Annotated in this window: 102 protein-coding genes (2 of these 102 running past the window's edge); 57 read left to right on the top strand and 45 right to left on the bottom strand. The window is 44.6% G+C overall.

Features of this window, described 5'->3' with window-relative positions; genetic code table 11:
* Positions 1–173: the end of a J domain-containing protein gene (locus tag AACQ93_RS10050; RefSeq protein WP_064604675.1), read on the top strand. 964 nt of this gene lie to the left of the window's left edge; the window shows 173 of its 1,137 coding nt (coding positions 965–1,137); its start codon lies beyond the left edge, outside the window; the stop codon is at positions 171–173.
* Between the two features lie 102 nt (positions 174–275).
* Here AACQ93_RS10050 and ptcA read toward each other — a convergent pair whose 3' ends face one another.
* The 3 genes from ptcA to arcC all read right to left on the bottom strand — a co-directional run bounded on the left by ptcA (position 276) and on the right by arcC (position 3,280).
* Positions 276–1,322: a putrescine carbamoyltransferase gene (gene ptcA, locus AACQ93_RS10045; protein WP_064604674.1), complete on the bottom strand. Its 1,047-nt coding sequence runs from the start codon at positions 1,320–1,322 to the stop codon at positions 276–278.
* Positions 1,323–1,694: 372 nt separating this feature from the next.
* Positions 1,695–2,318, bottom strand: coding sequence for a TetR/AcrR family transcriptional regulator (locus AACQ93_RS10040; RefSeq protein WP_064604672.1), 624 nt, complete (start codon positions 2,316–2,318; stop codon positions 1,695–1,697).
* A 44-nt stretch (positions 2,319–2,362) separates the two neighbouring features.
* Positions 2,363–3,280, bottom strand: coding sequence for a carbamate kinase (arcC, locus tag AACQ93_RS10035; protein WP_064604670.1), 918 nt, complete (start codon positions 3,278–3,280; stop codon positions 2,363–2,365).
* Positions 3,281–3,554: 274 nt separating this feature from the next.
* Here arcC and AACQ93_RS10030 point away from each other — a divergent pair, with 274 nt between their 5' ends.
* From AACQ93_RS10030 to AACQ93_RS09980, 11 genes are all read left to right on the top strand, one after another.
* The gene (locus tag AACQ93_RS10030; RefSeq protein ID WP_064604668.1) at positions 3,555–4,970 is read left to right on the top strand and encodes an APC family permease; all 1,416 of its coding nucleotides are present in this window, start codon (positions 3,555–3,557) and stop codon (positions 4,968–4,970) included.
* A 30-nt stretch (positions 4,971–5,000) separates the two neighbouring features.
* Positions 5,001–6,092 carry an agmatine deiminase gene (aguA, locus tag AACQ93_RS10025; protein WP_064604662.1) on the top strand — a complete coding sequence of 364 codons (1,092 nt, stop codon included), beginning with the start codon at positions 5,001–5,003 and terminating at the stop codon, positions 6,090–6,092.
* Positions 6,093–6,281: 189 nt separating this feature from the next.
* A complete protein-coding gene (locus tag AACQ93_RS10020; protein WP_064604660.1) occupies positions 6,282–7,079 on the top strand; it encodes a transporter substrate-binding domain-containing protein in 798 nt (265 codons plus the stop codon).
* 183 nt (positions 7,080–7,262) lie between these two features.
* Positions 7,263–7,862 carry a beta-phosphoglucomutase family hydrolase gene (locus AACQ93_RS10015; RefSeq protein WP_064604658.1) on the top strand — a complete coding sequence of 200 codons (600 nt, stop codon included), beginning with the start codon at positions 7,263–7,265 and terminating at the stop codon, positions 7,860–7,862.
* Between the two features lie 92 nt (positions 7,863–7,954).
* Complete coding sequence (locus AACQ93_RS10010; protein WP_232323305.1) at positions 7,955–8,452, top strand: hypothetical protein; 498 nt, start codon at positions 7,955–7,957, stop codon at positions 8,450–8,452.
* Between the two features lie 88 nt (positions 8,453–8,540).
* Positions 8,541–8,870 (top strand): hypothetical protein, encoded by a 330-nt coding sequence (locus tag AACQ93_RS10005; RefSeq protein WP_064604656.1) that lies wholly within the window; start codon positions 8,541–8,543, stop codon positions 8,868–8,870.
* 483 nt (positions 8,871–9,353) lie between these two features.
* Positions 9,354–9,863 (top strand): hypothetical protein, encoded by a 510-nt coding sequence (locus AACQ93_RS10000; RefSeq protein ID WP_157097552.1) that lies wholly within the window; start codon positions 9,354–9,356, stop codon positions 9,861–9,863.
* A gap of 135 nt (positions 9,864–9,998) precedes the next feature.
* The gene (locus AACQ93_RS09995; protein WP_084419235.1) at positions 9,999–10,616 is read left to right on the top strand and encodes a class I SAM-dependent methyltransferase; all 618 of its coding nucleotides are present in this window, start codon (positions 9,999–10,001) and stop codon (positions 10,614–10,616) included.
* Positions 10,617–10,619: 3 nt separating this feature from the next.
* On the top strand, positions 10,620–11,747 hold the full coding sequence (locus tag AACQ93_RS09990) for an HNH endonuclease (RefSeq protein WP_064604650.1): 1,128 nt from the start codon (positions 10,620–10,622) through the stop codon (positions 11,745–11,747).
* 474 nt (positions 11,748–12,221) lie between these two features.
* On the top strand, positions 12,222–13,802 hold the full coding sequence (locus AACQ93_RS09985; RefSeq protein ID WP_007469780.1) for a BCCT family transporter: 1,581 nt from the start codon (positions 12,222–12,224) through the stop codon (positions 13,800–13,802).
* Between the two features lie 301 nt (positions 13,803–14,103).
* Positions 14,104–15,240, top strand: coding sequence for a patatin-like phospholipase family protein (locus AACQ93_RS09980; RefSeq protein WP_198160119.1), 1,137 nt, complete (start codon positions 14,104–14,106; stop codon positions 15,238–15,240).
* Between the two features lie 183 nt (positions 15,241–15,423).
* Here AACQ93_RS09980 and AACQ93_RS09975 read toward each other — a convergent pair whose 3' ends face one another.
* Complete coding sequence (locus AACQ93_RS09975; RefSeq protein WP_007470331.1) at positions 15,424–15,789, bottom strand: hypothetical protein; 366 nt, start codon at positions 15,787–15,789, stop codon at positions 15,424–15,426.
* 220 nt (positions 15,790–16,009) lie between these two features.
* Here AACQ93_RS09975 and AACQ93_RS09970 point away from each other — a divergent pair, with 220 nt between their 5' ends.
* The 4 genes from AACQ93_RS09970 to AACQ93_RS09955 all read left to right on the top strand — a co-directional run bounded on the left by AACQ93_RS09970 (position 16,010) and on the right by AACQ93_RS09955 (position 18,526).
* Positions 16,010–16,567, top strand: a complete 558-nt coding sequence (locus tag AACQ93_RS09970) for a glutathione peroxidase (RefSeq protein WP_064604646.1) — start codon at positions 16,010–16,012, stop codon at positions 16,565–16,567.
* Between the two features lie 93 nt (positions 16,568–16,660).
* Positions 16,661–17,320, top strand: a complete 660-nt coding sequence (locus tag AACQ93_RS09965; RefSeq protein WP_064606629.1) for a HEPN domain-containing protein — start codon at positions 16,661–16,663, stop codon at positions 17,318–17,320.
* Positions 17,321–17,503: 183 nt separating this feature from the next.
* A complete protein-coding gene (locus tag AACQ93_RS09960; protein WP_157097551.1) occupies positions 17,504–18,142 on the top strand; it encodes a hypothetical protein in 639 nt (212 codons plus the stop codon).
* A gap of 102 nt (positions 18,143–18,244) precedes the next feature.
* Positions 18,245–18,526, top strand: coding sequence for a hypothetical protein (locus AACQ93_RS09955; protein ID WP_064604641.1), 282 nt, complete (start codon positions 18,245–18,247; stop codon positions 18,524–18,526).
* Between the two features lie 86 nt (positions 18,527–18,612).
* On the opposite strand, the gene AACQ93_RS09950 is transcribed toward AACQ93_RS09955, so the two are convergent.
* Entirely contained in the window at positions 18,613–20,598 is a 1,986-nt protein-coding gene (locus AACQ93_RS09950) for a bifunctional metallophosphatase/5'-nucleotidase (RefSeq protein WP_064604639.1), read from the bottom strand.
* Between the two features lie 602 nt (positions 20,599–21,200).
* Between AACQ93_RS09950 and AACQ93_RS09945 the strand changes: the two genes are divergently transcribed.
* The 6 genes from AACQ93_RS09945 (at position 21,201) to AACQ93_RS09920 (ending at position 29,896) form a co-directional block, all read left to right on the top strand.
* On the top strand, positions 21,201–23,846 hold the full coding sequence (locus AACQ93_RS09945) for a TIM-barrel domain-containing protein (protein ID WP_064604637.1): 2,646 nt from the start codon (positions 21,201–21,203) through the stop codon (positions 23,844–23,846).
* A gap of 117 nt (positions 23,847–23,963) precedes the next feature.
* Positions 23,964–24,680, top strand: a complete 717-nt coding sequence (locus tag AACQ93_RS09940) for a tRNA-uridine aminocarboxypropyltransferase (protein WP_064604635.1) — start codon at positions 23,964–23,966, stop codon at positions 24,678–24,680.
* Positions 24,681–24,895: 215 nt separating this feature from the next.
* Positions 24,896–25,804: an N-acetylglucosamine kinase gene (gene nagK / locus AACQ93_RS09935; RefSeq protein ID WP_007470347.1), complete on the top strand. Its 909-nt coding sequence runs from the start codon at positions 24,896–24,898 to the stop codon at positions 25,802–25,804.
* 149 nt (positions 25,805–25,953) lie between these two features.
* Positions 25,954–27,240 (top strand): DEAD/DEAH box helicase, encoded by a 1,287-nt coding sequence (locus AACQ93_RS09930; RefSeq protein WP_064604633.1) that lies wholly within the window; start codon positions 25,954–25,956, stop codon positions 27,238–27,240.
* Positions 27,241–27,510: 270 nt separating this feature from the next.
* The gene (locus AACQ93_RS09925; protein ID WP_064604629.1) at positions 27,511–28,815 is read left to right on the top strand and encodes a GGDEF domain-containing protein; all 1,305 of its coding nucleotides are present in this window, start codon (positions 27,511–27,513) and stop codon (positions 28,813–28,815) included.
* A gap of 91 nt (positions 28,816–28,906) precedes the next feature.
* Entirely contained in the window at positions 28,907–29,896 is a 990-nt protein-coding gene (locus AACQ93_RS09920; protein ID WP_064604627.1) for a Gfo/Idh/MocA family protein, read from the top strand.
* 139 nt (positions 29,897–30,035) lie between these two features.
* Here AACQ93_RS09920 and AACQ93_RS09915 read toward each other — a convergent pair whose 3' ends face one another.
* The 3 genes from AACQ93_RS09915 to AACQ93_RS09905 all read right to left on the bottom strand — a co-directional run bounded on the left by AACQ93_RS09915 (position 30,036) and on the right by AACQ93_RS09905 (position 34,833).
* Positions 30,036–31,406 carry an SLC13 family permease gene (locus AACQ93_RS09915; RefSeq protein WP_064604625.1) on the bottom strand — a complete coding sequence of 457 codons (1,371 nt, stop codon included), beginning with the start codon at positions 31,404–31,406 and terminating at the stop codon, positions 30,036–30,038.
* A gap of 741 nt (positions 31,407–32,147) precedes the next feature.
* The gene (locus AACQ93_RS09910) at positions 32,148–32,828 is read right to left on the bottom strand and encodes a SanA/YdcF family protein (RefSeq protein ID WP_064604623.1); all 681 of its coding nucleotides are present in this window, start codon (positions 32,826–32,828) and stop codon (positions 32,148–32,150) included.
* A 316-nt stretch (positions 32,829–33,144) separates the two neighbouring features.
* Positions 33,145–34,833, bottom strand: a complete 1,689-nt coding sequence (locus AACQ93_RS09905; protein ID WP_036801436.1) for an NAD-dependent malic enzyme — start codon at positions 34,831–34,833, stop codon at positions 33,145–33,147.
* Positions 34,834–35,275: 442 nt separating this feature from the next.
* On the opposite strand from AACQ93_RS09905, the gene AACQ93_RS09900 reads away from it, so the two are divergent.
* Together AACQ93_RS09900 and AACQ93_RS09895 are read left to right on the top strand one after the other, a co-directional pair.
* Positions 35,276–36,634, top strand: a complete 1,359-nt coding sequence (locus tag AACQ93_RS09900; RefSeq protein WP_064604617.1) for an MBL fold metallo-hydrolase — start codon at positions 35,276–35,278, stop codon at positions 36,632–36,634.
* 11 nt (positions 36,635–36,645) lie between these two features.
* Positions 36,646–37,104, top strand: coding sequence for a hypothetical protein (locus tag AACQ93_RS09895; RefSeq protein WP_007470368.1), 459 nt, complete (start codon positions 36,646–36,648; stop codon positions 37,102–37,104).
* 194 nt (positions 37,105–37,298) lie between these two features.
* Here the strand turns inward: AACQ93_RS09895 and AACQ93_RS09890 are convergent, their stop codons facing one another.
* A complete protein-coding gene (locus AACQ93_RS09890; RefSeq protein ID WP_339367448.1) occupies positions 37,299–37,559 on the bottom strand; it encodes a hypothetical protein in 261 nt (86 codons plus the stop codon).
* A gap of 422 nt (positions 37,560–37,981) precedes the next feature.
* Between AACQ93_RS09890 and AACQ93_RS09885 the strand changes: the two genes are divergently transcribed.
* Positions 37,982–40,360 carry a DEAD/DEAH box helicase gene (locus AACQ93_RS09885; RefSeq protein ID WP_064604615.1) on the top strand — a complete coding sequence of 793 codons (2,379 nt, stop codon included), beginning with the start codon at positions 37,982–37,984 and terminating at the stop codon, positions 40,358–40,360.
* A 97-nt stretch (positions 40,361–40,457) separates the two neighbouring features.
* Here the strand turns inward: AACQ93_RS09885 and AACQ93_RS09880 are convergent, their stop codons facing one another.
* The 3 genes from AACQ93_RS09880 to AACQ93_RS09870 form a co-directional block, all read right to left on the bottom strand.
* Entirely contained in the window at positions 40,458–40,925 is a 468-nt protein-coding gene (locus AACQ93_RS09880) for a hypothetical protein (protein ID WP_064604613.1), read from the bottom strand.
* 17 nt (positions 40,926–40,942) lie between these two features.
* Positions 40,943–43,105: an LruC domain-containing protein gene (locus AACQ93_RS09875; RefSeq protein ID WP_064604611.1), complete on the bottom strand. Its 2,163-nt coding sequence runs from the start codon at positions 43,103–43,105 to the stop codon at positions 40,943–40,945.
* 328 nt (positions 43,106–43,433) lie between these two features.
* Positions 43,434–43,898: a tellurite resistance TerB family protein gene (locus AACQ93_RS09870; protein ID WP_064604609.1), complete on the bottom strand. Its 465-nt coding sequence runs from the start codon at positions 43,896–43,898 to the stop codon at positions 43,434–43,436.
* A gap of 246 nt (positions 43,899–44,144) precedes the next feature.
* On the opposite strand from AACQ93_RS09870, the gene hrpA reads away from it, so the two are divergent.
* Positions 44,145–48,026: an ATP-dependent RNA helicase HrpA gene (gene hrpA, locus AACQ93_RS09865; RefSeq protein ID WP_369808740.1), complete on the top strand. Its 3,882-nt coding sequence runs from the start codon at positions 44,145–44,147 to the stop codon at positions 48,024–48,026.
* A gap of 165 nt (positions 48,027–48,191) precedes the next feature.
* On the opposite strand, the gene AACQ93_RS09860 is transcribed toward hrpA, so the two are convergent.
* Both AACQ93_RS09860 and AACQ93_RS09855 read right to left on the bottom strand, forming a co-directional pair.
* A complete protein-coding gene (locus AACQ93_RS09860; protein WP_007470379.1) occupies positions 48,192–49,496 on the bottom strand; it encodes an inosine/guanosine kinase in 1,305 nt (434 codons plus the stop codon).
* A 261-nt stretch (positions 49,497–49,757) separates the two neighbouring features.
* Positions 49,758–50,453, bottom strand: a complete 696-nt coding sequence (locus tag AACQ93_RS09855; RefSeq protein WP_064604607.1) for a DUF2786 domain-containing protein — start codon at positions 50,451–50,453, stop codon at positions 49,758–49,760.
* A 173-nt stretch (positions 50,454–50,626) separates the two neighbouring features.
* Here AACQ93_RS09855 and AACQ93_RS09850 point away from each other — a divergent pair, with 173 nt between their 5' ends.
* Positions 50,627–51,604, top strand: coding sequence for a hypothetical protein (locus tag AACQ93_RS09850; RefSeq protein WP_064604605.1), 978 nt, complete (start codon positions 50,627–50,629; stop codon positions 51,602–51,604).
* 80 nt (positions 51,605–51,684) lie between these two features.
* On the opposite strand, the gene AACQ93_RS09845 is transcribed toward AACQ93_RS09850, so the two are convergent.
* Both AACQ93_RS09845 and AACQ93_RS09840 read right to left on the bottom strand, forming a co-directional pair.
* Positions 51,685–52,128, bottom strand: coding sequence for a DUF411 domain-containing protein (locus tag AACQ93_RS09845; RefSeq protein ID WP_064604603.1), 444 nt, complete (start codon positions 52,126–52,128; stop codon positions 51,685–51,687).
* Positions 52,129–52,241: 113 nt separating this feature from the next.
* A complete protein-coding gene (locus AACQ93_RS09840) occupies positions 52,242–52,637 on the bottom strand; it encodes a hypothetical protein (RefSeq protein ID WP_157097550.1) in 396 nt (131 codons plus the stop codon).
* Positions 52,638–52,920: 283 nt separating this feature from the next.
* Between AACQ93_RS09840 and AACQ93_RS09835 the strand changes: the two genes are divergently transcribed.
* The 8 genes from AACQ93_RS09835 to AACQ93_RS09800 all read left to right on the top strand — a co-directional run bounded on the left by AACQ93_RS09835 (position 52,921) and on the right by AACQ93_RS09800 (position 57,978).
* On the top strand, positions 52,921–53,277 hold the full coding sequence (locus AACQ93_RS09835; RefSeq protein WP_007470389.1) for a helix-turn-helix domain-containing protein: 357 nt from the start codon (positions 52,921–52,923) through the stop codon (positions 53,275–53,277).
* A gap of 343 nt (positions 53,278–53,620) precedes the next feature.
* Positions 53,621–54,283 carry a LuxR C-terminal-related transcriptional regulator gene (locus tag AACQ93_RS09830; protein ID WP_064604601.1) on the top strand — a complete coding sequence of 221 codons (663 nt, stop codon included), beginning with the start codon at positions 53,621–53,623 and terminating at the stop codon, positions 54,281–54,283.
* Positions 54,280–54,729 carry a CsgE family curli-type amyloid fiber assembly protein gene (locus AACQ93_RS09825; protein ID WP_036801439.1) on the top strand — a complete coding sequence of 150 codons (450 nt, stop codon included), beginning with the start codon at positions 54,280–54,282 and terminating at the stop codon, positions 54,727–54,729. Before AACQ93_RS09830 ends, AACQ93_RS09825 begins: the two co-directional genes overlap by 4 nt.
* A gap of 11 nt (positions 54,730–54,740) precedes the next feature.
* Positions 54,741–55,142: a curli assembly protein CsgF gene (locus AACQ93_RS09820; RefSeq protein ID WP_007470396.1), complete on the top strand. Its 402-nt coding sequence runs from the start codon at positions 54,741–54,743 to the stop codon at positions 55,140–55,142.
* A 13-nt stretch (positions 55,143–55,155) separates the two neighbouring features.
* The gene (locus tag AACQ93_RS09815) at positions 55,156–55,989 is read left to right on the top strand and encodes a CsgG/HfaB family protein (protein ID WP_007470398.1); all 834 of its coding nucleotides are present in this window, start codon (positions 55,156–55,158) and stop codon (positions 55,987–55,989) included.
* A gap of 312 nt (positions 55,990–56,301) precedes the next feature.
* Entirely contained in the window at positions 56,302–56,859 is a 558-nt protein-coding gene (locus tag AACQ93_RS09810; RefSeq protein WP_064604599.1) for a hypothetical protein, read from the top strand.
* A gap of 21 nt (positions 56,860–56,880) precedes the next feature.
* The gene (locus AACQ93_RS09805) at positions 56,881–57,660 is read left to right on the top strand and encodes a hypothetical protein (protein WP_064604597.1); all 780 of its coding nucleotides are present in this window, start codon (positions 56,881–56,883) and stop codon (positions 57,658–57,660) included.
* 3 nt (positions 57,661–57,663) lie between these two features.
* On the top strand, positions 57,664–57,978 hold the full coding sequence (locus AACQ93_RS09800; RefSeq protein WP_064604595.1) for a hypothetical protein: 315 nt from the start codon (positions 57,664–57,666) through the stop codon (positions 57,976–57,978).
* Between the two features lie 24 nt (positions 57,979–58,002).
* Here the strand turns inward: AACQ93_RS09800 and AACQ93_RS09795 are convergent, their stop codons facing one another.
* A complete protein-coding gene (locus tag AACQ93_RS09795; protein WP_064604593.1) occupies positions 58,003–58,707 on the bottom strand; it encodes a phosphatase PAP2 family protein in 705 nt (234 codons plus the stop codon).
* Between the two features lie 358 nt (positions 58,708–59,065).
* Between AACQ93_RS09795 and AACQ93_RS09790 the strand changes: the two genes are divergently transcribed.
* Positions 59,066–60,622, top strand: a complete 1,557-nt coding sequence (locus AACQ93_RS09790; RefSeq protein ID WP_064604591.1) for a BCCT family transporter — start codon at positions 59,066–59,068, stop codon at positions 60,620–60,622.
* A 75-nt stretch (positions 60,623–60,697) separates the two neighbouring features.
* Here the strand turns inward: AACQ93_RS09790 and AACQ93_RS09785 are convergent, their stop codons facing one another.
* From AACQ93_RS09785 to dgcN, 5 genes are all read right to left on the bottom strand, one after another.
* Positions 60,698–62,161 (bottom strand): cytochrome-c peroxidase, encoded by a 1,464-nt coding sequence (locus AACQ93_RS09785; RefSeq protein ID WP_064604589.1) that lies wholly within the window; start codon positions 62,159–62,161, stop codon positions 60,698–60,700.
* 470 nt (positions 62,162–62,631) lie between these two features.
* The gene (locus tag AACQ93_RS09780; RefSeq protein ID WP_064604587.1) at positions 62,632–64,071 is read right to left on the bottom strand and encodes a cytochrome-c peroxidase; all 1,440 of its coding nucleotides are present in this window, start codon (positions 64,069–64,071) and stop codon (positions 62,632–62,634) included.
* 480 nt (positions 64,072–64,551) lie between these two features.
* Positions 64,552–65,592, bottom strand: a complete 1,041-nt coding sequence (gene rsgA, locus AACQ93_RS09775; RefSeq protein ID WP_064604586.1) for a ribosome small subunit-dependent GTPase A — start codon at positions 65,590–65,592, stop codon at positions 64,552–64,554.
* A 267-nt stretch (positions 65,593–65,859) separates the two neighbouring features.
* A complete protein-coding gene (gene dgcA, locus AACQ93_RS09770; RefSeq protein ID WP_064604584.1) occupies positions 65,860–66,828 on the bottom strand; it encodes an N-acetyl-D-Glu racemase DgcA in 969 nt (322 codons plus the stop codon).
* A 13-nt stretch (positions 66,829–66,841) separates the two neighbouring features.
* A complete protein-coding gene (gene dgcN, locus AACQ93_RS09765; protein ID WP_064604582.1) occupies positions 66,842–67,846 on the bottom strand; it encodes an N-acetyltransferase DgcN in 1,005 nt (334 codons plus the stop codon).
* A gap of 943 nt (positions 67,847–68,789) precedes the next feature.
* Here dgcN and nagE point away from each other — a divergent pair.
* The 3 genes from nagE (at position 68,790) to AACQ93_RS09750 (ending at position 72,241) form a co-directional block, all read left to right on the top strand.
* The gene (gene nagE, locus AACQ93_RS09760; protein ID WP_064604580.1) at positions 68,790–70,148 is read left to right on the top strand and encodes an N-acetylglucosamine-specific PTS transporter subunit IIBC; all 1,359 of its coding nucleotides are present in this window, start codon (positions 68,790–68,792) and stop codon (positions 70,146–70,148) included.
* A 106-nt stretch (positions 70,149–70,254) separates the two neighbouring features.
* The gene (locus AACQ93_RS09755) at positions 70,255–70,932 is read left to right on the top strand and encodes a response regulator (RefSeq protein ID WP_064604578.1); all 678 of its coding nucleotides are present in this window, start codon (positions 70,255–70,257) and stop codon (positions 70,930–70,932) included.
* Positions 70,913–72,241 (top strand): sensor histidine kinase, encoded by a 1,329-nt coding sequence (locus AACQ93_RS09750; RefSeq protein ID WP_064604576.1) that lies wholly within the window; start codon positions 70,913–70,915, stop codon positions 72,239–72,241. Before AACQ93_RS09755 ends, AACQ93_RS09750 begins: the two co-directional genes overlap by 20 nt.
* 80 nt (positions 72,242–72,321) lie before the next feature.
* Here AACQ93_RS09750 and AACQ93_RS09745 read toward each other — a convergent pair whose 3' ends face one another.
* From AACQ93_RS09745 to AACQ93_RS09710, 8 genes are all read right to left on the bottom strand, one after another.
* A complete protein-coding gene (locus AACQ93_RS09745; RefSeq protein ID WP_084419087.1) occupies positions 72,322–72,867 on the bottom strand; it encodes a hypothetical protein in 546 nt (181 codons plus the stop codon).
* 139 nt (positions 72,868–73,006) lie between these two features.
* A complete protein-coding gene (locus AACQ93_RS09740) occupies positions 73,007–73,726 on the bottom strand; it encodes a DUF3581 domain-containing protein (RefSeq protein ID WP_064604574.1) in 720 nt (239 codons plus the stop codon).
* Between the two features lie 235 nt (positions 73,727–73,961).
* Positions 73,962–74,408: an NUDIX domain-containing protein gene (locus tag AACQ93_RS09735; RefSeq protein ID WP_064604572.1), complete on the bottom strand. Its 447-nt coding sequence runs from the start codon at positions 74,406–74,408 to the stop codon at positions 73,962–73,964.
* A gap of 355 nt (positions 74,409–74,763) precedes the next feature.
* On the bottom strand, positions 74,764–76,542 hold the full coding sequence (locus AACQ93_RS09730; protein WP_064604570.1) for a bifunctional molybdopterin-guanine dinucleotide biosynthesis adaptor protein MobB/molybdopterin molybdotransferase MoeA: 1,779 nt from the start codon (positions 76,540–76,542) through the stop codon (positions 74,764–74,766).
* Complete coding sequence (gene mobA / locus AACQ93_RS09725) at positions 76,539–77,123, bottom strand: molybdenum cofactor guanylyltransferase MobA (protein ID WP_064604568.1); 585 nt, start codon at positions 77,121–77,123, stop codon at positions 76,539–76,541. The genes AACQ93_RS09730 and mobA overlap by 4 nt, the downstream gene beginning before the upstream one ends.
* Positions 77,110–77,814 carry an ABC transporter ATP-binding protein gene (locus tag AACQ93_RS09720; protein WP_007470431.1) on the bottom strand — a complete coding sequence of 235 codons (705 nt, stop codon included), beginning with the start codon at positions 77,812–77,814 and terminating at the stop codon, positions 77,110–77,112. The genes mobA and AACQ93_RS09720 overlap by 14 nt, the downstream gene beginning before the upstream one ends.
* Before the next feature lie 15 nt (positions 77,815–77,829).
* Positions 77,830–78,531: an ABC transporter permease gene (locus AACQ93_RS09715; RefSeq protein ID WP_007470433.1), complete on the bottom strand. Its 702-nt coding sequence runs from the start codon at positions 78,529–78,531 to the stop codon at positions 77,830–77,832.
* A gap of 6 nt (positions 78,532–78,537) precedes the next feature.
* On the bottom strand, positions 78,538–79,344 hold the full coding sequence (locus AACQ93_RS09710) for a substrate-binding domain-containing protein (protein ID WP_064604566.1): 807 nt from the start codon (positions 79,342–79,344) through the stop codon (positions 78,538–78,540).
* Positions 79,345–79,639: 295 nt separating this feature from the next.
* On the opposite strand from AACQ93_RS09710, the gene AACQ93_RS09705 reads away from it, so the two are divergent.
* The 3 genes from AACQ93_RS09705 to AACQ93_RS09695 all read left to right on the top strand — a co-directional run bounded on the left by AACQ93_RS09705 (position 79,640) and on the right by AACQ93_RS09695 (position 83,925).
* On the top strand, positions 79,640–81,112 hold the full coding sequence (locus AACQ93_RS09705) for a sigma-54-dependent transcriptional regulator (protein ID WP_007470438.1): 1,473 nt from the start codon (positions 79,640–79,642) through the stop codon (positions 81,110–81,112).
* A 16-nt stretch (positions 81,113–81,128) separates the two neighbouring features.
* A complete protein-coding gene (locus tag AACQ93_RS09700; protein ID WP_198160118.1) occupies positions 81,129–83,165 on the top strand; it encodes a sensor histidine kinase in 2,037 nt (678 codons plus the stop codon).
* Positions 83,166–83,568: 403 nt separating this feature from the next.
* The gene (locus tag AACQ93_RS09695) at positions 83,569–83,925 is read left to right on the top strand and encodes a hypothetical protein (RefSeq protein WP_157097549.1); all 357 of its coding nucleotides are present in this window, start codon (positions 83,569–83,571) and stop codon (positions 83,923–83,925) included.
* Here AACQ93_RS09695 and AACQ93_RS09690 read toward each other — a convergent pair.
* On the bottom strand, positions 83,870–85,087 hold the full coding sequence (locus AACQ93_RS09690; protein WP_064604562.1) for a transglycosylase SLT domain-containing protein: 1,218 nt from the start codon (positions 85,085–85,087) through the stop codon (positions 83,870–83,872). The genes AACQ93_RS09695 and AACQ93_RS09690 overlap by 56 nt on opposite strands.
* Positions 85,088–85,387: 300 nt before the next feature.
* On the opposite strand from AACQ93_RS09690, the gene AACQ93_RS09685 reads away from it, so the two are divergent.
* From AACQ93_RS09685 to AACQ93_RS09665, 5 genes are all read left to right on the top strand, one after another.
* Entirely contained in the window at positions 85,388–85,912 is a 525-nt protein-coding gene (locus AACQ93_RS09685; RefSeq protein WP_198160117.1) for a lecithin retinol acyltransferase family protein, read from the top strand.
* Between the two features lie 108 nt (positions 85,913–86,020).
* Entirely contained in the window at positions 86,021–86,302 is a 282-nt protein-coding gene (locus AACQ93_RS09680) for a polyhydroxyalkanoic acid system family protein (protein ID WP_036801462.1), read from the top strand.
* A gap of 251 nt (positions 86,303–86,553) precedes the next feature.
* Positions 86,554–87,129 carry a phasin-related domain-containing protein gene (locus AACQ93_RS09675; protein WP_064604560.1) on the top strand — a complete coding sequence of 192 codons (576 nt, stop codon included), beginning with the start codon at positions 86,554–86,556 and terminating at the stop codon, positions 87,127–87,129.
* A 125-nt stretch (positions 87,130–87,254) separates the two neighbouring features.
* Positions 87,255–87,614: a phasin family protein gene (locus tag AACQ93_RS09670; RefSeq protein ID WP_007470450.1), complete on the top strand. Its 360-nt coding sequence runs from the start codon at positions 87,255–87,257 to the stop codon at positions 87,612–87,614.
* Positions 87,615–87,972: 358 nt separating this feature from the next.
* On the top strand, positions 87,973–88,872 hold the full coding sequence (locus AACQ93_RS09665; RefSeq protein WP_232323304.1) for an alpha/beta hydrolase: 900 nt from the start codon (positions 87,973–87,975) through the stop codon (positions 88,870–88,872).
* Positions 88,873–88,923: 51 nt separating this feature from the next.
* Here AACQ93_RS09665 and pbpG read toward each other — a convergent pair whose 3' ends face one another.
* The 8 genes from pbpG to fdhD all read right to left on the bottom strand — a co-directional run bounded on the left by pbpG (position 88,924) and on the right by fdhD (position 97,642).
* Positions 88,924–89,820, bottom strand: coding sequence for a D-alanyl-D-alanine endopeptidase (pbpG, locus tag AACQ93_RS09660; protein WP_157097548.1), 897 nt, complete (start codon positions 89,818–89,820; stop codon positions 88,924–88,926).
* Between the two features lie 257 nt (positions 89,821–90,077).
* Entirely contained in the window at positions 90,078–91,037 is a 960-nt protein-coding gene (locus AACQ93_RS09655; RefSeq protein ID WP_064604552.1) for a hypothetical protein, read from the bottom strand.
* A gap of 255 nt (positions 91,038–91,292) precedes the next feature.
* Entirely contained in the window at positions 91,293–91,925 is a 633-nt protein-coding gene (locus AACQ93_RS09650) for a TetR/AcrR family transcriptional regulator (protein ID WP_064604550.1), read from the bottom strand.
* A 113-nt stretch (positions 91,926–92,038) separates the two neighbouring features.
* Positions 92,039–92,548: a DUF2505 domain-containing protein gene (locus tag AACQ93_RS09645; RefSeq protein ID WP_007470466.1), complete on the bottom strand. Its 510-nt coding sequence runs from the start codon at positions 92,546–92,548 to the stop codon at positions 92,039–92,041.
* A 9-nt stretch (positions 92,549–92,557) separates the two neighbouring features.
* Entirely contained in the window at positions 92,558–94,549 is a 1,992-nt protein-coding gene (locus tag AACQ93_RS09640; RefSeq protein ID WP_064604548.1) for an SDR family oxidoreductase, read from the bottom strand.
* A 531-nt stretch (positions 94,550–95,080) separates the two neighbouring features.
* The gene (tnpA, locus tag AACQ93_RS09635) at positions 95,081–95,518 is read right to left on the bottom strand and encodes an IS200/IS605 family transposase (RefSeq protein ID WP_064604546.1); all 438 of its coding nucleotides are present in this window, start codon (positions 95,516–95,518) and stop codon (positions 95,081–95,083) included.
* Positions 95,519–95,885: 367 nt separating this feature from the next.
* Positions 95,886–96,800, bottom strand: coding sequence for a helix-turn-helix transcriptional regulator (locus AACQ93_RS09630; RefSeq protein ID WP_007470470.1), 915 nt, complete (start codon positions 96,798–96,800; stop codon positions 95,886–95,888).
* The gene (fdhD, locus tag AACQ93_RS09625; protein ID WP_007470472.1) at positions 96,800–97,642 is read right to left on the bottom strand and encodes a formate dehydrogenase accessory sulfurtransferase FdhD; all 843 of its coding nucleotides are present in this window, start codon (positions 97,640–97,642) and stop codon (positions 96,800–96,802) included. The genes AACQ93_RS09630 and fdhD overlap by 1 nt, the downstream gene beginning before the upstream one ends.
* A gap of 258 nt (positions 97,643–97,900) precedes the next feature.
* Between fdhD and AACQ93_RS09620 the strand changes: the two genes are divergently transcribed.
* From AACQ93_RS09620 to AACQ93_RS09585, 8 genes are all read left to right on the top strand, one after another.
* Entirely contained in the window at positions 97,901–98,368 is a 468-nt protein-coding gene (locus AACQ93_RS09620) for a DUF3305 domain-containing protein (RefSeq protein ID WP_007470473.1), read from the top strand.
* Entirely contained in the window at positions 98,358–99,032 is a 675-nt protein-coding gene (locus AACQ93_RS09615; protein ID WP_064604544.1) for a DUF3306 domain-containing protein, read from the top strand. The genes AACQ93_RS09620 and AACQ93_RS09615 overlap by 11 nt, the downstream gene beginning before the upstream one ends.
* A 373-nt stretch (positions 99,033–99,405) precedes the next feature.
* Entirely contained in the window at positions 99,406–101,076 is a 1,671-nt protein-coding gene (locus AACQ93_RS09610) for a 4Fe-4S dicluster domain-containing protein (protein WP_064604542.1), read from the top strand.
* 10 nt (positions 101,077–101,086) lie between these two features.
* Positions 101,087–101,689: a TorD/DmsD family molecular chaperone gene (locus tag AACQ93_RS09605; protein ID WP_007470479.1), complete on the top strand. Its 603-nt coding sequence runs from the start codon at positions 101,087–101,089 to the stop codon at positions 101,687–101,689.
* A gap of 115 nt (positions 101,690–101,804) precedes the next feature.
* Positions 101,805–102,005, top strand: a complete 201-nt coding sequence (locus AACQ93_RS09600) for a formate dehydrogenase (RefSeq protein WP_007470482.1) — start codon at positions 101,805–101,807, stop codon at positions 102,003–102,005.
* 13 nt (positions 102,006–102,018) lie between these two features.
* Positions 102,019–104,874, top strand: coding sequence for a formate dehydrogenase subunit alpha (locus AACQ93_RS09595; RefSeq protein ID WP_064604540.1), 2,856 nt, complete (start codon positions 102,019–102,021; stop codon positions 104,872–104,874).
* Between the two features lie 12 nt (positions 104,875–104,886).
* Positions 104,887–105,498, top strand: coding sequence for a formate dehydrogenase FDH3 subunit beta (gene fdh3B / locus AACQ93_RS09590; protein ID WP_007470486.1), 612 nt, complete (start codon positions 104,887–104,889; stop codon positions 105,496–105,498).
* Positions 105,499–105,600: 102 nt separating this feature from the next.
* A complete protein-coding gene (locus AACQ93_RS09585) occupies positions 105,601–106,677 on the top strand; it encodes a formate dehydrogenase subunit gamma (RefSeq protein ID WP_064604538.1) in 1,077 nt (358 codons plus the stop codon).
* 101 nt (positions 106,678–106,778) lie between these two features.
* On the opposite strand, the gene AACQ93_RS09580 is transcribed toward AACQ93_RS09585, so the two are convergent.
* The gene (locus tag AACQ93_RS09580) at positions 106,779–107,774 is read right to left on the bottom strand and encodes an NADP-dependent oxidoreductase (protein ID WP_064604536.1); all 996 of its coding nucleotides are present in this window, start codon (positions 107,772–107,774) and stop codon (positions 106,779–106,781) included.
* A 217-nt stretch (positions 107,775–107,991) separates the two neighbouring features.
* Here AACQ93_RS09580 and AACQ93_RS09575 point away from each other — a divergent pair, with 217 nt between their 5' ends.
* On the top strand, positions 107,992–108,411 hold the full coding sequence (locus AACQ93_RS09575) for a MarR family winged helix-turn-helix transcriptional regulator (RefSeq protein ID WP_007470492.1): 420 nt from the start codon (positions 107,992–107,994) through the stop codon (positions 108,409–108,411).
* Between the two features lie 217 nt (positions 108,412–108,628).
* Here AACQ93_RS09575 and AACQ93_RS09570 read toward each other — a convergent pair whose 3' ends face one another.
* The gene (locus AACQ93_RS09570) at positions 108,629–110,635 is read right to left on the bottom strand and encodes an LTA synthase family protein (protein WP_084419083.1); all 2,007 of its coding nucleotides are present in this window, start codon (positions 110,633–110,635) and stop codon (positions 108,629–108,631) included.
* A 261-nt stretch (positions 110,636–110,896) separates the two neighbouring features.
* Here AACQ93_RS09570 and cobB point away from each other — a divergent pair, with 261 nt between their 5' ends.
* Positions 110,897–111,607 (top strand): Sir2 family NAD+-dependent deacetylase, encoded by a 711-nt coding sequence (cobB, locus tag AACQ93_RS09565; RefSeq protein ID WP_064604531.1) that lies wholly within the window; start codon positions 110,897–110,899, stop codon positions 111,605–111,607.
* 109 nt (positions 111,608–111,716) lie between these two features.
* Here the strand turns inward: cobB and AACQ93_RS09560 are convergent, their stop codons facing one another.
* The 4 genes from AACQ93_RS09560 to potA form a co-directional block, all read right to left on the bottom strand.
* On the bottom strand, positions 111,717–112,760 hold the full coding sequence (locus AACQ93_RS09560; RefSeq protein WP_064604528.1) for an extracellular solute-binding protein: 1,044 nt from the start codon (positions 112,758–112,760) through the stop codon (positions 111,717–111,719).
* A 260-nt stretch (positions 112,761–113,020) separates the two neighbouring features.
* Positions 113,021–113,791: a spermidine/putrescine ABC transporter permease PotC gene (potC, locus tag AACQ93_RS09555; protein ID WP_007470501.1), complete on the bottom strand. Its 771-nt coding sequence runs from the start codon at positions 113,789–113,791 to the stop codon at positions 113,021–113,023.
* A complete protein-coding gene (potB, locus tag AACQ93_RS09550) occupies positions 113,791–114,648 on the bottom strand; it encodes a spermidine/putrescine ABC transporter permease PotB (RefSeq protein ID WP_064604524.1) in 858 nt (285 codons plus the stop codon). Before potB ends, potC begins: the two co-directional genes overlap by 1 nt.
* Positions 114,632–115,343, bottom strand: the 3' portion of a protein-coding gene (potA, locus tag AACQ93_RS09545; protein WP_007470512.1) for a spermidine/putrescine ABC transporter ATP-binding protein PotA. It continues 407 nt past the right edge of the window; the window shows 712 of its 1,119 coding nt (coding positions 408–1,119); its start codon lies off the right edge, out of view; it ends in the stop codon at positions 114,632–114,634. Before potA ends, potB begins: the two co-directional genes overlap by 17 nt.

Below are 115,343 nucleotides of genomic sequence, written 5' to 3'. Positions count from 1 at the left end.
TGATTTTTGACCGGCAAGATCGCCACTTTATGATCTACAACATTCCATATGGAAATGGTTCCTTTGCGGCGAACTGGTCGGAAAGCAAAAGCTTGTTGATAAACAAAGAGTATTTCCCTAACGAAGGATTCGCAGAGGCGTATTACCAGTTACAGCAGGCTTGTCCTTATTGAGCTTTATAATCAAGCTCAGTACGGTTTATAAACTTAAGCTCAAGTAAAAAAGGCACATATTGTGCCTTTTTCTGTTTCTGGTGATTGTATTGCTGATTGAGCTTATAAGGTCGCCAGGAAGTTCTCAATTTTTGCTTTGTGCTCAGCGACAGTTGCATCACTTGGTAGCTTGTTATGTTTGTGAGTCAGGTACACCAAGAGTGCCATTTGCGCTGTCAGGCGGTTCTCTGCTTCATCAAAGATAATTGAATTTGGTGACTCCATGACTTCACGGGTACATTCGCGCTGATCGTTTGCTGGCAGGCAGTGCATGAAGATTGCGTTAGGGCCGGCTTTGTCCATCATTTCCTGAGTCACAACATATTCCGGGATGAAGGTAGACAGGCGGATTTCTTTCTCGTCTTCCTGACCGAACCAGTAGAAGCTGTCAGCAACAATAATGTCACAGCCTGCCACTTCATCAGTATTGTCGGTAATTACCAGTTTGCCGCCGGATGTTTCGCAGTTTTCAAGAGCGATATCAACCCATTTCTGAGGTGCTTTGAAACGGTCAGGACAGATATGCTTGAATGTCATGCCGAATTTGGTGCAGGCGAACATGAGTGAAGAAGCAACGTTGGTGGCATCGCCGACAAAGGCAACCGTCAGATCTTCCATAGCCTTACCGTCAGGTAGGTGTTCAATCATGGTGAACAGGTCGGCCATTATTTGAGTCGGGTGCAGCCAGTCACAAAGACCGTTGATAACAGGTACGCTTGCTTGTTCTGCCAGGCCGGCAACTGTGGTGTGCTCGTCGACACGAGCCATGATGACATCAACCATACGAGACATTACGCGTGCAGTATCTTCCAGAGACTCTTTGCTACCAAGATGGATGTCTTTTGGTGAAAGGAACAGGGCATGACCGCCAAGCAGGGTTGCTGCTGTTTCGAATGAGATACGGGTACGGGTTGATGGTTGTTCAAAAATCATTGCGACAGATTTGCCTTTAAACAGCTGCGGAATAGCATTATCTCGGCGAGCCTGTTTAAGCATTGCCATCAGGTCAAGAATGTCAGTTAGTTCTTTTTTGGTGAAATCCTGAGTTTTTAAGAAATGACGCAGACCTTCTTTATTTAGGTTAGTAGCGCTTGAAGATGGCAGTTTCATAATTCATTCCTTCTTGTTTCTGGTAATAAGTTGATTCGGTTAATGAGTGCTTTATTTATCACTCTTGTTTGGATGTGTTTATTATTGAAGGGATGAGTTATTTATTCTCAAATCAGAATCACTAATCGATCTAAGTGTTGCCGGTGGATAATACGGATTGATTTTTATCACAGAATTAACTTTTGTGGTGTTTATAAATTCGATATTTGATTTTAATCCTCTGTCGGGGTTATTTGATTTTAGTGTTTATCGAAGACAAGGTGATGATAGAAGAAGTAATAAATTACTTTGTTGTTGGTTTTAATGGAATTATACATACAAAAAGCCCTGGTAACCGGAGTTGCCAGGGAATAGATACAATAGAGAAACAGATTAATTAGTAGCGTTAATTAATGGTTGGCGAGGAAGCATTTTAGGTAAATAAACATTGAGATAAGCTTCGGTTACGGTAATGGCTTCTCTTGCCATCTCCGGCGGGATGGAGCCATTTTCCCGATAATTCATTGAATATACTTTATCCGCAACTTGCAGGGCGATTGCAAAAATATTCACATCTTTAGGCAGTTCCGGCAGGACAAAATGTCGACGGTAAATTTCTTCAACATATTCTGCCAGCACCAGATCATTCTGTGCATCAGCGTGGCGGATAGAAGCATAAGTATGTTGGCCGAGCAAAATGCGTTGTACCAGCGGGTTGTTGTTGTAATAGGTTACAAATCCTTGCTCAATCATCCGGTTAATATCAGACCAGTGATTGATCTTCTCCGGCACGATGGCATTTTGCAGTACTGATTTGAAGTCTTCAAAGATGTCTTCCATCAATCGATACATCAGTGCTTCGATGTTCGGGTAGTGGTGGTAGACGGTTGAGGCTGCGATGGCAGCCTCTTTGGCAACATCATAGATGGAAATGCTATTGACGTCCCGCTGGGAAACCAGGTTTGTTGCGGCAGTGTGGATTCGCTCAAGACGTTGTTTAGTAGATTCTTTTTTCATGTTTTTTCCTGGTTGCCAGCAGTTTTGGTTCCTTTACTAACACTTTACTCGATACTGATGTGAGTACCAGAGCTGTGTGACATAATTTCAGCTGTTTTATGTAGAGATCCGATATGACCTGTACCGTTTGTGGCTTTGGCGAATGCACAGCAGGCATCCACTTTCGGCGCCATAGAGCCGGCCGCAAACTGATACTGGGTGATTTCATCTACGCTGACATCATGTAACGGCTTTTCATTGGGAGTTCCCCAGTCAACACAAACATAGTCACCGTCAGTAAGGATGAGGAAGTGTTCTGCGCCCAGTTGAGTTGCCAGAACCGCCGCAGATAAGTCTTTGTCTATGACAGCTTCAACGCCCTGATAGCCATTTTCTCCATCGACAACAGGGCATCCGCCGCCACCGCAGCAAATTACCATATGATCCTGTTCCAGCAGGGTTTTGATGCTGTTAATTTCCAGAATAGCCTGAGGCTGAGGTGATGGTACAACCCGGCGCCAGTATTCACCGTCTGGCTTGATAGACCAGTTGTATTTATCGGCCATCAGCTCTGCTGTAGCTTTGTCGTAAACCGGGCCGATGAACTTATTCGGGTCATTGAAAGCCGGATCATTGCTGTCAACAGCAACCTGAGTGAGTATGGTGCTGATTTCAGTATTTGGCAGTGAGCGACGAAGGGATTGCGCCATCATGTAACCGATCATGCCCTGGGTTTCGGCACCTAGAATATCAAGTGGGTAGGGCGGAGTATCGGTATAAGCCAGGTTTTGCAAAGCCAGCAGCCCGACCTGCGGACCATTACCGTGGACAATCACTACACGGTAGTCCTGATTCAGTTTTGCCAGGGCATCTGCTGCAATGGCAATGTTCTTAGCCTGATTGCCGTGGCTCATGGTTTCGCCTCGCTGTAACAGGGCGTTTCCGCCGACAGCGACGACCAAAATCGGTTTGTCGTTTTTCATCTGATTATTCCTGTCACGTTATGGGTTTTGCCTCTCGGCTTGCATAAAAATTATCGTCTGCAGGCATAACTCAGAGTTGATCAGAATCAATTTTTTTAACCTTTGAATAATCAACCCCATTTTTTGAATCGATCGTCACGGCTTGGCAATGATTTCTGTTCGAATTATCGATAAGTGATTCTCATAACGATAGCCACTTAATTGCTTTGCTTAGATATTAAGTATCGAAACGTTGAACAAAAGCACCCGAAATAAAATTAAATGGAGAGTTGTTATGGAAACTCAAAACTCAACGGGAAAAATGGGGGTAGGCAGCCTAGCCTTATTTAGCCTCTGTGCCGTTATTGTTGTTGATACATTAACAGCATCGGCTTCAATTGGTGTAAGTGCAATTGGCTGGTGGCTGGTGACATTAATTGTGTTTGTTATTCCTTACGGATTAATAACGTCTGAATTAAGTACAACCTATCCCGGTGAAGGCGGTATTTATGATTGGGTTAAACAAGCTTTTGGTTATAAATGGGCGGTAAGAACAACATGGTTCTATTGGATTAATGTCGGACTATGGATGCCTGCAGTTTATATTATGTTTGCGGGTATGTTTTCCGAGTTGTTCTTCCCTGATTTGTCTTTATTCTGGCAAATCGCTATTTGTATTGGCTTAACCTGGTTAACTATCTGGATTTGTAATGTATCTGTAGATGTCGGTGTCTGGGTTATTAATATCGGCGCAGTGCTGAAAATAACCGTGATTGCCGTATTGGGCTTCGGTGGCTTCATCTACGCGGCTAAGCATGGTGTGGCGAATGAATTTACATTGTCTGCAATGATGCCAAGCCTGGATACCGGTGTTGCTTTCCTGCCTGCACTGGTCTTCAACCTGATGGGGTTTGAGCTGGTCGGTACTATGACTAAGGAAATGAAAGATGTCCGCGACATGCCGAAATCGGTATTCCTTGCTGCCGGTATCACTGCGTTCCTGTATGTCTTCGGCACAGTGGGCATTCTGATGGCATTGCCGGTAGAAGATATCGGTCTGGTTGCCGGTATTGTTGACACTCTACGCAAGCTGTTTGGTGACGGTGCATTCGGACAATTCATGGTGTATGCCATCGGTGTAATGGCTCTTCTGACCTTCATCGGCAACATGGTGACCTGGACAATGGGTGCTAGCCGTGCAGCAGCGGAAGCTGCCGGTGAGGGAGAGCTGCCGGAAATGGTGGCTAAAGTATCCGAGAAATACCAAACCCCGGTTGGTGCTAACAACATCACAGGTATGCTTTCAACCGTTGTTATTCTTGCTTATGCCTTGTTTGCTCAGTCCAGTGATGAGCTGTTCTGGTCGGTATTCGCATTCTCAAGCTGTATTTTCCTGCTGCCATATCTGTTTATGTTCCCTTCATACCTGAAGTTGCGTATCAGCGATCCTAAAACGCCTCGTCCTTTCCGGGTTCCTGGCAGCATGGGTGTGCAATGGGTACTGAGCATTATCTGCTTCTTCGTTATTGCCCAGGCTGTTGTGCTGTTCATCTTCCCTGACTTACTGACACTCAGCATTAACTGGACTTATAGCGCACCTGTCTTTATCGGAGTGATTCTTACCGTTGCAATGGGTGAATACCTTCTGAAACAGGCAATTGCCAGAAAAGAAAAAGCAGAGCAGGCCGCATTACAACAGCAAAACGCGTAGCAGTATCACGTAAAAAATTAGGTGGACAAAATGACTAAACAATTAACTACTACACTGAAACAAGACGGATTTCGTATGCCGGGCGAACATGAACCTCAGGCCGGTGTTTGGATGGCGTGGCCTGAGCGAACTGATAACTGGCGTTTTGGTGGCAAACCTGCGCAGGTGACTTTTGCTAAAGTGGCTGAAGCTATTGCAGAAACAACGCCTGTCACTATGGTGGTCAGTGCAGCCCAGTTTGAAAATGCTCGTAACATGTTACCCAATCATATTCAGCTGCTGGAAATGAGTACCGATGACTCCTGGATGCGTGATATTGGTCCTTCATACGTTGTTAATGACAACGGTGAAAGGCGCGGTGTCGACTGGCACTTTAACGCCTGGGGCGGATTGATAGATGGTCTTTATTTCCCGTGGGATAAAGATGATGCCGTTGCCCGTAAAGTGTGTGAAGTTCTGGGAGATAACCGTTACCGTGCGCCAATCGTACTGGAAGGCGGCTCTATTCATGTTGATGGTGAAGGTACGCTCTATACAACTGAAGAGTGCTTGCTTCATCCAAGCCGCAACCCTGATCTTTCCCGTGAGCAATTAGAGCAAGTGCTGGGTGACTACCTGTCTGTTGAGAAAGTTGTTTGGATCCCGCAAGGACTTTATAACGATGAAACCAATGGGCATGTCGATAACCTGATCCATGTTGTCCGCCCTGGTGAAGTGGTGCTGACCTGGTGCGATGATGAGCAGGATCCTCAGTATGATATTTCCCGTAGGGCACTGGATGCATTGCAGACTCAGAAAGATGCGAAAGGACGTACGATAAAAGTGCACAAAATGCCTATGCCTGGTCCATTGTATATTTCTGAAGATGAAGCATTTGGTGTTGATGCATCTGATGGTATGGAGCGCGAAGCGGGCGAGCGACTTGCCGGTTCTTATGCCAACTACCTGATTTCTAATCAGCATATTATCTATCCATTGCTCGATCCGGCTCATGATGATGAAGTAGCGACTTTGTTGTCAGAACTGTATCCGGGCTATAAGGTGACCGGTGTCGATGCGAGAGAAATTTTGCTTGGCGGCGGTAACATTCACTGCATTACCCAACAAATTCCAAGGGTATAAGCTCTGGTGAATACAAGCCTCCCTTTAAATAAGGGAGGCTTTGTTTTTTCTCTCTGTATGTTTATTTGTTCGAAAATGTATATTTGCCTGAACAATGGTCACTTTTCTGCGAATTGAAAAACAGCGATATTGCTATCTTTATCCTACTTGCTTGCAGTTTCTGGTTTTCAGTGAGAGGTAGGTATGAGGATGTTGCACGTCGTACAAAGTGTAATGCTGGTGGTAATTCTTCTATTGCCGAGTTTCTCAGGTTCCGCCTATGCCGCATCCAGCCGACTGAAAGAAATCCTTGATCGTGGGGTGCTCAGAGTTGGCACAACTGGGGACTGGAATCCGATGACCATCCGGGATCCGGCTACCAACTTTTATAAAGGATTTGATATCGATATAACCACTGAGTTAGCAAAAGATCTCGGTGTGACGGTGGAGTATGTCGCTACCGATTGGAAATCACTGGTTAAAGGTGTGGTTACCAATAAATATGACATGACCGGCAGTGCTTCACTGAATATGAGTCGGGCCAAAGTAGCCGGTTACAGCCAGCCTTATTTCAATCTTGCTTTTGTTCCATTGATTCAGAAGCTGAATTTTAAACGCTACCGTAAATGGAGTGATTTCAATTCATCGTCGGTTGTCATTTCTTCAACAAAAGGCACTTTACAGGAAAGCCTGGTAAAAGAGTTCTTCCCTAAGGCAAGACATGTTGTAGTTCAGTCTCCTGTTCGTGATTACCAGCAGTTACTTGCCAATAAAGCAACTGCAATCGTGACTTCAAATATCGAAGCGGCAAAGCTGACCAATAGATTTCCGCAATTAACCGTGGCGCGGGTAGAAGGGATGCGCCGTCCGACTCCAATAGCAATGTTATTGCCAAGAGATGATCAGGTCTGGATTAATTACATCAACAGCTGGATAGAGCTGAAAAAAGCCCAGGGTTTCTTTGACCGTATTGCCGAAAAATGGGGATTGGTGAGGCTGGATATATAACTAAGTGATTGTTTAATAGCAATGTGAACGATTACATAGGTGCAGACCTCGTTTTTTTGCAATATGTGATTGTTTTACTTGATAAATGTTAATAATGCATCGTATGGTTGAAACAGTGAAATATTACTGAAACGGAGTGTTGGTAGGGTTTTCGCTATCAGGAAAGTATAAATCAGGAGCATTATGGATTTATCAGCATATAAAGGATTAATTTTTGATATGGATGGTACATTGATTGACTCAATGCCAGCCCATATACAAGCCTGGAGACAGACTTGTGAAATGTATGAAATTCCGTTTGATGAAGAATGGATCTACAGCCTCGGTGGGATGCCTTCGATAAAAACGGCACAGCAGATCAATCATCGATATCGCCAGAATTTTGATACTCAACGACTGGCTAATACCAAGTATCACTTCTTCGATCAAATCGAGTTTAAAGGTGATGTGATCAGAAGTACTTACGATTTGTTGCAGGAGCACAGAGAGAGCAAAAAGGTCGCAGTAGGAACGGGTAGTGCGAGCCTGAATGCGGTTCCGTTGCTTGAGTCGACCGGTATTTTACCTATGCTGGATGCATTGGTAACGGCCGATAATGTTGAACGTCATAAACCTTTTCCGGATACGTTTATTGAAGCAGCCAGACGAATTGGCCTGCAACCGGAAGAGTGTGTGGTGTTTGAAGATACTGAACTTGGTAAACAGGCTGCTTTGGCTGCCGGTATGGACTGTATCATGGTTGTTGATGGTGCCATCACGTCGTTGACGAAAGCGGCCCGGTAATAAACAGACTGGTCTTTAATCTTTAAATTAGATTACACGTGTTTCAAGAAAGGGTATTCTTCAGCTTAATGAAAGAATACCCTGTAGACACAATGAAAAAAGCAACTTCAGAACACGCAACCTCAGATTCAACCCACTCGCGTAAGCCCTCATCATCTTCTGGTTCAACAGAACAGTTCTCTATTTCAGAAACCCGTTTTTGGATCCAACGTCTTAGCAAAACTGCCATCAGAGCATTACATATCTTAGGTATTGCAGGTTCTGCTGGTGGCATTTTGTATGGGGTTGAGCGGGAGCTCTGGCTTCATTGGTGGGTGCTGGCGATGACAACCGGTGTGATCATGATGAGCCTTGAAATCATTCAGTCGAAATTATGGTTGATTCAGTTGAAGGGGATACTGACCTTTGTGAAGCTGGCGTTGATTGGCTCTTTTGTGCTTATTCCGCAGCATAAGCCTGCTTTGTTCATAATTGTATTACTGATGTCAGTGATTATTGCTCATGGGCCGGCGGGTCTTCGACACTACTCAATATGGCATCGTCGTCGTATAGATGAGAAGCGGGGCAAGAAAAAACACATCCAAGGATAAAATTGCTGTTTTTATATGCACATTTCTGCTTAGAATGATCAGCTGCTACTACACTGCTAGTAAACGGTTTTTTTACATGAGGTGTGTTTTGAAACGGATTTTTAGTGTAATTATTTTGTCGATCCTTCTCGGTGCCTGTTCCAAATCGGTTGATCAGCGAGCAGATGAATACGTTGATGTCAGCTTTACTCTTTGTGGTGCCAAGGTGAAAGCTTTCTCTCAAGGGGATGACGGTAAAATTCGCGTTGTATGCGATAATGAAAGTTACTTCTTGGTCAAGAATGAAGAAACTCTAGCTTACATGCATGAACTAAATGGCGCATATTGCCATGGCAAGGGTTTCCGCACCTTCAATGAGCGAAGCAGCTACTACACATTCACCTGTATGGATGATAAAAACTTCAATATTCCGAAGTAAATTAAAGTATCGTTTCAGAATTGGGAGGTACAAATTCTCCTGATTCTGAAAGCGAGTATTCACCATGCTTCAGTGAATACTCGTACTAATTTACACCGCCTTCCAGATACAAGCTCTGAGCATTCACCAGTATTAGTTGTTAGCCGACCCACTTAAGAAGAACTTTATCTTTGTTACCATCCATTTCTCATTTATGTAACGGATAACCCATCACAACCGCATGTGCCTCAATCAGACTTCCTTCATATGTTGTAATCCAGCTTAATTTTTCCTGATTGATTATGAATTCACCAACGTTGCATAGGATCAATATGCATCAAGGCGTTCTTGAAAGGTATGACCATGTGATAATTTTCAATAAATGCGTTTAATAAGGGTGAAATTATGCTGAGGATATGGAAAAATCCAGCGTTCAAAATGCTTTACCTTCAAGCATAGACATGCAGCATGAATTAGCTGTAAGTAATTTAGGGTATTAATCGAGTGGCGCTACAAGAACAACAATTAAAAAAAGCGTATGAGATGCTAAGCCAAGGGTTGGTTAACCTGGATGATAACTTGATCCAAGGTGTGCTTGTTTATATTGAAGCGAAAGCGGTCGAATTCGGTTTGCCTCGTCGAACTTACTTGTCTTTAGATAAGCTCCGGTGCTCTTTTCCATTTGTCTCAATGGGATCGTTTATGCCGATCAATTTCTTCGGTGTCCAAACTGTGGATTTAACTCGCCACCGCGATACTGGTTTCAAACCTATTACTTTAAAGGTTTGCAAGGTAAATAGAGATGATGCTGAAAATTTTTCCCACCGCTGGGTGACTGTTGGCCGCTATCCGGAAGAGCAGGCAGAAGAAGCAATCCTGATGTTAATTGAAGTTCTTTGTGATGAAGAACTTTTTGGACAGTGTTCCCTCTGTCAAAAATATCGACCACACGGCTATATTGATGTTGAATTGATTTGTGATTGCTGCAACGAGCAGCTGGAAGTTGTGGCCTAGGGACATACTTTAGGGAAGACTTACCGATTGGTGACCCGTTACCAATAAGACGCTCACATTTCACTATCTAATTGATGAAAGTAGATATTATCAAGCGTAGACTATCAGTAGTTGCATAGCTTGAGTGTGTCTGCTGTGAATCCAAATATTCCTTTCTATCAAAAAAATGCTCAGCGTCTTGCTGAAGATTATCTCAATGTCTCCTTTGAAGATGTTCATGCAGGTTGGCAAATTTACTGGCCGAAACTATGTGAGGAAAAGCCGTCTTATCGGGTGTTGGATATAGGTGCCGGTTGCGGACGCGATTCCAAATGGTTCGCTCAGAGTGGTTGTACCGTTGTGGCTGTCGAGCCGGCTGAATCATTCAGAAAAATAGGTATTGAGTTAACCCGTTCACTTAATGTCTGTTGGCTTGATGACACGCTTCCTGATTTAGAAACGGTAAGTCGAGATGATGCTGGTTATGACTTGATCCTTGTTTCAGCTGTGTGGATGCATTTGCCATCTTCACAACGTGGGCTGGCATTTCGCAGACTGACGGGTTTGCTGGCTGATGATGGAAAGCTGGTGATTACACTGCGGCATGGCAGCTTTAGCGACGGCAGGGTTCATCATGGTGTTTCTGCTGATGAGCTGAATGAGTTAGCTAAAGGTTATGGATTGAATGTCTGCCTGAAAACTGAATTGACCTCAGATTCAATGGGGCGGAATGATGTTCAATGGCAGACTGTAGTAATAGGCAAACAGGAATGATGTATGTCTCTTGAGTGGTATGTAGACAAATTCCAAAACTTGAATACCAACAGTCAGAACGGGCGTAAAAGCCCTCATAAGGTTTGTATGTTGCTGGCAGTTATGGATTTGATTCAGGCCGGACGTATTCATCAAAACAAGATATTGTTTGATTCAACATTAAAGGAACGCTTCAGTCACTTTTTCGGGCAAATGAGTCTGGGTAATGATCGAAATACACCCGAAAATCCGTTTTATCACTTAAAAAGTGAAGGGTTCTGGCACCTTGTTTATCATGATGGTGTAGACCCGGACACCGTCAAACGCTATTCAGCAAAGAACGTCTCTCATGCTTTTTGGGATGATGAGCTGTTTGATTATATCAATAGCTCAATCACGGTTAATGTACTTAAAGAGGCGTTGACCAATAATTTGTCTGATTTAGCAAGCTTGTTCCAGCAGTGGTTGTTAGATCTCGGCAAATCAGAGAAAACAGCCAAGAATTATTTGCAGGCTATACGTGGTTCAATTTCAAATTGGATGTATGAAAATCAGCTCGTTGATCAGCCTTTAGTTGAAGTTAAGTCATTTAGTCAGTTTCACCGGTTAGTTGAAAAAATAAAACAAGTCGATGAGTTTAAAATTCGCGACTCTCGTGGAAAAGGTATGTACAGTGCCGCTTTGAATGCTTATCAGCGTTTTCTTGCTGATTTGTCCCAGATCGATCTTCGGGCTGACGTACAGCAAATATTGCAAGATACTCAGTTGAATGAGACTGAAAAATCGATCCTGGTCAGCACCCGAATGGGGCAGGGAACATTCAGAAAACAGTTGGTTGATATGTGGCGAGGTTGCGCTGTAACCGGTTATAAGAATACCCAATTGCTGGTGGCCTCACACATTAAGCCCTGGCGAGATGCCGAGAACCATGAGCGGTTAGATAAATTCAATGGATTGCTTCTGTTGGCAAATCTCGATAAAGCGTTTGATCTCGGTTTTATTTCATTTAATGATGCTGGAAAAGTCATGATCTCTGGTCAACTTGAAGCACCTGAAGTGCTCGGTTTACAAGAGGGGATGGCTTTTCATGTTCGACAAGAACATAAAAAATACCTGGCTCATCATCGGGCAGAGTTATTCAAGGGATTTTGAATATGGCTCCCCCGATGAACTCTATGATTTTTAATATAACGTCTTGATTTAATTCTAATACCAAGCCGCTTTCCGCATCCAGCGGCTTTCTCCTCAAATAAAACATTTAGCACTGTTCTTATCGAATCTCATTTTTAGTTTACGCTAATCAATTGTGCTCATATCACACGGCCATTTTTGCAATCAGAGCAACTTATATTTTGCATGTTTTTTGCTGGTATATAAGCCACTTTTACTCTAGGAATTCCAGTAACGGGAAAACGTTTAGAGTGCATAACATTAGGGTTGTAATGTCACAGTTGGTGGAGTACTGAAATGCTGTGTTTGCGATTAAATTTGAATGAAAATGCAGTTCCTGTTAACATTTTTCGTGATTTATTATTTAGAACTCTAATTATATCCGTGTTTGTAGGTTAATCCGCTTTTAGTTTTTTCATAAAAAAGCGATAAGGAATGGGCATTTGAGTATTATTTATGGATAGCATTTTAAAAAAATACAGTATCGAAACAACCGACTATCAGGTTGGTCAGGACAACATTCAAAAGTGGGGGTTTGACATTCATAACCCCGTATTTGGCATTAGCGCAGGGCTTATTTTTCTCTTCATTTCGGCATTGCTGATTGTTGAACCTGGCACCGCCAAAGCGGCACTAAATAGCTTAAAGAACGGTATCATTGAAGATTTTGATGTTTTCTTCATGTGGGCAACTAACTTTTTCCTTTTTTTCACTCTGGCCTTGATGTTGTCACCTTTTGGTAAAATCCGCATTGGCGGAAAAGAAGCTAAACCAGAGCACTCAACAGTTTCATGGATGGCAATGTTGTTTGCTGCCGGCATGGGGATAGGTCTACTATTCTGGGGAGTAGCAGAGCCAACGGCTTATTTTACTGACTGGTGGGGAACGCCGTTTAACGTAGAGCCGAACACGCCAGAAGCTAAATCACTCGCAATGGGTGCGACGATATTCCACTGGGGAGTTCATGGTTGGTCTATCTATGCGATTGTGGCGCTTGCATTGGCTTTTTTTGCTTTTAACAAGGGACTGCCGCTCTCGATTCGTTCCGTTTTCTACCCGGTTTTTGGTGATCGTGCCTGGGGTTGGCTTGGTCATGTAATTGATATTATGGCTGTATTGGCCACCTTGTTTGGTTTGGCCACATCCCTTGGTTTGGGGGCGCAGCAGGCTACAAGTGGTATAAATCATGTGTTTGGTACCGATGGTGGTATTGGTATGCAGCTCGTGGTTATTGCATTTGTTACTTTGATTGCCATTTTTTCTGTGGTACGCGGTATTGATGGTGGTGTGAAGTTACTGAGCAACGTCAACATGCTGTTTGCTTTCGCCTTACTTCTATTCGTAACTTATGTCAGCTTTGATGTTGCAAAGCTTTCACTGCCTGAAACATTCATGGCTTATGCGGAAAATATTATTGGTCTAAGCAACCCTCATGGTCGTGAAGATACAACATGGATGCATGGTTGGACGGTATTCTATTGGGCATGGTGGATTTCATGGTCACCATTTGTAGGTATGTTTATTGCCCGTGTATCTAAAGGTCGTACCGTACGCGAATTTTTGTTTGCCGTTGTGTTTATTCCAACGCTGATGACCATTGTCTGGATGTCTGTATTCGGAGGAATTGCGATCGATCAGGTGATAAACAAAGTAGGAGAATTGGGCACTCAAGGCTTAACTGATATCTCACTTACCTTGTTTCATGTTTATGATGCTCTGCCATTCGGTTCTGCCATTTCAATTATTTCAATTGTTTTGATATTGATCTTCTTTATCACTTCGTCAGATTCTGGCTCATTGGTTATCGACAGTATCACTGCTGGTGGTAAGGTCGAAGCTCCGGTTCCGCAGCGGATCTTCTGGGCAACAGTCGAAGGGGCAATCGCAGCTACTTTACTTTGGGTTGGTGGTAAAGAAGCACTTCAGGCATTGCAATCCGGTGTTGTAGCGACGGCTCTGCCATTTACTTTTGTTTTGTTGTTGATGTGCGTCAGCCTGATCAAAGGATTAAGCACAGAACGTTTTCTATATCGATAGTTGAGAGTCGATAACATTGTCATCGCGTGGATGGGTTAAGCTGACTTAATACAACACGCTGATAGTTTTGAGCAAAAAAGCCCCGCTTGATATAGCGGGGCTTTTTACTTGTTACAAGCTTCTAATATTAGCTTCAATTTGGTCAGTATTTGTCGAGGTGATAATGAGATGGACATCTAAGTTTATTATCTATTGCCTAACTAAAGTTGTACTAGGGTAATGGTAAAGGTTGTTGATCTGAAACTAATTTAGGTTGGCAACGTTCGTTGAGTTTATAAAATAGATTTCAAGGATGAATATTATGGAGAACAAGATCGGCCTTGCAGTGTCTGGAGGTGGGTATAGAGCAACACTTTACTCATTAGGTGCTATTTGGCGTTTAAATCAGTTTGGGCTCCTACCTAAATTGAAAACAGTCACAAGTGTATCGGGAGGAAGTATTACGACTGCCTATCTAGCGATAAAATGGGACCAATTGCATTTTAATAGTGATGATGTGGCAACTAATTTTGATGAAGTTGTAGCTTTACCTATTCAGCGATTTTGCTCTCGAACAATTGATGTCGAATCCGTATTATCTGGTCTATTCTCTCTTAAGGATACCGTCGGTGATAAAGTTGCTAAGGCTTATGATAAGCATCTTTTTAAGGAAGCCAATATTCAGGACATCCCGAATCATGCTCCGGAGTTTATTTTTTATGGGACTAATTACCAAACTGGTTCAAGTATTCGTATACAAAAATCAGGGATTACAGATTACAAGATAGGAAAATATCCAGTTCCTGATTTGCCTATAGCCAAAGTTGTGGGAATATCCAGTGCCTTTCCACCAGTTCTATCGCCAGTTACACTTAAAACGAATCCCAATTTATGGGAGAAGACGCAATACGCAGATTACTTCGAAAATCAATCATTAAGAACGAAGTTGCAACTTACTGACGGTGGTCTTTATGACAACCTTGGACTGGAAGCTCTCACTAAAGGTAACGGCGATTTTACTCATGTGATTGCCTGTGATGCGGGTGCACCGTTTAAAGTGCAGACGAACATAAAAACTAATCATGTAAGTCAATTATTACGAATGACGGATTTGATGACAGATCAACAGCGAGCTCTCAGAAAGCGCAAGCTAATAAGTGATTACAAAAAACTGGATGGTCAGGGACAGCATCAAGTATATGGTGGGACTTATTTTGGTATTAGCACTAAGATTAATAACTATGATTTTACTGATTCAATGACAACAGATTCAGATTTAACTGCAAATCTTAAAAATTTCCGGACTCGACTTAATGCTTTTAGTGATGAAGAGCAGGGACGTTTAATTAATTGGGGATACGCGCTGTCTGATACGGCTATAAGAAAATGGGTAAGAGAACTACCGGCTGAAAAATTGTTAGTTCGCGGCCAGTGGCCGATCATGAAGTATGCTCTTTAAGTGGTGAATAACAGGCTAAAGTGTTCTGAATGTTATTTTACTGCTTGTTATAAATTAGAGGGCAATCAGTTGATATTTGAAGAGAATAGCAAGAGTTGATGCCAATGGCGTCTGACCGGAGTTGTTTGGACAAGAGCTCCTTGGGAATAGGTCTCACAGACGCCACGGGGAGAGTGAAGCAGGTTATTTAGCTGGCTTCAGCATTTCTTCCAGATATCGAACCACGAAAGCTGCATCCTGAGCCGTTGTGTTGATCTTTTCGATAATTGCTTTGGCACGCGCATCATCAGCATTCAGGCTGGCTGTTACTTTTTCGTTCATTGCGATAGCCATTTCACATTTCTGCTTACAATCAGCAAGCAGCGCATTCAGAAACTGCAGCTCAACTTCTCCACCTTCGATGAACAGCTTTGAGGCAATGGTATATACAGTGTGGAACTTGTTGGCCATGTCTTTCTGACCAGATTGACTTTCTTTTTCCCAGTCAGCAGCCCAGCTTTTGAAAATAGTTGCAAGATGCGGGTTGGCAATGATGTTCACTTGTTGCATTAACACAGAGTCCTTAGGTTCGGGTTAAGCGTGAATAGTAAAATAGCGTGAATAATGATGAAAGGGTTTATCGAGGGGATTTCTTTACCTGGATGAAAAGTGATCATTTTAAGAGTGTATGGCGTATCGAATTAAAGTGATTCGCAAACTGAACTTATCTGCCTCATTATGATTTAAATGAGAAAAGAGAAGGTAGTGCAACATATCCACGGAGAAGAAAATGATCGGGAAAACATTCGCCATTGCCATACTGATGATGTCAGCTTCAACGGTTGTTCATGCTAATGATGAACAACCAGCTGAGTGTGCTGATGTTTTGAATCATACTTTCAACAAGTTAAATTCGTCGGAAGCACTGTCGATGTGCCAGCAGTTCAATGGGAAGGTGTTATTGATTGTTAATACAGCCAGTCAATGTGGATTTACTTCTCAGTTTGAGCAACTTGAGAATATTTATCAACAATACAAAGGTCGTGGATTTACTGTCATTGGATTTCCGTCAAATGACTTTCGGCAAGACAGAGGAAGTGAAGCCGACACTGCGAAGGTTTGTTATTTAGACTACGGTGTCACATTTCCTATGATGGGGCGTACTCAGATTCGAGGGGAGAGTGCTAACCCTGTGTTTAAAGTATTGGCAGAAAAGAGTGGTATTACGCCGAAGTGGAATTTTTATAAGTACTTAGTCGATAGAGACGGTGAAGTAGTAAGTGTGTTTGCGAGTAGTACTTTGCCGACGGATGACGCAATCACTGAAATGATTGACAATTTGCTTTAATCATTAATCACTTAAAATTTATGTGACACAGGTACAACTCACTGCTCTTACCAGGTAGTAAACTTGTTGCTTAATGTTTGTGAGAGTATGCCTATGTCCCTTAAACATGCCGGCTTGAAAACTCGTCACCGCAAAGAGCGTTCAGGCTACCCCAAATCATTATCAATGCGGGTACATCGAGCTCTGAGTTGGCTTGAGAAATCTGAGTTGTGCGAAGACTTGGATTCCCAGTACATTTTTTTGTGGATAGCATTTAATGCTGCTTATGCAAACGATCTTGATCTTGTTAACCGTCCGAGTGAGCGGGAATTGTTCCGGCATTTTCTAGCTCGTTTGGAAAAGATAGATACTAAAAGCAGGCTCTATAATTTGGTTTGGCAGTCATACTCGAATACGATTCGGGTACTGCTTGATAACCCTTACATCTTTGAACCGTTCTGGGACTATCAGCGGGGCAACATTACTAAACGCGCCTGGCAGGAGAAACAAAATAAAGTAAGTGATAAGGCAAACCGGGCTCTCGCCAATAAAGATACCGTATCCCTCCTTTCAATAATCCTATGTCGTTGTTATACCCTTCGAAACCAATTAGTCCATGGTGGCGCAACGTGGCAAAGCGATATCAACCGTGAGCAGGTTCGGGATTGTACCCGCATGTTGGCGGACTTGGTGCCGTTGATTATTGATTTGATGATGGATGGTAAAGATTTAGGGTGGGGTGATTCAGTCTATCCCAACCTTAAAGCAAGTTAGTGATTATATTCTCGTAATTTCCAACGTTTTGGCTGCCATCTGGCAGCCTTTTTTCTATTCAGATCAGACTATGCGGAATCAAGATATATTAAAGTTGTTGCATACCAGGTCGATACCTATAACAGATGGAATTGCTTAAGTGTTTCTGCTTTAGGGATACTTCAGATAATGGGGATGAAAGGCATGGAAAGGCTTATTCAGATGATTAACAGAAAATCTACTGTATTGTTTATCATCTTGCTTTCTTTAATAACTGCGCCATTTGTCAGTGCAAATCCTTTAGTCGGTAAAATGTATGACTATGAAAGTATTGGCGAGTCATTTTGTGATCAGCTTGATCAGGTTTTATCTTTTGAAGGTCGTCTCCAGGCAATTAAAAGCAATAAGCTGGCTTTCTTATCAGATAAGCAAATAGATGAAGTAAATAGAACTCTGACTAAGTTACGCCATATTAAGCAAATTCATGGTTCCAGAGATCAAGCTAATTTCTATGTGTTGGGTCGAGATATTGTTGATTCATCTTTGATGGATAATCACTGCTCAGTTCGAAATGTATTGCTAACGACAACCCAGGCAATTCAAATCAATTGTAAGGGACTGGGTTATGAACTGGATGGTGAGAACCTGTTTTCTGAATATGAGTACTCAAACTTCTTTCTGACCACCAAACAAAATAATGGTGAAGTTGTCATTAGTGCATATGTTGACGGAAGGCTGTCACGTCTGAAACAACAAATAACAGTGGTTGATGATGATATCTCCCGTGTTTATGCCCCGATCCTGCAAGAAAATCAGCGAGTTTTTAAAACTCCCAAGTCGTAATGACTGAATTTATTTGATCAATACGGTGTTTTTATTCACTTGTATTGTAAGTACTTAAATAAAGGTCTACTGTTAATATGTACAGTGGGTTTGGAGGTGCTTATGATACAAGTAAACTTCGAGCTGGCGAAAAAGGCCTATGCGAAGGTACTCAAGTATCCTTTGGGTGGCGAAATTGAGGAACATGAATACCTTGCTCTCAGGGTCTTTCGCTGGGATTTATGCCGGGCCGGAATGCCGATTGATCGGTCATTTGATTTACGCCTGAAAGCATCCGGTTACCGGATGATTGCAACTAAGCCGCCAAGTGCACATCGGCCGCTGCCTGCCTGTATCCTTGAAAAAATGAGTGATGATTGGAAACGGGAACATGGTTATCAATAACACGAATACAGAAGCGTTATAAAAAAGGGCCTTCTGAGTCAGAAAGCCCTTAGCTTGCTTGTTATGCGGCTTTTTGCATGGTGGTGTTATTGCGCGCGGTTGAACGTCACAACTTCATAGCTAAGCGGTGCCAGTGCTGGCTGCTCGTCAGCGACATAATCGATAACCGCTTGAGCATCTGTATTACAACGTGTGTTAGCTGCTTTACAGTTTGGGCCGCTCATTTCGTAGTGAACTTTATATTTTCCGCTTACTTCTTCAATGTTCTTCACTTTAAAGCCGGTTAGTTTGCCATCAACATAAGCAAGGTCCACGCGACCTGAATCTTTCTGCTGAGCTTTAAACAGCGGTGTCCAGCCATCGTTACCGGTTGCGTTGTAGTTGTTGATAGCAACGTTATAGATCTTGCTGTCAACGATTGGTGTCCAGCTTGGATCCGCTTTTGTACCCGTCATTACTTCTACGTAATCCAGCTTACCTTTCTGGTGAGTGGTTGTTTCAGTGTACTGGTAACGGATGTGACCGCCGTAAGGGAATTTACCTGCGTGGGCGCCTTCCGGAAGCGTTGCGGTTACTGCCCCTGCAATCAGCGCTTTTATGTCGGCACCTTTCACCGGCAGGACTGACATAAAGTTTGAGAAAGGCAGCAGTTCAAGTGATACGTTACCTTCACGGTATTCGCCTGCTTCCATGTTGGTACGGATACCACCGGCACCGATCAGGGCGAAGTCCACTTTCATACCTGTAACTTTTTGTACTTCTGTGCTGTTTGCCCAGTAGTACTGGCCTTCGGCAACTAGAGGTGCAACGTCTGAACCATGCTTGTCTGTACCGCGGTCGCCAGGACGACGCTCGTGGTTGATTTCATCAGCGACCTGGGAAATCACGCTACCATATGCTTTATCAACGGCTGGCTTGTATTTGCTGTCGATGTGAGAGCGCATTGCTACATCTTCGTCAGTGATGGTGATGTTTTCTTCTTCATCAATAAAGTTCACAACTTTGGTTGTTTCATCTTTATCGAATTTGCTGCCTGCTTCGCGCATTGGTGAGTGGTAGTACTCATCGTTGCTCAGCATAGTATTCAAACCGTTACAGGCTGCTACGTCACCATTTTCATCAAAGCTGACTTTCAGCTGGCCGATAGCCTGAGCATACTGGCCGGCTTGAACAACACAGGTCTGGCTTTCACCGTCAGGGTTATTGACCATCTGTGCGTAAATACCGTTATTGGCGTGACCAAGGTTGGTGAAATCGCCCAGTAGGGTGTGGGAGTGGCCGCCGACGATTAGGTCGATACCGTTAACTTTTGATGCGATATCCAGATCAACAGAGTTACCGATGTGAGTCAGAGCGATGATGTTGTGAATACCTTTGGCTTCCAGCATATCAACGGTTGCCTGAGCTGATTCAACCATATTGTGGAATTGAACCTTACCTGTGTTTGGTGCCAGGTTAGGCATGTCATCCAGAGCGATACCGAATACGGCTACCAAATCTTTATCTTTGGGCAGATTTTCCAGATCAGCTACCGGCGTTTTCTGGTTACCGTCAAACGCAAACACGACGTAAGGCTTCAGGTTGGTTTGATCTTTAAGGTCCGGGTCTTTGCTGGTATCAACGTTCGCGGCAACAACCGGGAAGTTGATGTCGTTCATAAACTGGTTCAGTTTAGCATTGTTCAGGTCGAATTCGTGGTTACCCAGAGCCATTGCATCCAGACCCATCTGACTCAGCAGGTCAGCATTCATAGCACCTTCATTCAGTTTGAAGTAGGCACTGCCTTGCCAAGCGTCGCCACCGTGAAGGAACAGGAAGCTGTTATTTTTCTCTTTAGCGGCTTCTTTGTACTCATTGGCCATCGTTTTCAGGCGAGGGTAGCCGCCAAACTCGTTGTAAACCAGAGTGTCATTAGCCTTGAAGCTGGATTTAACCGGATCAAAATTGGAATGCGTGTCGTTAATATGAGCGACAGTCAGAGTAAATGCGTGTTCCGGTTGTGAAGGAGTCTGTGCGCAGCCAGCCAGTGCGGCTGTGACAGAAAGTGCGATGAGAGGCTTTGAAAGGTTCATTCAATTACCTGTATATCATTTTCTGGGGGTAGATAAATAAATGCCCCGCAATAGCGGGGCGAGCGCACTATAGCCAGAAACATATGCATGAGCAAACATATTTATTGATAACTAAGTATTTGATTTTATCGTTTGGCGTAAACGTTTACTTGTTAAGGCTTATAGCATATTGAAAATTAAGGTTTTTCAGGGTAGAGGTTGGTTTTGTTAATATTTTGCTCAATAAGTTTGTTTGCTGACAAATCAAACGGTTGTCCGAGTGAAAATTATACGATTGATCTTTGAGTGTTAAAGCAAGGAGAGAAGTGTATTCAGGCCATAACAATTCCAACCATTCTAAACCAGAACCCTTGTCACAATCTGTGACTTTGATTTGCTTTTATTTGCACATTTAGTGACGAGTGTTGTACAAATAAACTATTGATAATAATCGCTTTTAAGTTAATTTCCCCCGACGTATATTCCCGTTAATTATATCGAGACAGGCTAGTTCGTACTGTCAGCCATTCTTCTTGTTATTCAACTACGTTACTTTGGGTTACGTACGTTGTTTCGAACAGTTTACAGCTGACGTCAACTAGTACCATTTGAAGGGAATAACCATGACGGAAAAAACGCCATTACGACACTTGATGTTGGGGATCGCCGTGCCTGGCTTATTGGCAGCAAGCTGCTCAGCTTATGCCGATATCGGTCACTTTCGTTATCAGAATGAACCGAGCTATCGCCTTGAGCCTGCTCAGGTGTTTCGGATGCGCAAAGCCGTACCTGAAGTTAATTTGCGTAAGCAGCTAAAACCGCTGCTGAAAAAAACTTACTACAGTGAGCAGGCATATATTGATTCGTTGGAGGAGCAATTGGGCAAGGACGTGGTTGCACAGCACAAGGTTCTATTCCTTGAAAAAGCAGTCCAACCGCAGCGAAGCCTGGCTATTGATGTGTTAGCTGATGATGTCATTCATATGGCTTTTAAAGATCAGCCTAAAGGTGAAGCATTACCTACAACTGAGCTTATTGATATCACCAAGTTCAACGGCCCGTCAGCACTGCAAAGAAAGAACAATGGCTTTTCAACAGCAGACTTGCAAGTAACGGTTAACCCGCAAAACCTGTGTGTAGCTATGGTTTCCGAGTCAAAAGGCCAGCTCAGTGAAATCTGTCCAGACAAGATGAACAGTTTCACTGTGAAGTCTGAGGGTGATTATCAGTTGAATGGTCTGGGGCAGGAATTCCACGATCCGGGCAAGCTAAATACCAACTGGCTTGGTTTCAAGCGCCAGGGCGGTAATAAGATGGAAGGCTATCAGGGCGGTGGTACCGGTAATACTCAGTTCCCAATTCTGTATGCCATGAGTCAGCAGCAACGCAATTATGCGATTTACTTAGATACCGTATATTCCGCAACCTGGGATTTCACTGGCACGCCATGGAAAATTTCTCAGCTTGAAGGTTCGCCGAGCTTCCTGTTTATGGCTGGTAACGATCTTCCTGAACTGCGCCAGAAGTACATGTCTATGATCGGTACTCCGCTTGTTCCGCCGCGTAAGATGTTTGGTATGTGGCTGTCAGAGTACGGTTTTGACAACTGGCAGGAGCTGGATGACAAGCTGGATACGTTGAAGAAAAACCATTTCCCGCTTGATGGCGTGGTAATGGATTTGCAGTGGTTTGGTAATGTTGACGCCTTCAGTCCGACCAGTCAGATGGGCACTCTGACCTGGGATCGTGAGAATTTCCCGGCTCCGGAACAGAAGATAAAATCGCTGAAAGAGCAGGGCGTCGGCATGATGCTTATTGAGGAGTCTTATGTCAGCGACGGACTTGAAGAGTTCGGCAAAATGGCAGAACACGGGTATCTCGTGAAAGATCCTGCAACCGGCAAAGCGATTGATTCAGACCAGAACAACTATGGTTACTGGTGGGGTAAAGGCGGCATGATCGACTGGACCAGCGTCGATGCCGGTAAAGAGTGGCATGACTGGAAACGCAAGCCGCTTATTGATATGGGCGTGATTGGTCATTGGACCGATTTGGGTGAGCCGGAAATGTATAACCCGAAAGGTGTTTATACCGATGGTCGTACGCAGAATGATGTCCATAATATTTTCAACTATAAATGGCTTGAAAGTATCTACGACGGTTATCAACGCAATGAAACTGCAACCCGTCCGTTTATGATGTCGCGCTCCGGTGCACCAGGTATCCAGCGTTTTGGTGCGACTATGTGGTCGGCTGATATCGGTACTAACCTGGAAAGCTTGGCGAGCCAGTTCAGTATGCAGCCAAACATGGTGCTGTCGGGTATTGATTACTACAGTTCGGACATCGGCGGTTTCCATCGCAGTGCATTAAGCGCTGTACCGGAAAAACGAGAAGCAGCAATGAACGAAACCTACACCCAGTGGTTTGCTTATAGCTCTTTGTTCGAAGTACCGGTTCGCCCGCATACCGAGAATCTGTGTAACTGTAAGGAAACAGCGCCGGATCGTGTCGGTGATATGGCAAGCAACAAAGCTAATATCAAACTTCGTTACCAGTTGATCCCATATCTGTACTCTCTGGCGCATCGTGCCAACATTGCTGCTGAGCCGGTATATCCGCCGATGGATTATTACTTTGCTGATGATGCCAAAGCGCATAACCTCGCTGGTCAGAAGATGATGGGTAAAGATCTGATGGGTGCGGCGATTGCGAAAATGGGTCAGCAAGCTGTGGATGTCTACCTGCCTCGTGGTAAATGGTATGACTACCGCACAGGTAAAGCCGTTGACAGTAAAGGTGAATGGCTGAAGCAGTTACCTGTTTATGATCAGAATCTTCTGACGTTACCGCTGTTTGCTCGTGATGGTGCGATCATTCCGATGAACCCTGAGCAAACAATGCCTCTAAGCAGTGAAGTGCCGCTGACATTAGCCGCTCGTATTTTCGGTAGTGACGGTGAATTCACCCTATATGAAGATGATGGTGCAACCAATGCGTACTTGAATGGTGGGGTGCGTAAAACCACCTTCAACACTCAGCGCAAAGGTTCTGAATTCAAGCTAACTATTGTTGCTGAAGGGAACTATGCAAATGCGCCTCAGGCTCGTCCGCTTCATATTGAATGGGTGGGTCTGCAAGGAAAAGTCAAAGCGGTTGAGCTTAACGGGAAGAAAGTACAAGGCTGGAAGCAGCAAGGAGAAGAGTTAGTGATTGAGCACTCAGCATTACCAGTCAATAAGACAATTCAGTTGTCTGTAGTGATGTAGAAAGTACCAATCTACAAATCCTAGTAATTTAGAACCCCATAAATTACGCGGTTTTGATTGAAACAAAGAAAAGCGCCAGTAAAATGCTGGCGTTTTGTTGTTTTAGGTAAAAGCGCTATGCGTATTCACGCGGTACATAATTTATACGAAGAACGTTTGGCACGTTCGACACGTCCGTTCAGGGCAAGAGGCTGTAAGGTTGAACGTTGTAGCTACTGTATGCTGCGTGAGCACCTTTGTATTTGTTCAGAAAAGCCAGTTATTAAATCCGATGCGGCTTTTTTGTTGGTGATGTATGACGATGAGATTCTCAAACCAAGTAATACCGGCCGTCTGATTGCAGATCTGTTTGAAGATACTTTCGCTTATATCTGGTCCCGTACAGAACCAAATCAGGAAATGCTAGATCTTCTGAATGATCCTCAGTGGCAGCCTTACGTTGTTTTCCCGGCCGAATATGCAGAACCTGAGCGTGTGGCCGAAAAAGTTGAAATCAATACGGGCAAGCGCCCGCTGTTTATCATGTTGGACGGTAGCTGGGCTGAAGCGAAGAAGATGTTCCGTAAAAGCCCGTACCTGAATCAGTTCCCGGTTTTATCGATAAACCCGGAAAAGCCGTCTCGCTATAAGGTACGTGAAGCATCGAAAGAAAATCAGTTGGGGACAGCTGAAGTGGCGGCACGTATTATTGATTTGTACGGTGAGCAGCGAAATGCTGATGTATTGGATCTATGGTTCGACGTGTTCAGGGAAAATTACATTGCCGGAAAGATGAATCGTATGTTGCCGGAAGAGTCGGCTATTAAGCAATTAAAGGCATACTTGGCGGCATAGAAATACCTCTGCTTGAGCGGAATAGTTTCAGCGAGAAAAGTAATTCTATAACAGTGAGTTGAAAATTTATGCAACGACTTGCTGTTTCTTTCAGCAAACGCGAGCTGTAACCACCTTCTGGCCCACTAAATTTGTGATACGTCACAGTCTGCGGGTGTAGATGTGTGGATAATTTTTTCAGTTTTGTTGTTTTATAAATTTGCGGAGAGTGCAGGATGTACTACGGCTTTGATGTGGGCGGCACCAAGATTGAATTTGGTGCATTTAATGAGAAACTGGAACGCGTTGCGACGGAACGTGTGCCTACTCCGGGTGATGACTACGACAAACTGGTCGAGACACTGGTCAGCATTATCAAGAAAGCCGATGAAGAGTTTGCCTGCGAAGGTATGGTGGGTATCGGTATTCCGGGAATGGAAGATGCAGAAGATGGTAAGCTGCTGACTTCTAATGTTCCTGCTGCGAAAGGTCGTACTCTTCGCAAAGATCTTGAAGAGCGTCTGGGGCGTTCAGTCAGCATTGATAACGATGCTAACTGTTTTGCGCTTTCTGAAGCATGGGATGAAGAGTTACAGGGCGAGAAGTCTGTTCTTGGTCTTATCCTTGGTACTGGTTTCGGTGGCGGCCTGGTATTTGACGGTCATGTATTCTCCGGCATGAACCACGTAGCAGGCGAGCTTGGACATACCCGTATGCCGATTGATGCCTGGTTCCACCTTGGTGAAAATGCACCGCTGTTTAGCTGTGGTTGTGATAACAAAGGCTGTATCGACAACTACCTTTCAGGTCGTGGCTTCGAGCAGCTTTATACTCACTACTATGGTGAGGAAGTGAAAGCGATTGATATCATCAAACGCCATGCCGAAGGTGATGAGAAAGCCGTTGAGCACGTTGATCGTTTCATGGAGCTGCTGGCTATTTGCCTTGCTAACCTGTTCACAGCACTGGATCCGCATGTTGTTGTGCTTGGTGGTGGCCTGTCTAACTTCGAATTGCTTTACACTGAGCTGCCTAAGCGTTTGCCGAAACACCTGCTTTCTGTTGCCCGTGTACCGAAAATCGTTAAAGCAAAATACGGTGATGCTGGTGGCGTTCGTGGTGCTGCATTCCTGAATATAAAGTAAGTAATATCCATCGGCGTTTTATAAACGTTTTTGTAAACGCCGCTGCTTACTGAATAAAAAGCACTGCCTTATTGGCGGTGCTTTTGTATATTTCCCTTCATTTTTTGCTAGAATCCGCGCTCTTGATTTTTACAGAACCGGAAAGCAGCATGCCATTTCAAGCCTTGGGACTTCAAAGTCCGCTAGTCGATACCGTTAACGCCTTGGGTTTCACCGAACCGACCCCGGTTCAGAAGCAGGCGATACCTCAAGTATTAGCCGGTCATGACATTATGGCAGGCGCGCAAACCGGTACAGGTAAAACCGCAGCTTTTGCTCTGCCTGTGTTGCAGCGTTTGTTGGCACAGCCAAAGCCGGAAGTGAATGTCGAAGCTCAGAGCGAAGAAAGTCGTGACGATCGCGCGAATATTCAAATCCGCGCACTGATTCTGACGCCGACCCGAGAGCTGGCTCAGCAGGTTTATGACAGCGTTACTGAATATAGTAAGGGGACGCCTGTAAAAACAGCTGTGGCTTACGGTGGAACCAGCATGAAAGTGCAGGTGAATGCCATCCGTTCTGGGGCTGACATTCTGGTGGCAACACCGGGGCGTCTGTTGGATCATGCTTATGTAGGTACGGTTGATTTGTCGAAAGTCGAATACTTCGTTCTTGATGAAGCTGATCGTATGCTGGATATGGGCTTTATCGATGATATCAAGCGAGTTATGAAGCGCATGAAATCATCAAAGCAGACGCTGTTCTTCTCAGCTACGTTTTCCAAGCAAGTGAAAAAACTGGCTTACGATATTCTCGATGATCCAAAAGTAATTGAAGTTACACCGTCAAATAGCACGGCAGTGACAGTCGAGCAAATGGTTTATCCGGTTGATAAGCACCGTAAACGTGAGCTGCTTTCTTATTTGATTGGTTCCCGAAACTGGCAGCAAGTGCTGGTATTTACAAAAACCAAGCAAGGTTCTGACGCACTGGCCAAAGAGCTTGGTCTTGATGGTATTAAAGCGGCATCAATCAACGGTGATAAAAGCCAGGGAGCGCGACAGCGTGCGCTGAATGATTTTAAAGACGGCAAAGTTCGCGCTTTAATTGCCACTGACGTTGCTGCTCGCGGTTTGGATATTGAACAACTGGAGTATGTCGTTAACTTTGATATGCCGTTCAAGGCTGAAGACTATGTTCACCGAATTGGTCGCACCGGAAGGGCGGGTCAGGCTGGCAATGCAATTTCGTTAATGAGCCTGGATGAAGAATGGGCGTTGAAAGCGATCGAAGAGCTGCTAGACACCCGTTTGCCGCAACAGTGGCTAGAAGGCTATGAACCGGACCCGACAATTGAACCTCCGGAAAACCGTCGTCGAGGCCGTTCGGCTGATAAGCGAAGAGCAAAAGCCAAGCATAAGATCCATAAGAACCGCGGTCGAAATGTACGCCGTTAACTAGTTTCTGTTAATCAGAAATCCCCCATTTATATAAAGAGCCGTCAGTGTAACTTTTAGATGCATTGGCGGCTTAAATATATCATTTACGCATATAATATTGCGCCTTTGGGTTAAAAGTGACAGTTTTTGGCTTTGGTTTGATGTGGGAGTGTGAAATTAGCTCAATTATCCTAATCAATAGAATTATAAATTGTTGAACCTGAAGCTTTTTGTTAGTGTTCGCCCGTTTTCCATAAATTACGATTTGCAGTACAGTATCGGGGGAATATGGCAAAGCTAAGCCAGCATTTTCGACTGGCCCTTTACTTCCTTATTTTTGTTACAGTCTCATCCTATATCTGCTACCTCAACGGTTTGTTTGATACAGAATTAGTGATCTCTTCGAAGCTGGCATCTTTTAAAAATATTGATGACAGCAACTATGGAGGTTCCAGCATGTCATGGCTGAATAATGATGGCCGTTCGTTGTCGCTCGGGTGCAGACTGACTGATTCTTCGAAGTGGCCATTCTGTGGTGTATCAATGAAGCTGTCGAATGGCACAAAAGGCATAGATTTAAGCAAGTATCACTCAATTGGCCTTGAGTTGGATTATAAGAGTCCGGTCAACGCTGAGCGGGTTCGTGTCTATCTTCGCAATTTTGATCCGAGTTATTCAGATATTAACGATCCGCTTTCGTTAAAATTCAACGTGATTGAATTTGAACCTGAAAGTAAAGAAGGCTTACTGATTGTGCCTATGAGGGCATTTCAGGTGCTTTCATGGTGGATTGCTGATTATGAAATTCCTATTGAATATGCCGGAGCGCAATTTGACAATGTTACCGAGATCCAAATTTCCACGTCAGGTAACGTTGCGCCTGCTGACTATAAGTTAAAAATCAAATCATTGGTGTTCTACGGAGAACGGATCTCTGAGGCTGCACTGCTGAAGTTTAATATTATGCTTTGGTTGGCTGCTGCTGGTTTATTGTTATTGCTTGAACACTTTAAATTACGGCGTAACTTAAAAGCCATTGAAGCCAGAGGTAACGAGCTAACCTCAACAAATAAGGCTCTGCATGAAAAGACCCTGCATTTTGAGCAACTGGCATTTATTGATGCTTTAACCGGAACTAAAAATCGTAATGCCGTCACAATCTGGCTCGATAAGGCAATGGAAGAGGTAAGAGCGAATGGTCAGGCGTTCTCATTGATTTATATCGATATCGATCACTTCAAATCAATTAATGACACGTTCGGTCATCTGAAAGGTGATGAGATCCTGAAAGAATTTGCGACTGTTCTGAAGACTCAGATCCGAGGTAATGACGTGTTTGTGCGCTGGGGCGGCGAAGAGTTTATTCTCTTTTGTCCCGGTGTCAGACTTTCATGTGCAGAAGCTTTTGCTTTGCATCTGCGAACGGTGGTGGAATCGTACCAATGGGGTGATGATTTACCGATTACTTGTAGTATCGGTGTCGCTGAGTTGACTGGAAATGAAAGTTTTGAGTCTTTACTAAACCGAGCGGATAGTGCGCTATATGCTGCAAAGCATGGTGGAAGAAACCGGGTTGAAGTGAGAAAAGTGTAAGAGCAAAAATCGGATATTAATAAGCTGCTCAGTAGTTTGATATGATGAGCCATCACTTTCATGGAATAGTAATAAGGAAGCAGAGACGATTATGATCCGTTTTGGTGTTATTGGTACAAACTGGATTACAGACAGCTTTATTGAAGCTGCATTAAAAACGGGTAAATACCAGCTGGCGGCAGTTTATTCCCGCAAGATGGAGAAAGCTGAAGAGTTTGCATCTAAATACGGTATCAGCCTGTGTTTCGATAACCTTGAAGAAATGGCTGCCAGTGATGAGCTGGATGTTGTCTATATTGCGAGCCCGAATTCTCTTCACGGGCCACAGGCCAAACTGTTTATCGAACAGGGTAAGCACGTTATTGGTGAAAAGCCGTTGGCATCGAATATTGCTGAAGTTGATGCTTTGATTACAATGGCGCAGGAAAAGGGCGTTGTGTTGTTTGAAGCAATGAAAACAACATATACCCCAAACTTTGTGCAAATCCGTAAGGCGTTGCCGAAGTTAGGTAAGCTTCGTAAGGTTTATCTTTCCTACTGCCAGCTGTCTTCCCGCTATGCGAAGTATCTGGACGGTGAAAACCCGAATACCTTTAACCCGGCGTTTTCAAATGGCTCGCTCATGGACATCGGTATTTATCCGCTCAGTGCTGCAATCGGCTTGTTTGGTGAACCGAACAGCTTTACTGCTCAGGGCGTGTTACTAGATTCCGGCGTCGATGCTCACGGTACGCTTGTTCTTCATTACAGCCACTTTGACGTGGTTATCAGTCATTCTAAAGTCAGTGACGGTTTGATCCCAAGCGAACTGCAGGGGGAGTTGGGTACTATGCTGGTTGATTTCATCTCTGAATGTAAATCAGTCACTCTTCACCGTCCGGGAGAGCCTGCATTGGAGCTGACCTGCCCACAGGAAGACAACGCCATGTATTACGAAGCCGCTGAGTTTGCCCGTCTGGTTGAAACAAACCAGATTGGTCACTCAGGTCTGGCGCGTACTTTGATTGTCAGCAGTATTATCACTCAGGCACGAGAGGTTGTTGGCGTTCGATTCCCGGCAGATGAAGAGATGCGAGTTTAGGTCAGCTGTTAAGATAAAGCTTTTATTTCCCTGAAAGTCGATAAAAAAAGGTGGCCGTTAAGGCCACCTAAGAGGGAACGATTATTTATTGTTAGTAGTGCAGGGCTTCATTTCATGAAGTTGGTTCATCTTACCGGGATTACCAGAACATCCAGGCGAAGACTGACAGTGCGCCGATACAAGCAACGTTCAGGTAAATACCGGCTTTCATCATCTCTGACTGTTTGATATGTCCAGAGCCGAACACAATGGCATTTGGTGGTGTGGCAACCGGCAGCATAAAGGCACAAGATGCAGATACAGCAATCAGTGCCGACAGGATGACTGGTGAAACACCCAGTGCTTCAGCAACAGTCGCGAATACAGGGACAAGCAATGCCGCACTGGCTGTGTTACTGGCAAACTCTGTCAGGAATACGACGAAGCCGGCAACAACCAGGATGGTGAAGAACAGACCTGCCTGCTCCAGGAATCCGCTCAGAGAGTGAGCAAGGAATACGCTGGCTCCAGTTGCTTTCAGCACATTACTCAGACAAATACCGCCACCGAACAGTAGTAATACACCCCAGTCAGTCGACTTCTCGATATCTTTCCATTCAACAACACGGGATGCACCCAGCAGAACGATAGCGCCAAGAGCAATCATGGTATCGAACTTACTGAAGCCACCAAGGTATGCGTTAATTGGCTTGCTGAAAATCCACATCAGAACCGTCAGGGCAAAGATAGCCAGCGTGATTAGCTTACCGTTGCTCCATTGAACTGGCTTGTGATCCAGTTCGAAGGTATGGTTCAGGTCCGGCTTAAGCAGGAAGTAGAGCAGGGTAACAGCAATTGGCAGCAACATTAGTGAGATTGGAAGACCGAATACCATCCATTCAGTAAAGCTCAAGCCAACTTCCGCAGCAGCAATTGCGTTTGGCGGGCTACCAACTACAGTCGCGATACCGCCGATACTTGCACAGTAAGCAATACCCAGCAGAACGAATACGTAGGTGCTGCGGTGGCTCTTTTCATTCACTTTATTCAAGACACCCAATACCAGCGGCAGCATCATCGCAGTTGTTGCTGTATTACTGATCCACATAGACAAGGCTGCGGTAACACCAAATAGCAGGAATACTGCAACTGACATGCGTCCTTTGGCGATCAACAGGACTTTATCTGCGATAGCTTTGTCCAGCTCTTGTTTATGGAGGGCTGCTGCCAGGGCAAAACCACCCAGGAACAGGAAGATGATTGGGTTGGCGAAGTTACCCAATGCCTGAGGCGTTTTGAATATGCCAAAGGCAATGGCCAGGATGGGAACCAATATGGCAGTGATACTGACATGCAGGGCTTCTGTCAGCCATAGAACGGCGACGAAAACCAGAATGCTAAGGCCGACAACAACATCTTTTTCAAACGGTAACGTGTTGAGCAAAATGGTAAAAAGGGCGATGTCTGCCAGCAGAATGATGCTATTCCGATCGAACAGCCACTTTTTCAGTGTCAAGGTTAAGGCTGTCATATGCTTTCCTTTTCGATGGTCTCTAATAATGGTTGTATGGGTGTCACAACATTTTTGTTACGACGGATGTTACATCTTATTTGGTAATTGTTAATCACCTGGTGGCGGTTTGTTGGTCAATCTGTCTTGCAATTATATTTTTTGTGAACTTGCTATTCTGGGATGTGTGGAAGTGTACCCATTAAAACTCTGGGCAGATGATCATTCTGCAATTTGATCGAAACCGTCATAAAGATGGCTATATCAACTGTTACAAGAAGACAACATTGAAGTGGGGAGGGATAAGATTGGTTGGATTGTGTTGTTTTTGTCCCAACTTTTGCCAGTGCTCGAAATAAGTGTTGAATAGTATTGAAATTATTCGGAAAAAAGTTAGAGTTGCGTGCCGGGTTTTTGACGTTTTGCGCGTCAGTCATCCGTGCTTTTTGCGTTGTCCGTCACAAAAGTGATTGTACTCAATAAAAAGCGATAACAGCACCTTTATGCCTTATGTATCATAAGTGCAGAAAATGATTGTTAATTATAAAATTAAATAAAGCTGAGGCTAGGTTGATATGAGTGCAAAAGCACAGACGTTGCGTAAGCGCGTTCACAGTGAGGCACAAGCACATATGCGGGGAGTGAGGATGAAGTTTGTGAAGTCTTTTATAGCTAAGACCGAAAAGCAAAAAGCGCGTTAACTTTAGCTCTTTGTTATAGATGGATTAAAAAAGCCGCTGTTTTTACAGCGGCTTTTAACTTCTATTGTTCTGGTTTTACCGGGCCTTCAATTTCTACGGCTTGGGTGTTTATCGGTTCTTTAGGTCCAGGGAACTTGGGTTGGATATCCAGTAGGTAGATATCAATCACAGCTTTGACTCTGGCCAGCACTTCGCGAACTCGTATTTTTAATCCTGCCAGGCCTCCAGGCTCAGGAACGGCAAGGCAGATGGCATCAATATCGTTGTTTTTGGCAATAAACAGAGCACGTTCGCAATGAAATTTCTGGGTAATGATAACGAAGTGGTTAGCTTCAAAAACGTTCTTAGCTCTTACAACGGAATCCAAAGTTCGGAAGCCAGCGTAATCAAGCACAATATCTTGCTCGGGAATGCCTGCTTTTAACAGGTCGCGCTTCATTGTCCAGGGTTCATTGTAAGAGCGGTGAGCGTTATCACCGCTCAGCAACAGAATGTTGACTTTATCAAGCTGATACAAAGAAAGTGCAGCTGACATGCGGTAGTCGTAATAGGGATTAAGGTTTTTTGCGATATATTTACTGGTTCCCAGGACCAGCCCGACTGAGCGCTCAGGGATAAGTGAGGCGTCAGTAAAAATACGATCTGACGTAGATGATGAGACCCAGCGGTCAATGAGCAGGCTTGCGCTCACAAATACGATTAGCATCACTGCTGAAATACGAAATAAAGAAAGCAGCTTCATATGGTTCCGGATGTAAAAACTAAAACAAGCTCTTGTATTTATGCGCAAGGCATCGGGTACTTTTATTTCTATGAGCTATGAAAACAAATAACCAAAGCTGTTATCCGACATAGCCAAAGTCAGTCGCCAAGCAGGGTAATGCTGTGGTTTGTTACAAGTATAATACCCTAATACATTGATAATGTTATGCAAAAAGCATGTCAAATCTTCACTGGGTAGATTAGTCGCTTAAGATAAAAGCGAATTATCGAAGTGTTTACCTAATAGACATAAAAAAAGCCCGCATTGTGCGGGCTTTATAACAGAGTATTCTGGATTAGAAAGATGTGCGCTTGTAACGGCGGTACTCAGACTTCCAGAAGTTCGCGTCAATTTTCTCTTGGATACGCTCATCTGTGCTAGCTGGCGCTTTGCCTTGCTCAACAGCTTTCTTCGCAACGGCAATAGCGATGCGGCGAGAAACTTTCTGGATATCTTCCAGAGGTGGCAGAAGGGCACCTTCACCATTGATTGCCAGCGGAGAGCATTCAGCCAGTGCACGGCTACTTTCCATCAGCATTTCATTAGTTACACGGTTTGCACCTACAGCTAGTACACCCAGGCCGATACCAGGGAAGATGTAGCTGTTGTTACACTGAGCAATCGGGTAAGTCTTACCGTTGTGTACAACTGGCTCGAACGGAGAACCTGTTGCAACCAGTGCGTTACCGTCAGTCCAGCGGATCAGGTCAGCAGGTGTTGCTTCAACACGGCTTGTCGGGTTAGACAGCGGGAAGATGATCGGACGTTCACAGTGCTTGTGCATTTCACGGATCACATCTTCGCTGAACAGACCTGGTACGCCAGATACACCGATCAGGATAGTCGGTTTAGCGTGCTGCATTACATCCAGAAGAGAGATGTTGTTGTCAGCTGTTTTCCACTTGTTGATCTTAGAGCGAGGCTGAACAAGCTTCTTCTGGAAGTTGATCAGGTTTGGCATGTCGTCAACCAGCAGACCCCAGCGGTCAACCATGAATACCTGGCTGCGAGCCTGTTTCTCAGAGATACCTTCAGAAACCATCTGAGCGATGATTGCTTCTGCGATACCACAACCAGCAGAGCCTGCACCCAGGAAGGTTACGCGCTGCTGAGAAAGTTTGCTTCCTGCTGCTTTACATGCTGCCAGCAGAGAACCAACTGTTACTGCCGCTGTGCCCTGGATGTCATCGTTGAAGCAACATACTTCGTCTTTGTAACGCTCAAGCAGTGGCATTGCGTTTTTCTGAGCGAAATCTTCGAACTGAATCAGTGCATCAGGCCAACGGCGCTTAACTGCCTGAATGAATTCGTCAACGAAGTTGTCGTATTCCTGACCTGTGATACGAGGATGACGCCAGCCCATGTACATTGGGTCAGACAGACGCTGAGGGTTGTTTGTACCCACATCCAGAACTACAGGAAGTGTGTAAGCAGGGCTGATACCACCACACGCGGTGTACAGAGCAAGCTTACCGATTGGAATACCCATACCGCCGATACCCTGGTCACCAAGACCAAGAATACGCTCACCATCAGTTACAACGATAACTTTAACGTTGTGACGTGAAGCGTTGTTCAGCATCTCTTCAATGCGGTCGCGGTTCGGGTAAGAGATAAACAGGCCACGGCCACGACGGTAGATATTAGAGAAGTTTTCACATGCCGCACCTACAGTCGGAGTGTAGATGATAGGCATCATTTCAGAAATATGATTTTCTACCAGTCGATAGAACAGAGTCTCGTTCGTATCTTGGATGTTACGCAGGTAGATGTGCTTGTCCATGTCGTTGTCAAACTTCATGTACTGCTGATAAGCACGTTCAGCCTGTTCCTCGATTGTTTCAATCGCTTCAGGAAGCAGACCTTCCAGGTTAAAGAACATACGTTCTTCGACAGAGAATGCACTACCTTTGTTTAGCAGGGGTGTTTCAAGTAACGCTGGGCCAGCGTAGGGGATATATAGAGGTCTTTTATCGTTTTTCATGGAATAGACTCTGGTTATGGTTCGGTAGTTATTAATGAAATCGGCATTTCATCTTGGTCGTAATCCTATTCCTATAATCGGTTTATTTCAAAGGGAGATGCGAATATTTTTCAATAAAGTGATCGCCTTATCTGACTAGGTGGGGATTTTTCCCACTATTGTGGCGCAAGCGTAAAATCAATGTTTCGCATAAATTGAAAGCTTGAGTATTTATTCGCTTTTTGTACCTTTTGTAGCTTTTGTAACTACTAAAAGTTTTGTGCTTTTTGTGGCTTTTTGATACGTGCGATGGAGGGGGTTTAAGCGATTTTACACTAATTTAATTATTCAGATATGGCTATGAAACGGGTTGGTAGGAGCGCACCATATCGTAACCAGAGCTTATGCGCCATAGTTAACTACTATGTAGGTATAACTCTTATAAATCTGTACAGAGAAATACATGAAAATAGTATTTTTAGGTGGTTGTGAAACTGTTACCGGTTCAAAGTTTCTGGTTGAAACCCAAACAACCAAAGTGTTGATTGATTGCGGTTTATACCAGGGCTATAAATGGCTCAGACGTCGTAACTGGCAGCCGTTGGTTTGGATTGATATTGAACAGTTAGACGCTGTGTTATTAACTCATGCTCACCTTGATCACTCCGGTTATATCCCTGTCATATACAAAAAAGGCTATCGCGGACCTGTCTATACACATGTCGCTACCAAAGAGTTGTGCAGTATTTTGCTGGCCGACAGCGGTAATTTACAGGAAGAGGACGCGCGTTTTTATTCAAAGCATAAGATAAGCAAGCATGAAAAGCCGGAACCTTTGTATGACCGCTATACCGCGGAGCAATCTATGGAGTTGTTTCGGACGGTCGATTACGGTGAGCTCTTTTCTGTTGGCGATATTAAAGTCTGTTTTCAAAATGCCGGACATATATTGGGAGCTGCCAGCATTATCATCGAAGCAGAAGGGAAAAAAATTGGCTTTTCCGGAGATGTCGGTCGGCCAGACGATATTATGATGCAACCGCCGGATCTGCTGCCTGAGCTTGATTTGTTGCTATTGGAATCCACATATGGAAATCGCAGGCATAAGAAATTTGATCCGTTGCAGCAGCTTGCTGACATCGTCAATGAAACCGCGCAGAAGGGCGGAGTGTTATTAATTCCGTGTTTTGCTGTCGGTCGTTCTCAGGCTCTCATGCACATGTTATCTGTACTGATGGCAGACGGACGAATTCCCCGAATCCCCACTTATCTTGATAGCCCTATGGCGATTAACGTCTCGGATATTTACACCCGCTACTCGTCTGAACACAGGCTAACTCATTCACAGTGCTATGCTATGTGTAATGCGGCGATTTATACACGCAGTGTTGAAGAGTCGAAAGCGTTGGCAGAAATGCGTTATCCCCACATCATTATTGCCGGAAGCGGAATGGTGACAGGAGGCCGGATTTTGCATCACATAAAACACCTGCTATCAGACCATAGAACGACCTTGCTCCTGACCGGCTATCAGGCCGGAGGCACTCGCGGAGCTAAATTGATTGAAGGTGCTGATATGGTAAAAATCCATGGGAAATGGATCTTGAATCGGGCTCGGATTGAAGTAATGCACGGCGTTTCGGGTCATGGTGATTACCTAGAGATAGAGCAATGGCTGAAGCAATCTGATTTACGGAAAGGAACGCCAATCCAGCTGATTCATGGCGACCCTGATGCGTTAGAGGGAATGCGCGACCATCTGCGGCGAAATACCGATTTTGATGTCGAAATTGCGGGTTATCAAAGTATTCTGACGATATGAGGTAATTGAGTATGCAAGTGGAAACATTAAAAGATGTCCTGCATTGGACAGAAGAATTTCATAAGTGCCTGGCAAACTGCATGGAGAGCTGTGTTGAACAGAGTGATAGTGAACGAGTGAAGTTGTTGTTGAAATACCTTGCTGAACATGAAGATAAACTGGTGAAGGTGATTGAAGGTTTCGAGAGAGGTGCCAGCGAAAATGTACTTAACACCTGGTGCTATGAATATTTTGATCAGCACCCGATAATCCGCCATAAACTGACAGATTGTCCGTTCTCAGAATTAGAACCGGATGACATTATTTCTGAAGTGACCCATCTTCACTCCCAGGTCATTGAGCTCTATAAATACTTGAGTGACAGGGCAGAACCGGAATCTAGTAAAGAGCTGCTTGCTGAACTTACCGAGTTGGAAAAACACGAAGCAATGAGAATGGTGCACGGCGCCAATCGATTGCAGGATATGTAACCGCCTTGCAAGCATTTTAGTTTGACGTTGTTACAAGATAAATGTCGTCAGAGAAAATACCGCAGAGCAATTTGAGGTTGTTCTGCGGTACTTTGATATTGGGATGAGATCTTTTTGTAAAATAGAAGAGAAATAGTGGAATTACACATTGGGAGTGTTATGTTAACTCGATTAGTTTTTTCTGATTTTGCTATTCAACCATTGGAAGAATAGTAGCAAGGTATAGAAGGGGTAGTTGCCAAGTTATACTGTTCTAGCGCATACAGATAGTTTGAATCAAATTTCTTAACAGCTTCAGTGGCGTTTTCAGCGTAAATCACATCGTCTTCTACTATAAAACCTTGAGTCAGTAGGGCTTTCTTTTCAATCAGGAATGTATCAGAGGACATATCTAGGTAAGTAAATTCTTTTCTGTGAGTGCCCGGAATAGAGAAAAATTGATATTTCTTGGTCATATAACGCCTTTCATTTTAAATATGATAAAACTAATGAATAGTCGCCGATTGTTTGTGTCAGAGTGGTTTATTTAATAGTGAACTTTTGTTTCACATACTCTTTATTTAGAGTTTGTTGTGTTTTTAATAAAGAAGCAGGGCTGAGCATATGTCTGCATTTAAAAATGGTGGTTATCGCGATGGCCGACTTTAAATTCAATTAAACCTCCGATGTTTAATCATCAACTCTATATGCCAACATGAAACACGAGCTATTTCTTACTATTCGATATATGTAATACAAATGCAAGTGAGTATGAATGGGAATGTTGTCTGGATTGAGCTTTCGTAACTTGACCGTGATCAGCACCACATCCTCAATGACTTTCACCTTAATTGCTGACAAAATAAGGGATTAATTGGATTTTCCGCAGAAGTTGTTCATGTCACACACGTTACCGATTGATTCGTTAAAAGATACTTTCCTTTCTCTCCTTGAAAGTCAGCATTTGGTTGTCGAAGCAGAAACCGGATCGGGAAAATCGACCCGATTACCTGTATGGGCAGCTGAAAAGGGAAGGGTATTAGTTATCGAGCCTCGTCGGGTTGCGTGTACTTCACTGGCTGAATATGTTGCTGAGCTGTCTGGTGAGAAATTGGGACATGGGGTAGGTTATTCCATCCGCTTTGATAATCATTTTGAAGAAAACAGTCGGATTGTATTTGTCACTCCGGGTGTTGCTCTGCGTTGGCTGAGTGAAGATCAGCTGGCATCTTTTGATACCGTTATCATTGACGAATTTCATGAACGCCGTTGGGATACGGACCTGTTACTGGCGCTGCTGAAAAAGCTGAATAAACATCGATTAGTGGCAACGTCAGCCACAATGGACGGCCTGCGCCTCGCCGACTATCTTGGTGCTCATCGTCTGCAGGCTGAAGGGCGAAATTTCAATGTTGAAGTTGTACATGTTGCCAGTGACAGCCGCAATATGCCGGATATCCGCGGAATTGAAAACAAGGTCCGTCAGGTTATTGCAGACAACTATCAGCAGCATGAAGATATTCTTGTATTCCTGCCTGGGCGTAAAGAAATCGCGCAATGCCAGTCTCAGCTCAAGCAGCTGTTTGATGAGCAAATCACGTTGGGATTGATCGATGTGATTCCTCTTCATGCATCCGTAACTGATGATGAAAGGCGAAAGGCGCTGACGGAAAGTGATAAACAGCGAATTATTCTGGCTACCAATGTGGCGGAAACCTCCCTGACTATTCCCGGTGTAACTTTGATTGTTGATACAGGTTTAGAACGCCGTACTCACCAGCGTAATGGGCGAACTGTGCTTGGTCTTCATGCTATCTCCCGAGCCAGTGCCGAGCAGCGAAAAGGACGAGCTGGTCGAGTCAGTGAAGGTAGCTGTATTCGCTTATATGGCAAGGCTGCACCATTGGAGTTGTTAACGCCGCCAGAGTTGCACCGTGAAGAGCTTGCGGAGCCTATGCTGGCTGCTGCCTGCTGTGGATATCAGTTTGAAGAGCTTGAGTTTATTGATGCGTTGCCATTACAGACGGTTGAGCAGGCAAAAGAGAAGCTGAAGCAAATGGCGGCTATAGATGGCAATGGTCAGGTAACAGAACATGGTAAGCGTCTGTATCCGTTGCCGATTGATACCTTGTTTGCACACCTGATTACTGTTATGCCAGATAAGGCCTGTCGCGAAGCTATGGTTGATCTCTCGGCAGCGCTGAGTACGCCACAGAAGATATGGCAATTGCCGTCGGGTGAAGAAAAGCGAGAGCAACTGGCAAAGTGGCAGCCTGTGGCTTGTGATGCCATGACCTTGATTAAACTGCTGCGAGAACCGACACCGGAATTCCTCAATGTGGATATAAATGTACTCAAGGAAGCTCGCCAGCTTGCAGATCAGATCCGGGAAGCTTTGGAGTTACCTAAACTCGAAGTGGCCACCTCTGTTAAACGAGAACCATGGTTGCAGGCAGTTATGAAAGCGATGCCTGAGCTGGTGTTTGTTCGTCGCGAAAGGCGCAGGCAGGCTCTGGGTAACGGTTATTGTGAAGTTAGTATTGGCCGTGACAGCCGTTTTGCTGATGATGCAGAGGCGGCTATTGTGTTTGATCAGTTCTCGCTTCCGGGTAAAGGCGTAAAACAAAACCTGACTCTGGCAACCTGCATGTCTCCGATCTCTTTTGAGCAAATGCTTTCACTAGAAATGGGTGAAGACCAAATCGGTGATAGCCAAGTGAATGAAGAGGGCTGTCAGGTTGAAATTCAGCGGGTTTATGCCGGACGGGTTATTCAGACACGCTGGCAGCAACCAGAGGGAGAAGCGGGGCGTCAGGCGCTGGTGACTATGATCATGGAAGGCTCAGTACTGGAAGGGCTGGCAGAGAAAATTACTGCTGATGTTCACCAATGGAACCTGTATCTTGCGCTTGGCCGCTATCAGACGAATGTATGTACCCGAGCTGATGAGCCGGTTGATGCTTCGGTGTGGGTTGCTGAGCAACTGGATGCCTTAGGTGTGGAGTCTGCTGAAGATCTAGAACTCTTTACCATTGATGATTTTGAGTTTGACGGTATACCGACATGGGAGCGGGAAGATTTTGACCAGCAATTTCCGTATCAGGTGGTGCTTACAGATTTAACCATGAAGATTGAGTACCATATCGCCCGTAAACTGGTGGTTGCTGTTCATGCTTCAGGTAACCGTAAGCAGGATCCTAAACGTTGGGAACTGCCCCGTTGGCAGGGCTGGAAGGTGCAATACCGTAAAGCAAGCCGGACGATAGATGTTCGTTGATGCCTGTTTGTCTTTTTAGCCGGTGAATCAGAAAATGAAAAAGCTGCCATATTTGGCAGCTTTTTCATTGATTTAGGTATGGGTCAAAGAAAACGAATTAGTCGGATATCCTAATGGTATCTTGTGGCAGCGAGACGACTTTACGAAAAGGCTGTCGAGTTTCGTCATCATACCAGGCCTCAATTAATAGGTTATTCATTGTCGATGTTGCGTTCAACCGGGCTTTGAATTTTCCATTCTGCATCGGTCCGGCAATAATGCGGCTGTTTGCTTCCGCTATCAACGAGCCATCAGTACCAGTATTGTGTTTACCGTAGACGCTAAGGTACATGTTTTCATTTTCTGAGAGGCTGATATCCAGTAGTACAGGGTAGGAGGCATTAAGATTAAATCCATCCGGAATGACTACTTCATCAAAAGGAATTGATTTACTCTCGCTTGCAGGTGTTGTTGGAGTTTGCTGAGCAATATCCGCGCTTCCATTACTTTCTTCTCCACCTCCACTGCCTCCTCCACAAGCTGTTAAGATGAGACCAAAGAGCAAAGCTACCATTGTGTTTTTCATTATTCTCTCCTTAGCGCTTAATCAAAAAGTTTGTCAGCAACAGCATTAGCTTTCAGATGCCACGTTGTGTTGTTTTCTCCGCCACTGCTGGCAAATTCAGCAAGTTGTGGATAGGCATCCGTTATGTTTATTCGTTCTGAAGGATGAGACCACTCAGAGTCGATTAGCAATCCCCAAGGCGTTCCGTTTTCACCTCGGAAACTATCGCAGTCTGGTCCAGGACAGTTTTCGTAGACATACACAGATTTGTCTTCTTCGGTTGAAAAGAATCGATCAGAAGCTAATGAGGTCAGGCAGTGTCCTTTGAGGTGAATTTCCAGTTCGCGGCCAGGGTATTCGACATCGAATGAGTCACCATGGAGGCGTCCCTCAGGTGCAAAAAGGAAAGGGTTCAGCGGCATTGCCGGTCCGCTTTGAATACCGGATGTTAGTGGGATACTGACGACAAAACTAAATTGGCCTGCGGCGTCTTTATTACATCCTCGCCATACACGGTAATAATTCCCAGCATCGCCTGAACATTGTGGCGGCGAGAACTCATCTTTAAGGTTGCCTGAAATCACGGCAACTGCATCCGTTTGTCCTTCTTCTATAACAGACTGGTTGTGAAGCGTTTTCCCGTTAATAACCAGCTTAGCCAGATCGGTATCTACCAATGAGCGGGTGATTTGATCGAGTTGCACAGCAAAACCGTTGGCATAGTTGGCACCATAAGCCTGAAGTTTGCCGTAAATGTCGTAGCGAATAATGTCGCCATTTTGATTGGAAATTGTATCGACACGGTAGTTCATCACGACATCGTTAAAGTCGTAATCGCCTTTTTCCGGCCAGTTATCTTCGTAAGCAAGTGTTACCCAGCTTCCTTCTCCCGGGTAATAGTTGTGAATCAGTGATTGTGCTTCAATCTTGATCGGATAATCTTCTACTTCACCATAAGTAACGCCTCCATAATGCTTAAGTCCCGGGTCACTGCCGATACGAAATCGAGCCCAGGTATCGCCGTCTTGAGCATTTTCAGGAACTCGTACTTTTAACGTGTGAGAGCCAGGCATCAGGTATTCATCAATAACAGCTTGTTCATTCTCACTGTCGAATGTGCCGTCTCCGTCCCAGTCAAACCAGGCATTAACATAACCAATAGCTTCACCGCCAACAGTCAGGTTAATCAGAACATCTGAACCCTGCTTAAAATCTGTAGCAAACGAAACGCCGTCCTCATCATTGTCTGAGCCTGTATTGTCATCTGAGTTCGGGAAAACAGCGGCTTCACCTTCTGTATCCACTTTTGCTCCGAAATAAAAGTTAGGACCAACAAAATGGCGGGGGCCGTTTTCTTCGAGAGAGGTTTTATAGCTGTCCGGGGCATCTCCAAAATCTGTATTTGAAGCGATAACCGGTGCACTGGCGCAACGTGCACCGTCATTTTTCTTTGATGAAGGGCCTGCAGCAAAAAACTCAGCTTCAGGTTTCAGGTTACCTAAGTCGCGTAAATCAAGGCGATAAATGGTGCCGTCGTCATTGTTACTGATGTACATAAAACCTGATTTATCAAAGTATTGTGCGCCGAATGTTTTTTTTCCTGAAATGCCGGTTGAGCCAATTTTAGTTTTGCTGGCAATACCTGCATTATCAAAACTAAATAGATAGAGGTCGTTATTTGTGTTGTCGACAGCAAACAGCTGTCCTGTTTCCGGGTAGAAAGCGAAATCGGTCAGGTTTACAGAGGCATCAGACGCCGACATTATTTCAGTTGCAATAAGATTATTGTCATCCTGAGCTAAATCTACTTTGTACATGCCTTGGTTGCGGAGATAAACGTAGTAGTGATTATTAAAAATATCTCCAACAAAGAAGCTTTTATCGGCGGGTAGGCCGCTGACTGTCAGATCGTCAACCTGATAAGCCTGATTGATACGGGTGATGGTTTTGGCCGCTTTATTCCAGCCATATAAAAAACGATCTGTTTCATTAAAACCGACTGCATTGATTACACCTGAAGCGCCAGTGTCAGTACTTACCGTTTCATAATTACCTGTTGAAAGGTCAACGGCGTATACAGTGGCTTGCTCCCCCTGGAAAAGAAATGCTTCTGTCGGGCAATCAGCAAAGGGTGTTGTTGCATTAGCTGCAATTGGAGAGAAGAAAGCAGGGATTATGAGATGTTGAATTGTTTTTTTCATACTGTCATCGCTCTTCCTTGTCAGTAAATTGTTGTTTTTACATCAAGAACGAGGCCAGAATGGCTGGAAGATGAATGTTCTACAAAAGTAATTATTTTTCAATTGGTTAAGTTTGTTTGGTTCGTTGCATCTCTAACAATACTTTGAATTTATGGCGCTTTTTGCATTTTGGAAATCAATAAGAGATAGATTGCATTGTCAGGCCCCCTGTATGACGGGTGAATATAGGGGCAGAGACAAAGAATCAGGGATAGATGAATACAAAACCATACGTTAGGTGGAAGATGTTTAGTCTTCGATTATCTACCCTGAGTATTAATGTGGGCTGTTAGTTTTTCGAAGCAAGCTTGTTTTGAGAAGAGAGCTTGGCACGAATGAACTCTGAGTGGTCGACATAAATCAGTTCGGAAACTTGGCGGATAACGGCTTCTTCCAGTGGATCTATCACGCCGTCCGCATAAGCGACTTGCCACATTGCCTCAATAAGTTGATAGCGCTGTTCTGGCATCAGCGAACGCAGCTTTGTTGTGAATTCATACAGCGACACAGATTCTTCACTGTGGATGTGGGCCTGCTTTAGTAAATCCGAAGCTTGTTGTTCACTAATTTCCAGCAGATTAACCAGCAGGTGCACTTTTGCTGCTTCTTCGCGCGGATCAATCTCGTGGTCGGCGTTAGAAACTTCGCAGAGCAGAGAGGCCATGGCAAGATTCATTGATGGGGTATCGACCGCACCTCCGTCAGTGCCTTCGTTCATTAGTTGGCGAAACAGGGTACGTAATTGTCTGAACATGTGATGCCTCTTGTAATACAACGTCTTTATTCTGATTTGTGGTTCCGACACGCTAAATTCAAGAGCGGTGTTGATAATCCACATTATTGAGACTGCAGATAATACCGTTCAGTTCCGTAAACCTTAACGCGCAAGATAGCGTCAACCTTGTCAGAAATGTGATAGAATCCCGCAAGTTTTACTTAATACCAAGCTGAAATATCAGGAATTCCTTTGACTCAGTTGAATACTCCTCAGTCAGACGTTTTGAATAACGAGAAAACGTTAAAAGCCGCGATTAAAGATTGCATGATTCGCGATCGTTTTCGTTTGCACAAGCGTGTGCAAGGTGCGGCAAAGATTAAGAACGAAAAAGCTAAGCATGCCGTTTTCGATGAAATTGCAATGGACATTGCTAAGTCCATGCAAACAGTTCAGTTGCGTGCAACGCAGCGACCGAAAATCACTTATCCGGAACAGTTGCCGGTAAGTCAGAAAAAAGACGATATCGCTGAAGCGATTAAAAACAATCAGGTTGTGATTGTTGCCGGTGAAACCGGTTCAGGTAAGACAACCCAGCTACCTAAAATCTGTATGGAATTGGGCCTGGGTACTACAGGTATGATCGGTCATACTCAGCCACGTCGTCTGGCAGCCCGCTCGGTAGCCAGCCGAATTGCCGAAGAGCTGCAATGTGAACTTGGCTCTTACGTCGGTTATAAGGTTCGATTCAACGACAAGGTATCGGATCGCAGTCAGGTCAAACTGATGACTGACGGTATCCTTCTGGCTGAAATTCAGAGCGATCGCTACCTGAATCAGTACGACACCATCATTATCGATGAGGCTCACGAACGCAGCCTGAACATCGACTTTATCCTTGGCTATCTGCGCGAGTTGTTGCCGAAGCGTCCTGATCTGAAAGTGATCATTACCTCGGCCACTATCGACCCTGAACGTTTCTCGAAACATTTCAGAAATGCGCCAATTATTGAAGTTTCCGGTCGAACCTATCCGGTTGAAGTACGCTATCGTCCGGTTAATGAAGATGGCGACGATCCGGATCGTGATCAGCTACAAGCGATTTTTGAAGCGGTTGATGAACTGTGCGATGAAGGTTTGGGTGACATCCTGATCTTCATGAACGGTGAACGTGAAATCCGTGATACCGCCGATGCGCTGGAAAAACGTAATCTTCGCGACATGGAAATTCTGCCGCTGTATGCGCGTTTGTCTGCCGGTGAGCAGAACCGGGTATTCCAGTCACATAGTGGTCGCCGTATTGTTCTGTCGACTAATGTGGCGGAAACCTCGTTGACTGTTCCTGGCATCAAATATGTTATCGACCCGGGTACGGCGCGTATCAGCCGATACAGTTACCGTACTAAGGTTCAGCGATTGCCTATCGAACGTATTTCACAGGCGAGTGCTAACCAGCGAAAAGGTCGATGTGGTCGTGTTCAGGAAGGTATCTGTATCCGTCTGTATTCGGAAGAAGACTTCCTGTCGCGCCCTGAATTCACCGATCCGGAAATTCTGCGTACCAACCTGGCATCGGTAATTCTGCAGATGACAGCGATCGGGCTGGGTGATATCCAGGCATTCCCGTTCGTGGAAGCGCCGGATAACCGTAATATTCAGGACGGTGTCCGCTTGCTGGAAGAGCTGGGTGCGATTAATTCGAAAGCGAAAGATCCGCGTAAACGCCTGACTGCTGTTGGCCGCCAGTTGGCTCGTCTGCCGATTGACCCGCGTTTGGCCCGTATGGTGCTGGAAGCGCCGAAACAGGGTGCGCTACGTGAAGTAATGATTATCGCGAGTGCCTTATCTATCCAGGATCCGCGCGAGCGTCCGATGGAAAAACAACAGGCATCGGATGAAAAGCACCGTCGCTTTTACGACAAAGAATCTGACTTTATTACTTTTGTGAACCTCTGGGATTATGTCCAGGAGCAGCAAAAAGCGATGTCGGGCAACCAGTTCCGCAAGCTGTGCAAGAAAGAATACCTGAACTACCTGCGCATTCGTGAATGGCAGGATATCTACTTCCAGGTTCATCAGGTTGTGCGTGAACTTGATCTGCGTGTTAACGAGCAGGAAGCAAGCTATCAGGGTATTCACACGGCATTGCTTTCCGGCATGCTGTCGCACATCGGCCTGAAAGATCAGGAGAAGAACGAATATCAGGGCGCACGCAATGCCCGATTCAATATCTTCCCGGGGTCTGGCATTTTCAAGAAGCAGCCGAAGTGGGTAATGGTTGCCGAGCTGGTGGAAACCTCCAGACTATGGGGTCGCATTGCTGCCAAAATTCAGCCTGAGTGGGTAGAGCCTTTGGCCGAGCACTTGATGAAGCGCAGCTACAGCGAACCGCATTGGGAGAAGAAGCAGGCTTCTGTTGCCGCATTTGAAAGAGTGACACTTTACGGAATTCCGGTTATTGCTAAGCGTAAAGTCAATTACGGTAAGATTGATGCGGTAGTTTCCCGTGAAATCTTTATCCGTTCTGCACTGGTGGAAGGTGACTGGGATACTAAGCACAAGTTCTATCATCAGAACCGTAAGCTGTTGCGTGAAGTTGAAGAGCTGGAGCATAAGTCCCGTCGTCGAGATATTCTGATTGATGACGATGCGTTGTTTGATTTTTACGATCAGCGAATTGAGCACACCGTAGTTTCCGGTCGTCACTTCGATACCTGGTGGAAGAAAGCATCTCGTGAAAACGCAGATCTACTGAACTTTGAGCGTGAAATGCTGCTTAAAGGCGATGCCAGCCATGTTACCGATCTGGATTACCCGAACTTTTGGCATCAGGGTAACCTGAAGCTTAAGCTTAGTTACCAGTTTGAGCCGGGAGAAGACAGTGACGGTGTAACAGTTCATATTCCGCTGCCGATCCTTAACCAGGTTGAACCTGATGGCTTCGACTGGCAGATCCCGGGTCTTCGACATGAACTGGTTGTGGCTCTGATTAAATCACTGCCTAAACCGGTACGTCGCAATTTTGTGCCGGCGCCGAACTATGCTGATGCCTTTATGGCTCGTACCGAAGTGATGGCAATGCCTCTGCTGGATTCTCTGGAGAAAGAGCTTAAGCGTATTTCAGGTGTTACCGTTCTTCGTGAAGACTGGAATCTGGAACAGGTTCCTGAACACCTCAAAATTACCTTCCGCGTTGTGGATCACCGTAATCGCAAGCTTCGTGAGAACAAGGATCTTTACAGCCTGAAAGATGGACTGAAAGAGAAGGTTCAGGAAACGCTGTCTAAAGTTGCAGATGATGATATCGAGCAGGATGGTCTGAAAACCTGGAGTTTCGGTAAGCTACCTGAGCGTTACCAGCAAAAGCGTGGCGGCTTTGAAGTGAAAGCCTATCCGGCGATTGTTGATAACAAAGACTCGGTAGGCATTAAGCTGTTTGAAACAGAAGAAGAGCAACATACTGCAATGCAGCAGGGCCAGCGTCGTCTGGTTCTTCTGAATGTACCGTCACCGATAAAATATTTGCACACCAATCTGCCGAACAAGTCGAAGCTGGGCCTTTACTTCAACCCTTACGGTCGGGTGATGGATCTGATTGATGACTGTATTGCTTGTGGTGTCGACAAGTTGATCGAAGAGAAGGGTGGCTTGGTATGGGAGGCGGAAGCCTTTGACGCGCTGAAAGAACATGTTCGCGCCGAGTTGGGTGATACGGTTGTTGATATTGCTAAACAGGTTGAAGAGATCCTGACGACAGCATTCAACATCAACAAACGCCTTAAAGGCCGCGTTGATTTGACAATGGCATTTGCTCTTTCTGATATCAAAGCCCAGATTGAAGGTCTGATCTTCAAAGGTTTTGCCACAGAATGCGGCTGGCGCAAGCTGCCGGATATTCTTCGTTACATGAAGGCGATTGAGCGCCGAATGGAGAAACTGCCGATTGATCCAAATAAAGACCGCATGCACATCTTGAAGATTGAGTCTGTGGTTTCGGATTATAAAGAGTTGCTGAACAAGATTCCGAAAGGCCAGCCTGTTCCTAAGAAGGTGAGAGATATCCGCTGGATGATTGAAGAGCTGCGTGTAAGTTACTTTGCTCAGCAGCTGGGTACGCCATATCCGGTATCGGACAAGCGTGTTCGCAATGCTATCAACGAGTGCTGATTTAGTTTAGTTCGATGGAATAATGAAAGCCGAAGCATCAGCTTCGGCTTTTTTATGTCCAGAGATAGGGGAAGGAAGTACTAGTCATATTCTTTTGTTGCGCTCGCTTAAGGTATAAAAAAACGGAGCGCGATGCTCCGTTTTTCAAATCAGAAACTGTGGGGATTAACGTTCCCAGTATGCTTCTTCCAGACAGTCTTCACGCTCAGGCAGGCCACGGGACAAGCGAGGCGCATGCTGAGTCAGTACCTGGTAGCTAACGCGGTTCGAGTACTGACAGATCTGAGAGAAAGATGAGTAAGTCAGGAACTTAGCAACGTGCTTGGCAGAATTCGGCACATTAACTTTGTGATAGCAGTTAGCAGACATGTCATGCAGAAGCGCAGACAGAGCTGCATCACCAGCACCGTTAGTGTTCTTAATTTCTACCGGGCCACCTAGGTATGGCGCGATGTGTGAGTAAACGCGGATTGGGTTCTCACAGTCTGCTTTAGCCATCGGACGGCTGAACTCGTACTTGTTAAATTCAGCAATACGGCCAGGCAGTAGCGGCAGGGTAGATTCACGCTTCAGGTGATCGTCAGTGTAACCTGCCATATACAGGCCAACAGGGCCAGCAGTACAAAGAACCAGGTCAACCCAATCAAGTGCTTTATCAGCAGCAATCAGCGGATCTTTTTCACCAGTCAGTGCTTCAGCTTCTTCCTCGTTCATCGCAACACAAGTTACGTGTTCTTTCAGAAACTCAATCCACCATTCTTGTTTGTCTTCAATAACGTACTTAGTACCCAAAGTCAGAACAACAGGAACGTTATGTTTTTTTGCGAACTCAATGGCTTTAAGCGCCGACTCTTTCATCGGTGCGCCAGGCTTGCCGCGGACAAGGTAAGAAGAAAGAACCAGTGCGGATGCGTTTTTGAATGCTTTTTCCGGAATATGCTCCGGGGTTAGCTGGTTCATTTCACCTTCGTTGATAGCGAAAGTACGTTCACCATCTTCAGTGATCAGGGTGTAGCAGCGGCCAATTGGACCATCAACAGGCTGAAGGTAGTCCAGATCCATACGGCAAGAAGTATTGCAAAGGTAACGGTACGCGTAGGAGCCGATCTTCAGGTCTTTACTCATTACGCCCAGCAGAATCGATTTATCGTCTGCCAGTACAGAGTAGTTATGAAGAGTATTACCAATGGTATCACCAGGGTATTCGTGGCTGATCAGGTTGCGTTCCTTTAGTTCCTGATAAAGCAGTTCTGCTTTGTCTTCGTCAAGTACTAGAGAATGACCTTTACTCAGAGAATGGCGTTGCAGGAAGTCATCATCAACTCGAGCTTCGATGTCGACGATAGTTTGACCAACACCAACAAGGTGTGTTCGAGATAGCGGATTTTCTTGCTGGATTTGAGCAACTAATGGATCGCGGGCATCAACTGGAAAGTAATGCTTTGACTTACGCTGACCAGGGAATTTCATGTGTGAAAGCTATCGGTTTTTTAGGGAATTTTGTTTCATCATATCACAAAAATGGGATTTACATCCCACTTTCTTGCGCTTTGGTGACGAAAACGGTTTTTTTGGCTTTTTTTTAAACAAATTAAAGCTGAGCAATATTACTTTGTGAGCATAAGTGCCTGAATAATTGAGGAATAATCACTCAATTATAAATGCAGCTGCGTATGGTGGCAGCTGTATATTTAAGCTTACAAAGTATCGTTCTTTAATTTGGGAGGAAGTTTAGCTCAGTAATTTAGGCTCATGGGCTCTTGTTCCGCCAACAGGGCGGTTTACATTAATTGAGCGACCTTTCTTCATGCCTCTTTCATAGTCGTCGGTCATCGCCTTCATTGCTTCCTGAAGCTGTTTTTTGAAGGTTTCGCGATCAACGTTCTTAAACTCACGGTCGATGTAATTCGTCATGCGTTTGTCATGATCATCATCGGTAGTAAGCTCTGGCAGCTTTTCCAGCGCGCCTTCAATCCAGCCCGCAAGGAATGAATTTACACGGCGGGTCACTTCAGAGGTACTGGTGCCAGTGCCTTGGAAGCTGTTACGGAACTGGCCAGTTTGCTGGTTCATTTCGCGGTAAACAACGTCAAAAGCAAAGGCGGCAAAAATAGCGCGTTCAGCGGTGCCGATAAATTCGGCTTGCTTCAGCCCTTTGTAATTAGTCAGAACACACTCAACACCAAAACGGCGGTTAATGCCACGAATGATTTTGAGGATCTGCTGACTGATATCAGTCGGTAACAGAGTCGATGCCTTGGTTTTGCCCATCTGAATGAATTCAATATCATCTTTTTCCAGACCATATTTGAGCATCAGGCGGTGGGCCATCTTAATCGCTTGAGCGGCTTCATTGACGTTCGCTGAGTTGCCCAGTTCAAGGCATTTTGCAATCTTCTTAAGCGCCTTTCGCTTCTGTTCAGACATTCAATCACACTCATTCACAAAATGGTCGCGTATTTTAGCTTTTTATGCCATTAAGTACAAATTTCGCAGCCTGATCTTGCGTGTTTTGGCTTCTTTGAAAATACGGTCAAACTTGAGAAAGCTGATCTTCAAACGCATAATTGGTAAGTGGTTTCCGACATAATAGTGCCGATATGACAACTTCTTACCAATCCATCGATGTTCCTTATGAGTTTCGCCATACCTGCTGGTTTTGTGGTGAACCCTATTTTGAGTCTTATTCCTTCATGCCGTCCCCGAATTATGAGCATCAGGAGTTGCCAGTTATGGTGCCATGCTGCCAAGAATGCTATTCCTTTTGTCACTCAATAAAAGCAAGTGGGCTGGACTTGCTGCGTGATAAGGTGAAGGAAAAGCTTCATAAAAAATATGAAAAGCATCTTCAGATCGGGGTGAACTGGACCAAAGAAGAACTGGAACAATCTGAGTTTGAAGGCAAGGCCCTTGAAGGGTTTCGTGAAAGTGGCTGGAAGATGTTCGAGATAGCCAAGGCGCGGGTGAATTACACTGGGTGGCCGTTAACTATTGATGGCTTGCCAGTAACTGGAATGAGTACCAGTTTCCATGTTGAATATAATGGGATCACTTATACCAGCCTGGCACAGGCTGTTGAGCAATTAGCTAAGGCTTATAATATTCCGCAACCTTATCTTGAAGAGGTTGTAGAGTTGGTTGGCCGGAATAGGCTGACATATGCGATACGTTTTTCAAAAAGCACTTATGGCTACTCGGCAGAAGACAGGGAAGCCAGCATTGGCAGCCTGAAGGCAATGCTGGCTGAAGAGGAAGCCCTTTCTATAAGCCAACAGGTTAATGAGAAAGGAATTGATGTTGGAATTGGTGAAATTAAGGAGCTGATCCTGTATCGAACTATGGTTTCTGCTCATGCGATTCAATGGATTTTGAAACAGGGGATTTCGACATTAAACCAGCTGGCTGAGCAGGAAGAGGCGTTTTTCGAGCATTTCAGCAAGGACTCAGAAATAGCAGCATTTACCTACTTTAATGGTGTGCAAATCTATTTGGAGAAACGGGAGACTGAACCTGACTGGGCTGAAAATGAAGATCCGAATCGCGCTTTGTTTGGACGATTAGCAGGTTCGAAAATTTAATATTTATAAAAGATTAATGAGGGCTGCGAAGTTGATATTACTTCGCAGCCTCTTTGGTTTTATCTGTATTAGTTTTGTCTCTACTGGTTATGACGAGCCCAAACCATCGTTTTGCCATTTTCGTCAAAAGCTAGCACTTCATACGGATGTTTTGTTTCGTTGTAATCCATTCCAGGTGATCCCATTGGCATGCCGGCAACTGCAAGGCCGATCATGCGTTTCGGCTTAGCTTCCAGAAAACGCTTGATATCTTCTGCCGGGATATGGCCTTCAAAGGTGTAGCCTTGAATTTGGGCTGTATGGCAGGAAGCATATTCAGGGTGGATCCCGAGCTTTATTTTGATTGGCGTCATGTTCTTTTCATAAGCCTGTTCAAGCTCAAAGCCGTTCTCTTCCATATGCTTTACCCACTCTTTACAGCAGCCGCAGTAAGGAGAAAGGTAGTTAACGCCCTTGATGGTGTTAGCCATAGCGAAAGAGCTGGATGCCAGCAGAGCTAGTGCAACGAGAGTTTTGAATTTCATTTTTCGATCCTTTGTCTGGTAACTGATTGAATAACAACATTTTCAGTCGTGACTTTGATGCTGAGCAATGAGTTGCTTTATACAGGTTGACCCAGAGCCGCGGTCAAAATCACTCACGCAGACATCGGTGGTCGAAGGATCAATTCATGGAAGTGGTATTGCTCACCGTCAGGTTCAGTGAATAGCGGAGTAGAAGACGGAGTCAATAAAGTGTTGTTATTACTAAGGATGGCAAAAGGAACACTACTTATGTTGTGGCAGTCTGAATTATCACAACAGTGATCGCTGTGATTCATGGCTTTTATAGCAGAATCAGAGGTACTACAGTCTGATGAATAGTGATTATTGTTATTGTGACAACAGTGGTTTTCACTGACTTTATGAGAGTAGGTCAGGCAGTGAGAGGGATGTGAGTTGGCTTCTACAGATACAGCACCTACAGATGACATTGTCACTGTAAACAGCATTGCGAGCATGACAAATTTAGCAATGATGCGCTGTAAGAGCATTGATGACCTGATAGGTGAGAGTTTCTGATAAAACAGATTATAGATCCTCGTAATTTCAGGCAATAGCTTTTGCCATAAAAAGTTAAGCGAATGCCTAAAAAAGAGACAAAAGAGTTAATGCCTTGAATTTCAATTAACCCTGCATAAAAAACATTACATGCTTGACAAAAAAATGACAGTCCGGTTTAGAGGGAGCCTATACCTTACATATTTCTGACATTTTGCTGAGAGTTCTGGGGTTTAATCTCAATGAACAATCAAGATGGCGTTAAGGTATTTGGGTATGCAATATACAGAACAAGACCGTCAGGTTTTACACGATACGTGGATGAGCTACAAAGCAAAAATGCGTATTACTCAAATTGAGATGGCTAAAAAGCTGGGTTTGAGTCAGTTGGCTTTTTCTGACATCTTACGAGGGCAGGTTCCTCTTGAGCATAGCTTTGTCAATAAACTTTGTAACCTCATTGGCGTTGATCCGCTATTGACACTACCTTCGCTCAGGGAGCAGATTGGTGGCTCTCTACCTAACTCAGTGATATTGACGAATACCTATATCGTAGACGGCAACATAAAAAATGTACGATATAGTGGCAATCAGATTATTGTTGAGTATGAGCATAGTGTTCAAACTCACTAATAGTGAGTCATATAAGCAACTGGGCTTGTATCTGGTTTATATAAATCAGCCGAATTTTCCACAAGTTCAAATATAAAAGCCTTGCAAATTAGCAAGGCTTTTGTTTTTCATAAAATTTTACTAAGGTAGTATTTTTTTATTAAAACCATTGTTAAAATTTTATTAAATCTCATTCGAGTAAAAAGTCACTCTTGTCTTAATACTAAGACCTGCAATAATCCTTATCTTTCAGTAACATAATGTCATTAGTCAACAGGCTGAGAATTTTGTCTTGATGTCCTAACATTATCATCTACCTTTAATAAAGTCTTAGTAATAAGATATTAAATAACAAGGGAATATGATGAGTGGAATAAAATGTAATGAATTGATATTCATCTGTGACTCCAGCTTGCAATCATCATTTTTTAGAGGGTTTCTAGAAAAATCAGTCGGCATCACGATCAAAAATGTCACAATTGACGGTTTAGAACAATTAAAATTCGGCAGTAAACAGCCTGTGCTATTTATCATGGATTATTCACATATAGATGACAAATCGCTGGATTTATTCGTTAAATATGTTGTTGATAATCATATAGATTCCTATCAGGTAATGATTAATACACCGATATCTTTTGATGCTGCAATGGTATCAAAGTGGCCAAATATAGTTGGACTTTTTTATGTTGGTGATGGACTTGATGTTGTTTCCAAAGGAATGCAAAAAATAATTAGTGGGGAGTTATGGTTAAGTCGCCCCCTGACACAGGAAATAATTGCTCTATACAGAAAGAGTAATTCACTAACAGTGCAACCCACAGTTAAATTAACTACACGTGAAAAAGAGATTCTTCAGTTACTTGTTATGGGAGCTTCCAATAACGAGATAGCAGAAAGCTTATTTGTTAGTGAAAACACAGTAAAAACACACCTATATAATGTATTCAAAAAAATAAACGTTAAGAATCGAATGCAAGCATTTATGTGGGCGAAAAACAATCAAACCAATAGCTTGCCGTTATGAATATATTCAAGGTTGGCCTGTGTTCAGTCATTTTAGTTTCTACCGGAATTAATGCGGGAGAACAAAAGCCTTTAGAAAACGGACCGCCGTTAGAAAATGGCAAATCCCTTGACGACTTAAATGAAATTAGTGGTGTCGTTATTGATCGAACAATGACTCGCTTTGGCGGAGAGTTTTATTCAGTATTTTCGCAATTGCTTAATGATAAATATGAAGACCTAGAAGAGAATTTAACTGTAAAAGAAAGAGCAACAGCACTTTCTGGAAGTATTATTACGATATTTCATCGGCAGACTATTATTTATCGAACAGCTCTTTCACCAGGTATACAACAGATAGAATCTAAAGCAAATGATGCTGTTAAAGCTGTAGGATCTTACATGGTGAAATGGCGGCTCGAGCGATACTTAAAAGATACCTTCGATGTGGATTATGATGAAATCTGAGAGGATTTAAGATGAAACGGTATGGACGCATAATTGCTGGCTCAATTCTGGTTTCAGCCAGTGTGTCAGCAACAGAATTGGTATATACACCAATTAATCCGAGTTTTGGTGGTAATCCATTAAATAGTAATCATTTATTGGGTATTGCCAATGCTATAAATGATCATAAAGCACCACAGGATGATTTATTAACGGAACAAACAGATCTGGAGCGACTAGCCGCAAGTTTAGAGTCAAGGTTGATAAGTCAACTGTTATCAGATGTCGGAGAAGGTAATACAGGACAGCTAGCGACAGATGATTTTTTGCTTAATGTACTGGATGACAATGGCAGCCTGACTATTCAGATTACGGATAAATTAACTGGCGAATCATCAACGATACAGGTAAGCGGGCTGGTGCCTGATTTATAAGGAGATATTTTTGATGAAAGCTTTAGCTTGGGGATGCTTGCTCTTTTTATCTGGTTGTTCAACGTCAATGGATATACCAGAGACAAGTAAAGAACCTACATTAATGGCCAGAGGGACGGCCTATCAGGATTTGGTTTCTTTACCGTTACCGAAAGGAAAGGTTTATGTTTCTGTTTATGATTTTCGAGATCAAACTGGGCAATATAAACCGCAGCCCAATAGTAACTTTTCCACAGCTGTTCCGCAGGGGGGAGCCGCTTTGTTAACAACAGCTTTACTCGATTCACGGTGGTTTATGCCATTAGAACGGGAAGGCTTACAAAATTTGTTAACTGAAAGGAAGATAATAAGAGCTGCACAGAAAAAAGATGAGATACCAACTAATCATGGTGTCCATTTACCCTCACTTGCTTCTGCAAATATCATGGTAGAAGGAGGTATTGTTGCGTATGACACAAATATTCAGACGGGAGGCGCTGGAGCCAGATACTTAGGCGTGGGGGCTTCTGGGCAATACCGAACGGATCAGGTAACAGTCAATATCAGAGCTGTCGATGTTCGAACTGGTAGAATATTATTAAGTGTTACAACAAGTAAAACGATTTTATCGAAAGAACTTCAGACAGGTGTATTTAAATTTGTTGATTATAAGGATCTGTTAGAAGCCGAACTTGGTTATACAACAAATGAGCCTGTTAACCTGGCTGTTATGTCTGCTATTGATGCAGCAGTTGTTCATGTCATTGTTGACGGTATAAAGACTGGTTTATGGGAGCCGTTACGTGGAGAGGATCTACAGCATCCAATAATCCAAGAGTATATGAATAGATCAAAACCGATTATTTAACACCAGATGAATGGTTAAAACTAAACCCTCTTTTAGAGGGTTTTTTTATGTCATTTTTTTATCATGGTTATGTTGATAATGAGATGGTGTGTAAAATTCAGCGTTCTAATTTAAGTTGTTGATTATAAGTATTTATTAAACATTCAACGATTATTAATGAGAGGGAGGTAGTACTTTTTTATAGGTGAATTAACTTATGATTCGTTTGTTTTTACTAGGATTTAATTGTCAGATTCATACACCAGTTTACGGATTAAATTAACAGGTGGGCAATAATATAATCACAAGTTGAATATATTTGACCTGTAGGAAATGAAAAAAATAACTATTGCACAAATTTGCGTCTCAACAGTTACTTTTATTTGTTGTAATTCGCAAGCTAGTGATCTTGCGTTAAATGAGTTGAGTCATCTTTCTGAGCTTCAGTATGGTTATGATAACTATGCGTCAGTTGAATTGAATAATGCATATAATGGCAGGGTTGATATTATCCAGGATGATTATAATCAAGGATATGGTAACTCAGCTAAAGTTTTGCAAAAAGGCGAGAACAATGATGCCTATATTGCACAATATGGCAGTGGGAATATCGCTTATATAAACCAATATGGAAATCGGAATACCGCACATATCACTGAATATGGCTCAGGTAATGCCGGGTTAATTAAGCAATATGGAAATGATAATGAAGCCGCCATTTTACAAAAAGGAGAGGGTAATCAAGGACAGATAACACAATATAATGATGATAATAAAGCTCTGATTGTACAAAAAAGTAATGTTCAATATTTTAAAACTGATATAACCCAGAATGGTGGTCAAACTCATGTGATCATTAATGGGATGAACAAAGGTATCACCATCCGGTAAATTTACTTTAAGGAAAATACAATGAAAAATCTAGCTCTATTAATTTCAGCAGCATTAGCATCTGCCTCTGCAGTGGCATCATATGATAACGAGTCAATTGTTAAAATTAAATATGACTCTGATTATAATGATGTTTATGTTGATCAGTATGGCGATGATAATTTTTCAAAAGTGAAGATCGCGTATGACTCTGATTATAACTATGTAGATGTTGACCAGGGTGGTGATTACAACAGCTCATATGTGAAGATTAAGGGTGGCTCTGATTATAACGATGTATATATTTATCAAGGTGGATATGGCAATTACTCTAACGTAGAGATCAAACATAACTCAGATGATAATTACGTCGGTGTTGCTCAGTATGGTTCATATAATAGTTCAGATGTGATTATTGACAACTATTCAGGATATAACAGTGTCTATGTTTATCAAGATGGCTACTATAACGATTCAGATGTAACAATTGATTATAACTCAAACGGCAACTATGTAGATGTTTATCAATATGGGTATTCAAATGACTCAGACGTACTGATTTCTGGTGGTTCTGATTATAATGGGGTTTATGTTAGTCAATATGGTTCTTACAATGTTTCTGCAGTCGATATCACTTACGATTCAGATTATAACTATGTAGGTGTTTCACAAGATGGTGACTACCATTATTCAGATGTTGATATTACTAATTACTCTGATTATAACACTGTATACGTTAGCCAGTATGGTTATGCACAGTACTCTCTTGTTCATATCTCAGATTATTCATCAGGTAACTACGTAGGTGTTACTCAGAACTAAGATATGAAATTGATAACCACAATTGCTTCACTGTTTGCTGCATTCCTGGTGAATGCAGCAAATTTCAACCCCCTGAATATTGGCTGTGACGTTAAAGACGATACAATCAAATTAGTTATCGCCAATAACACAAGCCATCATGTGAAGCTTAATGTTGTGACTGGATCAAACAACAGAGTATCTTCAGGTTCGAGCGGAAACTCAGTTAGTTCCTTGTCATTTAGCAAGTCTGATTTTCCAGTTGAACTGAGCAGCACCGTATCCAGTACGTTTGTTATAGACAATAACTGTTTCATAGCAGAAAAAAACGCTTCGTAAGAAGCGTTTTGTGTTTTAGGCTTTTTATTCCCACTCGGGCAGAAAACAATACAGTAATGCGGCGCAACCAATAGAGCCAAGCACATCGGTTGGCCAATGCATTCCCAGCCAGATTCGACTTACGCCAACACCAATTGCCCAAAGAATAAGGATTCCTGCCGGAATGAAGTTTTTTCTGCGACAGAAGAAACCGCCCCAGAAAACGACACAAATTGCTGCAAAAATCGTATGGCCTGAAGGGAAGGAGTAGTTAGTTTCTCCTTGCCAGTGTGATGTCCGCCAATCACTGACACTGTTCGTTGCTGCCTCAATCGCTGCATCTTTCTCTGCGTTGGTCAATTGGTAGAAGCCTGTTGTTGATTCAACAATGCCTAGGCTTTGTAACTGATAAGAGTACGGGCGGGGGACTTCGGTGAACTGCTTTAATGTCGTTTTGGCGGCGAAACTTAAAACCAGCAAAACAGCAAATTGAGTAACCAGTATGAATACTTTTTTTCTCGGTAATTTCAATAGAAATGGGATAAGAGAGAGTATTGCCACAGTGACCAGAAAACCAGGGTTACCGGCAGAGCCTGTCAGCAGAGAAAAAGCAGCTCCTGTCACATCACTGACTTCGCCGATCAGTGTCGGTTTTGAGAAGAACATCAGAATGCCTGACATGGTGGTGGCATAAATCAACAGCGCAATAAATCCCGGTATTTTTTTTGTTATGAATGAGGAAGTTAGCATTTTGAACTTTGAAAGAAGAAATATGAGAATGAATTCTAACAGAGCCTAGAGATGTTCATGTGAAATTAATGTCATTTCACATGGATTTGCTGTGTGGTTGTTGATTTTTTGCACTTTGGAATGAAAACAGTAGAGTCATTAGTGATGGATAATTATTTCGTGCTCTAACTATTTAACGATACTCTTAACTCGTTAACATCACGCATAATTTCCCGTTTGTAATGTATCACGTACAGCTTTAGCTCACGTTTTTTGAGATAAATCAAAGTTTTTTTTTGGGGAATAAAATCATTTTTTGCTGGTTATATAGGGTCTAAGCTGCTAATGTGCTGCCCCTCACATTAATAGTGAGAATATTATGCACAGTTCTACACATAAGGTTGGTGATAAATTAGTTCCAACTCTAACGATTGGGTTTATTAGTTTATTCCTCCTTTCCTCGCTCATTGACTTGTCGCTTGTATCGAGTGTCATTCAGTCAATGTTCTCCTTTGTCACTGCACAGTTCGGCGCCTTCTGGCAATGGCTGATGGTGGTAAATTTCGCTCTTGCTCTCATCATTGCGGTATCCCGGTACGGAAAAATCCGAATGGGATCTCAGCCAAAACCAACCATCGGTACTTTTCGCTGGCTTGCGATGATTATGTGTACTCTGTTGGCAGGGGGCGGGGTTTTCTGGTCTGCAGCTGAGCCTATCTACCATTTCATTACACCGCCACCAAGTTTTCCACTGGCGACTGGCTCAACAGTTGACGCAGTAACGCCTGCGCTGAGTCAGAGCTTTTTGCACTGGGGCTTTCTGGCCTGGGCTGTGCTTGGTACGCTGGCGACAATTGTGCTTATGTATGCGCATTACCAAGCCGGTGTTAAGTTGCGTCCGCGTGCGCTGCTCTACCCATTACTTGGTACCAAGCTTGAAAATCACTGGTTTGGTTCTGTTGTCGATACGTGCTCTGTGATTGCAGTAGCTGCTGGTACTATCGGGCCAATCGGATTTCTTGCATCACAGTTGGGTTACAGCCTTGAATCTGTTGTCGGGCTAGAGAATAGCGTTAATAACCAGTTAGCGATTCTTGCTGCTGTTGTGGCGGCTTATGCAATGTCGGCTTTCTCCGGCATGGATAAAGGCCTTCAGTGGCTGAGCCGTGTTAACGTTATCGGTGCATTTGCCTTGTTGATGGCGATGTTGGTTTTTGGACCGACACAATTTATTTTCGAGCAATTTGGCGCAGCATTCGGAGAATACCTGCATCAATTGCCAACAATGAGCCTGAATACATCAGCGCCGGCGTGGAACGCGTGGTGGACTTGGTTCTTCTGGGGATGGTTTATTGGCTTTGCTCCGATGATGGCCATTTTCATCGCACGAATTTCAGAAGGACGTACCATTCGCGAGTTAATCATTACTGTCGCAATTGGTGCGCCGATCGTGACAAACTTCTGGTTTACCGTACTTGGCGGCACAGGTATCTTTTTTGAGCTTCAAATGCCGGGAAGTATCTCTGGACCACTTGAAGCGGCAGGTTTGCCTGCTGTGTTGCTGGCGTCATTGTCGCAACTGCCTTTCAGCAGTGTATTAGTACCGGCGTTTCTGGTACTAACAACGACCTTTGTTGTTACAACCGGTGACTCAATGGCTTATGCCATTTCTATGGTTGTATCGGGTGACAGTGAGCCAAGTAAGTATCAGCGACTGTTCTGGGCGATTGTGATGGGATGTGTGGCCGCAGTGTTGTTGGTGGCCGGTGATGGTGGCCTAAACGCATTGCAGTCATTCATTGTGATTACAGCAGTGCCGGTATCTTTGCTTGTTGCCGCGACACTGATAACTGGACCGATGGCCGTTCTGCGAATGAATCAACAGAAGAATCAGCAGACTTGGGAAGAACCGCAGGTCGTGAACTCTAATTACTGAGCCGGATTACTTCTGCTTTGTTGAACCGATTAAAGCCGGTAGTTGATATCATCAGCTACCGGCTTTGCGTTTAAGCTAGTGACGAGTCAACCTTTTCTCATCATATTTCTTCGACTTATAGGGTTTTGGTGCTTGAACAATCGTTGTGTCTGACAATGTTTTCAGATAGGCGACAATGGCTGCTTCATCTTCAGGGGTTAATCCCAGATTGCCGATAAAGCCTAATGCTGAAGTATCACCGAATTCCGGCTGAGGCCAACAATCGTTTGCTAGAGCTTGTTTCTCCGTTGCTTCTGATATTCCCTTGCTCTCACAAGATGGTTTGGCAATCGCTGTATTGTAGAAGTGAACAATACTTTCAAGGCTCTTAAAGTAACCGTTATGAGCATAAGCTTTTGTTGTTCCCTTACCTAATCGCAAATCTACATTGCGTAATGTTGGCGTTTTATGGCTGCCAAGGTGGAACGGATTGGACAATTCTTCCATTGACTCTGTTGTAGTATGTAGCCCTTTATCTGGTTCTGGTCGACCAGGGATTTCATAGTTTCTCGGGGTACCTATGTTGTGGTAACTGTCATCCGTATACCGTTCGAATTTTGATGTTCCGTCTCGGTTTCCTCCACGGTGGCAGAAGCCGCAGCGACCTTGACCAAACTGAAGATCATCTCGGTTTTCAGCTACACCATAAAACAGGTCATGCCCCATGTTTTCCTGGTCTGTGAAATCATCCAAAGGAAACTTTCCGTCAGCATCATTTTTTAAAGCAAAGTCTCGCTTAGAGTCGTATGGGTTATTTTCGTAAGACATTTGCCATGCGCCGAGAGAAACAGCAAAGCGGGCGAATACCTCATCAATACCTTTTTCCTTACAATCTAGCTCTAACCCCCATGTATATTTATAAAGCTCAGCACCCCATTTCGTGTCAGCCACAAGCTTACAAGTGTCAATTTTCCCTTGCGTGCCTTCACCGACTCCTTGCTCTACGGGGTTGATAAAGGGACTGGCATGAGCTTGGTCTGTCATTGGCCCTTTGTATTTGCTATATAACTCTTTGTAGTGATCATTAATGAAGATGTTCAGCCCGTCTGTTGAATCGCCTTTTGCCCGTCCGTTCCAGAAAGCGCCACCACATACACCGGTAGGGAATCGCCCACAGCTTGTTAAGTTTGGTAGTCCGTTTACCTGACCATCTAAGGTTAAGAATTGGACATACTTATTTGTTGGTGGTTTGAGGTTACCAACGGTGTGTGGATCTGCGCCCGTTACTGCGACCTGTTTTTTGTTCACGCCTGAGACACCATTCACACCTCCGGCCGCAGGAAGATGACAAGAAGAGCATGACTGTCTTGTCGGATCTGAAATGTTTGCAAAGAATAAGCGTTTACCAAATTCTTCAATATAGGTGAGATCCGATTCATCAGCCTGAACATTTGTCGTGGTTAAAGTGATTCCAATGAAAAGACCTAGTGAGGTAAAGAGTGTTCGTTTGGTTGTTGCAACCTTAACAGGTTGACTATTCCTGAGAGTTAATTGAGTCATTATTTTGCACCTTATGCATAAGATGATTCTATAAATTGACCAGCCATAATGAGATGATGTGTTATCCACCATTTCCTGTTATTAAATTGCGTTGCTCTATTCATGGAAAAACTAGCCCTTCCAAAACAGAGACAATTCTCAGAGTTAATAACAATAAGAAAATAGTGTCATTATTTTGCCTGAGTTAATAAAGTGAAAGATATGAGAGGTTTGTGGCTTGCTTTTGATAGGGGGAGTCGTGTTAACGTAATTAAATTGTGTCAGGAAGGTAAATTGGTTTTCTAATCAGTATGAAGTGAGATGTTAAACATCTATCTATGTTGTTTTTTTATGAAAGGTAATTCTATGATTATTTTATTCGGTCTTAATTTGTTTGTGTAAATTATCTAGTCCGGTTAATTTTGAATTAAGTGAGGCTCAGTTGCTAATTTATTTATTAGCACTGATGGCCTCACTTTAAATGGTCTTTCTTATTTCAGTCGGGATTCATCAAAGCCACCTGACTTATATGGATGAAGTTCTTCAACAACACTGTTGTCGGTTAGTGTTTTGAGATAGGCAACAATAGCCGCTTCGTCGGATGCTGACAAACCAAGATTTCCAATAAATCCCAGGGCAGAGGTATCTCGAAATTCTGGTTCAGGCCAGCAATCACTCGCCAGCGCTTGTTTTTCTGTTGCTTGTAAAATGCCTTTACTCTCGCAGGTTGGCTTGATAATAGCCGTGTTATAAAAGTGTACAATGCTCTCTATGCTTTTGAACCAGCCATTGTGTCCGTAGGCTTTTGTAAAGCCGCCACCGGGACGTTGATCCAGATTACGCAATGTTGGTGTTTTATGGGAACCCTTATGAGCCGGATTACCTGTTGTTGCCTCAAGGCCGATGTCAGGTGCAGGGCTACCCGGGATTTCATAGTTTCTCGGAACACCAATGTTGTGATAGCTATCATCAGTGTAACGTTCAAATTCACCTGTTCCGTCGGCAATACTGCTCAGGTGACAGAATACGCATCTGGCTTGACCAAAGCCAAGGTCATCACGGTTCTCTGCTACACCATAAAACAGATCATGACCGAGGTTTTCCTCATCGGTAAAATCATCTAACGGGAATGAACCATCGGCATCATTCTTCAGAGCTATATCGCGTTTTGAGTCGAAGGTATTATTTTCATAGGACATCTGCCATGCGCCTAACGACACCGCTAGTCTTGCAAAAACTTCATCTATGGATTGCTCATTGCAGCTGAGTTCAAGTCCCCAGGCAAAGTTATACAGCTCTGATCCCCATTTGGTTGCAGCTACTTGTTCACATACTGCAATTTTGTCTGTCTTACCTTGCTCTACCGGATTAACGAAAGGGCTGGCGTGAGCCTGATCTGTAACAGGACCTAAATATTTACTGTACATTTCCTTGTATTTGTCACTAACGAAAATATCGATGTTATCGATTGAGTCACCTTTGGCTCTACCATTCCAAAAAGCACCACCACAGGTAAAAGTAGGGAATGAACCACAATTACTAAAACGGGGCAGACCCTGAACGTTACCACTTTGATCAAGGAATTGAACGTATTTATTTGTAGGCGGTTTTAGCGTGCCGACAGTATGTGGGTCAGCGCCGGTGACGGCGACTTGATGTTTATTTACACCTGATACGCCATTGGTACCACCAGCTTCAGGTAAATGGCATGAAGAGCATGACATTCTTTCAGGGTCTGAAATGTTTTCAAAGAATAACCTTTTTCCTAATTCTTCAATATATGTCAGCTCTGATTCATGTGATTTAGCTAAAGATTGAAATGAGTAAAAAAAAGTACCATATATAAATACTAAAAACACATTTTTAAAAAAAGAACTCTTATTTTGTTTTCTTATAGTTGTTGACATTGAAATGGGGATTGATTGAGTCATTCTATTGCACCTTATTTCGGAAGTTATTTTGTTAGGTTGTTACATGCAATAAGCTCATCGCAGAACTCAAATGAAAGTACCTAGCCAACTTTCGTGAGCTCTAATTGGGAATATAGGGCTGGCGGAAGAAATCATTTCTCATTTTTGAGAAAGGAGCGGGTAAATATGGTTTTCTTTTATGTTGTTGAATAAATGGTGATTTGTTGTTTTTGTCTTATTGGCAAGAATGAGTGTAGAAAATATCGTGCAATATTGATGGTAATTTGAATGGCTATTCATGCAAAAAAAGTTTTTAACATTACACTCTCTGTTGTTTTTGTCTTTGTGCTCAGGCAGGGTTGTAAGTTGATATGTGGAAATTAAATTTTCCATTTGGTTTTAAAAGGCCTCGTGCTGAGGCCTTTTCGATTAATTTAAATCCGAATGGCTATATATCCGGCTTAGCTGTAAATACTTTTTTGACTAATTTTACAGTCATCGTTATCCATTTTTTTGTCTCCTTTTTTCCTTTTGGTAGGCTTTGCATAATTTGCCGAATGCTCGATCATTCGCGCGCCTTTCAGCAAGTGTTGCGCCGTTAAATGCCTGCTCACGATTCAGCTTGTGGTAGTTATTCAGCCGTCTTTCGTCTAAATCGCCATTTGCTATTGCCAACTGAACAGCACAGCCAGGTTCATTGTTGTGCTGACAGTCCGAGAATCGACATTGTTCCGCTAGCAGGCTGATATCAGCAAAGGTTGTGTCCAGCCCTTGTTCACAATCAGCGAGTTGAAGCTCTCGCATTCCCGGAGTGTCCAGTAACAGCCCTCCAGCCGGAGTCAGATGAAGAGATCTGGAGGTTGTGGTGTGACGCCCCTTGCTGTCATCTTCTCGAATACCGCCGGTTTGTTGGATTTCAGAGCCCTGAAGGGTATTGATCAGGGTTGATTTCCCTGCGCCAGATGAGCCCAGAAAGGCAACTGTTTTACCATGTCGACACCATGAGCTGAGAACAGAAGTACTGTCCGGCTCAAGGCCGTTAACAGCTTCGACCATCAGCATGGGATCAAGTTGGTGTACCTGCTGAACATATTGTGATGGGTCATCACACAGATCAGCTTTGGTCAGTACGATGACAGGTTCGACACCGGCTTCGTTAGCGAGAGTCAGATAGCGTTCGATACGATTAAGGTTAAAGTCATTATTCATTGAACAAACGATGAATACCGTATCAATATTGGCCGCAATTAACTGTGAATCCACTTTACTGCCGGCTGCTTTTCGACTGAATAAAGAGCTTCGCTCAAGTTGTCGAACAAACTGATTCGTTTGAGATAGCAGAATCCAGTCACCTACAGTAAGGGGAGGCATGTTGGCCGTGACAGGCAGGCTTTGTTCACCAGACTCAGTCATGATAGCAAGCTGGCTACGATGCTGAGCCATTACTCTTGCTGTATGAACGGTTTCCCACTCATCAAGAGAGAGTTGTTGTTGAAAAAAAGGTTTCCATCCAAGTTCAGACAAGGAAATAGATTTACACATTACAGATTTACCCCTGACGCGCTATGCGTCATAAAAGAATTTTGATGTTCAGGGGCAAGATTGGCCCCGGTATAAGACCGGGCAAGAGGGAGAGAATTAGATTTGGTTGTCTCGCTCAGCCCGGTTAGTTTTTACTACAATCATCAAAATTTCCTCCGTTAGTTGATATAAGGGTTGTATTAGTTAACAAATAGCTAATACAACCGTCAGAACTTAACAAAAGTTTGGCTCTAATACCATAGGTGTTCTGACGGTTGCTCGTTTTTATCAGGCTGTAATGCCGTTAAGTTGAATTGCGCCTTGGCGATATAATAGCCCGTTCACACGATCTTTCTTCAGCAGCAGCGGGCCGTCGAGGTCAACAAGATCTGCTTTGGATGCAATAGGAAGTGCTGTTTCCATGGCCAGAGAGCTTCCGACCATACAACCTACCATTACTTTAAACCCAAGTTGATGAGCTTTGGCTTCAAGTTTCAGGGCTTCAGTTAATCCGCCCGCCTTATCGAGCTTAATGTTAATCATCTCGTAGCAACCGATTAGTTCGTCGAGATCATCAGTGGTATGGCAGCTTTCATCGGCGCACAATGTGATTGGGTGCTTGATACTGAGTAGTTGAGCATCCTGTCCTTTTGGTACTGGTTGTTCAATCATTCTGATGTGGAAAGGAGATAGCTGGTTAAATATATTTTCCAGGTCAAGTTCTCCCCATGCCTCATTGGCATCAATGATTAGTTCTGCTCCCGGAGCAACAGTTCGTACTGCGTTCACTCGTTCAATGATTTGTTCATCATTAAGCTTTATCTTTAGTAACCTTGCCCCTTGTTTACATAAATCTTTTGCTTGCTGGGCCATTTTTTCAGGGCTGTCCAGCGAAACAGTCATTGCGGTGACGATTTCAGGTTCGATATCGAAGGCTTGGTAAGGAAACTGCTGTTGCAACTCCAGTCGCCAAAGTGCGCAATCGACAGCATTTCGTGCCGCACCGGCAGGAAGTAGTTGTTGAAGAGTCTCGCGGTTAAGCTCAACACCGTCCGGCAGCGAGTTTAATGAGTGAACCTGTTTGATGACAGACTCAATGCTCTCGCCATATCTGGGGTAGGGGGTGCATTCACCTTTGGCCGACGTTTTACCGTCGTTGATGGTAACCGTGACGACATCCTGGTGAGTCCGGGTGCCTCGAGAGATAGTAAATGGACGGGCAAGCGGGAATTGCTCTTGGACGGCATTGATTTTCATTCTATTTCCCCCGTTATATTGAGAGGAGGTTGTTAACAATAGTCGCAACCCCAAAGCGAACCGGATCGGTTACCGGCATTTGATATTGTTGCTCCATTTTCTTACATAGTGCAAGGGCATCGTCTTGATTTAGTGAGGAAGAATTCAGACAAATACCGATGAATCCTGCATTTTTGTTAGTCAGCCGAGCAGCATTCAGGTTGACATCAATTGTTTCCTGAATTGAAGGGAGCGACATGTGAGGGAAGTGGCGTATATGTTGGCGTCCGACTTCGTGACATAAAACCATAGCGTCAGGTTGAGAACCATGTAAAAGCCCAAGGCTGACTCCGGCATAAGCCGGATTTAATAGAGAACCCTGGCCTTCAATAACATCCCAGTCATGATCGGTAAAAGCCGGACTGATGGCTTCCGCTGCACCTGCGATGAAATCAGCGATGACGGCATCAACAGAAATGCCTCGTCCGGCAATCAGAATTCCTGTTTGTCCAGTTGCCCGGAATTGTGCTCTAAGACCCTGAGCTTTCATTTCTCGCTCAATTGCGAGAGAGGTATACATTTTGCCGACTGAGCAGTCGGTTCCCACAGTTAGTAATCTTCTTCCCTGGCGTTTTTTACCGTTGCCTACTTCTAGCGGTTGATCATAATGGCGAACGTCAAACAGTTGGCAATGGTTCTCTTTTGCGGTTTGGTTGAGAGAAGGGATATCAGCAAGGCGCTGGTGCAAACCAGAGGCTATGTTAAAGCCGAGTTCAAGTGCGTGCTTTAGCGTCTCCAACCACGTTTGAGGGAGAAACCCTCCGGCATTAGCTGTGCCTATTATCAGGGTCTTAGCACCTTGTTGTTTTGCTTCCTGTAAGGATAGATCAGTAAGTCCGACTGATACTGTATCGCTATTTAGTCTGTATTGCCCGACGCATAGCTCCGGGCGCCAGCTCAAAATTCCTCTGGCTGTTTTGGCCGCCAGTGGGTCAGTGACATCACCGAGAAACAGAAGATAAGGTTGTGGAATTTGCATACAACGTCCTTGAGTATGTGAAGACCAAAGAATACCACTAAAAAATGTCAGTAATTCGATGCCGAATAAAATTTGTTAGCAGGGTATAACTTGAGTTTATAGCAATTGGCTAAGCGAAGAAACATAACAGCATTCTGCTGTCATTTGTTTGAAGGAAATAAATTTATGGAAATGATGTTGTGGAAAAGGTTCTGTGAAAATATTGGCTGGTAAATAGCTCGGATAGATCTATTAGGGGTGTAGTATGTAAAGCGCGGTTTGAGATTTCCGTCCCGGTCAGGAGAGCTGCGTTTTGCAGCCTTCTCCTAAAACAGTCTAATCAGTGAATTAACCGATTATTTCTTCTTTGGTGTGTTTTGTTGCTGCATACGTTTTGTAGTCAGATAACGCATTGCAAATAGGCTTTCAACGTTCATTGTTTTCTCCTTATTTAAACAAACTGTAATTAGCGTTTTGCTGAGTTTTGCTTCTGCTGTTGTTTGCTGGCCTGTTTCACCATGTACTGAGCTACAAGAAACTGATTCAAATCAAACATACTGTCACCTTTGTAATTTAGTTACATTTTAAGTCTGTGTTGTGATTTGTTTGTCATCACATTGAATATATTAGTGTGACTTGCGTCACCTTGCAAGTGACTTGTGTAATTAAATTACAGATTAATTTGTAATTTAATTACGGTTTGGTGGCAATGGAGGGACGAAATCGATGACAGACGCTGTTATCAAGTACAGCCGATGTTGATGCTATTAGATGCAGTTGATGTAAAAAATCAGGATTAAAAAAAATTAATCCTGACAAAAGGTTGGCTTAAATACCGTCAGGTTAAGCTGGCTCCATGATTTTAAAAACATTACTAAGTTCGCACTACATTCGTCGTCACTGTTGGTTACGCGCTAATAGATGGTGGTTTGTTGGAGTGGGTGAATAAATCATGGAGATAAAAATGAATATACTTGGTTACTTTCAAAAATTAGGCAAGGCGTTGATGTTACCGATTGCCGTCTTGCCTGTGGCTGGAATCTTAGTGCGTTTTGGACAACCGGATTTGCTTGATATCGGTTTTATTGCTCAAGGGGGACAGGCCATTTTTGATAACCTTCCGTTGCTGTTTGCTATGGGAGTAGCGGCGGGGTTGTCTAAAGATAATTCTGCTGCCGCGGCAATTGCTGCTGTTGTAGGTCTCTTTGTTATGAATGCGGCTTTGTCGGTGTTGAATAAGGACATCAATATGGGGGCGGCGGGTGGCATTATTGCAGGTGTTGTGGCCGGGCATTTATATAATCGTTTTTATACCATCAAGTTACCGGAGTTCTTGGGCTTTTTCGCCGGAAAGCGCTTTGTTCCGATTATCACTGGTTTGAGTGCGTTGGCGTTAGCTCTGGCGTTCAGTATTATCTGGCCGCCGATTCAGGCTGTGATTAATAGCCTGGGCGAGTGGATGTTGTCGAGTGGTTCCGCCGGTACTTTCAGCTATGGTGTGGGTAACCGCCTGCTCATTCCTTTTGGCCTTCATCATATCCTTAACACAATGGTTTGGTTTGTGTTTGGTGAATATAACGGTGTGACCGGAGAAATCTCCCGGTTTTGGGCTAATGATCCAAGTGCCGGAGTTATGCTGAGTGGTTTCTTCCCGGTAATGATGTTTGGCTTACCCGCAGCGGCGATCGCTTTCTATGTTACAGCGAAAGCTGAAAATAAGGTAAAAGTGGGTGGTATGCTGGCGAGTGTTGCATTCACCTCCTTCCTGACCGGGATTACTGAACCGTTAGAGTTTCTGTTTATGTTTTTGGCTCCAGCATTGTTTGTGGTTCATGCCATTCTGATGGGGATCAGTCTGGTTGTGGCGCAGGCGTTGGATATCCATCTTGTGTTCAGTTTCTCTGCCGGGCTTATTGATTATGTTCTTAACTTCAATGCTCCTGCTGCAAAAAATACCTGGATGTTGATTCCCGTCGGTCTGGTTTTTGGAGCTGTGTATCTTGTTGTATTTGTTACTGCGATTCGGGTATTTAACCTTAAAACACCAGGCCGTGAAGATGATGTGGAGGCTGCTACTGATGACTCGGAATCGACTGAACTTGTAACAAGTTATATGGGTGCCCTTGGAGGTAAAGCAAATTTAACGGATATTGATGCTTGCATTACCCGCCTTCGCCTGACCGTAGTCGAGCGCAATCTAGTCGATAATGAGAAGCTTAAGAAGCTAGGCGCTAAAGGAGTGGTGAACGTCGGAGCGAATAATGTTCAGGTTGTTCTTGGTCCACAGGCTGAATCTGTCGCAACAGCACTGAAAGCATTGTAACAATTACAAAAAAATGCGGTTTCCCCCTAAACCGTGTGCGGTCTGCCTTCAGGCAGGCCGCTTTCCTCTGGTACATTGCCATTAACAACAGGGGAAGTGTAACTGCATGAAAATATTGGTTATTGAAGATGATGCCACGACACGCGACTTTATTGTTAAGGGGCTGAAGGAACACCATTTTGTTGTCGATGAAGCTGAAGATGGTCATCAGGGGCTGATGATGGCGACTACCTGTGATTATCAACTGATTATTTTAGATCGCATGTTGCCCGGATTGGATGGGTTAAAAGTACTTGCGGCTCTGCGCGCAACGGAGAATCGAACGCCTGTTCTGATTTTAAGTGCGATGGATACGGTGGAAGATCGGGTAACCGGATTAACGGCAGGCAGTGATGATTATCTTATTAAACCCTTTGCGTTGGCGGAGTTGATTGCCAGAGTACAAATACTTGTTCGCAGAACCAGAGCTGCTGAAATTGTGTCGAGTGAGATGACATATGCAGATCTTACGCTGGATCATAAATCACATCGTGTCTGGCGATCCGGGCGATTAATCCGGTTGCAGCAGAAAGAATTTCTGTTGCTGCAACACTTTCTTGATCACGCCGAGCAGGTAGTATCGCGGATGAGTTTGTTTGAGGCCGTATGGAGCTATCACTTTGACCCTAAGACTAATGTGATAGATGTACATATCGCTAATTTGCGTAAGAAATTAGATATTGATGGATTACCTTCATTGATCCACACCATACGAGGGGCTGGCTATGTCCTCCGTCAGTCGTGATTTACTGTATCGCTCTTATGTTTTTAAAGCGCTGCTGTATTTTTTTGTCTGTATAGGTGTCGTCTATACCTTGTTAGTACATATGGTGTTTCTTAGTTCAGAGTCGTTTCACCGGAGTCAATTGGAGCGCGAACTGGCCTCTGAGACCGAGTTTTTCAGACAGCTTGCACAACGTGACGACAAGACACTGGTTACTGATTTGATCGCTAAACGACGCAGCCAGAATTCTCCTTTTTCCTATCATACTGTCCAGCTACGGCCTGAGTTGAGTAGTCCTCATACATATCCGGCAGCCTTGGCTGGTGGGCTAAAGGCTTTTTCTAATGAACCTCTGTTGGATGGTAAGGTTTTTTACGATCATAATAAGCAGTTGATTATTGGTATCAGTCCTGAGTTACAACAGAGCTACCGGGAAAGTGTAATGCCAATGCTTATATCAGGCGCACTTATTCCTGCTGTGTTGATGCTGGTTTGTGCTGCTCTGTTTGCCGCTAACATTAATTCCAGGTTGCAACGGGTTAATCAGGCGATGAATAGGGTTCTTTGCGGGGAAAAGCAGGTAAAGTTACCGGTCAGCCTAAATAATGATGAATTCGATATTCTAGCTATTCACTTAAATTTTCTGATTGAGCAGATTGAGAAGAAAGAATCTTCGCTAAAGGCACTAACGGTAGGAATGGCTCATGATATGCGAACGCCTATTGCGCGAATGAAACTCAGGCTGGATGCTTTGTTGTCTGAAGAGGCTGGCTCAGAGAGGCAACGGCGTCACGAACTGGAAGCCTGCCTGGAAGATTTAGAAGTTTTGTTAGGGCTTTTCAACGGCATGTTAGAGATCGCTCGATTAAACAGTGGTAAGACTCTGATTAATAAACAGTCTGTTTGTTTAACTCAGGTGTGTTTTGATGTGTGTGATTTTTTAAGGCCTCTTGCTGATGAAAAAGAACAGTCTTTAGTTTTACGAGAAGACAGCAAATATGAGCTAGGAGGAGAGCCAGGCCTGATTTTTCGGGCTGTGTTTAATTTGGTTGATAACGCAATTAAATATACACCTAGTGGAGGGGAGATCGAAATTGTTGTTGATAACTTTGGCATTGTTGTCAGTGATAATGGGGATGGCATACCAAATACAGAGAAAGCGCGGGTGTGTGAGCCTATGTATCGTTGTGACCAAAGCAGAACAACTCAGGGAGATGGCTTGGGCTTGGCTTTGGTTCAGGCTGTCGTGAAAAGGCATGGGGGCGAACTGGTTTTAGGTGATAATTATCCAGGATTACGGGCAAGAATGATGTTTTCGGGCCGGGCATAAGTTCATGATATAAAATGACTTGCCCACCATGTTGGTGACAGGTAGTTCACGAAGGTGGGCAAGTCGCTAGCAAATAGCCATCATTTCTTGTCGGCTACTGGCACCATGATGTGAACATATGGGGTATCTTTCCACATTACATATGGGCCGCCGGTACTAGGATCATCCGTTAATCCTTCAAGCATTGTTTTTGGCACGATAATCATCAGGTGAGGGCCGGTTTCAACATAGTCATCGGCTTTCTTAGGATTCGGGTGATAGGGATCTGAGTTACTGACACCCGCTCCAAGATCACCTTGTAACATATAAGAAATTCCGATTTTGTCTGCTTTGAAATCCTTTTTGTTGACCATTGCATCCAGCATTTCCATCCAAACGGCATCGTTACACATTGGCATACCGTCATCGGGGAAAGTATCCGGTAGGCAAGTCCAGCCGTTGTTTCCTTTGACAACTTCCTTACCTTTTACAATAACTGTTGCGTTGTCACTGATTGCGGCAGGTGCTGCAGATTTTGCTCTGGTGATAAGTGCATCAAGATCGTCACTTGCGAATGCAGTGTTGATAAAGCTCGCTGAACACAGGAGTGCAGCTACGCCTATTTTAGGCACTAAGTAGTTAGCCATGATTATTACTCCACTACTTCATTAATTGGCATTGTGCCAACCTGTAAAGTATAGGGGGGATGTCTCGTGGCTGAGCGAATGCTCAAAACTGAAAAAGCCGACAATAAAGTCGGCTTTTTAATGACTGTCTTTTCAGAATTTACGCGGCAAGAAGGGCTGAAAAGTCTACTTTGCGTTGATTGAAGCGGTTAACCAGATCATCGATATCATCCTGGCAGTATGGTTTCAGACCACTCATCACCATACGTTTGCGGCCGGTACCGACTACTTCACCGTTTTCTTTAAAGCAGAACTTCAGAGTTACGCTACCGCGCTTGCCGTCTACATCGATATCAGAACCTGTTAGTTCAACAGTGGGTGCTGTGATATCCAGACGCTCGAAATCAAGCTCCATGCTTTCATAAATTACCAGCGGGCGAGCTGGGTTAATCATGATTTGCTTTGACTCCATCAGCGGAACCATGATGTGTGGGAAATTCATGCCAGAGAACTGAACATAGCTCTTAGTCACTTGTTCAATCAGAGCCTGGTTGTTAGTTACATCACCTTCACGAGTAATGTGCAGGTACTCTTTCCCTTTTTCATCAACCATTGACAGTTCGCTGTCAGATTTCTGCTCAAGGCCCAAAGCGACACCGTCATTGATCATACCGGCGAAATCGAAACGCATCTTTTGGCTCAAACCTGCTTTGGAGAGAACAACAGAGAAAAGCAGATCACCAGGAACACAGAAACGTTTGTTATCTTCGTCATGAATAGGATTGAAATCACCGGCGATTTTTTTCGCAAAGTGACTTGCTTGCTCACGTGTAAAAGAAAATTCACCGTTCTGTTCTGAGTAATACGATTCTAAAAACATGCCTAACTTATGAATACCTTCGTTAATCGAACTATCAAATATTCTACATGAGATGTTCACAATAATTGGTCTAGCCAGTGAGACAGCTAAAAAGCTTGATTCTCTTGGCAGAAAAATGTAGGCAACATCTTGCACTTAACTCTCTGAATAACAAGAAAATTAAAATCGACAGTGTTCGTAAATTATATTTCAGGTTATTCAGTGGTTTAACTATGCACTGTTTCCTGCTGTTTGATTATAGTTTGTGGCCCTGATAAATGGTGGAAAAATCCCGGTTCTGAAACACGGACACAAGCTCTTTGGGGAAGAAAAGAATGTTGTCGAGTTTATCTAAATGAACCCACTCATAACCAATTTGCGCAGGATCCAGATTGCTGGCCTGAGCGATAAAGTTGGGTTCAATACCTTCAACGAAGACTTCAAGCTGGTGGAAATGGTCCGGTAGGTAAGGTGTAGGGGAGCGGTCTGCGATTAAATCTCTGATGCATAAAACGTCACCCATTTCTGCTTGTATACCCAATTCTTCCATTAGTTCTCGATGAAATGCTTCTTCGAGTGTTTCGCCGTGCTCAACGCCACCGCCGGGCGTGATATACCAAAAACCACGGTCATCCTGATGTTTACACAGCAAAATGTGATGTTGACAGTAAAAAACTGCGCGTACTGAGAGTCGTGGGTTCATATTTCTTTCCGAATCAGAAGCATGATCATTAATTTTAGAAATGAATCAGAAAAAGTATGATTTTTTTGATGCAACTACGGGCATAATTATGTAATATGCCCCCCTGAAAAACATCGGCTATGCTTATAAAGCATTGTTTTATAAATTAAAAAAGAACGGTTTCATGGCTAGGGTTACTTTATCTGAGCGAAATAAGAAGTACAAAAAAGTACGCATAACCATCTTCTAGACGTGTAGAAGCTCAGGAAAATAAAGTAGCACGGAAGCTGCAAAAAAAAGCCCCCAGAAGTAGTGACCAATCACTGTTTCTGGGGGCTAAATAATATCTGTTAGTTAAGACGGCAGGTTAATAGGGTTACACCCGTCCTTGTAGCGGAATTACCCGTACTCTCTCACCAATTTCAACACCAGGTTGTTCAGGCACAATTTCAATCAGGCAGTTTGCTTCACTCATCGAACGAAGAATACCTGAACCTTGCTGACCAGTTGTTCTTACCGCCAGGCGTCCGTTTGCATCGATACTGAAAACACCACGGCTGTATTCAGTTCGTCCCGGACGTGAGCGAAGTTTCTCTGTCGCAACAGCTTTAAATACCTGTGGTTGCCAGTTATCTATCCCCTGAAGTTTACGAATTGCAGGCTCTACAAATTGCAGGAAGGCGACCATGACTGCCACCGGGTTACCCGGCAGGCCAAAGAACGGCTTCTGGCGAATTTGACCAAAGGCAAGCGGACGACCTGGACGCATGTTGATACGCCAGAAGTTGATCTGGCCCAGTTTGTCGAGGATGGTTTTGATGTAATCCGCATCACCGACAGAAACGCCACCGGAAGAGAGAATCACATCAGCTTGCTGGCTGGCTTTCTCTAAGGTTGCTTCTAACGCAGCTTCACTGTCTTCAATAATACCAAGATCGATGACTTCACAGCCGACTTTAGTCAGCATGGCGCGCAGGGTGTATCTGTTTGAATCATAAATGCAGTTTTGCTTTTGTTCTTCTCCCGGTGCTTGAACTTCATCACCTGTTGAGAAGATCGCGACTTTAATCTGCTTGTTGATACACACTGAATTCAGGCCAAGAGAGGCGATCATCCCCAGCTCAGGCGCTGTGATTTGGGTACCAGCTGAAACAGCAGTCTGACCGATAGCCAAGTCTTCACCGGCTTGGCGTACATTCTGCCCTGCACGAATTGGGCCTTTGGTCGTATCGAAGGTGACGGTGTCACCATTCTGTTGTGCTTGTTCACGCATAATTACGGTATCAGCATTGGCCGGAACCGGTGCGCCGGTCATGATTCGAACCGCTTCACCTTGTTGCAGCGGTTGATCATAGCTATGGCCAGCCATTACTTCTGCAACCACGCGGTAGCTTTCATGTTCCAGATCATCGCCTCGGATCGCATAACCATCCATTGCCGAATTGGTGTGCTGCGGAACATTGACCGGGGACAGAATGTCCCGTGCGACAATTTGTCCCAGAGCCTGCTCAAGTGATACTTCAAGCTCGTTGTTTGGTGGGACGATTTGTTTCAGAATGCGCTGTCGGCCCTCATCTACAGACAACATGCCTGACTGTTCAAGATCGCTACAGCTGAATCCTGCTTCTGTTGGCTCCTGATCTTTTTTAGCAAAAGCAACAACAAAATCTGTTAACTGATCAAGATCATTGATATCAAGCTGAGGAAGTTCGGTTTTCGCCGGTACGTTAGCTGCAACCGCAATGATGTTTTTATCGTCCGGATGTAGCCAGGGTTTGCCGATTTCTTCACGGTGAAGCTCGATTTTCGGGAAATCCAGCTTTTTGAAACCTTCAACCAGGATTAGGTCAAGTTCAGTCTGATCCAGTTGTGTGATTAGGTGGGGAAGGTTCGCTTCTTCATCGGGTGTTTCCGTTACCAGTGCGCGGCGGTAGCGGGATGAAATCAGCATTTGTGCGGCACCAGCTTTACGCAGGCGGTAGCTGTCTTTACCTTCTTTATCAACGTCGAAATTATGGTGAGCGTGTTTGATAACACCGACACTGATGCCACGCTCAACAAGCTTAGGCAGCATGGCTTCCAGCAAGGTGGTTTTACCTGTACCGCTCCAGGCCGCGAAGCCTAACAGGGGCAGGGATGCATTAATCTGACTCATAGTTCCTGTCCAAATTTTTGTAGTTCTTCTGGCGTGTTAAGGTTCACAAACGCGTTTGGTTGATCACTGAAATCAACAGTAGTCATATTGCATTGTTTGTAAAGAAGAATGATTTTCCGATCGCCATTTTCAAGAAATTTTTCGAGTTTAGGCAGGACCCTGCGGTTCAACAGTGTAACCACAGGCTGAATATGTTCGCCGTCATGGGCGACAGCAATGTCAGTATCTTTACTGCATGCTGCGCTCATACGCGCTACCAAATCATGTGGCAGCTGAGGGCAGTCACAGGGAACAAAGCCAATCCACTCATCGTCAAGGTGGTGCAGGGCAGCATGCATTCCGCCCAAAGGACCCGGATAGTTCTGAATGTGGTCACCGAATACTTTGCCGTAGCTACGGTAACGCTCTTGGTTGCGGTTGGCATTGATGGTGATGGCGTCAGTTTGTGGCTTCAGCGTTTCCATCACATGCTCAATCATTGCCCGTCCAGCCAGTTCGACTAGTCCCTTGTCGTTTCCACCCATACGGCTGGCTTGTCCGCCAGCCAGGATCACCCAGCTTGTGTTCTCAGGCGTAGGCATAGTCATTCTTGTCCTCATCGACGAGCTGCAGATCTGCCCGTTCTACTAATTGTGTTTTTGTTATTGTCCACTGGCGGCGGCAAAGGGCCGTCAGGGCATTTTTCTGGTGGCTGGTTATAACCAGGCTGGTGCCGCGCTCAAGCAGGTCTTTGGCGAGGACAACTTGTCTCTCAATCGATTCCTGATCGAGGCTGGCGCTGGATTCATCCATCAGCAATACGCCGGGTTTCAGCACCCATGCTCTCGCCATGGCCACGCGCTGGCGTTCACCACCTGAAAGTACGGAGATATGTTCGTCCGCCAGCGTTTCCAACCCTACCATACGAAGGGCATGGATGGCTTCATTTCGACGCTGCTGGCGGTTGCTGATGGTGAATTTCAGACCATAACAGACGTTATCGAACACAGTGCCGTCAAACATATAAGGCGTCTGGTGCATATAGATCACCCCGCCCTGAGTTTGACCGCAGAAAAAACGGTTTAGCCAGGACTGCTTATGCAGGTTTACCTGGCCGGTAGTCGGTTTTTGCAGGCCGGAAAGAATTTTTAAAAGAGTGGTTTTGCCTACACCGTTGTCGCCGCTCAGATAGATAGCATCTTTAGGGCCAAGGCTAAGCTGAGGAATATGAAAAAGCAGGCGATCCTTGAAACGGATCGATAGGTTTTCTGCCTGGATAGAAATTTGAGACATTACCTGTTCCCCGGCTTAGTTAGTGCGCAGGTGGCCTTTACCACGAGCGACAGACAAAAAGAAGTTTAACACCAGTGCCAGAATTAATAGCACCATACCCAGGGCAACACCTTGAGCGAATGCGCCTTTTGAGCTTTCTAGCGCAATGGCGGTCGGGATATTGCGGGTAGAATTCATAATATTGCCGCCAACCATCATGGAACAGCCGACTTCGGTAATGATGCGGCTGAATGATGCAATGACTGCGGCAAGCAGTGAGAAACGGCTTTCCCACATCAGGCTGCCGAATGCTCTCGGATAGCTTGCGCCCAGTGTGATGGAAGTTTCCCAGGCACGTCGGTCACTGTGCTGAAAGGCCGCGTGCATCATGGAGACGAGGATAGGGAAGCAGATCAGCATCTGGCCCAGGATCATCGCTTGTTGAGTAAAGAGCATTTTCCAGTCGCCAAGTGGCCCTGATCGTGAGAGCAGCATATAAAGCAGCAGGCCGATAACCACTGTTGGGATTGACTGAAAAGTATTAAATAGAGACAGAAGCAGCCAGCGCCCCGGAAATCTGCCGTAGGCGAGGGCGAATGCAATAAGCAAAGCCGGCAGCAGCACAATACTGATTGCCAGCAGAGATACAGAGAATGAAACACCAACGATCCCCCAGAGAGCGGGATCGCCGCTCAGCAAAAGCTGAACGGCTTGTTGGCTGGTTTGCCAGATAGTCATTTATTATCAGATAGCATCTGCGACAAACAGCTGTTCACCGTGTCGCTTGTAGTTATTGATCATTTTTTGTGCTTTCGGATTTACCAACCAGTCGCTGAAAGTTTTCGCGCCTTGGTAGTTGATGTCCGGGTAGCGGCTTGGGTTTACCAGAATAACCTGGTACGGGTTGAACAGACGCTCGTCACCCTGAACCATGATGGCAAGGTCTAGCTTGTTTTGGTATGCCAGCCAAGTACCACGGTCTGTCATAGTGTAGCCCTGAAGCTCAGAGGCCATGTTCAGTGTCGGACCCATGCCCTGACCAACTGCTTTGTAGCCGCCGAAGTTTGGTTCCATCTTAGTTTGAGCCCACAGGTTCAGTTCTTTCTTGTGAGTACCGGAGTCATCACCACGAGAAACGAAAGTCACGCTGTAAGATGCAATTTTCGTCATTGCATCAGCAACATCTTTGTCGCCTTCGATTTTAGCCGGGTCGCTCTTAGGACCAACGATCACAAAGTCGTTGTGCATCAGTTTACGAGGAAGCACGCCGTAGCCGTTCTCTACGAACTTGGCTTCAGCCTTAGGTGCGTGAGTCATCACCAGGTCAACATCGCCGTTTTGACCCATGCGCAGGGATTTACCTGTGCCAGCAGCCAGAACGTCAACACTGTAGCCAGTGTCTTTCTTGAACTCAGGCAGCAAGTAGTCAAGCAGACCTGAATGATAGGTACTGGTTGTTGTTGCCAGACGGATGGTCATGTTTTCAGCGGCTTGAACTGCGCTCGCAGAAGCAAGGGCCAGAATCACAAAAGTTGTTTTTAGAAATTTCATTGGTCTTCCTGACTTAACCGTTAATGAATTAGTTCAGCGGGTAACTAGCGTAAAGTTTGAGGCTTATCGCTGAGGAGTCTTACCCGTCCGTTATAAGCGGTTCCCTTAGCAAATCGAATGCCAGGTTGCTTGTGTGACAATATTTTATCGCGAGAGCTATCAGTAACCTAATGATTTAAAACAAATTTGAGTGGGTTGTCATGATGTCAGCCCGGAATCGATGATAAACGGCTTTGACATTAATCTATGCGGTGAGACAAAATGTCGCACTCATTCCCTTAATAAAAATAATGTTATGTCTGAAACTGCAGCCTCTACCTGGTCTGCGATGTCGGTTCTCGTCGTTGATGACGAACCGGGCATGCGCGCAATTCTTAAAAAAGCCCTTGGAAAGAAGTTTGCCCAGGTCGATACCGCTGGTAGCGTGGAAGAAGCCGAAGAGCTTCGCAAGCGCTGCCATTTTGACTTATTGATCGTAGATATCAACCTGCCTGGCCGCTCAGGTATTGAGTGGCATGAAGCTTTTGATCCATCGACACGCCGTAGTGACGTGATTTTCATGACCGGATACGCTGATCTTGAGACGGCAATCAAGGCACTGCGTGCGGGTGCTTCAGACTTCATTCTAAAACCTTTCAACCTTGATCAAATGATGCAGTCGGTAAACCGTTGCATGGAAAGGCGGTTAGTTGAGCGTCAGAAATTTGCATTGCAGCGTGATGTTGAGCGTAGTCATCCGGTAGATATTATCGGCGATGCGCCGCGTACCCTGATGATGAAGAAGATGATTTCTCAGGTGGCACCATCGCTGGCTGCGGTTTTGGTTGAAGGCGAATCCGGTACGGGTAAAGAATTGGTTGCCCGTGCGCTTCACCAGTTAAGTAAACGAAATGGCCCGTTTGTGCCGTTGAACTGTGGTGCAATTGCACCAGATCTGCTGGAAAGCGAACTGTTCGGTCATGTTTCAGGGGCTTTTACCGGCGCGAAGAAAGGGCGTGAAGGTCTGTTTCGGGTAGCAAACAATGGCACGCTGTTCCTGGATGAAATCGGTGAAATGCCGCTGTCTATGCAGTCATCGCTGTTGCGGGCACTGGAGCAGAAGGCGATTCGTCCGGTTGGTGCAGAGCGCGAAGTTCCTGTTGATGTACGGATTGTGGCTGCAACTAATCGAAACCTGAAGCAGGAAGTCGAAGAAGGCCGTTTCCGTCGCGATTTATATTACCGCTTAAACGTATTGACTATAGAACTGCCTGCATTGCGTGATCGCCAGGAAGATATTCCGGCACTGGCTCACCACTTTACTCAGCAGCTGGCAAAAGATTTGGGTGTGAAGCCGGTCAGTTGGACACATGAAGATATTAGCTCCATGCAAGCCTATGATTGGCCGGGTAATATCCGTGAACTGCGAAATATGATGGAGCGCTGCTTGTTACTGGGTAAGCCACCAGCTGAATACTGGCGTGAACTGGCGGGGGATATTCCGGCATATTCGGTTGCGGATATTGAAGCAGAACCTGTTCTTGAGGATGAGAATGCTGCCGCGAATGAAAGTGCAGATGATAAACGTCCTTGTACTTGTACCAGCTTCGAAGGGAATGAAACCTTCTGTTATCCGAGCGACTGGACGCTGAAAGAGGTTGAGAAAGCCCACATCATGCAGGTTGTCGACAGCAACGAGGGCAATAAATCAGCGGCAGCACGCCAGCTTGGTGTAGCCCGTAAAACGCTTGAGCGTAAGTTTAAAGAGTGGTCAGAAGAAGACGCCTGATTAGGAAACACAGACGATGAAAACATTTTTGGCGATGTGGATTAGGCGGTTTCGCACTATGGTGCGATATCGACTTTTGCTTCTGACCTCTACCCCTATTTTTATTACGCTGCTGGTGCTGATAGCACTAACAATGTACTGGACATTTATGTACACCTGGCAGAACGCACTGAAGAATGTGCGTGCTGACCTTGCCGTTTCTCATCACAGTATGGTGCTGTTGCAAAAGCAGCAACGTATGCGCCTGACATCGCTGACAGAGTCATATGATTTTCAGTATTTAATGAGAAATGATGAAGCCGCACTTATAGACTGGGTAGGTCGCCAGGCTCGTCGTTATGATCTTGACTTTGTTGTGCTTCATCCGGCATCAGCTCTGGGGGAGTTCCCTAAATCAAACCGCCATTTATTACTGCAAGGTGAAGAACAAACATTTTTCCAGCGACTGAGTGCTCCTGAGCTGGAAGATTTACATGCAGATTTACCTGCACGGGCGCAAATACCTCTGTTGCAAGAGGGCGCAATCGAGACTAAAGGACTGGTTAGCCGTAGTCTGATCCCGATTTTTAATGAAGATAATAATCTGCAATGGATTATCGACGGCGGTATGTTGCTGAACAACAGTACCACCTTGGTGGATAGAATCCGTGATTTGGTTTATGCGGCTGATACGTTACCAGAAGGCAGTATTGGTACTGTTACTCTGTTTATGGACGATGTTCGTGTCAGTACCAACGTTCCACTCGACAGTGAAAGGCTGAATGGTCGTGCGATTGGGACCCGGGTTTCAGAGGAAGTAAGACAGGCCGTTCTGGAGAAGGGAGAAACCTGGTTCGGCCGGGCATTTGTTTATGATGCTTGGTATGTTTCCGGTTATGAGCCGCTCAAAGATCACAACGGCGATACTATCGGAATGTTGTATACCGGTTATCTGGAGTGGCCGCTGATTCGGATCTACCTGACCAATCTGGTTGAGTTGGGCTTTGGCATTGTATTTGTTTTGTTGGTTTCCGGTATTGTGGTTTACCGTGGTGCCCGTGATTTGTTCTTGCCGATTGAAAAAATTCACCATGTCGTCAAATCCGTACAGATGGGGGAAGATTGTCGAATTGGTGAGCTGGATTTGGTCGAAGACCATGAGTTGGAAATCCTTGGCCGGCAGTTTGATAGCATGCTCGATTTGTTGCAATTGCGAAATGAAGAGATCAAACAGGCTTCACTGGAGTTGGAAGATAAAGTGAAGGAGCGCACTCAGAGCCTTCACGAAAAAACCGAGGAACTTGAGCAGCATATTAAGCTGCTGAATCAGGCTCGCAGCAAGCTGGTAACCAGTGAAAAACTGGCTGCGCTTGGTGAACTGACTGCAGGTATTGCTCATGAAATTAACAACCCGACAGCAGTCATTCTGGGTAATGTCGAGTTGTTACAGTTCGAACTTGAAGACGATGCTGAAAGGGTTAAGGAAGAGCTGGAAGCTATCCACCAGCAAATTGACCGTATTCGGAATATTACCCGCAGTCTCTTGCAATATAGCCGCCAGGGTGGGGTACAGGATGAAGTGACATGGCAGCATTTAAACCCGATTGTTGAAGAGAGTCTGACTTTGGTTCGTCCTGGTATTAAGAAGAAGGCGATTGAGATCGAAGTCAGCCTGAATGCAAGGTGCTGTGTTGAAGTAAACCGTCACCAGCTTTTACAGGTTCTGGTGAACCTTCAGATGAATGGTGTCCATGCTATGGACGGTCAGGGATTGCTCGAAGTGAAGTCAGAAGACTGGCTGGGTGAGCAAGGTGAACCGATTGGTGCTGTGGTACATATCAAAGATCACGGTTGTGGTATCAGCAAGGAAAATATCGACAGGATTTTTGACCCTTTCTATACCACGCGGCGTAGCGGTACAGGACTTGGGTTGTCAGTCAGCCAGAGCATAATCAGCCAGATTGGCGGAGAAATATGTGTTGAGTCTGAGCCGGGTGAAGGAGCAACATTTTCTGTTTATTTGCCAGAAAAGGCAATAACAGATGATAAACTTGAACTGGCTGTAGAATTATGAACTGCTGACAGTTGAAGATTTACAATCTAATAAATAATAAAGGCATGACTGGATCATGCCTTTATTATTTCTGCTAGCAGAATATTATTTTATGAGTAATTTTTTTGCATTATGTACCCATGAAAATTAAACCGACAAACATACAAGTTAAAGAAAATAGTGCTGTCCGCCGTATAATACCCATGCGATTCGGGATTATCATTTCATCGTGTTGCATATAATTCTCCTTTATGAGCAGAATAGGCCGTTTTTATTATCTACTTCAGTATAGAACAGGATTTTCACTACTGAGAAAAAGGGCTCTAGCCAGCTGAGAGTTCGGAACTTGTTAATATCCATAATAAAATCGTACCTATTAAAAACTGATGTCTATAATTATGAAAAAAGGAGAGTGGTGACATTTATGAAATTGACGGTTCTGGCTATAGGTGTTTTGCTGCAATTTATAGCATTGTATATTGCTTTTTATCTGGATATGCCAGGGAATATCTATCTCGCAACTTTAATATCTGTCTTGTCAATTTGTAGTCTAATAACAATTCGGGGACTAATGGCACCGGTTTGTTTGCTCGCAGGGATTTTGATTGGTCTTTCACTTTCACATAATGAATCCGATCTTGAATTTTTGGCTAAATTAGAAGATTCAGTACAAAGCCTTTTGGTTAATGGTTCACATGCTCTCAAAAATATCGAAACAGACGCTATTACCGATTATCTACCTGGAGAGTTGGAATCAACAGCTCTTGCCCGGCAAAAATGATTGAATCGGATAAATTATTCACGCTTTTAATCATAGAAACGGAAGTATTGTTTAAGGAAGCAAGTTCACTAAGAGATTCACCAATCCGAATGTGGTGAATCGTGAATTTTTGTTTAACGTAGACACTGCTATCCTTATTTTTGTAGAACATGTCTTTGGTTTTACTTGGAATTAATATTCGGTTATCCCTTTGGGCAAAAGTATAGCCATTAGTATAAGCAGGATTGAGAGCATATAGTTCGTCACTGTTGATACCAGCATGTTGTGCGATGATATCAAGATTTACCTTTTCGTTAATAATGACTTCGGTAACAACAGGCTCTGCTGAAATCGGTGTCAGATCCAGCTTATATTTGTTTCTGTACTTAACCAGGTTAGTCATTGCCAGAAGTTTAGGTACGTATAATTGTGTTTCTGTTGGAAGTTTTAGTGCCCAAAAATCAGTTGGTTCACCTTGAGAACGGTTTTCTTTAATGGCATTTCTGACTCTTGCCTCACCTGTGTTGTAAGCAGCCAGAGCATGTAACCAGTTTTCGTCAAATCGTTCGTACAGATATTCAAGTAGATCTAAAGCGGCTTCAGTTGAAGATATGATATCCCTGCGTCCATCATAGCCGGCTAAAAATTCCAAACCAAATGTTTTAGCTGTTGGTTCAGTAATTTGCCACAGCCCGGCAGCTCCGCGGTGAGAATAAGCGAATTGATCAAATGAGCTTTCAACAAAGGGCAGTAATGCTATTTCAATAGGCATATCGCGCTTCTTCACCTGCTCATAGATATAGAACAGGAATGGCCGGGCACGTTCAGTAACTGTATCAATATGGTATTGGTTGCTTAGGTACCAGTTCTTATAGTACATAACCTGTTTATTGGGCGGGACTCTTAACGAAAAAGAATGGCCTAAAACCTTCCAAAGGTCTGCCTCAATATTTTTTGCTACTTTCCTGCTTTTTTCTTCGGTTGTCTGAAGTGGCCCTCCGGTAGCAACATAGCTGCCTTCCTGCATTTTTTTGCTGATAATACATTGACTGACAATGTTTTCCGGGAAATTATCAATGTTCATTATCAGTTCTGACTCAATCGTCGGAGGGATAATGACATCATTGAGTCCCTGGCAACCAGCCATTAAGAAAGAGGTAAGCAGGATTAACTTTAACTTCATAGTAGCAACTCGAGGATAAATTCTTGTTATTAGTCACGACACCACTGGAAAAATGCGTTAATCAAAAAAATTAAAGCCATCTTATATTTATAGCAGCATAAAAATACAACGAAGTGTTTTTATCTAAAATTTGCTTCTCGATCCAAATGATGAGAAAGGTTAAATCTAAAGATTGAGACAGGGTTCATTTACTGATTTGGTCAAGTGTTTCCTGTGCTTGTATTAGACTTAAGCTTACTGTTGTGAAGGTTATTAATAGCGTTCTCGCGGTTGTCGTTTGATATACAAGCAGGAGCAGTAATGATGTCTGATTCTATTTATCCGGTGGGTACAGTATTGAAAATTCGCTGTAGTACTTACTGGCATTACGGCATCTCTGATGGTGAAGGCGGTGTTATTCATAATTCGAAGAAAAGACTTCGAGTTCAAATTGATTCTTTGGATGATTTTACTGAAGGAAGGGAGATAGTGGTCAGTTCCATAACCAGTGAGAATCCAAGACGGGCCTTTCATTATGCAAAAAAACATATCGGACGGCCTTATAACCTGTTTAACCAGAATTGTGAGCAGTTTGTTCGCGAAGCTCACGGCCTTGATGTTGAGTGTACCCAGTTTCAGAAGCTTCTGGTGACGTTGACAGGCAGCTATATGGTCGTTAGAGGTGAACAACCAACAATGAAAATGGCAGGGATAGGGATGTTACTGGGCGCGTTGATGTCTCCGTCTGAGCGCTCTCCTTATGGGGGGGCGGCAACAGGAGCCAGGGCAGTAGTGAAAAGCTCCATGTATGTTTCTCAGGTGCTGAGAAAATTGAATATGTTATGACTTAATGAATTGTGAACAATTGGATCTTCGGCACAGAAAAATTCATATTATGCACGTATGTTAATAATAAGTAATTGAGTAAATGCACTAATTCGAGCGAGTTTTTCTGTGACTATTTTAATTGAACGTAATCATGACTTTCCTATGGATAAGATCACCACGCTGTCAGAGCAGATCGCCGGAGAGCTTGAACAGGAATATGGACTGACATGGGCATGGCAGGAAAACAAACTGATGATTAATCATGCTTCAGCAAAGGGTTTTTTGCAGTCAGATGAAGGAAAGATCACCATTGAGCTCAGGTTATTGGGCTTTGCTGCAAGTTTGTTCGCCCCCACGATAGAAAGCCACATATCAGAACGGTTGGATCAGCTGTTATTACCCAACTGATTCATTTAGATTGGTCGCTTCGGCCTTAATAGATCAGATTTGAATTAAAAAGAGCCTTGAAAGAGGCTCTTTTTATATCCTCTTGTGACCTTCCTTCCAGCCCGTCTGCTAAATCGAAAATATTTGATCAAGTCCACGATAAATCCTTGTTTTAGGGAGAACATTCTAATTGAAATTCTTAATCTTAAGTCAAGCAGTCAGGCAATACCCACTGGCTGACAAGTTGTCTCAGATATTAGGAGGACACACTCATGGGCATCTTTAAACAGACTGCGGAAGAATCTAAAAAAGAGCAGATTCGTGACGCTATGGTCTACAACATCTGGTTAGCTGGTTTGGGCGCTTATGCAAAAAGTGCAGATGAAGTTAATCAATTGTCTGATAAAGGCAAGAGCTTATTTGACGAGTTGATCGAGCGTGGTCGTGCGGTTGAGTCAAAAACTAAAGAACGTGTACATACTGCGCGTAGCCACACTTCAGTTGCTATTGAAGAACGCGTACACAACATGGTTCAGAAGTTGATCGGTATTGATAACGAACGTTTGGATCGTGTCGATGACAAGATTGATCACCTGACTGCAAGCATTGAAGCTCTTGTTGAACGTCAGCAAGTAGCTAAACCAGCTGAAAAGAAAGCTGAAAAACCAGCACCTCGTGCCAGAAAAGCAAATGTTGCTCGCCGTAAGCCGGCACCAAAAGCAGCAACACCAGCTGAAAAGAAAGAGCCAGCAGCTAAGGCAGCACCTGTAGCGGCAAAACCAGTTCCAAAAACTGAGCCTGCAGCAGCAAAGCCAGTAACTGAAAAGGCTGATCAAAAAAGCCAGTAGTTGATGCAAGCTACTGATTGAACTTAGCCGGTAACGGCATAACGGTCAGGTATCAGATGAATAAGACCTGATACCTATCAATAGACTTTATGTAATCCAGCGTATTAACGCGGGGGGATAAAATTATGAGCGATAACACAGTAGTTAAAGCGGCTAAAAACGTCGTAGAAAGCGGTGAAGGTATTGCACGCAACATCTGGCTTGCTGGTTTGGGTCTGTACAGCCGCAGCCTTGATGAAGCACAGCAAATTAACGAGAAAACTAACCAAATGTTCGACGAACTTGTTGAACGTGGTAAAGAAGTCGAAATTCAGGCTAAAGAATGCATTGGCAAGAATGCAGAGAAAGCAACAGATGAAGTTGAGGCAGGCATGAATGATTTGTTCTACCGTCTCAGCGGAGTTGACCGTGAGAAGCTTGAGCGTATGGACGAGAAAATCGACAAGCTCACAGCTGCGGTAGAGAAATTGGCAGAAGCAGAGTAACTGCCAGTTCGGGGTTACGTTCATAAAGCCAGCCAGACGATAAAGTAACCCTGTTTTAGGTCTAACTGCCTTTCCCAGTCTGTAGGTGGTTAACCTTTTAGGTTGCGCGTGGGCCATGCACGCGCACCTTTTTTCATTGCTATGTTGCAACTTTGTTATATATGGTCGCCAAGAAAATACCAAACTGCATAAAAAACCGTTGAACTAGGCGTAATATTTCGGAAATTTTGTGATGTTTTACCGCCATGTATTGACCAAACGGGCTTTTTAATCCTACATTTGTTACTGAATTGTAATAAAGGTGGCGTTTATGGATAGTTGGCGCAATAGGGCTTTTAACAAGGTTTTGTTTCGAATCATGCGACAGCGACTCGCCGGTTGTAACACTACTGACGAGATGCGTGATTTGATTTTAAGTATTGATAGCTATGGCGCCTTAATCAGTGCTCCACGGGGAATGGAAGTAACCCCGACTAAGTTTGCTGACACCCCTTGTGACTGGATTGATATGCCACATAGTAGTGGTAATAAGATTATTGTTTATTTTCACGGTGGCGGTTTTTGTTTCAGTAGCCCCCGTATTCATAATGCCTTTCTGGCCCGCCTGGCGAATGCTACCAAATCACGCGGTTTGATGGTTAATTACAGCCTGGCTCCTGAACATCCGTATCCAGCAGCACCAAACGAATGTTTTGCTGTGTATCGGGCATTGTTGATGCACGGTTATCACCCCAACCAAATTATTCTTGCCGGTGACTCTGCTGGTGGAAATCTTACCCTGACAACCTTACTTAGGCTACGCGATGCTAATCTTCCAATGCCGGCGGCTGCAATTATGATTTCGCCAGTTACGGATATGGCCGTAACGGGTGAGTCTGCTTTCAAGAAGTGTAAGGATGATCCATTTTTCGATTTGAGTACGCTGTTGTTGATGCGTAATAACTACATTGGTACGCAGAATCCCTGTGATCCTGATATTTCGCCTTATTACGCACAACTTCATGATCTTCCGCCCATGTTTCTTACCGCGGGGACAGAAGAACTGTTGATGGATGATTCAATTCGATTAGCTGAAAAGATAGGCGATGCTGACGGGGATATCACGCTTCATGTGGTAAAAGGGGTACCGCATGTGTACCCGTTGTTTTACCAGTTAAGCGAAGCCAGAGATGCGATAAAGCTGATGGCGAGTTTTGTTCAGGAAAAATACAAAGAAGCAAAAGCAGAAGTAAAGCCTGAACATAAAGAAGCTAGCTGATTTTATTTTTTAGGGAAAGCTCCACTTGCGATACGGATTTTTAATTACTGGTTATTTTGTAAGTTCAGAAAGCTTCTGTCGCTGGTAATGCCGGGCAGAATCTGACACTTTTCCGCTTTTGCCGGTCTGAATCCATTTTTTGATTCGACCGGCATCGCCGATTGGGGTTAGTTTGCCATACGCGTCCAGCATCACCATGACTAGTTTTTTACCATCGACGTTAGCGATCATTGCCAGACAGCGTCCGGCAACATCCAGATAACCGGTTTTGCTTAAGCCAACTTTCCACTTTTTACCCCGAACCAGAGCGTTAGTATTGGTGTAGGCAAGCTTATATCTTGGCTTTTTGAAATAAGCTGTGTGTACAGAGGTTGTGCTGTATTTGCGAATCTGAGGATACTTATAAGCGGCTTTGACCATTTGGGCGATATCAGCCGCGGTAGAGACGTTATCCGGGCTCAGTCCCGAGCTGTCAACAAAGCGTGTGTTCTTCATGCCTAGAGACCGGGCTTTTTGGTTCATTGCCTTAACGAAGGCATCGTAGCCTCCCGGATAGCTTCTGGCCAGAGCAGCAGATGCCAGGTTCTCAGATGACATGAGTGCAATTCGAATGGTTTCTCCACGGCTTAACTGTGAATCCATTCTGATCCGGGAATAGCCGTTATAGATACGCTCTTTGTCGCTGGGCTCAAAGGTGATTCTTTCTTTAAGCGATAGTTTTGAATCCAATACCACCATTGCTGTCATCAGTTTAGTCAGGGATGCAATTGGCATAATCAGGTCGGCATTTTTTTTGAAAAGAGTCTTGCCGGATTTAAGATCAGTGACATATGTGCTGACTGATGCTGTTTCAATTTTCTTCGGATCGAGCTGCGAGGTTTTTGCTGATACAAAGTTCGATGTTCCGGTCAAAATTAAATAAAAAATCAGCATGATAGCTTTGCCCACAGTGACTCCTTGGCATTTTATGATGAATACTTCATTTCGATTAGCTAATAATTCCCTCAATTAGTAAATAGTGCAAGTGATGATTGTGCAAAGATGACAGGGGAAGTGAGCTATAAGCCCCAAATGGTGATGTTAGCTAGCTCAGGTGTTGGTATTGTCTGAATTCTGAGAATGAAGCTGCGTATTAAGATAGAGGATCAGAGTGTGCCCTGGTCATTTTGTTATGACTGAATCATTTAGAGGCACACTCAGATAAGTCAGAAGTTATATGTCAGGCTGACTGGCGTCGATATATCCTGAATGGTTGATTCCTGGTCACCATCAAATTTTGCCAGAATCGCATATTTACCTTTGGCTAATTTGACACTGACATCGCTGCCGGTTCCGACTGGTTGCCCATCGATATAAAAGCTTGCCGCTTTGTTACTTAGCAGGTGGATATTAAATGATTCCACACCAATCTCTTTTACGATCTGAGCTTCTATATTTTCATTGTACTGAACGAACAGGTTAAAGCTGGCATGGTAGTCAACGTTACCGTCATAATCCATCAAAGCAGACTTTACCTGGAAATTGTTGTTACTGCTGGTAATAGAAAGCTGACCGAAGTGATCTTCAATGGCTTTATTGATCAGTTTTGATGTTGTTTGCTTATTCTCAAAACACGCGCGAATTGACTGATAGGGAGAACACTGGATCTTGCCTGAGATTGCCATTGGCAGCGGGTTGGCAAATTCTTTTTTGAGGCGGGTTACCACATTGTCTTTCAGCGAAGAAAGCTTGTTGTTGTAAATCTCTTTGGATTCTCGTAATGATTCGTTTAAAAGTGCAATTTTATTATTGTGCAGGCGGAGTTGTTCCTGATTATGCTGGATTTTTTTCTGGCTTTGCTTGATGCGCTTTGAAGACTTCTTCATGGCATCAAAGTAGAAGTCAGTTTTCTCTTCTGTGCCGGATAGCATCTCTTTGCTGAGTTTCAGCTGATACTCGTGATAGAGCTGTTGTTCCCGAAGGATGGTGGCCTTAAGTTTTTCGTTTTCTGAACTAAGGGTAAAAATACCGCTGTTGACTTTAGCCAGCTCTTTTAATTCGGTGGTATTGCTGTATTGAGCTCTGATTTGTTTTACTTGCTCGGCTTCAGTCTCTGTTAACAGTGAGGTTGCGTGACCTGAAAAAGAGGCGAGAACAGAAGCAACAAGAATAGCGCGTTTGAACATGGGACGGATAACCTTTGACGTGATTCGCATGAATCTCAGATGTGGTTAATTGGTTTTTATAATCAACACATCTATAACTAGGCTGTCAGTTTAATAACCATTTCGAATAAATGTCATGCTTTTTGTTTTTTTAGACTCAAAAAATCATACATTTATCAAACTTTTGAGCTTCAACATGGGACTGAAATCAAATAAAAATAACGCCATGCTTCTGCATGGCGTTATAGAGAGGGTTGAACGTCACTTATATGGTTGTTAGTTAACCAGTTCGTCCAGCAAATCCTGATGCGTATAGAAAGGTGATTCTGCTGATTCGGTCAGGTACGGCTCGACCATAGAAATCAGGCGCAATACACCGGCACGGATCAAGTCCGTTTCACTGTACTTGTCATCAAGCAGGGTCTGATAATTCAGCCAGTTCAGGCTTACAAGCAGCAAATTATCGGCCAGCAGAGGCAGGCTGTTGTCGTCACACTTCAGTTTGCCCAGGCTGATAAGGTGAGCCAGCATATCATTGCTCAATGTTCGGAGTTTCAGGATCAAAGTACGGATTTTACGTTTGATCTGAGGACTCTGGCTGTTGAGCGTATCAAGGTTCCTGAACAAGAAACGGTAATGAGTAAACAGCGCCATTATGGTGTGCATAAATGGCCAGTAGTCATCGAAATCTTTGACCTGTTTAGGGTACTCATTGCTGATAGTGGTCAACGAGTTTTGAAGCTCGGAGATAAGCGTCGCAACGATTTCATCTTTACCCCTGAAATGGTAGTAAAGGTTACCCGGGCTTATCCCCATTTCTGTTGCAATGATCAGGGTGCTGACCTGCGCGATTCCGTCGCGGTTAAACAGGTCCAGGCTGACTCTTAAAATCCTGTCACGGGTTTTCATTGTCTCTTCCTTGTGTTCCGGAAAGGTAGCTGAACACGCTGTTTTAAATGCAAGTGGCCATAAAAAGCGTTGCTTAGGTGAACAGCTACTTCTCCCGTTAACTTGTTAGACGATTACTCAGTAACAAGGTGCGGCAGTTTTTCACGAAGGAAATCGTATTCTGCCTGCATCTGGCTCTTAATATCGTCACAGATGAAAGATACAAGTGTGCTACCGATCAGAGGTACAGATGACTTAACGGTAACAGACACATTATTCTGAGTGCGGATACCGGTTTCATTAGGTTCGCTAAACATCATCTGGCCGGAGATAGTGGCCGGTACACCGATGATTTCCACCTTCATGTGACACAGCAGTTGTTCATTTTCCTGCCAGTGCCAGGTTTCTTTTTGCTTCACGGTGTTATAGCTACCCAGCAGGCTTTTCAGCATAGCAGGTACATTCGCCGGTACTTCACGCTGAGTTTCGATAGTGAAACCATCGTCAGTTTCTTCAATACTATTGACACGAATGTTTCTGGCACCGAGCGCTTTGTACTTATCTACAATCAGGTCATCTTCGCTGAAATAGCGCAGGATGGTATCCAGATCTTCCTTATAATCGTGAATTGCGGTTATTTGCATAGTGTTACCTTACATATGAATTTCGCGCATGATGCTGGTTAACGCCTTGGCTTCGGCAGAACCTTGTTTGCTAGGATCAGTTTTGTGTTCCTGGCCATCGGTTTCTGGCGAGATGCTGAAGCCGGCATTCATGATTAGTTCGCCCAGTTTCGGGTAAGCGCCATGAATAAAGGCGGCAAATAGGCCTAGGCGGTTTGCGATACGTTTTGGCTTCTCGATAATCGCTTTCACGATTAGGTCGGCAGCTTCATCGGAAGTCAGAAGCGGAATACCACCTTCAGCATTGCGATAGTGGTCGGCAATCATAGGTGTTTCGACCAGCGGCATGTTGATAGTGGTGAAGTTAATGCCCTGTGTGCAAAGCTCAGTAGCTGCAGTGCGGGTAAATGAATCAAGGGCAGACTTAGACGCTGCGTAAGCAGAGAAACGAGGCTGGTTAGTCAATACTGCAATAGAGGAAATATTGATGATATGGCCGGAGTGATCTTCAACCATATTAGGTAGCAAGCCCAGAATCATTCGCAGTGAGCCGAAGTAGTTCAGCTGCATAGTACGTTCGTAGTCGTGCAGGCGCTCAACAGAGTGCATGACGGAACGACGGATAGAGCGACCAGCGTTGTTGATTAGGATATCGACCTTACCATGTCGCTGCTTGATCTCTTCCAGAGTCTGCTGAGCTTCTTCATCTTTGCTCAGGTCGCATTGGTAAATAAATGCGTTACCGCCGCGACGTTCAACTTCATTACGAACTTCTTGCAGACGGTCAAGGTTACGGGCGATAAGAACCAGAGTTGCACCGGTTTCTGCCAGTTTAAGAGCAGTGGTATAACCGATACCGGAAGAAGCACCTGTAAGTGCGATCACTTTACCTTTTACGGTACCTTTCAGAGTGCGCTCAACGTGCAGGGATGGATCCAGGTTACGCTCCCAGTAGTCCCAGATATTGTTAACGTAATCTGGAAGGCGAGGGCAGCTGATGTTACTGTCAGACAACGCGTTCAGCGTATTCGAGCAATCGAACTGAGTCGGATAGTTAAACATCTTCACTGCATCTTTAGGGATGCGCATTTCCTGGCTCAGAGCATCAATAACATTGCGCAGAACCGGCAGGTGGCCAAGCTGTTGCCAGAAGTTGTTCGGGATCATGCGGAACAGGCGCATGTCTAAGCGCATCGCCATGCGTGGCGCGTGGCCTGCTTCGGCAATCATGTTGATAACTTCACCGGCACGGTATGGATCCGGGTCAACGATGTGGAAGCATTTGTTGTCCAGCTCACCTTTATGAGCAATGTGGTCGATGGTGTCGGCCACGTAATCAACCGGAACCAGGTTCAGGCGGCCACCTTCAAGGCCAAGAAGCGGAGTCCACTCAGGCAGTGAGCGACGCAGGCGCTGAATAATCTTGAAGAAGTAGTAAGGGCCGTCGATACGATCGGCTGCACCAGTTTGGGAATCACCGATAACAATACCAGGACGGTAAGCACGCCATGGAATGGTTGCTGTTTCCTGCACCAGCTTTTCAGCGTTGTGTTTGGTAGCGAAGTAGGCGTTTTCAAGGCCTGTTGCTTCGTTGAGCATGTCCTCGCGGAACCAGCCTCGGTACTGACCTGCAACCGCAATAGAACTAATGTAGTGGAAGCAACCGGCGTTAATCCGTTCAGCCAGTCGTAGTGTGTGTTCTGTGCCGTCAATATTGGCACGCATCATCGCTTCTTCGTCAGCTTCCAGATCGTAGATCGCTGCAAAGTGGAAGAAGTTAGTGATTTTGCCTGTCAGTGACTTGATGTCGTCAGCAGACAGGTTGAGGTTTGCTTCCGTGATGGAACCACGGAACGTGTGGAACTTGTTGCGTGGAAGTTCGTATTTTTCAATCAGCTCTAGGAGTCTCTGATCGTCCGCTTCACTGAACGAAAGAACATAGATATCCCCAGGTCGTTTTGCCAGACGTCTGATAAAATTGGAACCGATAAATCCTGTTGCGCCGGTAATGAAAGAATTCATGACCACTCCTTACGCGATTTATAATTTATTTGAAGACAGAGTAATGTAGTTATACTGGTCGGATGACCGAGCCTCAGTGTGCACCTAGTGGCACAAAACCTCAAAGTAAATCACGTAAAAATCTGGACTAGATCAAGATTCCTAAAGGGAATTGCAAAAATTAGAGCATTTGCTCACATTTTGGCTTATTAGATTTGTAATTGACGTTTCTGTCGACATATCTAAATTCAAACTCTGAAGCACCAACTATTTGTATTACTTATGTTTTTTTGTCTGATATTTACTGTTATGGCTGAAGCTTTTTATATGTTTCCTATCAATAGAAAAACGGCATTAATAATATTGCTTCAGTGAATATAGAGACTGGAACTAAAACATGGTGAATTGGCCGACAATGTTCGCTGTCTGTTATTTATGGCAGCAGAGGCGGTTTTTGTTTTTGTGTGAGAGCAGATGATGCCCTGAAATAAAAATCCGCCTTCTTAGAAGGCGGTTTTAATATCAGCCCCCTAAAAGGGGGCGACGACGCTGTTAATTCTTTAACAACTCTAACTGTTGCTCATGCTCAAGCTCTTTTTTGTCTTGATGCCTCACATATCTTCTAATGATTTCTTCATTAACTCCAACGGTGTCGACAAAGTATCCTCTCGCCCAAAAATGATTTCCCCATAACTTCTTTCTGATGTGCGGAAATTTATTAAAAAGCCGTATTGCCGTTCGGCCTTTCAATACACCCATCAAAGTTGAAATCGATACCTTTGGAGGGATTATCGCAACAAGATGAACATGATCAGGCTGGATATTTAGCTCCAAAACCTCGCAATCCTTCATGTTGCAGAGAATGTATACTGAACGATAAAGCTCTTTACCTACATTCCCTTTCAAAATCTTAAATCGGTATTTGGGCGTCCAAACAATATGATATTTACAACGCCAGTAAACATGTGATGAACTTCGATAATCGCCCATGTTAGTTGATCCCTCTTACTTGTGGTGAATAAGAGTTTTTCTTCTAACATGGGCACTTCTACGGGCAATAGCCCCTAGGAGCAATCACCACCGCCATAGGCGGTGGTTTAGGGATGACAATTAAAAATGATGGCATTGCTGGATTTTTTTGAATTCAACCACATAAAATGATGGATTTGCTCCGAGGCGATATCAAGATGGTTTGTTGTTTTTGCTATCAGTTTGTGGAGAGTTCTTAAAACTACGGAAAAAGAGAAATAAAAAAGCGAGAAGGAGTGACCTTCTCGCTTGAGTGTTTTGATTACTTACCTTGCCTGTAGCTACGTGACGTATGTTTTTAGCAAGGAGTAAGAGACGTCAGAAACGTTTAGTTCGCGCTCCAGACCTGAGTTCCAGTTCGCTCGAAGTTGTAACCGCCGAGCTGATCACCTTTGGCCTGAACTTCAGGATCGGCCAGCGCCTGTAGCAATTGCTGCTGCAGGGTGCGGAAGTAGATATTCTTCGGAATAACCAGTTCAAATGCTTCGCGACAAATCGGAATAAAGCCCAGGCCGAATTCACCTGCGGTACTCTGGCTGGCACAACCGACATCAGCCTGACCGCGGGCGATACAAGACGCAAGCTCTCGCTCACTGTTACATACATCGGCCTTAGTCAGCATATCGATGTTGAAAGCATGACCATGAAGCCATTCCTCAAGCGCACGCATACTGCCAGCACCTTCCTGACGAAGTGCCCAGCGCCAGCGGGAAGCCAGTAATTCATGCGGGCTCAGCGAACGGTTGTTAACGCATTCGGCGATCTCATGGCTCACTACCAAACCCTGTTGGCGCTCAAAGGCATGGATCAGTACCCAGTTTTTATGTCCAGGATACTGTTGAATCAGAGCCGGGTGACGTAATGGTGCTTCATCGGCATGGCCCCAGTGAATCGCACACACATCTACATGGCCTTTGCTCAGCATTGACAAGCCTTGTCGTGTACCGGTAGAGGTATAGCCGACAAGTGCAGTGCTACCCAACTGGTTAGCCATCTTGCCGACAATCATTTGCAGCAACGGGTCATCGGAACCTGCAATTAACAGCCGATCGTTCAGTACGCCGTTATGACAGGACTCTAGAAGCCATTGATCTAACATCGCTTTAGGGAACAGCCATTTGCCTGTGACTTTGGTTGCCGGTAACACACCGTCGTTAGCAAGGGCGTAGACTTTCTTTTCGTTAAGATCGAGGTATTCCGCCACCAGTTTGGCGTTCATGAATTCAGGAAAGCTGGTGGACATTATTCATTACCTCCGGCGTTTTCGCCTTTTACATCTAGGGTCAGATTGTCCTGGCCGTTATATACCTGGAATCGATGGCCTTTGGCGCGGGCAATCATGGTAATCCCCAGCTTTTGCGCCAGTTCATAACCCATCTGAGTTGCACCTGAACGTGACAGCAGCACAGGGATCCCCATCTGGGCGACTTTAATTACCATCTCTGAAGTCAGGCGACCTGTGGTATAGAAAATCTTGTCTTCACCTTTTTCGTCTTGTAGCCACATTTCACCAGCCAGCGTGTCGACAGCATTGTGGCGACCTACATCTTCAACAAAAGAGAGGATTTTGGTTCCGCGGCAAACGGCACAGCCGTGAATCGCACCGGCGGCTTTATAGGTAGCGTTATGATGTGTCAGCGCTTCAAGAAGGCCGTATAAACTGGATTGTGTGACACGAGGCTGGGGCAGGGTAACGCCTTCAAGTTTTTTCATTACATTGCCGTACATGGTTCCCTGACCACAACCGGACGTAACGGTTTTCTTGCTGAGTTTCTTTTCCAGCCCGTCTGTATTTTCCCGCGTAACAACGGCGGCGGAATTGGTATCCCAATCAATGATCAGTGATTCGATGGCATCAAGATCTTCGATAAAGCCCTGGTTCTTTAAATAGCCAAGTACTAATGCGGCAGGGCGCTCACCCAGTGTCATCAGAGTGACAACTTCTACCCAGTTCAGGTAGACAGTCAGAGGATGCTCGCAGGCGATTTCTTTTTCCATCATATCGCCGTACTCATCCATCACCTGAACGGTCATGGTCTGATCGACGGAAGATTTGGTTTTAATGATTTTTGGCAATTGGGTCATCAGAGATTCCTGCTGAATCTGTTCATGAGTCTATGCTCGAGAATGCGTATCGCATGAAACTATGTTTGTAACATGGCATATAAGCAAACATCGTTCCAGTTCTTATTAAGTTCTTATTAAGTTCTTATTAAGTTCTTATTAAATTTGTAGGGATATTTTGTCGTAAACAGCAAAAATTCCAGAGTGGAATTAAGTTGGTCTGATATTTGCTTTAACCGCCTTATTCGAGGGTAAACGAGCTAAGAGTAAGGAGTGAGTGTGCCAGAACTACGTAAAGATGAATCCGTATGGCCGATAGCATTTCGACTGGTCTCTGAAGAGAAACAAATTGGTCGTTGGACGACACTTGCCTGGTCTGTAGAGGATGTATGCCTGTATGACGAAGACAAGAAAGACGATGTTGTTCAGTCTGATGACGGATACCTGCTCCCGCTTGAGCTTTACCGTGACGAGCGAACTGAATACCGCTTTAACCTGAGCTCTCAGGACCCGCATTTATTCTTTGTTTGTGAAGAAGACAATGAACAGCTCTCTCCTTTACTGGTAACGGCTGCGCAGAGTGTCGCAAGTAGTTATATGGACGGGGATTATCAGGTTCTGCATATCCAGATCCCGCTTCAGGTTCAGGCCTGGATGGAAGCTTTCATTGGTCGACATGGTGAGCTGATTGAATGTCGTCGTAAACGCGGCGGTAAAGGAAAGAAAGGGCGATCCAGTGGCAACTAATTTTTTCCAGCGTTGGTCCAGCAGAAAGTTAGCCGCCCGAGAGGAACTTAAACAGGAGGCTCTGCAAGAAAAGGTGGCAGATCAACACCTGAATGCTGAAGCTTCAAATGAAGCTGCTAATTCAAAGGAAGTGGCTGATTTTTCTGAGCAGGCAGCAGTTCAAACATCAGCTGCAGTTAACCAAATTTCTGATGATTCTGCCCCGGATGATGAAAGTGGGCATACCGCTCCGACGTTGGAAGATGTTGATGACGTAAGTTACGAAACCGGCGTTGCTTCTTTCATGAAGTCTGATGTTGAAAAGTCAGTAAAAAAAGCTGCATTACGTAAGTTATTTCAATCAGAAGAATTTAATTATATCAGTGACATGGATGATTGTACGGGAGATTACTCCAATCTGACCCCGTTAGATTCCAGTGTTACCAAACAGCTTCGTAACTGGATGGATGAAGTTGTTAATGATCTTGAGCAAGAAGGTGAGGAAACGGAATCAGTGGAGTCAGCAGAACAGACTGAACTTGATTATATTGATATCCATTTTGACCCTAACCAATTGATAGAAAAAGAAGCTTTTGCTTCAAAGACGCAGAAATCTTTCCCTACCTCGGCTGAGGGTGAAACATCGGAAAAAACACAGGAAGAGCAACCTGTGAAAGATGTTTAGATTGCCGAGCAAGATGAATGTGTAAACCGAAGCTAAGCACTCTGTACCAGAGCAAATCCTAAAAAAAAAGCAGTCAGCCGGAGCAGATAACCCATCAAAAATCGGGTTGGGACAAAAAGGGAAAAATAACCTTATTAAAGCCCGGGACATTTTGGCGCAGTGGGAATATTTGTTTGAGACAAAATGTCCCACCAGTAAGAGGCCAAACTGTCTCCTCCCGATTTTGGTTCCTTTTGGGTCATTTTATTCCGTGAAAAGTTGGTTCGGTTATTGCTCTTATAAAGAGTAAGAAGATACCTGTTCGGAATTTTTCCATATAAAAGCAGGACTTCGATCGGCACTGACTGACGGTGACGAGTAGACAGGAATAATAATGTTAAAAAGTACACTAGAAGCGTTTTCTGACAACCTGTTTTCAGACAAGAACGGACAAGCTCGCCAGGCCGCGATTAACGGTACGGTTGAGTTGTCTAACTTGATCCCGCCTACGGTTTCTTACGAAAGCCGTGGCAACCTACTGATCATTGGTGAGCAGGAAACAATTACAACGGCGGCAAGCCAGTTTTCAGAACTGAATTCAGTCACGCTTTTGGCTACAGAAAAAGCAGAGACAGAAAAGGCTGAAAATCTGTACTTCAGCAAAGAGGTGGCTGTGAAAGGTTACCTTGGTGCTTTTGAAGTAACTTGTCGTGTTGAAGGCGCACTTACTGATACCACCGCAAATTTGGCAAAAGTGGCCATTGGCCGTGATTGCTTTGATCTGATTGTTGATATGACAGCAGATGGGGTGGTTGCAACAGAAATTCCGGCTCCCGGTTATTACCGTGTAGGTGCAGGCAAAGGGAAACTGGCTCGTGTTATTGAAGAACTTCCGGCTATGCTGGGAACATTCGATAAGCCTAAATATTTCCGCCTGAATCCGGACAAATGTGCGCACTCATCACGTGGTGTAAGTGGTTGTGACCGTTGTGTTGATGCATGTCCTGCCGGAGCTTTGTCCAGTAATGGTCATGCAATTGAAATCAATCCATACCTTTGTCAGGGCGTTGGTACTTGTGCGATGGCATGCCCTACAGAAGCCATTACATACGCATTGCCGGATCCTGACAATACTCAGCACTTTGTTCATCGTTTACTGACTCGTTACCAGGAAGAGGGCGGAGAGACTCCGACACTTCTGTTTTACGGTAACCGTGACGAGAAAACCCTGGCCGATACGCTGACTAAACTTCCGACAACAGTCATTCCTGTTGCATTGGAAGAATTGGCAACGGTAGGTGTTGATACCTGGTTTAGTGCACTTGCTTATGGTGCCCATCAGGTGCTTCTGGCAACAAATACGGCATATATTCCTGCCACGATTGATCGTGTTCTATCTGAAGAACTGACTATTGCCCAAACTTTCCTGAGCGAACTGGGTTATGAAGCTGACCGCATTACGTTATTTAACTTTGCTGATGCTGAATCTTTCCAGGCATTTGATGCGCCTCTACTTTCTAAAGCTAAGCGTATTGAAGGTGCTAAGCGCGAAAAGCTTTTTGCTGTTCTGGAAATGCTTTATGACGCAGCCGGTCAAAAGCCTGCACATTCTGAACTGCCTGCTGATGCACCTTATGGTTCGGTTGAATGCCAGTCATCTGATTGTACGTTATGCATGAGCTGTGTTGCGGTTTGTCCGACTCGTGCTCTGCATGCGGTAGGTGATCGTCCGGGACTTTTGTTCATTGAACAGGATTGTGTTCAGTGCGGTATGTGTGAAAAGGCATGTCCTGAAAAAGTCATTGCCATGAAACCTGGCCTTAACTGGGATAAGGCAACACGTCAGGAAGTTCGCGTTATTCATGAAGAAGAGGCGGCTTGCTGTACAAGTTGTGGAAAACCATTTGCCCCTGCATCTATGGTGAAAATGCTGACTGAGAAGTTACAAGGTCACTCTCATTTCCAGGGCGATGCTATTCGTCGTCTGGCTATGTGTGAAGACTGCCGTGTACGAGATGTGTTTTCGAAAATCGAAAACGATCCAGAAAGCCAGCTAAGAGTGTAAGGAGCAGAAAATGGAACAGGTAACGGTGAATCAGCAACACGAACAATCACAACTTCGCGTCGAGATCTACTCCATGCTGGCACATCTGCTGCGTAAAGCTCCGGATGAGAATGCCATCAACTGGCTGGCAGAACTGGATGTCGAAGACACTCAGCATCAAACCAACGAGATGGCTGCTGCCTGGCCGCTGCTTAAGCTGGCTGCGCAGAAGGCAAATCTTATCGCCCTTGAAGAAGAATATCAGGATCTGTTTATCGGCATTGGTCGTGGTGACGTGGTGCCATTTGGCTCCTGGTATCTGACAGGGTCTCTGATGGAAATGCCTCTGGCTCATCTGCGACGTGATCTGGCTGTGCTTGGTTTCCAGCGGGATGAATCGGTGAAAGAACCGGAAGATCATATTGCTGCACTGCTTGAAGTGATGGCAATGCTGGTGGAAGAGGGACAAGAGCACTTCCAGAAGACATTCTTCAACCGCCATATCGCCCCTTGGTTTGAGAAGTTCTTTGCCGATGTGAAAGCGGCTGAAAGTGCAGTGTTCTACTGTGCCGTCGGCGAGCTGGCACTGCAATTTTTAACCGTAGAGAAAACGCGTTTCCTTGAAGCAAAGTAATCTTTGTTTTCAATCGCTTTTTGTTACGACGTAACTATAGAAAAACAAAATAATCGATTTCTTGCTGGTGGCTGTTGTAGCCACTTACAGAATAACGATAACGGAGCAAGCTTTAATGAGTGAGCAAAAGAAACCCAATGAAGGCCGTCGCCAACTGTTGAAAAACATTGGTCTGACTATGGCTGCTGGCGCTGTTGCTGCTGGCACAACGACTGTTGCCAATGCGGCAGGTGATAAGCCAGAAAATAAAAAAGAGACTAAAACAACCGGCTATCGCGAAACTCAGCATATTCGTGATTACTACGAAACCTTGTAAGGCGGAGCAATAAATGAAACTGACTAAACGTTCCGACAAAGTGAGCAAGGACGAAAACCAGCTAGGTATTTCTCGTCGTTCCTTCATCCGTAACTCTTCACTGGCTGCGGCTGGTGGTATTGCTGGTGCAGGCATGTTTGCACCGGGCATGATGAAAAAAGCAGAAGCAAAAACTGTTGACCCTGAAGCGCCTGTAGAAATCAAGCGTACTATCTGTTCTCACTGTTCTGTGGGCTGTGGTATTTACGCTGAAGTACAGGAAGGTGTCTGGACCGGGCAAGAACCCGCTTTTGACCACCCTATTAATGCCGGTGGACACTGTGCTAAAGGTGCTGCGCTGCGTGAACACGGCCATGGTGAGCGCCGTGTGAAATACCCAATGAAGCTTGTTAACGGCAAGTGGAAGAAACTGAGCTGGGAACAGGCTCTGGACGAAATCAGTAAGAAAGCACTGAAAATCCGTGAAGAGTCCGGCCCGGATTCCGTTTACTGGCTGGGTTCAGCAAAACACAACAACGAGCAGGCTTACCTGTTCCGTAAAATGGTATCTATGTGGGGTACCAACAACGTTGACCATCAGGCGCGTATCTGTCACTCAACCACGGTTGCCGGTGTAGCAAACACCTGGGGTTACGGTGCGATGACGAACTCGCTGAATGACATGCACAACTGTAAGTCGATGCTGTTCATCGGTTCGAACGCCGCTGAAGCACACCCGGTAGCAATGCAGCACATCCTGATCGCGAAAGAGAAGAACAACTGTAAGATCGTTGTTGCTGACCCGCGTCGTACCCGTACTGCGGCGAAATCTGATCACTATGTATCTCTGCGCCCGGGTTCTGACGTTGCTTTCATCTGGGGTGTGTTGTACCACATCTTCAAAAACGGCTGGGAAGACAAAGAGTTTATCCGTCAACGCGTTTGGGGTATGGATGAAGTTCGCGCTGAAGTGGCGAAATGGACCCCTGCAGAAGTTGAGCGCGTAACCGGTGTGCCTGAAGCAGAGGTTTACCAGACTGCGAAACTGCTGTCTGAAAACCGTCCGGGCTGTGTTGTTTGGTGTATGGGTGGTACTCAGCACACCACTGGTAACAACAACACTCGTGCTTACTGTATTCTTGAGCTTGCTCTGGGCAACATGGGTAAAGCGGGCGGTGGTGCAAACATCTTCCGTGGTCACGATAACGTACAGGGTGCAACAGACTTCGGCGTTCTTTCTGACAACCTGCCTGGCTACTACGGCTTGTCTGAAGGTGCATGGAAACACTGGTCTCGCGTATGGGATGTTGATTACGAATGGTTGAAAGGTCGTTTTGACCAGGCAGATTACCGCGGTAAGAAGCCGATGAACAACGCTGGTATTCCTGTTTCTCGCTGGATCGACGGCGTATTGGAAGACAAGGCTAACATCGAGCAGAACGATAACATTCGAGCCATGTTCTACTGGGGTCACGCGGTTAACTCGCAGACTCGTGGTCCAGAAATGCGCAAAGCAATGGGCAAACTGGATATGATGGTTATTGTTGACCCATACCCAGGCGTAGCGTCTGTAATGAACGGCCGTACCGATGACGTGTACCTGCTGCCTGCATCAACTCAGTTTGAAACTACCGGTTCTGTAACGGCAACTAACCGTTCGATCCAGTGGCGTGACCAGGTTATCGAGCCTCTGTTCGAATCTAAACCTGACCACGAAATCATGTACCTGCTGACTAAGCGTCTGGGCTTTGCTGATAAGCTGTTTAAGCACATCAACGTTGAAAACAGCCAGCCAGTAATCGAAGACATTACCCGTGAATTTAACAAAGGTATGTGGACTATCGGTTACACAGGTCAGAGCCCTGAGCGTATCAAAGCGCACCAGCGTAACTGGCACACTTTCAACCGTACAACGCTTGAAGCAGAAGGCGGTGAAGTAAGCGGTGAAACTTACGGTCTGCCTTGGCCATGTTGGGGTACACCTGAGATGAAACACCCGGGTACCCACATTCTTTACGATACATCGAAGCCTGTTGCTCAGGGTGGCGGTAACTTCCGTGCGCGTTTCGGTGTTCAGTACCAAGGTGAAAGCCTGCTGGCAGAAGATAGCTACTCACTTGGTTGTGAGCTGGAAGACGGCTATCCGGAATTTTCTGACAAGCTGCTGAAACAGCTTGGTTGGTGGGATGACCTGACTGAAGAAGAAAAAGCAGCGGCTGAAGGTAAGAACTGGAAGACCGACCTTTCTGGCGGTATCCAGCGTGTTGCAATCAAGCATGGCTGTATTCCTTACGGTAACGCAAAAGCTCGTGCCAAAGTATGGACATTCCCGGATGCCGTACCTCTGCACCGTGAACCACTTTACACACCACGACGTGACCTTGTAACAGATTACCCGACATGGGATGACAGCGAATCTAAATTCCGTCTGCCAACGCTGTACAAGTCTATCCAGGAGAAAGATGTATCCGGCGAATACCCGATCATCCTGACTTCAGGCCGACTGGTTGAGTACGAAGGTGGTGGTGAAGAAACCCGTTCGAACCCGTGGCTGGCAGAACTTCAGCAGGAAATGTTTGTTGAGGTGAACCCGAAAGATGCGAACGATCTTGGCTTCAAAGACGGCGACATGGTGTGGGTTGAAGGTGCCGAGAAGGGTCGCATCCACGTTAAGGCGATGGTAACTCGCCGCGTTAAGCCTGGTCTGGCATTCATTCCGTTCCACTTCGGCGGTAAGTTCCAGGGTGAAGACCTGCGCGACAGATACCCAGAAGGCAGTGCTCCGTATGTAACCGGCGAATCAGCAAACATCGCTACTACGTACGGCTACGATCCTGTTACCCAGATGCAGGAAACTAAAGTAACCCTTTGTAAGATCTCTAAAGCGTAAGGAGTCATTCTGATGGCACGTATGAAATTTCTTTGTGACTCTAAGCGTTGTATCGAATGCAACGGTTGTGTGACAGCCTGTAAAAACGAAAACGATGATGCTCTTGAGTGGGGCATCCAGCGCCGCCGCGTTGTAACCCTGAACGATGGCGAGCCGGGTGAAACGTCAATCTCAGTTGCTTGTATGCACTGTACAGATGCTCCGTGTATGGCGGTTTGTCCTGCAGACTGTTTCGAGCAGACTGAAGACGGCATTGTTCGCCATAACAAAGACCTGTGTATCGGTTGTGGTTATTGCCTGTTTGCCTGTCCGTTTGGTGCACCTCAGTTCCCTAAACATGGTGCGTTCGCTGAGCGCGGTAAGATGGACAAATGTACTTTCTGTTCCGGTGGTCCGGGTGTTGAGCCTGGTTCTCTGGAAGAGAAGCAGAAATACGGTGCTAACCGTATTGCTGAAGGCAAGCTGCCGATGTGTGCATCTTTGTGTTCGACTAAAGCACTGCTGGCAGGTGATGCAGAGAAAATCTCTGCTATCTACCGCGAGCGTGTGGTAACCCGTGGTGCTAAAGAAGCTGGTTGGGCTATGTCTGAAGCACTGGATGCAGGCAAAGTACGCAAAGCGTAACTGCCTCACTTAACCAGTACCTTGGGTACTGAACGGCTTCAGCCTGATTTCAGGCTGAAGCCATGATTCATCAATACTGTTTTAAAACAGTCGGGAGTTTTAATGACTAAGCGAATTCAACGCTGGTTTACCATGCTGGTTACTGCATTCATGCTGACATTTTCGCTGTCGGCGTTAGCCAGCGATGAGGCCGGTCAAAATACTGGTATTGAGCGCTTGGGTGAAACTGTGGTTCAGAAAGAAATCACTGGTTTTGCCGGTGCTGACTATTGGCGCATGGTCAAGGATGGTCAGGAAGGTTACACCACATCTCGTTCACCGGAGCACGGTGTGCTGATTTCCGTTCCGGGACAGACATGGTTCATTCTGAAAGAGAAGTGGATGTCTCCACTGGGCGCGCTGGCAATCTTCGGCAGCCTTGCAATGGTGGCGCTGGCTTATTTTGTTATTGGTCCGCTGAAACTGAGCAAGCCGAAAACGGGCCGCAAGATCAAACGCTGGAGCCGTCTGGATCGTGCGCTTCACTGGAGCATGGCATTCACTTTCCTTACGTTGGCTTTCAGTGGCCTGACGCTGGTTTACGGCAAACACTTTATTAAACCTGTTGTGCCGACTGAGCTTTGGAGCTGGATCATCTATGCAGCAAAGCAGTACCACAACTACATTGGTCCTATTTTCGCCGTTCTGCTAACTGTTGTTCTGCTTAAGTGGTGGCGTAAGAGTATCTTCACTATGGTAGACGTGAAGTGGTTCATGAAAATGGGCGGCATGGTAGGTAAGTACAAAGGTACACACCCGTCGGCAGGTTTCTCTAACGGTGGTGAAAAAGCAATCTTCTGGCTGCTGATTTTCTTCGGTGCATTTATCACTGTGAGTGGTTTTGTTCTGGATTTCCCGCTGTTCGGTCAGACTCGTCGTGATATGGAGCTGTCTAACCTTGTTCACATGCTGTCAGCACTGATCCTGATCTGTGGTTTCATCTTCCACATCTACATCGGTCTGTTCGGTATGGAAGCTGCACTGGATGGCATGATCACCGGTGAAGTAGATGAGACTTGGGCGAAAGAGCACCATGACCTGTGGTATGAAGAAGTGAAAGATCTTCCGGAAAACCAGCCAGGTTATAACGCAAAAGCTGAAGCTGAGCTAAAGGCCGAGGCCGCTAAGCAAAACGCCTGATAACAGCTGTTGTTATTTCTTGGTTTCAACGTTTGATAAAAAAGCCGGTGATTTGATTCACCGGCTTTTTAGTTTGAGCTCAGAGTTTATGCTGATTTATATTAAAGCTTAACCAGCATTTTTCCTTTATTTTTTCCCTCAAACAGGCCGATAAATGCATCGGGAGCCTGCTCCAGGCCTTCGTAAATCGTTTCTTCCCATTTGATCTTGCCTTCGGCAATCCAGCTGCCCATCTGTTTTGCGAATTCACCGTAGTGATCCCAGTGATCAAATACAATAAAGCCCTGCATCTTCAATCGATTGATAATGATTAATGACAGGTTGGAAGGACCGGGCTGAGGTTCGGTAGCATTGTACTGAGAAATCAGGCCACAGACGGCAATACGGCCGTTTTGGTTCATGTTATTCAGCGCAGCTTCCAAATGTTCGCTACCGACGTTCTCAAAATATACGTCAATGCCTTCCGGTGCGGCTTCAGTCAATGCCTGGCTTAGGTTTTCAGTCGTTTTGTAGTTAATCACGGCATCGACACCAAGCTCTTTCAGCAATGAAGCTTTTTCATCAGAACCGACAGAGCCAATAACCTTGCAGCCATGCATTTTGGCGATTTGACATGCAACACTGCCAACGGCACCTGAGGCGGCGGAGACAAAGACAGTGTCAGTCGGCTTTAGCTCAGCAACACGGAATAGTCCGGCCCATGCTGTCATGCCCGGCATTCCCATAATGCCCAGAAAACTTTGCAGTGGCAGCTCAGTGCGGGGCAGGAGAGTCAGGCCTTCGCCATTACTGACAAAGTGGCTTCGCCAGCCCATCATGCTGCTGACATGGCTCCCAACAGGGAAGGCCGGGTTTTTAGATTCAATGACTTCACCGATAGCGCCACCTTCTAACGCTTTACCAACCTGGAAAGGTGGAATATAGCTTTCACGATCAATCATGCGCCCACGCATGTAGGGGTCAACGGACATCCAAAGGTTTTTTACCAAGATGTCACCTTCACTGATTTCGTTCAGTGAAATGGTTACGGTTTCGAAATCATCTGTAGTCGGAATACCCGCTGGGCGTGATTTGAGCTGAATCTCTGTGCTGTTCATGAGGTTATTTTCTCCTGCCAATTCGTTTGTTTGTTGAGCATTATTGAAAATTAGTTTGCGCAAAACATTTGTGCGCAAACTAATTTGTTTTTTTACTTTATCGGGGGCAAAGGAGAGATGCAATAACTTTGTGAGAAAACATTTTGCACGCAAGGTATTTTTTGTGATCGGATTTCAAGTTAGACTAGAGGGGTTTTTCAATTAAGCTGCTAAAAATATGACTCAGAAGTTATCAGATAATGTGTGTTTCGCTCTGTATACGGCAACCAATGCGCTTGTTCGGGCATACAGACCACTACTGGATGAGTTTGACCTGACTTACCCTCAATACCTGGTGATGCAGTCGCTTTGGTATAACAATGACGTTAGTTTGAAAGAAGTTTCCCATGATACCCGGCTGGACTCTGGTACTTTAACGCCGATAGTAAAGCGACTGGAGCAGAAGGGTTTTTTAACGCGTAGGGTGTCAGAAGTTGATGAACGCAAGAAAGTCATTTCGCTGACAGAAGAGGGGGCCGAGCTGCGCGAAAAAGCCAAGTCCCTGCGTGACAAGTTAGAAGCCAAATCGAATATGGCTGCGGAAGATGTTGAGTTACTGCGTCGTTTGTGTCTGGAACTTGCCGCAAACTTGCAGTAAGTTGCCATAAATCTGCAATAAAGATACACAATCTATATTGGTGGTGAACTAAGGCTTTAGAAGCTAAATCTTAATGCACTATAACTTTTGCATTTAAAACAAAAAACATTACAAGTACATATAAAAATAAGAAAAGCCGGAACTCAAATAGACCGGCTTTATCAGGGCTGTATTCTGACAGAAGTGATTGTTTTTTAGCTGAACATTCTCTGAAGAATTAGTCTTCCTCTGTGTTTGTTTGAGCTGTCAGGCTGTTGTCTCTTTCTTGCAAAATACGAGCGACATTTTCTGCATCTGGCATTCGGTACAAGCCCTTGTTATAAGCTATCGAGCCCCATAGCGCATTGGCCTTAGCAACACTCTTTTGCATATCAGTCGCTTCTTCCGGCGTGATTTCTTTGGTATCAAAATTATAGCGGTAGCCACTAGGTTGCTTTTCAGGAGAAAGTATTACCAGCTTATTTCTGGTCAGGTAACCGAAGTTTTTATCAAACTGCATCATGGCCCGCTCAAATTCTGGAGCCAGAGGTTTTGTCATGTCATGGCCGAGCATAGGGGAAACACTTCGTACACCAATCAGTGACATCAGGGTGACTGGCATGTCACTGTTGTTGACGATGCGGTTGTCTTGGCGTGGCAGTATATCTTTACCCAAAATTAGCGCCGGGATGTGGAACCGATTTACTGGGACCGGTTTTGTACTGTGCACACTTGCGTCATGGTCTGCAATAACAATGAAGATTGTGTTATCCCAGTAATCAGATTGTTTTACTTTTTTGAAGAACTCACCTAGGGCATAGTCCGCATACTTCACCGCATTATGACGGGTCTGCTTGTCGGCGTCGTATTGTTGTATGCGACCGTCAGGGTATTCAAACGGACTGTGATTTGATGAGCTAAATACCAGGCTGAAGAAAGGCTTGTCGCTTTTACTTAGCTGAGTGAATTGCTTATGAGCCATGTTATACAGATCTTCATCTGAAGCTCCCCATGAACCTTTGAACACTGGGTTCTCATAGTCATTCTCATCAATAATGTTCTGGAAGCCATTACCCAGGAAGAAGCTCTTCATATTATCGAAGTGGCTTTCACCTCCGTAGATAAATTGGGTGTGGTAGTTTTGTTGTCCAAGTAGTTCGGCAATAGTGAAGAAGTTTGTCTGACTCTTACTCAGCTTAACGACTGCACGGGATGGTGTTGGCGAGAAACCCGTTGTGATTGCTTCGATGCCACGTACAGAGCGCGTACCCGTTGCGTACATTTGGGTGAAGTTCCAACCTTCCTTCATCAGTTCATCAAGATTCGGAGTAAGAGGAAGTCCGCCTAAGCTACCGACAAAACGGGCACCCAGGCTTTCTTGAAGCAGAATAACCAGGTTTTTCTTTTTGCCGGTATAGCTTGGTTCATTGACGTTCAGAGTCGGATACTCTTCTGAGATAAATTCTCCGGTTTTACCTGAAGACTGACGCACAAGGTCAATGATCTCTTGTTCAGGCATAGTTCCGTAGAATTTGGTTGCGCTTTTCTCTGAAGACATGTTTTTAATGGCAAAGAACAGCGAATAAGAAGAGTTGAGGGTAAGGTCATTAACCAGTGGATCGCTAGAAAAAGCAACCATAGAAGGGTTGAGCGGGCGGTGACCAAGAGACGAACGGGCTCCCATGACGCCGACAACAACAACTAGCAGGGCCATTAGCGGGCGCCAGTACCATTTTGTGACAGACATTCGCTTAACGGCATAACCGCTAAACTTCCAGCCAAGAAACAGGGTAAGCAGAGAACCAATCAATCCGATTGCCAATTCAAGCTTATACCCAACCCAAAGCATGCTGAAAACTTCTTTCGGATAAATCAGATATTCAACAAAAAGGCGATTTGGTCGTAAGTCATATTCTATGATGAAAGGCGGTGTCGCCAGTTCCATATACACCATCAACCATAGTCCACCGACCAACCATACACGAAGTACAAACCGCCAAATTTTGCCGAAGATACCGGCCTGAGGTAGCAGAGTCGCCAGCATTGCAGGCAATATAAGTAACCAGCAAAGCGTTGCAATATCCACCCGCAAACCCTGAATCAGTATTGTTAGCCAGCCGTCAGCATCAGATACTCGATCAGCCTGCCATACTGCCAGAGATAGGCGGGATAGCGTCAGGAGAGACAGCGCAAGAAGGCTGAAAATCAAGAACGGGGAAAGGGGTCCTTTCCTATTATTAGTCATAATGAAGTTTAATTATTTATTGATTTATAAGGGCATGTGATTTTATGCATGCAATAAGCGGTATAAAACACCGTTTATGTATGCGGAATGTATGGCTATGTCCGTTGCACAAGATATTTGTTGAATAAGTTTTGGGAGAGCGGTGTCAAAAGAAAGTTATAGTTATGCTATACGACTAAGGTATGATCCTTAGTGCTTTATAACCATCTAAAATCAATGGTATAACTAAGGGATTCACCCTATATAACAGGGACTATGTGTATGCTTTTTCCTTACAAAAATATTGTCGTTCTGACCGGTGCGGGCATTTCTGCCGAATCTGGCATCAGTACTTTTCGTGATCAAGATGGGCTTTGGGAAAATCACCGCATCGAGGATGTTGCGACCCCTGACGGATATCGACGTAACCCGGCTTTAGTCCAGAATTTCTATAATCAGCGTCGACAGCAGCTTGAAAGTGGCACTGTTGATCCAAATGCCGCTCATTTGGCGTTAGCCCGGCTGGAGAAGGAGCTTGATGGCAAGGTGACGATTGTTACGCAAAACATTGATAACCTCCACGAAAAAGCCGGCAGCCAGAATGTTATTCACATGCATGGTGAGTTGCTGAAAGCGCAGTGCAGCCACTCCGGTCAGGCGGTTGAATGGAGTGGGGATATTTCACTGGAAGACCATTGCCATTGTTGTCAGATCCCGGCGCCGTTGCGTCCAAATGTTGTTTGGTTCGGCGAAATGCCAATAGGCATGGATCGTATTCATGAAGCATTGGTGAAGGCGGACTTGTTTGTTTCTATCGGTACATCCGGTGCTGTTTATCCGGCAGCAGGATTTGTTCATGAAGCTGCGATGCACGGTGCTCACACGATTGAGTTGAACCTGGAACCGAGTGAAGTTGAAAATGAGTTTGCTGAAAAGCGTTACGGCATGGCGTCGGTTATTGTGCCTCAGTTTGTTGAAGAAATTCTTGAGTAACAACTCAGACGCTCGGTGTTAGGTTAGATTTAAATCGTATTCACACCTGACTTGTAAAAAAGCCTCGCAGTTGCGAGGCTTTTGTCATTTCATTGGTTGCTTTTATTGATTACTGACCAGCTTTCAGCTTCTGGTAGTACTCTTCGTAAATAGTGTTCGCAGAGCCTACGCTGTCTTGCCATTCACCAGCATCCATTACGTCTTGTGGCGGGTAGATGTTTGGATCGTTTACAAAATCAGCCGGAAGTAGCTTCTTAGCAGCACCAACTGGAGTTGGGTAGCCGATTTCCATCGCAATCTTAGCGGCGTTTTCCGGACGAAGCAGGAAGTCGATCATCTTGTGTGCAGCGTCGACGTTTTTAGCCGTTGCTGGGATAGAGATGCTGTCCATCCAGAAGATTGCGCCTTCTTTTGGCCATACGATTTCAATTGGAGCGCCTTCCTGACGAGCCATGTACGCAGAACCATTCCAAAGCATACCCAGTGAAGTTTCACCTGCCATGTATGGGTTAGCAGGGTAGTCTGAGTTGAATACCAGTACGTTTGGCATCAGTTTCTTCAGTTCTTCGTAAGCAGCTTTTAGTTCAGCAGGATTTTTAGTGTTTGCTGAGTAGCCAAGTTTACGCAGAGCGATGTGGAAAAACTCACGAGCGTCATCCATCATCATCAGCTGGCCTTCCCACTTAGAATCCCAAAGGTCAGCCCAAGATTTGATTTCAGCTTTGTCCATCATCTCGGTGTTTACACCGATACCGGTTGCACCCCAGATGTATGGGATAGAGTAGTCGTTCTTAGGATCGAATGACTTGTGCAGGAAGTTAGGATCCAGATCTTTGTAGTGAGATAGTTTGGAGTGATCAATCTTCTGCAGCATGCCTTCATCACGCATCTTAGATACGTAATAAGTTGAAGGAACTACCAAGTCGTAACCAGAACCATGTGTTTTAAGCTTGGCATACATGGTTTCGTTAGACTCGTAAGTAGAGTAGATAACCTTGATACCGGTTTCTTTAGTAAACTGCTCTAAAACTTCGTTAGGAATGTATTCAGACCAGTTGTAGAAATACAGCTCTTCATCTGCAGCAGTTGCCATGTTTGAGAACATTGCCATTGCGCAAACACCACCGGCCACCAAAGAAGACCATTTTTTCATTTTTATGTGCTCCAAAAAATCAGGATAAATTGAGATTTATCTCCAGCAATCGTACTCAATACATTGCGTATCAAGTATTTTCGCTGCTCCTACACTAAAAAAGCAATATAGACGTTAAAAATTCGTCTTATTGCTTTTATATATGATTATAAAATATAAAAATTAAGTCAGAATTATAGCAGAGAGGGATATAAGAAAGGCAACCAAAAGTGATTTGATTGCCTTAAATGGAGGTTTACTGAACAATTGTATAAGTAAACTTACTTAATTTTTTCTCTGGCTAGTAACTGAGAGCAGATTACCAGGAACAGGGAAACGATCAGCATAATTGTTGCCAGCGCATTCACTTCCGGTGAAATACCCACTTTCACCATTGAGTAAATCTTAAGTGGCAGGATTTCATAAGCCGGGCCTGTTACGAATGAACTAACAATTACGTCATCCAGAGACAGGGTAAAGCTTAACAGCCAACCTGCAGCCACTGCCGGTTTTGCCAGTGGTAGGATAATTTGTTTCAGAATTACCCATTCACTTGCCCCCAAATCGCGGGCAGCTTCCAGCATCTTCACGTCAAAACCTTTCAGTCGGCTGTATACAGTTACAACCACAAAAGGCAGACAGAAAGTGATGTGGGAAAGAAGCAGGGTTAAAAAGCCCAGCTCAGCACCCAGCAGAATGAACAGCGCCAGCAGTGAGATTGCCATTACGATATCTGGCGACATCATTACGACAAACAGCATGCCATTAACAAAGCTCTTTCCACGGAATTGGTAACGGAACAGGGCAACAGCTGTCAGGCTGCCGATAATCGCAGCAGCAGTTGCAGAGAACACAGCAATATTAAGTGAATGCCATGCTGCCTGCATCAGGCTGTCGTTGTTTACCAACTGCTCATACCATTTTGTTGTGAAGCCTCCCCATTTCATACCAAATTTGCTGGCATTAAATGAGTTCACAATCAGAATAATAATCGGTGTATACAGGAAGGCATACACCACAGTCATCAGACTGAACTTAAATACGCGTCCCATTATTCCAGCTCCACCTTACGGTTAAGTAACTTACCGGCACGGTAGTAAGCAAACAGCATGATCGCCATAGCAACAGTCAGTGCAATACTGGTTGCGGCACCAAACGGCCAGTCTCGTGCATTCAGCACCTGGCTCTTAATTACGTTACCAATCAGCAGGTTCTTCGCACCACCCAGTAGGTCGGACACATAGAACATACCTAACGCAGGAAGCAGAACAAGAAGGCTGCCTGCGATAATGCCCGGCATTGTCAGTGGCAGAATCACTTTAACAAACGTCTGGAACTTGCTGGCGCCAAGGTCACGAGCTGCTTCAATGTATGTGTGATCCAGCTTTTCAATTGCTGAGTACAATGGCAGCACCATAAATGGCAACAGAATGTATACCAGACCAACCATTACCGCGTACTCGGTGTACATAATGCGTATTGGCTTATCAATGATGTCCAGGTATAGAAGGGTATTATTGAAAACCCCACGGGTACCCAGCATGATTTTCAGGCCGTATGTACGGATCAGCGAGTTCGTCCAGAACGGAACAATAACCAGAAACAACATAAACGGACGCCATTTCTCCGGCATTTTGGCAATGCCGTAAGCAAACGGGTAACCGATCAACAGGCAAAGTAGGGTAGCCACCATCGCCATATAGAACGAGTGGCCCATGACCTTTGCGTATAGAGGGTCAAACAACCGGACATAGTTATCCAGTGTGAATGTCATTTCGATTAGGTTTGCATCATCCCGGGTCAGGAAACTGGTTCCGATGATCATCAGGTTCGGCATAAATACAAACAGTACCAGCCAGCTGACAATTACAGTGATGATGATGTTCTGAAGATTAAGCTTCTTGTTCATCTGCAAGTACCACTTCCCAACTTTCAACCCAGGTAACGGCAACTTTCTGATCCAGAGAGTGGTCTACATCAGGATCATCTTCGTTGAAGAATTCGCTAACCATTACAGAAGTACCTGATTCCAGCTCAACAACGGAATCCAGAGTCATACCTTTATAGGTACGTTCACGTACATAGCCGATAATGCCGTTGGCACTTTCACCATTGTTGATTTCTTCAAGGCGAATATCTTCAGGGCGTAGCAGTACTTTAACTTTATCGCCTTGCTTCACTGGCAGTTTGCAGTGAATCAGAGAAGAACGGCCTTCAACGTCAGCCAGAACACGGCTTTCATCCAGACGCTCTTTAACAACGGCATCAAAGACATTGATTTCACCAATGAAACGAGCAACAAACAGGTTAGATGGCTCTTCGTAGATTTCACGAGGTGAACCGTCTTGCTCAACGTAACCGTCACGCATAACGATGATGCGGTCAGACATCGATAGGGCTTCTTCCTGATCGTGAGTAACGAAAATAAAGGTAATGCCAAGTTTTCTTTGCAGCTGTTTCAGCTCAATCTGCATCTGCTTACGCAGTTTGTAATCAAGGGCAGACAGAGATTCGTCCAGCAGCAGAACTTTAGGCTTGTTTACTACAGCACGGGCAATAGCAACACGCTGTTGCTGACCGCCAGAAAGCTGGTGAGGCTTACGT

Origin of the sequence: Photobacterium sp. J15 (assembly GCF_963870815.1) — a bacterium.
Taxonomy (GTDB): Bacteria; Pseudomonadota; Gammaproteobacteria; order Enterobacterales; family Vibrionaceae; genus Photobacterium; species Photobacterium marinum.
The sequence above is the reverse complement of the archived record's forward strand: the minus strand, read 5'-3'. Positions and strand labels throughout refer to the sequence as shown.

Excerpts from the sequence above, each read along its gene's own strand:
- ptcA (WP_064604674.1), bottom strand. The coding sequence starts at position 1,322 with ATGAAACTGCCATCTTCAAGCGCTACTAACCTAAATAAAGAAGGTCTG.
- AACQ93_RS10040 (WP_064604672.1), bottom strand. The coding sequence starts at position 2,318 with ATGAAAAAAGAATCTACTAAACAACGTCTTGAGCGAATCCACACTGCC.
- arcC (WP_064604670.1), bottom strand. The coding sequence starts at position 3,280 with ATGAAAAACGACAAACCGATTTTGGTCGTCGCTGTCGGCGGAAACGCC.
- AACQ93_RS10030 (WP_064604668.1), top strand. The coding sequence starts at position 3,555 with ATGGAAACTCAAAACTCAACGGGAAAAATGGGGGTAGGCAGCCTAGCC.
- aguA (WP_064604662.1), top strand. The coding sequence starts at position 5,001 with ATGACTAAACAATTAACTACTACACTGAAACAAGACGGATTTCGTATG.
- AACQ93_RS10020 (WP_064604660.1), top strand. The coding sequence starts at position 6,282 with ATGTTGCACGTCGTACAAAGTGTAATGCTGGTGGTAATTCTTCTATTG.
- AACQ93_RS10015 (WP_064604658.1), top strand. The coding sequence starts at position 7,263 with ATGGATTTATCAGCATATAAAGGATTAATTTTTGATATGGATGGTACA.
- AACQ93_RS10010 (WP_232323305.1), top strand. The coding sequence starts at position 7,955 with ATGAAAAAAGCAACTTCAGAACACGCAACCTCAGATTCAACCCACTCG.
- AACQ93_RS09990 (WP_064604650.1), top strand. The coding sequence starts at position 10,620 with ATGTCTCTTGAGTGGTATGTAGACAAATTCCAAAACTTGAATACCAAC.
- AACQ93_RS09985 (WP_007469780.1), top strand. The coding sequence starts at position 12,222 with ATGGATAGCATTTTAAAAAAATACAGTATCGAAACAACCGACTATCAG.
- AACQ93_RS09980 (WP_198160119.1), top strand. The coding sequence starts at position 14,104 with ATGGAGAACAAGATCGGCCTTGCAGTGTCTGGAGGTGGGTATAGAGCA.
- AACQ93_RS09975 (WP_007470331.1), bottom strand. The coding sequence starts at position 15,789 with ATGCAACAAGTGAACATCATTGCCAACCCGCATCTTGCAACTATTTTC.
- AACQ93_RS09970 (WP_064604646.1), top strand. The coding sequence starts at position 16,010 with ATGATCGGGAAAACATTCGCCATTGCCATACTGATGATGTCAGCTTCA.
- AACQ93_RS09965 (WP_064606629.1), top strand. The coding sequence starts at position 16,661 with ATGTCCCTTAAACATGCCGGCTTGAAAACTCGTCACCGCAAAGAGCGT.
- AACQ93_RS09960 (WP_157097551.1), top strand. The coding sequence starts at position 17,504 with ATGGAAAGGCTTATTCAGATGATTAACAGAAAATCTACTGTATTGTTT.
- AACQ93_RS09955 (WP_064604641.1), top strand. The coding sequence starts at position 18,245 with ATGATACAAGTAAACTTCGAGCTGGCGAAAAAGGCCTATGCGAAGGTA.
- AACQ93_RS09950 (WP_064604639.1), bottom strand. The coding sequence starts at position 20,598 with ATGAACCTTTCAAAGCCTCTCATCGCACTTTCTGTCACAGCCGCACTG.
- AACQ93_RS09945 (WP_064604637.1), top strand. The coding sequence starts at position 21,201 with ATGACGGAAAAAACGCCATTACGACACTTGATGTTGGGGATCGCCGTG.
- AACQ93_RS09940 (WP_064604635.1), top strand. The coding sequence starts at position 23,964 with ATGCGTATTCACGCGGTACATAATTTATACGAAGAACGTTTGGCACGT.
- nagK (WP_007470347.1), top strand. The coding sequence starts at position 24,896 with ATGTACTACGGCTTTGATGTGGGCGGCACCAAGATTGAATTTGGTGCA.
- AACQ93_RS09930 (WP_064604633.1), top strand. The coding sequence starts at position 25,954 with ATGCCATTTCAAGCCTTGGGACTTCAAAGTCCGCTAGTCGATACCGTT.
- AACQ93_RS09925 (WP_064604629.1), top strand. The coding sequence starts at position 27,511 with ATGGCAAAGCTAAGCCAGCATTTTCGACTGGCCCTTTACTTCCTTATT.
- AACQ93_RS09920 (WP_064604627.1), top strand. The coding sequence starts at position 28,907 with ATGATCCGTTTTGGTGTTATTGGTACAAACTGGATTACAGACAGCTTT.
- AACQ93_RS09915 (WP_064604625.1), bottom strand. The coding sequence starts at position 31,406 with ATGACAGCCTTAACCTTGACACTGAAAAAGTGGCTGTTCGATCGGAAT.
- AACQ93_RS09910 (WP_064604623.1), bottom strand. The coding sequence starts at position 32,828 with ATGAAGCTGCTTTCTTTATTTCGTATTTCAGCAGTGATGCTAATCGTA.
- AACQ93_RS09905 (WP_036801436.1), bottom strand. The coding sequence starts at position 34,833 with ATGAAAAACGATAAAAGACCTCTATATATCCCCTACGCTGGCCCAGCG.
- AACQ93_RS09900 (WP_064604617.1), top strand. The coding sequence starts at position 35,276 with ATGAAAATAGTATTTTTAGGTGGTTGTGAAACTGTTACCGGTTCAAAG.
- AACQ93_RS09895 (WP_007470368.1), top strand. The coding sequence starts at position 36,646 with ATGCAAGTGGAAACATTAAAAGATGTCCTGCATTGGACAGAAGAATTT.
- AACQ93_RS09890 (WP_339367448.1), bottom strand. The coding sequence starts at position 37,559 with ATGACCAAGAAATATCAATTTTTCTCTATTCCGGGCACTCACAGAAAA.
- AACQ93_RS09885 (WP_064604615.1), top strand. The coding sequence starts at position 37,982 with ATGTCACACACGTTACCGATTGATTCGTTAAAAGATACTTTCCTTTCT.
- AACQ93_RS09880 (WP_064604613.1), bottom strand. The coding sequence starts at position 40,925 with ATGAAAAACACAATGGTAGCTTTGCTCTTTGGTCTCATCTTAACAGCT.
- AACQ93_RS09875 (WP_064604611.1), bottom strand. The coding sequence starts at position 43,105 with ATGAAAAAAACAATTCAACATCTCATAATCCCTGCTTTCTTCTCTCCA.
- AACQ93_RS09870 (WP_064604609.1), bottom strand. The coding sequence starts at position 43,898 with ATGTTCAGACAATTACGTACCCTGTTTCGCCAACTAATGAACGAAGGC.
- AACQ93_RS09860 (WP_007470379.1), bottom strand. The coding sequence starts at position 49,496 with ATGAAATTCCCTGGTCAGCGTAAGTCAAAGCATTACTTTCCAGTTGAT.
- AACQ93_RS09855 (WP_064604607.1), bottom strand. The coding sequence starts at position 50,453 with ATGTCTGAACAGAAGCGAAAGGCGCTTAAGAAGATTGCAAAATGCCTT.
- AACQ93_RS09850 (WP_064604605.1), top strand. The coding sequence starts at position 50,627 with ATGACAACTTCTTACCAATCCATCGATGTTCCTTATGAGTTTCGCCAT.
- AACQ93_RS09845 (WP_064604603.1), bottom strand. The coding sequence starts at position 52,128 with ATGAAATTCAAAACTCTCGTTGCACTAGCTCTGCTGGCATCCAGCTCT.
- AACQ93_RS09840 (WP_157097550.1), bottom strand. The coding sequence starts at position 52,637 with ATGCTCTTACAGCGCATCATTGCTAAATTTGTCATGCTCGCAATGCTG.
- AACQ93_RS09835 (WP_007470389.1), top strand. The coding sequence starts at position 52,921 with ATGCAATATACAGAACAAGACCGTCAGGTTTTACACGATACGTGGATG.
- AACQ93_RS09830 (WP_064604601.1), top strand. The coding sequence starts at position 53,621 with ATGAGTGGAATAAAATGTAATGAATTGATATTCATCTGTGACTCCAGC.
- AACQ93_RS09825 (WP_036801439.1), top strand. The coding sequence starts at position 54,280 with ATGAATATATTCAAGGTTGGCCTGTGTTCAGTCATTTTAGTTTCTACC.
- AACQ93_RS09820 (WP_007470396.1), top strand. The coding sequence starts at position 54,741 with ATGAAACGGTATGGACGCATAATTGCTGGCTCAATTCTGGTTTCAGCC.
- AACQ93_RS09815 (WP_007470398.1), top strand. The coding sequence starts at position 55,156 with ATGAAAGCTTTAGCTTGGGGATGCTTGCTCTTTTTATCTGGTTGTTCA.
- AACQ93_RS09810 (WP_064604599.1), top strand. The coding sequence starts at position 56,302 with ATGAAAAAAATAACTATTGCACAAATTTGCGTCTCAACAGTTACTTTT.
- AACQ93_RS09805 (WP_064604597.1), top strand. The coding sequence starts at position 56,881 with ATGAAAAATCTAGCTCTATTAATTTCAGCAGCATTAGCATCTGCCTCT.
- AACQ93_RS09800 (WP_064604595.1), top strand. The coding sequence starts at position 57,664 with ATGAAATTGATAACCACAATTGCTTCACTGTTTGCTGCATTCCTGGTG.
- AACQ93_RS09795 (WP_064604593.1), bottom strand. The coding sequence starts at position 58,707 with ATGCTAACTTCCTCATTCATAACAAAAAAAATACCGGGATTTATTGCG.
- AACQ93_RS09790 (WP_064604591.1), top strand. The coding sequence starts at position 59,066 with ATGCACAGTTCTACACATAAGGTTGGTGATAAATTAGTTCCAACTCTA.
- AACQ93_RS09785 (WP_064604589.1), bottom strand. The coding sequence starts at position 62,161 with ATGACTCAATTAACTCTCAGGAATAGTCAACCTGTTAAGGTTGCAACA.
- AACQ93_RS09780 (WP_064604587.1), bottom strand. The coding sequence starts at position 64,071 with ATGACTCAATCAATCCCCATTTCAATGTCAACAACTATAAGAAAACAA.
- rsgA (WP_064604586.1), bottom strand. The coding sequence starts at position 65,592 with ATGTGTAAATCTATTTCCTTGTCTGAACTTGGATGGAAACCTTTTTTT.
- dgcA (WP_064604584.1), bottom strand. The coding sequence starts at position 66,828 with ATGAAAATCAATGCCGTCCAAGAGCAATTCCCGCTTGCCCGTCCATTT.
- dgcN (WP_064604582.1), bottom strand. The coding sequence starts at position 67,846 with ATGCAAATTCCACAACCTTATCTTCTGTTTCTCGGTGATGTCACTGAC.
- nagE (WP_064604580.1), top strand. The coding sequence starts at position 68,790 with ATGAATATACTTGGTTACTTTCAAAAATTAGGCAAGGCGTTGATGTTA.
- AACQ93_RS09755 (WP_064604578.1), top strand. The coding sequence starts at position 70,255 with ATGAAAATATTGGTTATTGAAGATGATGCCACGACACGCGACTTTATT.
- AACQ93_RS09750 (WP_064604576.1), top strand. The coding sequence starts at position 70,913 with ATGTCCTCCGTCAGTCGTGATTTACTGTATCGCTCTTATGTTTTTAAA.
- AACQ93_RS09745 (WP_084419087.1), bottom strand. The coding sequence starts at position 72,867 with ATGGCTAACTACTTAGTGCCTAAAATAGGCGTAGCTGCACTCCTGTGT.
- AACQ93_RS09740 (WP_064604574.1), bottom strand. The coding sequence starts at position 73,726 with ATGTTTTTAGAATCGTATTACTCAGAACAGAACGGTGAATTTTCTTTT.
- AACQ93_RS09735 (WP_064604572.1), bottom strand. The coding sequence starts at position 74,408 with ATGAACCCACGACTCTCAGTACGCGCAGTTTTTTACTGTCAACATCAC.
- AACQ93_RS09730 (WP_064604570.1), bottom strand. The coding sequence starts at position 76,542 with ATGAGTCAGATTAATGCATCCCTGCCCCTGTTAGGCTTCGCGGCCTGG.
- mobA (WP_064604568.1), bottom strand. The coding sequence starts at position 77,123 with ATGCCTACGCCTGAGAACACAAGCTGGGTGATCCTGGCTGGCGGACAA.
- AACQ93_RS09720 (WP_007470431.1), bottom strand. The coding sequence starts at position 77,814 with ATGTCTCAAATTTCTATCCAGGCAGAAAACCTATCGATCCGTTTCAAG.
- AACQ93_RS09715 (WP_007470433.1), bottom strand. The coding sequence starts at position 78,531 with ATGACTATCTGGCAAACCAGCCAACAAGCCGTTCAGCTTTTGCTGAGC.
- AACQ93_RS09710 (WP_064604566.1), bottom strand. The coding sequence starts at position 79,344 with ATGAAATTTCTAAAAACAACTTTTGTGATTCTGGCCCTTGCTTCTGCG.
- AACQ93_RS09705 (WP_007470438.1), top strand. The coding sequence starts at position 79,640 with ATGTCTGAAACTGCAGCCTCTACCTGGTCTGCGATGTCGGTTCTCGTC.
- AACQ93_RS09700 (WP_198160118.1), top strand. The coding sequence starts at position 81,129 with ATGAAAACATTTTTGGCGATGTGGATTAGGCGGTTTCGCACTATGGTG.
- AACQ93_RS09695 (WP_157097549.1), top strand. The coding sequence starts at position 83,569 with ATGAAATTGACGGTTCTGGCTATAGGTGTTTTGCTGCAATTTATAGCA.
- AACQ93_RS09690 (WP_064604562.1), bottom strand. The coding sequence starts at position 85,087 with ATGAAGTTAAAGTTAATCCTGCTTACCTCTTTCTTAATGGCTGGTTGC.
- AACQ93_RS09685 (WP_198160117.1), top strand. The coding sequence starts at position 85,388 with ATGATGTCTGATTCTATTTATCCGGTGGGTACAGTATTGAAAATTCGC.
- AACQ93_RS09675 (WP_064604560.1), top strand. The coding sequence starts at position 86,554 with ATGGGCATCTTTAAACAGACTGCGGAAGAATCTAAAAAAGAGCAGATT.
- AACQ93_RS09670 (WP_007470450.1), top strand. The coding sequence starts at position 87,255 with ATGAGCGATAACACAGTAGTTAAAGCGGCTAAAAACGTCGTAGAAAGC.
- AACQ93_RS09665 (WP_232323304.1), top strand. The coding sequence starts at position 87,973 with ATGCGACAGCGACTCGCCGGTTGTAACACTACTGACGAGATGCGTGAT.
- AACQ93_RS09655 (WP_064604552.1), bottom strand. The coding sequence starts at position 91,037 with ATGTTCAAACGCGCTATTCTTGTTGCTTCTGTTCTCGCCTCTTTTTCA.
- AACQ93_RS09650 (WP_064604550.1), bottom strand. The coding sequence starts at position 91,925 with ATGAAAACCCGTGACAGGATTTTAAGAGTCAGCCTGGACCTGTTTAAC.
- AACQ93_RS09645 (WP_007470466.1), bottom strand. The coding sequence starts at position 92,548 with ATGCAAATAACCGCAATTCACGATTATAAGGAAGATCTGGATACCATC.
- AACQ93_RS09640 (WP_064604548.1), bottom strand. The coding sequence starts at position 94,549 with ATGAATTCTTTCATTACCGGCGCAACAGGATTTATCGGTTCCAATTTT.
- tnpA (WP_064604546.1), bottom strand. The coding sequence starts at position 95,518 with ATGGGCGATTATCGAAGTTCATCACATGTTTACTGGCGTTGTAAATAT.
- AACQ93_RS09630 (WP_007470470.1), bottom strand. The coding sequence starts at position 96,800 with ATGTCCACCAGCTTTCCTGAATTCATGAACGCCAAACTGGTGGCGGAA.
- fdhD (WP_007470472.1), bottom strand. The coding sequence starts at position 97,642 with ATGACCCAATTGCCAAAAATCATTAAAACCAAATCTTCCGTCGATCAG.
- AACQ93_RS09610 (WP_064604542.1), top strand. The coding sequence starts at position 99,406 with ATGTTAAAAAGTACACTAGAAGCGTTTTCTGACAACCTGTTTTCAGAC.
- AACQ93_RS09605 (WP_007470479.1), top strand. The coding sequence starts at position 101,087 with ATGGAACAGGTAACGGTGAATCAGCAACACGAACAATCACAACTTCGC.
- AACQ93_RS09600 (WP_007470482.1), top strand. The coding sequence starts at position 101,805 with ATGAGTGAGCAAAAGAAACCCAATGAAGGCCGTCGCCAACTGTTGAAA.
- AACQ93_RS09595 (WP_064604540.1), top strand. The coding sequence starts at position 102,019 with ATGAAACTGACTAAACGTTCCGACAAAGTGAGCAAGGACGAAAACCAG.
- fdh3B (WP_007470486.1), top strand. The coding sequence starts at position 104,887 with ATGGCACGTATGAAATTTCTTTGTGACTCTAAGCGTTGTATCGAATGC.
- AACQ93_RS09585 (WP_064604538.1), top strand. The coding sequence starts at position 105,601 with ATGACTAAGCGAATTCAACGCTGGTTTACCATGCTGGTTACTGCATTC.
- AACQ93_RS09580 (WP_064604536.1), bottom strand. The coding sequence starts at position 107,774 with ATGAACAGCACAGAGATTCAGCTCAAATCACGCCCAGCGGGTATTCCG.
- AACQ93_RS09575 (WP_007470492.1), top strand. The coding sequence starts at position 107,992 with ATGACTCAGAAGTTATCAGATAATGTGTGTTTCGCTCTGTATACGGCA.
- AACQ93_RS09570 (WP_084419083.1), bottom strand. The coding sequence starts at position 110,635 with ATGACTAATAATAGGAAAGGACCCCTTTCCCCGTTCTTGATTTTCAGC.
- cobB (WP_064604531.1), top strand. The coding sequence starts at position 110,897 with ATGCTTTTTCCTTACAAAAATATTGTCGTTCTGACCGGTGCGGGCATT.
- AACQ93_RS09560 (WP_064604528.1), bottom strand. The coding sequence starts at position 112,760 with ATGAAAAAATGGTCTTCTTTGGTGGCCGGTGGTGTTTGCGCAATGGCA.
- potC (WP_007470501.1), bottom strand. The coding sequence starts at position 113,791 with ATGGGACGCGTATTTAAGTTCAGTCTGATGACTGTGGTGTATGCCTTC.
- potB (WP_064604524.1), bottom strand. The coding sequence starts at position 114,648 with ATGAACAAGAAGCTTAATCTTCAGAACATCATCATCACTGTAATTGTC.